91 protein-coding genes, 2 tRNA genes and 7 pseudogenes (1 of these 100 cut by a window edge) are annotated in these 104,304 nt (G+C 57.5%); 51 read left to right on the top strand and 49 right to left on the bottom strand.

Features of this window, described 5'->3' with window-relative positions; translation table 11 throughout:
- Nucleotides 1-169: 169 nt before the first annotated feature.
- Both ACW55A_RS23175 and ACW55A_RS23170 read left to right on the top strand, forming a co-directional pair.
- Nucleotides 170-334 (top strand): hypothetical protein, encoded by a 165-nt coding sequence (locus ACW55A_RS23175; RefSeq protein ID WP_498811239.1) that lies wholly within the window; start codon nt 170-172, stop codon nt 332-334.
- Nucleotides 331-975, top strand: coding sequence for a morphogenetic protein (locus ACW55A_RS23170; protein ID WP_498811238.1), 645 nt, complete (start codon nt 331-333; stop codon nt 973-975). The genes ACW55A_RS23175 and ACW55A_RS23170 overlap by 4 nt, the downstream gene beginning before the upstream one ends.
- A 2-nt stretch (nt 976-977) precedes the next feature.
- Here ACW55A_RS23170 and ACW55A_RS23165 read toward each other — a convergent pair whose 3' ends face one another.
- Nucleotides 978-1,190, bottom strand: a complete 213-nt coding sequence (locus tag ACW55A_RS23165; protein WP_498811237.1) for a hypothetical protein — start codon at nt 1,188-1,190, stop codon at nt 978-980.
- A gap of 38 nt (nt 1,191-1,228) precedes the next feature.
- Between ACW55A_RS23165 and ACW55A_RS23160 the strand changes: the two genes are divergently transcribed.
- Complete coding sequence (locus ACW55A_RS23160) at nt 1,229-1,546, top strand: DUF4224 domain-containing protein (RefSeq protein ID WP_498811236.1); 318 nt, start codon at nt 1,229-1,231, stop codon at nt 1,544-1,546.
- Nucleotides 1,547-1,631: 85 nt separating this feature from the next.
- Nucleotides 1,632-2,597: a phage integrase gene (locus ACW55A_RS23155; protein ID WP_498811235.1), complete on the top strand. Its 966-nt coding sequence runs from the start codon at nt 1,632-1,634 to the stop codon at nt 2,595-2,597.
- A gap of 99 nt (nt 2,598-2,696) precedes the next feature.
- Here the strand turns inward: ACW55A_RS23155 and ACW55A_RS23150 are convergent.
- From ACW55A_RS23150 to ACW55A_RS23130, 5 genes are all read right to left on the bottom strand, one after another.
- Nucleotides 2,697-2,770 (bottom strand) — tRNA-Cys (locus ACW55A_RS23150).
- A gap of 200 nt (nt 2,771-2,970) precedes the next feature.
- Nucleotides 2,971-4,710, bottom strand: a complete 1,740-nt coding sequence (locus tag ACW55A_RS23145) for a tannase/feruloyl esterase family alpha/beta hydrolase (RefSeq protein WP_498811234.1) — start codon at nt 4,708-4,710, stop codon at nt 2,971-2,973.
- 117 nt (nt 4,711-4,827) lie between these two features.
- Complete coding sequence (locus tag ACW55A_RS23140; protein ID WP_498811233.1) at nt 4,828-6,237, bottom strand: efflux transporter outer membrane subunit; 1,410 nt, start codon at nt 6,235-6,237, stop codon at nt 4,828-4,830.
- Nucleotides 6,234-9,380 carry an efflux RND transporter permease subunit gene (locus ACW55A_RS23135; RefSeq protein WP_497582333.1) on the bottom strand — a complete coding sequence of 1,049 codons (3,147 nt, stop codon included), beginning with the start codon at nt 9,378-9,380 and terminating at the stop codon, nt 6,234-6,236. Before ACW55A_RS23135 ends, ACW55A_RS23140 begins: the two co-directional genes overlap by 4 nt.
- 2 nt (nt 9,381-9,382) lie before the next feature.
- Complete coding sequence (locus ACW55A_RS23130) at nt 9,383-10,585, bottom strand: efflux RND transporter periplasmic adaptor subunit (protein ID WP_498811232.1); 1,203 nt, start codon at nt 10,583-10,585, stop codon at nt 9,383-9,385.
- A gap of 144 nt (nt 10,586-10,729) precedes the next feature.
- On the opposite strand from ACW55A_RS23130, the gene baeS reads away from it, so the two are divergent.
- Together baeS and ACW55A_RS23120 are read left to right on the top strand one after the other, a co-directional pair.
- Nucleotides 10,730-12,121, top strand: coding sequence for a sensor histidine kinase efflux regulator BaeS (gene baeS, locus ACW55A_RS23125; protein ID WP_060707871.1), 1,392 nt, complete (start codon nt 10,730-10,732; stop codon nt 12,119-12,121).
- Nucleotides 12,118-12,801: a response regulator gene (locus ACW55A_RS23120; protein WP_096107614.1), complete on the top strand. Its 684-nt coding sequence runs from the start codon at nt 12,118-12,120 to the stop codon at nt 12,799-12,801. The genes baeS and ACW55A_RS23120 overlap by 4 nt, the downstream gene beginning before the upstream one ends.
- Before the next feature lie 134 nt (nt 12,802-12,935).
- On the opposite strand, the gene ACW55A_RS23115 is transcribed toward ACW55A_RS23120, so the two are convergent.
- Genes ACW55A_RS23115 through ACW55A_RS23105 form a run of 3 tightly spaced genes read right to left on the bottom strand, consistent with a single transcriptional unit; the run spans nt 12,936 to nt 16,011 of the window.
- Complete coding sequence (locus tag ACW55A_RS23115; protein WP_455808829.1) at nt 12,936-14,336, bottom strand: LLM class flavin-dependent oxidoreductase; 1,401 nt, start codon at nt 14,334-14,336, stop codon at nt 12,936-12,938.
- A gap of 4 nt (nt 14,337-14,340) precedes the next feature.
- Nucleotides 14,341-14,781 (bottom strand): acyl-CoA dehydrogenase, encoded by a 441-nt coding sequence (locus ACW55A_RS23110; protein WP_044307989.1) that lies wholly within the window; start codon nt 14,779-14,781, stop codon nt 14,341-14,343.
- Nucleotides 14,782-14,796: 15 nt separating this feature from the next.
- Nucleotides 14,797-16,011, bottom strand: a complete 1,215-nt coding sequence (locus ACW55A_RS23105; RefSeq protein WP_455808830.1) for an SfnB family sulfur acquisition oxidoreductase — start codon at nt 16,009-16,011, stop codon at nt 14,797-14,799.
- A 425-nt stretch (nt 16,012-16,436) separates the two neighbouring features.
- Between ACW55A_RS23105 and ACW55A_RS23100 the strand changes: the two genes are divergently transcribed.
- Nucleotides 16,437-17,675 carry an acyl-CoA dehydrogenase family protein gene (locus tag ACW55A_RS23100; RefSeq protein WP_455808831.1) on the top strand — a complete coding sequence of 413 codons (1,239 nt, stop codon included), beginning with the start codon at nt 16,437-16,439 and terminating at the stop codon, nt 17,673-17,675.
- A gap of 7 nt (nt 17,676-17,682) precedes the next feature.
- Here the strand turns inward: ACW55A_RS23100 and ACW55A_RS23095 are convergent, their stop codons facing one another.
- The 6 genes from ACW55A_RS23095 to ACW55A_RS23070 form a co-directional block, all read right to left on the bottom strand.
- A complete protein-coding gene (locus tag ACW55A_RS23095) occupies nt 17,683-18,669 on the bottom strand; it encodes an ABC transporter permease (RefSeq protein ID WP_096120709.1) in 987 nt (328 codons plus the stop codon).
- Nucleotides 18,666-19,670 carry an ABC transporter permease gene (locus ACW55A_RS23090; RefSeq protein ID WP_455808832.1) on the bottom strand — a complete coding sequence of 335 codons (1,005 nt, stop codon included), beginning with the start codon at nt 19,668-19,670 and terminating at the stop codon, nt 18,666-18,668. The genes ACW55A_RS23095 and ACW55A_RS23090 overlap by 4 nt, the downstream gene beginning before the upstream one ends.
- Complete coding sequence (locus ACW55A_RS23085) at nt 19,657-21,228, bottom strand: sugar ABC transporter ATP-binding protein (RefSeq protein WP_455808833.1); 1,572 nt, start codon at nt 21,226-21,228, stop codon at nt 19,657-19,659. Before ACW55A_RS23085 ends, ACW55A_RS23090 begins: the two co-directional genes overlap by 14 nt.
- Nucleotides 21,229-21,243: 15 nt before the next feature.
- A complete protein-coding gene (locus ACW55A_RS23080) occupies nt 21,244-22,248 on the bottom strand; it encodes a sugar ABC transporter substrate-binding protein (RefSeq protein ID WP_455808834.1) in 1,005 nt (334 codons plus the stop codon).
- 243 nt (nt 22,249-22,491) lie between these two features.
- Nucleotides 22,492-23,910 (bottom strand): methyl-accepting chemotaxis protein, encoded by a 1,419-nt coding sequence (locus ACW55A_RS23075; RefSeq protein ID WP_498811231.1) that lies wholly within the window; start codon nt 23,908-23,910, stop codon nt 22,492-22,494.
- Nucleotides 23,894-24,166, bottom strand: coding sequence for a hypothetical protein (locus ACW55A_RS23070; RefSeq protein ID WP_498811230.1), 273 nt, complete (start codon nt 24,164-24,166; stop codon nt 23,894-23,896). Before ACW55A_RS23070 ends, ACW55A_RS23075 begins: the two co-directional genes overlap by 17 nt.
- Before the next feature lie 163 nt (nt 24,167-24,329).
- Here ACW55A_RS23070 and ACW55A_RS23065 point away from each other — a divergent pair, with 163 nt between their 5' ends.
- Entirely contained in the window at nt 24,330-24,758 is a 429-nt protein-coding gene (locus ACW55A_RS23065; RefSeq protein WP_003364296.1) for a VirK family protein, read from the top strand.
- A gap of 94 nt (nt 24,759-24,852) precedes the next feature.
- On the opposite strand, the gene ACW55A_RS23060 is transcribed toward ACW55A_RS23065, so the two are convergent.
- Both ACW55A_RS23060 and ACW55A_RS23055 read right to left on the bottom strand, forming a co-directional pair.
- Entirely contained in the window at nt 24,853-25,314 is a 462-nt protein-coding gene (locus tag ACW55A_RS23060) for a DUF3237 family protein (RefSeq protein ID WP_498811229.1), read from the bottom strand.
- A gap of 187 nt (nt 25,315-25,501) precedes the next feature.
- Complete coding sequence (locus ACW55A_RS23055) at nt 25,502-26,689, bottom strand: XylR family transcriptional regulator (protein WP_003364299.1); 1,188 nt, start codon at nt 26,687-26,689, stop codon at nt 25,502-25,504.
- Nucleotides 26,690-26,858: 169 nt separating this feature from the next.
- On the opposite strand from ACW55A_RS23055, the gene xylA reads away from it, so the two are divergent.
- The 4 genes from xylA to ACW55A_RS23035 all read left to right on the top strand — a co-directional run bounded on the left by xylA (nt 26,859) and on the right by ACW55A_RS23035 (nt 32,109).
- A complete protein-coding gene (gene xylA / locus ACW55A_RS23050; protein ID WP_455808835.1) occupies nt 26,859-28,175 on the top strand; it encodes a xylose isomerase in 1,317 nt (438 codons plus the stop codon).
- 133 nt (nt 28,176-28,308) lie between these two features.
- Nucleotides 28,309-29,313: a D-xylose ABC transporter substrate-binding protein gene (gene xylF, locus ACW55A_RS23045; RefSeq protein ID WP_003364306.1), complete on the top strand. Its 1,005-nt coding sequence runs from the start codon at nt 28,309-28,311 to the stop codon at nt 29,311-29,313.
- 102 nt (nt 29,314-29,415) lie between these two features.
- Nucleotides 29,416-30,972 carry a D-xylose ABC transporter ATP-binding protein gene (xylG, locus tag ACW55A_RS23040; RefSeq protein WP_455808836.1) on the top strand — a complete coding sequence of 519 codons (1,557 nt, stop codon included), beginning with the start codon at nt 29,416-29,418 and terminating at the stop codon, nt 30,970-30,972.
- Nucleotides 30,973-32,109 (top strand): sugar ABC transporter permease, encoded by a 1,137-nt coding sequence (locus ACW55A_RS23035; protein WP_046719331.1) that lies wholly within the window; start codon nt 30,973-30,975, stop codon nt 32,107-32,109.
- Nucleotides 32,110-32,197: 88 nt separating this feature from the next.
- On the opposite strand, the gene ACW55A_RS23030 is transcribed toward ACW55A_RS23035, so the two are convergent.
- The gene (locus ACW55A_RS23030; protein ID WP_003364314.1) at nt 32,198-32,446 is read right to left on the bottom strand and encodes a hypothetical protein; all 249 of its coding nucleotides are present in this window, start codon (nt 32,444-32,446) and stop codon (nt 32,198-32,200) included.
- Nucleotides 32,447-32,588: 142 nt separating this feature from the next.
- On the opposite strand from ACW55A_RS23030, the gene ACW55A_RS23025 reads away from it, so the two are divergent.
- Nucleotides 32,589-33,041: a thiol-disulfide oxidoreductase DCC family protein gene (locus tag ACW55A_RS23025; protein ID WP_455808837.1), complete on the top strand. Its 453-nt coding sequence runs from the start codon at nt 32,589-32,591 to the stop codon at nt 33,039-33,041.
- Nucleotides 33,042-33,139: 98 nt separating this feature from the next.
- Here the strand turns inward: ACW55A_RS23025 and ACW55A_RS23020 are convergent.
- From ACW55A_RS23020 to ACW55A_RS23000, 5 genes are all read right to left on the bottom strand, one after another.
- Nucleotides 33,140-33,215 (bottom strand) — tRNA-Gly (locus tag ACW55A_RS23020).
- A gap of 66 nt (nt 33,216-33,281) precedes the next feature.
- On the bottom strand, nt 33,282-33,842 hold the full coding sequence (gene pgsA, locus ACW55A_RS23015; RefSeq protein WP_003400851.1) for a CDP-diacylglycerol--glycerol-3-phosphate 3-phosphatidyltransferase: 561 nt from the start codon (nt 33,840-33,842) through the stop codon (nt 33,282-33,284).
- A 32-nt stretch (nt 33,843-33,874) separates the two neighbouring features.
- On the bottom strand, nt 33,875-35,698 hold the full coding sequence (uvrC, locus tag ACW55A_RS23010) for an excinuclease ABC subunit UvrC (RefSeq protein ID WP_003393963.1): 1,824 nt from the start codon (nt 35,696-35,698) through the stop codon (nt 33,875-33,877).
- A 2-nt stretch (nt 35,699-35,700) separates the two neighbouring features.
- Nucleotides 35,701-36,345 (bottom strand): response regulator transcription factor GacA, encoded by a 645-nt coding sequence (gacA, locus tag ACW55A_RS23005; protein WP_002553344.1) that lies wholly within the window; start codon nt 36,343-36,345, stop codon nt 35,701-35,703.
- 169 nt (nt 36,346-36,514) lie between these two features.
- Nucleotides 36,515-36,829: a helix-turn-helix domain-containing protein gene (locus ACW55A_RS23000; protein WP_003364326.1), complete on the bottom strand. Its 315-nt coding sequence runs from the start codon at nt 36,827-36,829 to the stop codon at nt 36,515-36,517.
- 129 nt (nt 36,830-36,958) lie between these two features.
- Here ACW55A_RS23000 and ACW55A_RS22995 point away from each other — a divergent pair, with 129 nt between their 5' ends.
- The 8 genes from ACW55A_RS22995 (at nt 36,959) to ACW55A_RS22960 (ending at nt 45,138) form a co-directional block, all read left to right on the top strand.
- Nucleotides 36,959-37,192, top strand: a complete 234-nt coding sequence (locus tag ACW55A_RS22995) for a DNA-binding protein (RefSeq protein ID WP_003435509.1) — start codon at nt 36,959-36,961, stop codon at nt 37,190-37,192.
- Complete coding sequence (locus ACW55A_RS22990; protein ID WP_129402407.1) at nt 37,170-37,367, top strand: hypothetical protein; 198 nt, start codon at nt 37,170-37,172, stop codon at nt 37,365-37,367. Before ACW55A_RS22995 ends, ACW55A_RS22990 begins: the two co-directional genes overlap by 23 nt.
- Before the next feature lie 574 nt (nt 37,368-37,941).
- Nucleotides 37,942-39,024, top strand: a complete 1,083-nt coding sequence (locus tag ACW55A_RS22985; RefSeq protein ID WP_003364331.1) for a 3-deoxy-7-phosphoheptulonate synthase — start codon at nt 37,942-37,944, stop codon at nt 39,022-39,024.
- Between the two features lie 81 nt (nt 39,025-39,105).
- Nucleotides 39,106-39,387, top strand: a complete 282-nt coding sequence (locus tag ACW55A_RS22980) for a peptidylprolyl isomerase (RefSeq protein ID WP_498811227.1) — start codon at nt 39,106-39,108, stop codon at nt 39,385-39,387.
- Nucleotides 39,388-39,603: 216 nt separating this feature from the next.
- A complete protein-coding gene (locus tag ACW55A_RS22975; RefSeq protein WP_122267289.1) occupies nt 39,604-41,472 on the top strand; it encodes an extracellular solute-binding protein in 1,869 nt (622 codons plus the stop codon).
- Nucleotides 41,473-42,537, top strand: coding sequence for a microcin C ABC transporter permease YejB (locus tag ACW55A_RS22970; RefSeq protein WP_455808839.1), 1,065 nt, complete (start codon nt 41,473-41,475; stop codon nt 42,535-42,537).
- Entirely contained in the window at nt 42,534-43,559 is a 1,026-nt protein-coding gene (locus ACW55A_RS22965; protein ID WP_499140649.1) for an ABC transporter permease, read from the top strand. Before ACW55A_RS22970 ends, ACW55A_RS22965 begins: the two co-directional genes overlap by 4 nt.
- The gene (locus ACW55A_RS22960; RefSeq protein WP_499140648.1) at nt 43,537-45,138 is read left to right on the top strand and encodes an ABC transporter ATP-binding protein; all 1,602 of its coding nucleotides are present in this window, start codon (nt 43,537-43,539) and stop codon (nt 45,136-45,138) included. The genes ACW55A_RS22965 and ACW55A_RS22960 overlap by 23 nt, the downstream gene beginning before the upstream one ends.
- Before the next feature lie 50 nt (nt 45,139-45,188).
- Here ACW55A_RS22960 and ACW55A_RS22955 read toward each other — a convergent pair whose 3' ends face one another.
- Nucleotides 45,189-46,358, bottom strand: a complete 1,170-nt coding sequence (locus ACW55A_RS22955; RefSeq protein WP_096128666.1) for a PilT/PilU family type 4a pilus ATPase — start codon at nt 46,356-46,358, stop codon at nt 45,189-45,191.
- A gap of 123 nt (nt 46,359-46,481) precedes the next feature.
- Here ACW55A_RS22955 and ACW55A_RS22950 point away from each other — a divergent pair, with 123 nt between their 5' ends.
- Entirely contained in the window at nt 46,482-46,757 is a 276-nt protein-coding gene (locus tag ACW55A_RS22950; RefSeq protein ID WP_002553334.1) for a peptidylprolyl isomerase, read from the top strand.
- Nucleotides 46,758-46,831: 74 nt separating this feature from the next.
- Here ACW55A_RS22950 and pgm read toward each other — a convergent pair whose 3' ends face one another.
- The 5 genes from pgm to ACW55A_RS22925 all read right to left on the bottom strand — a co-directional run bounded on the left by pgm (nt 46,832) and on the right by ACW55A_RS22925 (nt 55,687).
- Entirely contained in the window at nt 46,832-48,478 is a 1,647-nt protein-coding gene (gene pgm, locus ACW55A_RS22945) for a phosphoglucomutase (alpha-D-glucose-1,6-bisphosphate-dependent) (protein WP_498811226.1), read from the bottom strand.
- 163 nt (nt 48,479-48,641) lie between these two features.
- Nucleotides 48,642-50,969 (bottom strand): ATP-dependent DNA helicase, encoded by a 2,328-nt coding sequence (locus ACW55A_RS22940; protein WP_455808840.1) that lies wholly within the window; start codon nt 50,967-50,969, stop codon nt 48,642-48,644.
- Between the two features lie 105 nt (nt 50,970-51,074).
- A complete protein-coding gene (locus tag ACW55A_RS22935) occupies nt 51,075-52,481 on the bottom strand; it encodes an aminotransferase-like domain-containing protein (protein ID WP_455808841.1) in 1,407 nt (468 codons plus the stop codon).
- Between the two features lie 91 nt (nt 52,482-52,572).
- Nucleotides 52,573-54,075: a hypothetical protein gene (locus tag ACW55A_RS22930; protein ID WP_129485612.1), complete on the bottom strand. Its 1,503-nt coding sequence runs from the start codon at nt 54,073-54,075 to the stop codon at nt 52,573-52,575.
- 589 nt (nt 54,076-54,664) lie between these two features.
- Nucleotides 54,665-55,687, bottom strand: coding sequence for a zinc-dependent alcohol dehydrogenase family protein (locus ACW55A_RS22925; protein ID WP_003364361.1), 1,023 nt, complete (start codon nt 55,685-55,687; stop codon nt 54,665-54,667).
- A gap of 310 nt (nt 55,688-55,997) precedes the next feature.
- Between ACW55A_RS22925 and ACW55A_RS22920 the strand changes: the two genes are divergently transcribed.
- Nucleotides 55,998-56,912 carry a LysR family transcriptional regulator gene (locus ACW55A_RS22920; protein ID WP_003347707.1) on the top strand — a complete coding sequence of 305 codons (915 nt, stop codon included), beginning with the start codon at nt 55,998-56,000 and terminating at the stop codon, nt 56,910-56,912.
- Nucleotides 56,913-57,065: 153 nt separating this feature from the next.
- Complete coding sequence (locus ACW55A_RS22915; protein WP_410930010.1) at nt 57,066-58,334, top strand: tyrosine-type recombinase/integrase; 1,269 nt, start codon at nt 57,066-57,068, stop codon at nt 58,332-58,334.
- A 385-nt stretch (nt 58,335-58,719) separates the two neighbouring features.
- Here ACW55A_RS22915 and ACW55A_RS22910 read toward each other — a convergent pair whose 3' ends face one another.
- Nucleotides 58,720-59,913, bottom strand: coding sequence for an MFS transporter (locus ACW55A_RS22910; protein ID WP_498811225.1), 1,194 nt, complete (start codon nt 59,911-59,913; stop codon nt 58,720-58,722).
- Between the two features lie 205 nt (nt 59,914-60,118).
- Here ACW55A_RS22910 and ACW55A_RS22905 point away from each other — a divergent pair.
- Nucleotides 60,119-61,268 (top strand): annotated as a pseudogene (locus tag ACW55A_RS22905) (IS3 family transposase).
- A 123-nt stretch (nt 61,269-61,391) separates the two neighbouring features.
- On the opposite strand, the gene ACW55A_RS22900 reads toward ACW55A_RS22905, so the two are convergent.
- A complete protein-coding gene (locus ACW55A_RS22900) occupies nt 61,392-62,372 on the bottom strand; it encodes an IS5 family transposase (protein WP_498811224.1) in 981 nt (326 codons plus the stop codon).
- Between the two features lie 62 nt (nt 62,373-62,434).
- Nucleotides 62,435-62,788 (bottom strand): annotated as a pseudogene (locus ACW55A_RS22895) (transposase); the annotation flags it as partial.
- 111 nt (nt 62,789-62,899) lie between these two features.
- Here ACW55A_RS22895 and ACW55A_RS22890 point away from each other — a divergent pair.
- Together ACW55A_RS22890 and ACW55A_RS22885 are read left to right on the top strand one after the other, a co-directional pair.
- A pseudogene (locus ACW55A_RS22890) lies at nt 62,900-63,376 on the top strand (cation:dicarboxylate symporter family transporter); the annotation flags it as partial.
- 79 nt (nt 63,377-63,455) lie between these two features.
- Nucleotides 63,456-63,599 (top strand): annotated as a pseudogene (locus ACW55A_RS22885) (IS3 family transposase); the annotation flags it as partial.
- 878 nt (nt 63,600-64,477) lie between these two features.
- Here the strand turns inward: ACW55A_RS22885 and ACW55A_RS22880 are convergent.
- The 4 genes from ACW55A_RS22880 to ACW55A_RS22865 form a co-directional block, all read right to left on the bottom strand.
- Complete coding sequence (locus ACW55A_RS22880) at nt 64,478-65,143, bottom strand: polysaccharide deacetylase family protein (RefSeq protein WP_410930704.1); 666 nt, start codon at nt 65,141-65,143, stop codon at nt 64,478-64,480.
- A 72-nt stretch (nt 65,144-65,215) separates the two neighbouring features.
- On the bottom strand, nt 65,216-65,995 hold the full coding sequence (locus ACW55A_RS22875) for an SDR family oxidoreductase (RefSeq protein ID WP_410930703.1): 780 nt from the start codon (nt 65,993-65,995) through the stop codon (nt 65,216-65,218).
- A 36-nt stretch (nt 65,996-66,031) separates the two neighbouring features.
- Nucleotides 66,032-66,937 (bottom strand): fumarylacetoacetate hydrolase family protein, encoded by a 906-nt coding sequence (locus ACW55A_RS22870; RefSeq protein ID WP_498811223.1) that lies wholly within the window; start codon nt 66,935-66,937, stop codon nt 66,032-66,034.
- Between the two features lie 21 nt (nt 66,938-66,958).
- Nucleotides 66,959-67,516, bottom strand: a complete 558-nt coding sequence (locus ACW55A_RS22865; protein WP_410930701.1) for a VOC family protein — start codon at nt 67,514-67,516, stop codon at nt 66,959-66,961.
- A gap of 271 nt (nt 67,517-67,787) precedes the next feature.
- On the opposite strand from ACW55A_RS22865, the gene ACW55A_RS22860 reads away from it, so the two are divergent.
- Entirely contained in the window at nt 67,788-68,708 is a 921-nt protein-coding gene (locus ACW55A_RS22860) for a SphA family protein (protein WP_410930700.1), read from the top strand.
- A gap of 249 nt (nt 68,709-68,957) precedes the next feature.
- On the opposite strand, the gene lhgO is transcribed toward ACW55A_RS22860, so the two are convergent.
- Together lhgO and glaH are read right to left on the bottom strand one after the other, a co-directional pair.
- A complete protein-coding gene (gene lhgO, locus ACW55A_RS22855) occupies nt 68,958-70,229 on the bottom strand; it encodes an L-2-hydroxyglutarate oxidase (protein ID WP_499140647.1) in 1,272 nt (423 codons plus the stop codon).
- Between the two features lie 87 nt (nt 70,230-70,316).
- A complete protein-coding gene (gene glaH / locus ACW55A_RS22850) occupies nt 70,317-71,294 on the bottom strand; it encodes a glutarate dioxygenase GlaH (RefSeq protein WP_410930699.1) in 978 nt (325 codons plus the stop codon).
- A gap of 169 nt (nt 71,295-71,463) precedes the next feature.
- Between glaH and csiR the strand changes: the two genes are divergently transcribed.
- Nucleotides 71,464-72,171 carry a DNA-binding transcriptional regulator CsiR gene (csiR, locus tag ACW55A_RS22845; RefSeq protein ID WP_410930698.1) on the top strand — a complete coding sequence of 236 codons (708 nt, stop codon included), beginning with the start codon at nt 71,464-71,466 and terminating at the stop codon, nt 72,169-72,171.
- 115 nt (nt 72,172-72,286) lie between these two features.
- Here the strand turns inward: csiR and ACW55A_RS22840 are convergent, their stop codons facing one another.
- Nucleotides 72,287-72,976 (bottom strand): GntR family transcriptional regulator, encoded by a 690-nt coding sequence (locus ACW55A_RS22840; RefSeq protein ID WP_498811222.1) that lies wholly within the window; start codon nt 72,974-72,976, stop codon nt 72,287-72,289.
- A gap of 537 nt (nt 72,977-73,513) precedes the next feature.
- Here ACW55A_RS22840 and ACW55A_RS22835 point away from each other — a divergent pair.
- The 11 genes from ACW55A_RS22835 (at nt 73,514) to ACW55A_RS22785 (ending at nt 84,917) form a co-directional block, all read left to right on the top strand.
- Nucleotides 73,514-74,254 carry an alpha/beta fold hydrolase gene (locus ACW55A_RS22835; protein ID WP_410930696.1) on the top strand — a complete coding sequence of 247 codons (741 nt, stop codon included), beginning with the start codon at nt 73,514-73,516 and terminating at the stop codon, nt 74,252-74,254.
- 54 nt (nt 74,255-74,308) lie between these two features.
- Entirely contained in the window at nt 74,309-75,409 is a 1,101-nt protein-coding gene (locus ACW55A_RS22830) for an alcohol dehydrogenase catalytic domain-containing protein (protein WP_498811221.1), read from the top strand.
- Nucleotides 75,410-75,614: 205 nt separating this feature from the next.
- Complete coding sequence (locus ACW55A_RS22825; RefSeq protein WP_410930694.1) at nt 75,615-76,154, top strand: cupin domain-containing protein; 540 nt, start codon at nt 75,615-75,617, stop codon at nt 76,152-76,154.
- Between the two features lie 542 nt (nt 76,155-76,696).
- Nucleotides 76,697-77,575: a trans-sulfuration enzyme family protein gene (locus ACW55A_RS22820; protein ID WP_498811220.1), complete on the top strand. Its 879-nt coding sequence runs from the start codon at nt 76,697-76,699 to the stop codon at nt 77,573-77,575.
- The gene (locus ACW55A_RS22815; RefSeq protein ID WP_498811219.1) at nt 77,553-77,879 is read left to right on the top strand and encodes a PLP-dependent transferase; all 327 of its coding nucleotides are present in this window, start codon (nt 77,553-77,555) and stop codon (nt 77,877-77,879) included. Before ACW55A_RS22820 ends, ACW55A_RS22815 begins: the two co-directional genes overlap by 23 nt.
- A 54-nt stretch (nt 77,880-77,933) precedes the next feature.
- Nucleotides 77,934-79,430 carry a leucyl aminopeptidase gene (locus ACW55A_RS22810; protein WP_498811218.1) on the top strand — a complete coding sequence of 499 codons (1,497 nt, stop codon included), beginning with the start codon at nt 77,934-77,936 and terminating at the stop codon, nt 79,428-79,430.
- Nucleotides 79,427-80,044 carry a YitT family protein gene (locus ACW55A_RS22805; RefSeq protein WP_410930691.1) on the top strand — a complete coding sequence of 206 codons (618 nt, stop codon included), beginning with the start codon at nt 79,427-79,429 and terminating at the stop codon, nt 80,042-80,044. Before ACW55A_RS22810 ends, ACW55A_RS22805 begins: the two co-directional genes overlap by 4 nt.
- 295 nt (nt 80,045-80,339) lie before the next feature.
- A complete protein-coding gene (gene paoA, locus ACW55A_RS22800; protein WP_499140646.1) occupies nt 80,340-80,981 on the top strand; it encodes an aldehyde dehydrogenase iron-sulfur subunit PaoA in 642 nt (213 codons plus the stop codon).
- Nucleotides 80,978-81,934, top strand: a complete 957-nt coding sequence (locus tag ACW55A_RS22795; RefSeq protein WP_498811217.1) for an FAD binding domain-containing protein — start codon at nt 80,978-80,980, stop codon at nt 81,932-81,934. Before paoA ends, ACW55A_RS22795 begins: the two co-directional genes overlap by 4 nt.
- Nucleotides 81,931-84,132, top strand: coding sequence for an aldehyde oxidoreductase molybdenum-binding subunit PaoC (gene paoC / locus ACW55A_RS22790; protein ID WP_498811216.1), 2,202 nt, complete (start codon nt 81,931-81,933; stop codon nt 84,130-84,132). Before ACW55A_RS22795 ends, paoC begins: the two co-directional genes overlap by 4 nt.
- 8 nt (nt 84,133-84,140) lie before the next feature.
- Nucleotides 84,141-84,917, top strand: coding sequence for a carboxymuconolactone decarboxylase family protein (locus tag ACW55A_RS22785; protein WP_498811215.1), 777 nt, complete (start codon nt 84,141-84,143; stop codon nt 84,915-84,917).
- 15 nt (nt 84,918-84,932) lie between these two features.
- Here ACW55A_RS22785 and ACW55A_RS22780 read toward each other — a convergent pair whose 3' ends face one another.
- Together ACW55A_RS22780 and ACW55A_RS22775 are read right to left on the bottom strand one after the other, a co-directional pair.
- Nucleotides 84,933-86,336, bottom strand: coding sequence for an MFS transporter (locus tag ACW55A_RS22780; RefSeq protein WP_498811214.1), 1,404 nt, complete (start codon nt 86,334-86,336; stop codon nt 84,933-84,935).
- Complete coding sequence (locus ACW55A_RS22775; protein WP_499140645.1) at nt 86,333-86,740, bottom strand: (R)-mandelonitrile lyase; 408 nt, start codon at nt 86,738-86,740, stop codon at nt 86,333-86,335. The genes ACW55A_RS22780 and ACW55A_RS22775 overlap by 4 nt, the downstream gene beginning before the upstream one ends.
- A 172-nt stretch (nt 86,741-86,912) precedes the next feature.
- On the opposite strand from ACW55A_RS22775, the gene ACW55A_RS22770 reads away from it, so the two are divergent.
- From ACW55A_RS22770 to ACW55A_RS22755, 4 genes are all read left to right on the top strand, one after another.
- The gene (locus tag ACW55A_RS22770) at nt 86,913-87,812 is read left to right on the top strand and encodes a LysR family transcriptional regulator (RefSeq protein ID WP_410933618.1); all 900 of its coding nucleotides are present in this window, start codon (nt 86,913-86,915) and stop codon (nt 87,810-87,812) included.
- Nucleotides 87,813-87,910: 98 nt separating this feature from the next.
- Nucleotides 87,911-88,666, top strand: a complete 756-nt coding sequence (locus ACW55A_RS22765) for a YkgJ family cysteine cluster protein (RefSeq protein ID WP_498811212.1) — start codon at nt 87,911-87,913, stop codon at nt 88,664-88,666.
- Between the two features lie 36 nt (nt 88,667-88,702).
- Nucleotides 88,703-89,293 carry an alpha/beta hydrolase gene (locus ACW55A_RS22760; RefSeq protein WP_499140644.1) on the top strand — a complete coding sequence of 197 codons (591 nt, stop codon included), beginning with the start codon at nt 88,703-88,705 and terminating at the stop codon, nt 89,291-89,293.
- A gap of 328 nt (nt 89,294-89,621) precedes the next feature.
- On the top strand, nt 89,622-90,815 hold the full coding sequence (locus tag ACW55A_RS22755) for a hypothetical protein (RefSeq protein ID WP_369317886.1): 1,194 nt from the start codon (nt 89,622-89,624) through the stop codon (nt 90,813-90,815).
- Between the two features lie 858 nt (nt 90,816-91,673).
- On the opposite strand, the gene ACW55A_RS22750 is transcribed toward ACW55A_RS22755, so the two are convergent.
- Nucleotides 91,674-91,946 (bottom strand): helix-turn-helix domain-containing protein, encoded by a 273-nt coding sequence (locus tag ACW55A_RS22750; protein WP_024671615.1) that lies wholly within the window; start codon nt 91,944-91,946, stop codon nt 91,674-91,676.
- Between the two features lie 432 nt (nt 91,947-92,378).
- Between ACW55A_RS22750 and ACW55A_RS22745 the strand changes: the two genes are divergently transcribed.
- The gene (locus tag ACW55A_RS22745; protein ID WP_498811211.1) at nt 92,379-92,924 is read left to right on the top strand and encodes an ATP-dependent endonuclease; all 546 of its coding nucleotides are present in this window, start codon (nt 92,379-92,381) and stop codon (nt 92,922-92,924) included.
- Complete coding sequence (locus ACW55A_RS22740; RefSeq protein ID WP_498811210.1) at nt 92,917-94,074, top strand: UvrD-helicase domain-containing protein; 1,158 nt, start codon at nt 92,917-92,919, stop codon at nt 94,072-94,074. Before ACW55A_RS22745 ends, ACW55A_RS22740 begins: the two co-directional genes overlap by 8 nt.
- Before the next feature lie 330 nt (nt 94,075-94,404).
- Here ACW55A_RS22740 and ACW55A_RS22735 read toward each other — a convergent pair whose 3' ends face one another.
- From ACW55A_RS22735 to ACW55A_RS22725, 3 genes are all read right to left on the bottom strand, one after another.
- Complete coding sequence (locus tag ACW55A_RS22735) at nt 94,405-94,758, bottom strand: FAD binding domain-containing protein (protein ID WP_499140643.1); 354 nt, start codon at nt 94,756-94,758, stop codon at nt 94,405-94,407.
- Nucleotides 94,691-95,209 carry a 2Fe-2S iron-sulfur cluster-binding protein gene (locus ACW55A_RS22730; protein ID WP_499140642.1) on the bottom strand — a complete coding sequence of 173 codons (519 nt, stop codon included), beginning with the start codon at nt 95,207-95,209 and terminating at the stop codon, nt 94,691-94,693. The genes ACW55A_RS22735 and ACW55A_RS22730 overlap by 68 nt, the downstream gene beginning before the upstream one ends.
- Nucleotides 95,210-95,611: 402 nt before the next feature.
- On the bottom strand, nt 95,612-95,875 hold the full coding sequence (locus ACW55A_RS22725) for a PAS domain-containing protein (protein ID WP_410930684.1): 264 nt from the start codon (nt 95,873-95,875) through the stop codon (nt 95,612-95,614).
- Nucleotides 95,876-96,632: 757 nt separating this feature from the next.
- Between ACW55A_RS22725 and ACW55A_RS22720 the strand changes: the two genes are divergently transcribed.
- Complete coding sequence (locus tag ACW55A_RS22720) at nt 96,633-97,769, top strand: GGDEF domain-containing protein (protein ID WP_498811209.1); 1,137 nt, start codon at nt 96,633-96,635, stop codon at nt 97,767-97,769.
- 624 nt (nt 97,770-98,393) lie between these two features.
- On the opposite strand, the gene ACW55A_RS22715 is transcribed toward ACW55A_RS22720, so the two are convergent.
- The 3 genes from ACW55A_RS22715 to ACW55A_RS22705 all read right to left on the bottom strand — a co-directional run bounded on the left by ACW55A_RS22715 (nt 98,394) and on the right by ACW55A_RS22705 (nt 99,796).
- A complete protein-coding gene (locus ACW55A_RS22715; RefSeq protein WP_369317895.1) occupies nt 98,394-98,762 on the bottom strand; it encodes a hypothetical protein in 369 nt (122 codons plus the stop codon).
- 52 nt (nt 98,763-98,814) lie between these two features.
- Nucleotides 98,815-99,123, bottom strand: coding sequence for a putative quinol monooxygenase (locus ACW55A_RS22710; protein ID WP_498811208.1), 309 nt, complete (start codon nt 99,121-99,123; stop codon nt 98,815-98,817).
- A 271-nt stretch (nt 99,124-99,394) separates the two neighbouring features.
- The gene (locus ACW55A_RS22705; protein ID WP_410930323.1) at nt 99,395-99,796 is read right to left on the bottom strand and encodes a hypothetical protein; all 402 of its coding nucleotides are present in this window, start codon (nt 99,794-99,796) and stop codon (nt 99,395-99,397) included.
- 5 nt (nt 99,797-99,801) lie between these two features.
- Between ACW55A_RS22705 and ACW55A_RS22700 the strand changes: the two are divergent.
- The 3 genes and pseudogenes from ACW55A_RS22700 to ACW55A_RS22690 form a co-directional block, all read left to right on the top strand.
- Nucleotides 99,802-100,026 (top strand): annotated as a pseudogene (locus ACW55A_RS22700) (transposase); the annotation flags it as partial.
- 696 nt (nt 100,027-100,722) lie between these two features.
- Nucleotides 100,723-101,502 carry a hypothetical protein gene (locus tag ACW55A_RS22695; RefSeq protein WP_498811207.1) on the top strand — a complete coding sequence of 260 codons (780 nt, stop codon included), beginning with the start codon at nt 100,723-100,725 and terminating at the stop codon, nt 101,500-101,502.
- A gap of 289 nt (nt 101,503-101,791) precedes the next feature.
- Nucleotides 101,792-102,016: pseudogene (locus tag ACW55A_RS22690) on the top strand (transposase domain-containing protein); the annotation flags it as partial.
- Nucleotides 102,017-102,060: 44 nt separating this feature from the next.
- Here ACW55A_RS22690 and ACW55A_RS22685 read toward each other — a convergent pair.
- Nucleotides 102,061-102,931 (bottom strand): annotated as a pseudogene (locus ACW55A_RS22685) (IS30 family transposase); the annotation flags it as partial.
- 740 nt (nt 102,932-103,671) lie between these two features.
- Between ACW55A_RS22685 and ACW55A_RS22680 the strand changes: the two are divergent.
- Nucleotides 103,672-104,304, top strand: partial view of a sugar porter family MFS transporter gene (locus ACW55A_RS22680; protein WP_498811206.1) — the start only. The gene runs 789 nt beyond the window's last position; the window shows 633 of its 1,422 coding nt (coding positions 1-633); the start codon lies at nt 103,672-103,674; its stop codon lies off the right edge, out of view.

Genomic DNA, 104,304 nt, shown 5'->3' with positions numbered 1-104,304 from the left:
GTGCGGCAAGGACTAAGTCATGCCCGAAGAAAAGTTGATAGGCGCTGTCGAAGTCGTCCGTGACGAGGACGGCTACTAGTATCACCCAGGAATCCCGAATTTCGATGAAGACCATGCCGCCTACAAAGCGTGGCTTAATGGCCAGCAGCTGAAGGTGGTCGGCTGGCACATGGATGCCGAACTTGAATCGCACCCTTACTGGGAAGAAGGCGCAGCCAACTGCCTCGGCTGGGAGCCTGAAGCACCCGCTGAGCCCGGCTGGTTCCTTCTGGGCATCTTCGACACGGACGATGGCCCATACGTGCAGTGGGCTCGGCGGGTGGTGACTCCATGACCCAGGCCAAGGAAAGACCGATCCTGTTCAGCGCGCCGATGGTGCGCGCCATCCTGTCAGGCCAGAAGACGGTCACGCGGCGGGCGCTCAAGGTTCAACCGCACATTGATGCGAGCGGTAATTTCTGTGTAGATGGTGCCAACTACGGGCAAGACATTTACGGCAAACCGGTGACAAAACACTTTGTCAGCAGTAACTGCCCGCACGGAAGACCCGGTGACCGGCTATGGGTGCGGGAGGCTTGGCAGGCTGACGCGCAGGTGAATGCAATCGCGCCGCGAGAGCTGAGCCACGGCGAGCCGATACAGTACCCAGCAGATGGCGCCTTGAGGCAAACCGGATGCTCGATGATCACGCCAGGGAAAACTCGGCCATCCATTCACATGCCGCGTTGGGTCAGCCGCATCCTGCTGGAGATCACCGATGTTCGGGTTGAACGGCTGCAGGAAATCAGTCTTGCCCAGGTCCAGCGGGAAGGCTGCCAAGTTCGCCAGTTCTGGCTCTTTGGTGCAAATAAAGAGGAAGCTCAAAAGATAGGCGCCTCTGTTTTTGGCGAGCTCTGGTCATCTATCAACGGTGCTGAATCGTGGAACGCAAACCCGTGGGTCTGGGTAGTCGAGTTCAGGCGCGTGACGCTGTGAGCCTACCGCACCATGAATATCAGCTCTCCCCTGTCAGTCATCGCCATGCCGTACTTGAGCCGGCCCAGGTACTGCTCGTGCATTGAGTAGACCCGGTCACCGATGATTCTGAAAATCATCGTTGGGCCTGACCAGACATTGCCGTCCACCGCCCGCCTGCCGAGTCTGGCATTGCGCGGGCCGTAAACCTCATCCGCAGTCGTGGTGCATTCCATGACCTCTCCTTGGTGCCGTCCCAGCCCCTGCTGGCTGCATGGACCATAGCAGTGAACCGCAGAACCTGCCTGATCACCCATTCCGCCGCGCAGCGCGGCCTGGAGCCTTTACCGTGGAAGCAGAAATACTTACAGACCAAGAGTTGGCCGATCTGACTGGCTACAAGCACAGAGCACATCAGCGAAAATGGCTCAACGACCGCAACTGGATTTTCGTAGAAAGCCGGGGCGGGCGTCCTCTGGTAGGCCGGATGTTCGCACGCATGAAGCTCGGCATGACACCGGCGCCCGCCGGTGACCACAACCCTCCCCCGGCGCGCCCGTCTTGGACACCGGACTTTTCCAGAGTGAACTGAAATGCGCCCCCGGAATACTGAGAACAGGGATTTGCCGCCAGGGATGGTACGGCGCAAGCGCCCTCGCAAAAACGGAACTGTATGGGTGGGATATTACTACCGGGACGCGAACGGCAAAGAGCTGCCGCTGGGCGGCGACCTGGATAAGGCGAGACTGAAATGGGCTGAGCTGGAGGCAAAAACAAAGCCAGATGACTTGAAGATCATGAAGGGGATTTTTGACCGGTACGAGCGGGACATAATCCCGAAGAAAGCTGCGCGAACGCAGAAAGACAACAAGGCTGAATTGAAACACCTGCGTAAAGGGTTCGAGAGCGCTCCAATTGACGCAATCACCCCTTCAATGGTCGCCCAGTATCGAGACGCACGGACGGCAAAGACCAGAGCAAACCGAGAGATTGCGCTGCTATCGCATGTTTACAACATGGCACGTGAATGGGGATTCACAGATCGCGAGAACCCCTGCGCCGGGGTGCGCAAGAACAAGGAAAAGGTCCGCGACTATTACGCGAATGACATGGTCTGGGCTGCTGTGTACGGGCAAGCCCCGCAGGAGCTCAAGGATGCGATGGACCTGGCTTACCTAACCGGTCAGCGCCCAGCTGACGTTATCGCGATGAACCGAGGCGATATTGAGGGCGACTACCTCAATGTCCAGCAAGGAAAGACCGGAAAGCGCCTGCGCATTCAGATGCAGAACAGCGGCGTTCCAAACAGCTTGGGACTGCTGATAGGCGCAATAATGCTGAGAAATGCCAAGCACGCATCCCATCACTTCATTTTGAGCAGAACTGGCATGCGCGTTTCTCAGCAGATGCTGCGTAACCGATGGGACGAAGCCCGGGAAGCAGCACGCCTTTCTGCCATTGCCGATGGCAGGGCTGAAGACGCAGAGAAAATACGGCAATTCCAGTTCAAGGATATCAGGCCGAAAGCCGCGTCCGAGATCACCGATATCGCAGACGCCAGCCTGTTGCTGGGCCACTCCAAACAGGAGATAACGAAGCGCGTTTACCGCCGGATCGGCGCTGTCGCGCAGCCCTCAAAGTGAGAAAGTTTCGGAACTCCACCCCTTAAAGTTTCGGAACTCATCACTTTCCTGCGCCCAATAAAAAACCCCGCAGACGTTAATCTGCGGGGCTTTGAATAGTGGAGGCCGAGGTCGGAATCGAACCGGCGTAGGCGGATTTGCAATCCGCTGCATAACCATTTTGCTACTCGGCCTCAAACGAAAGATGCTTCACTTGAACATCAAACGTGTTTTGATTTCGCGGGAAACCTGTATTTCTTTGGCTTCCAACCCATTGAATCTAAAGGGTTTTTTTCAATTCCTCGCTCAGGAATGGACGCAATTCTGTACTGGTTCGCATGCCATGTCAAGAACGAGGAGAAAATAATTCGCCCACGCTGTACCAGTGCAAACTCTACTGCGCCTGGCTTTCCAGAGGCGTATACGGTTTGAAGAACCCGCTGCCCATCCATTGTGGTGTTTTTTCCGTGGTCAGCGGCTGGGCGCGCTGGTAGCTGTTTGCGTTTTTCGCGTAGCCCTTGTGGTCGTACTCGGCCATGAACGGGTACGGGAAGACCTTGCGGGTACGTCCGCGATTGCCCACGTTTTCCTTGACCATGGACGCCGGCAGCGACTGTGCCAGCGGTCTCTGCCTGTTGCCGGCCTTGTCGGGGCCTGCCTGTCGGACAACGATGGCGTCCGGGGCCCGGCTTTTTTCGACCCAGGCTATGATCGGCGTCAGCAGATCGACCAGGCTTGGCCCTTCCCCGCCGCCGCAGTGATAAACGCCGGGCAGCATGTACAGCCTCGAGAATGCCTCGGTGCGGCTCTTGCCCATCTGTGCTTCAAGCGCCTCGTGGTACGCCAGGGTGTTGAGCGGTGAGACGTTCGGGTCGGCCCAGCCGTGCCACAGGATCAGTTTGCCGCCGTGGCTGGCGAATGGCGAGAGATCGGGATTGGTGGCGTCGTACAGCGCATGCAACGGGCGCAGTTGATCAAAGGTTTTCTCGTCGAAGTTCAGCGCATTCAAATCGAAACTTGCCGGTGGGTTCTTCTCGAACACGACGTTGCGAATGGCCTCCAGCGCGGCCTTTTCACTGTATACCGTCTGATCGGCGCTAACCGGCACGAACACGCCGGCCCAAGCCAATTCCGAACCCGGCTGCGGGCCGCCCAGGGTCAGTCGCTCACCACTGGCAGCGTCCTTCGGGCCTTCGTAAAAGCGTCTGACCGTGGCCACCTCCTCTGCGCTCAGGCACGTGGCGGGGTCGGCCGACGCCTTGCATTGCAGCGCGGCGGGATCGAAGTGGCAGATACGCGGATCCGCTATCAGGCCGTCAATCTGTCCGTCCAGCACATCGCATTGGTCAAGTACGGCCTTGTGCAGCAACGGTAGTCGTGAGGCGAGCAGGATAGGCTTGCCGTCTGCCCCTCGGTTGGAGCGCGCCATCCAGCCGTGATACAGGGTTTTCTGCACTTGAAAGTTGAGCGCCGGGGCTCCGGCAATGATGCCGTCGAAATCGTCCGGGTAACGCTGTGCTTCGATCAACGCCTCGCGACCGCCGTCCGAGCAGCCACTGAAGTAGGCGTATTCTGCTTTGCGACCATAGAACGCGGCGATCAGTTTCTTCGAGGCCAGCGCAGTGAGGTGCACACCACGATGGGCAAAATCGGCGCGTTTTTGCGGATCATCGCCAAAATGCTCGTCTGCCGCCCGATGGCCCATGTCAGTGGAGGCCACCGCAAAGGCGCCGGTATTCAGGGATGTACAGCCATCAGCGGCACGCACGGTCGAGTTGACGTTGCCACACAATCCGCCGCAGCCGACTTGCAGGTAGCGCTGCTCCCAGGTCCCGGTTGGCAGCTCAAGCCTGAAATTGATCTCCGGCGCCAGTTGGCCTTCCACCGCACACACCGCAACACCGTCACGCGTCGATTCACTGGCCGCCAGCACACGACTGCCCTGCCCGCCGATGTCACTGAGTTCCACGCTGCTCAGTGCAGCACAACTGCTGATCGGTTTGACCACTGCAAGCCGGGCCACGTTGTCGGCGGTCGCCGAGGATGCCGTACGGGCCAGAGCCGGCGTCTGAATGCTGAGTGAAGTGACCAGCAGCAACAAGGCGTGGGCGTACTTCGGCTGGGAGGGTTTCATGAGAACTCCTGTTCATGAAGGATCAAAACCACAGTGCGAACCTGCAAATGGCCGCACTGTGGGCAAGGGTAAAACGTTCAAGCCTGGCGATTATTCAAAGGCTAGTGGAAAAAACCATCACCGATTCCATCCGCCGCCCATGACCTTGTAGAGCGTGACGCGGTTGCTCTGCTCTGTCAGACGCAGGAAAATCAGGTCCTGCTCGGCACTGTACAGCGAGCGTTGCGACTCGAGCGCCTCCAGATAACTCTGCGATCCGCCGCGGTATAGGGCGTCGGCCAGTTCGTAGCTTCTGCGGCTGGCATCGGTGTAGGCCTGCTGCGCGGCAAGCCGCTCATCCAGCGTGCTGCGCACCGCCAAGGCATCGGCCACTTCCTTGAATGCGGTCTGGATCGTCTGCTGATAGGTCTGAATCTGGATCTGGTTCTCGACCTTGGCCGAGTCAAGCGTGGCCCGATTGGCGCCGCCGTCGAAAATCGGCACGATGATACTTGGCGCAAAGCTCCACGCGCCGGTTCCGGACTTGAACAGACCTGACAGGCTGGTGCTGGAAGAGCCTGCACTGGCAGTCAGGGTGATACTGGGGAAGAACGCCGCACGCGCGGCACCGATATCAATGTTCGCGGCTTTGAGTGTGTGTTCGGCACTCAGCACGTCCGGGCGACGCTGCAGGAGGCTGGAAGGCAGGCCATCCGGCACCTGCACCAATTGCGCCACCGACTGCATGTCGGCATCGGGCAGCAGCTCCTCCGGCAGATCGCTGCCGACCAGCAGGCGCAAGGCGTTGCGGTCCTGAAGAATCTGGCTTTTATATTGCGCCACATCGCCCCTCGCCGATTCGACCGTTGTCTGCGCCTGGGCCACTTCCAGCCCCGAAGAACCGCCCAGCGCATGACTGCTTTTGGTCAGGTCGTAGCTTTTCTGCTGGCTGGCCAGCGTGTCTTCGGCAAGTTTCAGAAGCTGGTTGTCGGCGGCCAGGGTCAGCCAGCCGGTCGCCACTTCGGCGATCAGGCTGATTTGCGTGCTGCGCCGGGTTTCGGTCAAGGCCAGGTAATCCTCGAGCGCTTCGTCCTGAAGGTTCTGGATACGCCCGAACACATCCAGTTCATAGCTGCTCAAGCCCAGCTGCGCGCTGTACTCATGGCTGATCGACGACTTTCCGGTCATCGAGGTCGATGACGGCGTGCGTGTATGCGTGCCGCTGCCACTGGCATCAATGGTCGGCAGGCTCGCCGCCCGCTCGATGCGATATTGCGCCTGCGCTTTCTCGACATTGAGGCTGGCCAGGCGCAGGTCGCGGTTATTCACCAGCGCCAGGTTCTGCAGGCGCACCAGGCGGTTATCGATGAAAAAATTCTGCCATTCGATATCCGTGGGCACGCTGCCCGACGCAGCCGGTTGGGCAGCCGTCGCTGGCAGCCATTGGCTTGAAACCGGCGCTTCAGGCCGCTGGTAATCCGGGGCCAGGTTGACGCAGCCCGCAAGCAGCGCCGTGACAGCCAGCGAAGGCCAGAAAAGACGCATCATGCTTCACCTGTAGATGTGGGTTGAGCCGCAGGAGCATTGCCTGACGAACGACTGAAGCGGCGACGCACTTCCACGAAGAACAGCGGCACCAGAAAAATCCCCAGCACGGTGGCGCTGAACATGCCGCCCAGTACGCCCGTGCCGATCGCGTTACGCCCGGCCGAGCCTGCACCGCTGCTGAGGGCCAGCGGCAGCACACCGAACATGAACGCCAGCGAAGTCATCAGAATCGGACGCAGTCGTTGCCGGGCGGCAAGAAGGGTCGCTTCATGCAGGCTTTTGCCCTGTTCCTGAAGATGTTTGGCGAACTCGACGATCAGAATCGCGTTTTTCGCCGCCAGGCCCACGGTGGTCAGCAAGCCCACCTGAAAGTACACGTCATTGCTCAAGCCACTAATCCGCGTCGCCAGTACCGCGCCGACCACACCCAGCGGCACCACGAGCATGACCGAGAACGGCACCGACCAGCTCTCGTACAGGGCTGCCAGGCAGAGAAACACGAACAGCACTGAAATGGCATAGAGCATCGGCGCCTGGGAGCCGGACAGGCGCAGTTGATAGGACTGCCCGGTCCACTCGTACCCGATGCCTTCGGGCAGTTGCTTGATGATGGCCTCAACCGCATCCATCGCGGTACCCGAGCTGACACCTGGCGCAGGGTCGCCCACCACTTCAAGTGACGAGCTGCCGTTGTAACGCTCCAGCAACGGCGAACCATAGCTCCAGCTGCTGCTGGCGAACGACGAGAACGGGACCATTTCGTCATTGCTGTTGCGCACGAACCAATGGTCCAGATCGGCTGATTGCATACGCGAAGCAGCCTCGCCCTGCACGTAGACTTTCTTCACTCGCCCCTGATTGAGGAAGTCATTGATGTAGCTGCCGCCCAGCGCAGTGGACAGGGTCGAGTTGATGTCGCTGGTGGACAGGCTCAGCGCTCCGGCCTTGCGATCGTCGATGGTCACTTTCAGCTGCGGAGTGTCGTCCAGGCCGTTGCTGCGCACGCCCAGCATGCTCGAGTCCTTTCTCGCCAGCTCGATAAACTGCTCGCGTGCCGCCACCAGTGCCTCATGCCCCACTCCGCCGAGGTCCTTGAGTTGCACATCGAACCCCGAACTCTGCCCCAGGCCACGTACCGCAGGCGGCTGCATGACAAACACGCTGGCGTCACCGATGCTCGCCAGGGCCAGCGTCGCGCGCTGTGCCACCTGCGCCGCACCCTGCTCCTTGCCGGAACGCTCGCTCCAGTCCTTGAGCTTGATAAACGCCCTGGCGGTGTTCTGACTGTTACCGCCCATCCCCAGTCCGGAAATACTGATCAACGCCTCGACCTCCGGCTGTTTGAGCATGTAAGCCTCGAACTGCCGCATCACCGCCTGCGTACGGCTGTCGGTAGCGCCCACCGGCAGCTGGATCTGCGCCATCAGCGCGCCCTGGTCTTCATCCGGCAGGAACGAGGTGGGCAGACTGACGTAACCCACCGCCATGACCACCAGCACCAGCGCATACACCAGCAGGCCCCGTCCGCGATGTTCGATGACTCCGCCCACGCCTCGCTGATAGCGATCGGCGCTGCGGTCGAACGTGCGGTTGAACCAGCCGAAAAAGCCACCGCGCTGTGCGTGCAGTTGCGCATCCGAGGCTTTGAGCATCGTTGCGCACAACGCTGGCGTCAGGGTCATTGCAACCAGTACCGAGAGCAGCATGGCCGAAACGATGGTCACCGAAAACTGCCGGTAGATAATCCCGGTGGAACCGCTGAAAAAGGCCATCGGAATGAACACGGCGCTCAGCACCAGCGCAATACCGATCAGCGCGCTGGTAATTTCATCCATTGATTTGCGGGTCGCCTCCAGCGGGCTCAGGTGCTCTTCGCCCATCACCCGCTCGACGTTTTCCACCACCACAATGGCATCGTCGACCAGCAGGCCGATGGCCAGGACCATCGCGAACATGGTCAGCGTGTTGATCGAATAGCCGAACAGCGCCAGCACGCCGAACGTGCCCAGCAGCACCACCGGCACGGTAATCGCCGGAATCAGCGTGGCACGCAGGTTCTGCATGAACAGAAACATGATCAGCACCACCAGCGCGATCGCCTCACCCAGCGACTTCACCACCTCCTTGATCGACAGGCTCACGAATGGCGTGGTGTCATAGGCAATGACTGTTTTCAGTTGCATTTGCGCGGGGTAGAACGGTTCGAGCTCCTTGAGTTTGGCCTTGATCGCTTCACCAACGCTCAGCGCGTTTGCGCCTGACGCCAGCTGAATACCCATTGCCGCAGCAGGCCTGCCATTGAGCGCCGAGTTGATGTCATAGCTTTCGCTGCCCAGCTCCACCCGCGCCACATCGCGCAAGAGCACGACCGCGCCGTCACTGGAAGATTTGACGACCACGTTCTCGAACTGCTCGGGCGTCTGCAGCTTGCTGCGGGCACTGATGGTCGCATTCAGTTGCTGACCTTCCACCGCCGGCAAGGCCCCTAACTGGCCTGCCGAGACCTCGGTGTTCTGCGCCTCCAGGGCCGAGCTGATGTCGGAGGGCATCAGTGAGTACTTTTCCATCTTCGCCGGGTCCAGCCAGATCCGCATCGCGTACCCCGACCCCAGGGTCTGCACGTCGCCGACACCATCCACACGGCTCAGTTGATCGAGCAGCGTGCTGGAAATGTAATCACCGATCTGCGTGCCGGTGACGCTTTCGTTATCGGAGGCCAGGGCGACCAGCATCAGGAAGTCGGAACTGCCCTTGGTCACCGTCAAGCCTTCGCTCTGCACGCTTTGCGGCAGGCGCGACTCGGCCTGCTGCAGCTTGTTCTGCACCTGCATCTGCGCCACGTCAGGGTCGGTGCCTGCGGCGAAGGTCAGGCTGATGCTCGCACTGCCCGCGGAGCTGCTGGAGGCGGACATATAAGTCAGCCGGTCCAGCCCCTTCATCTGCTGCTCGATGACCTGTGTGACAGAGTCTTCGACGGTCTTGGCCGATGCACCAGTGTAAGTGGCGGAGATCTTTACCGTCGGCGGCGCGATATTGGGGTATTGCTCAAGTGGCAGCTGGCTGATGGACAGCCCACCGGCAAACATGATGCAGATGGCAATGACCCAGGCGAAGATGGGCCGATCGATGAAGAAACGAGCCATATTCAGCCCTCCTTCACGGCAGCGGCAGTGGCCGCAGTACCAGACGCTGGCGAATCGGCGTTGTCAGCGCTCTGCACGGTAACCTCGGTGCCTACCGGGGTTTTCTGTCCGCCTTCGACCACGACCTCATCATTGGCCTTGAGCCCGCTGCTCACCCACCACCGGTTGCCCACCGTGCGGTCGACGCTGATCACCCGCTGCTCGATCTTGCCGTCAACCACCAGCAACACCGTGGTCTGGCCACTGGCACTGCGGGTGACGGCCTTCTGCGGAATCAGGATCGCATTCTGATCCTGCGCCTGCTCCAGCACCGCCACCACGTACATGCCGGGCAGCAACAGCCGCTCCGGATTGGCAAAGCTGGCACGCAGCGTCACCGTGCCGGTACCCTCATTGACGCTGACGCCGCTGAATTGCAGGCGGCCTTCATGGTTGTAGGTGCTGCCGTCATCCAGCTTGAGGGTGATTCGGGCTTCCCCGTCGCTGTTGGTTTGCAGCTTGCCGCTGGCCAGGTCGCGCTTGAGACGCAGCAACTCGGTGGTGGACTGGGTGACGTCGACGTAAATCGGGTCCAGTTGCTGAACCGTGGTCAGCGCAGTGTCCTGCTGGGCCACCACCAATGCACCGGGGGTCACGGTCGAGGTCTCGATGCGGCCGCTGATAGGTGCGGTAATCCGTGTGTAGGCCAGATTGATGCGTGCGGTCTGCACATCGGCCTCCGCCACTTTCACCTCGGCGGGGGCAGTCAGCAGGCTGGCCTCGGCGTCTTCTTTATCCTGCTGGCTGATGGCATCGATCTTGGCCAGTTGCACATCGCGTTTGGCGGTGGCCTGTGCGGACTTGAGCGTGGCACGGGACTTGGCGAGCGTGGCCTGCGACTCTGCCAGAGCCGCCTGATAGGTCGCGCTGTCGAGTTGGTACAACGGCTGACCAGCCTTGATTTCGGCGCCTTCGACGAACAGTCGCTGCTGCACGATGCCACTGACCTGAGGCCGTATCTCGGCAACCATGTACGCTTTGGTGCGCCCCGCCAGCTCGGTGGTCAGCGATTGGCTGCGCGGTTTGACGGTGACCACCGACACGGTCGGTTTCTCCGCAGCAGGCGGCGAATTGCCGTCTGAACAACCGCTCAGAAGACCGATAAGAGCTGCGTAGATGACAAAGGTCAAAGTCATCAGGTATTTGGCGAAAATCTTGCTCGACATGATTGCCTCAGGACGTTGTGGCGAAAGCCTGACGTCAGAGTGCGAGGCAAATGTGCAGGAAAATTGAAGATTGCCGCGTTGACTTGAAACTTGCCGTCGCGAAGGCCTAAATGGACGCCGTCTTCAGGGAAACCCCGAGCCTTCATGAAATCGAGCATCTCCACCAAACTCTTTGTCGCGGTATTGGCCAGCGTGCTGTCAGTCATCCTGATCATGGGCCTGACCGCGAACTGGAGCTTTGCCCGCGGCTTTCTGGGTTACCTCAACGAACAGGCCATGCAGCGCATGTCGCCGGTCCTGCCACGGCTGGCCGCTGCCTATGCGCGCGAAGGCAGTTGGGAATTCATGCGTGACAACAAGGATCGCTGGTTCGAAGTGATGCGCCCGGAGCCGGCGCAGGATTTCGCCATCCCCGGGCTGGCGACGCCGCCTACCTCCGACCTGACCGGCGCGGTGTTCCGGATCGCGCTGCTGGATGCGCAAAAGAACCTGGTGATGGGCTTTCCAGGGGTCCATGACGATGAGTTCATGCGCCCGGTGGAAGTCGACGGCAAAGTCGTTGGCTGGATGGCGGTCACGCCCTTTCAAAGTGTCAGCGAAGCCGGCGGCGAGCGCTTTCAGCAGTACCAGTTGCGCGCCAGCCTGGCGATGGGCGTGCTGTCGCTGCTGCTGGCGGTGCTGATTGCCTGGTGGATCGCGCGCACCCTGCTCGATCCGGTCAAACGTGTGGCCGCGGCAACCCATCGCCTTGCCGCCGGTGAATACGCCAGCCGCGTGGCGGTTTCCTCGAACGACGAGGTCGGTCAACTGGCGCGCGACTTCAACCAGCTGGCGTACACCCTGGAGCGCAATGAGAAGATGCGCCGCGAATTCATGGCCGACGTGTCCCATGAGCTGCGCACCCCGCTGTCGGTCCTGCGTGGCGAACTGGAAGCCATCGAGGATGGCGTGCGCACACTGGATCAGGCGTCGATGAAGTCCCTGCAGGGCGAAGTCGGCATGCTCAGCAAGCTGGTGGATGATCTGTATGAGCTGTCCCTGGCGGATGTGGGCGCCCTGACCTACCGCAAGGTCGACTGTGATCTGGCGGAGCTGCTGACGAATATCACCGACATGTTCGAAGAGCGTTGCGCAGCCCGTCAGTTACATTTGCAGCTGGAGCTTGCTGGCGGGGCTCTACCGGTGCACGCAGACCCGGGACGCCTGCAGCAATTGATCAGCAACCTTCTGGAAAACTCGGTGCGCTACACCGATGCCGGTGGCACAGTGCACGTGCGTGCTGCCCTGCTGGGTGATGAGGTGCGCGTCGATGTGATGGATTCCGGCCCCGGCGTCGACCCGCAGCAACTGCCCAGACTGTTCGAACGTTTCTATCGCGGTGAAACTTCACGTAACCGCGCCAGCGGCGGTGCGGGTCTGGGGTTGGCGATCTGTCACAGCATCGCCCTCGCCCACGGCGGCAGCCTGAGCGCCGACCATTCGCCCACAGGCGGCCTCTGGCTGACCCTGTGCCTGCCCGGACACTTGCGCCCATGACCGCTACAAGCGTTGAAACACCGATTCTCATTGTCGAAGACGAGCCCAAGCTGGCGTCGCTGATGCGCGACTATCTGATCGCGGCCGGGTATTCGACCCACTGCCTGAGTAACGGGCTAGACGTTGTGCCCGCTGTCAGAGCGAACGCGCCACAACTGATCCTGCTCGACATCATGCTGCCTGGCCGCGATGGCATGGACATCTGCAAGGAACTGCGCAGCTTCAGCGACGTGCCCATTGTGATGATCACCGCACGCGTCGAGGAAATCGACCGATTGCTCGGCCTGGACCTCGGTGCCGACGACTACATCTGCAAACCGTTCAGCCCCCGTGAGATGGTCGCTCGCGTCAAAGCCATCCTGCGTCGGAGCGCTTCCAGCGAGCCGCACACGCCCAAGGGTTTGCAGGTGGACGAAGCGCATTACCAAGCCTCGTTCAACGGCGTCACCCTGGACCTGACCCCGGTGGAACTGCGTCTGCTGGCGACCTTCGCCCGCTCACCGGGCCGGGTCTTCTCCCGTGACCACTTGCTGGACAGGCTCTACTCGGATCACCGCGTAGTGACCGACCGCACCGTGGACAGCCACATCCGCAACCTGCGCCGCAAACTGGAGCAGGCCTGCCCGGGTCAGGACCCGATCCAGTCGCTGTACGGGGTGGGCTACAAGCTGGAGTTGTGACCGGTCCTGTGCGGAGCATGGGTACGATAGTTACAGGACGATCGTTCCTCACGCTCCAGCGTGGGAATGCCTGTCGTGACGCTCCGCGTCACAAATCTGAGCCACGCAGCCTGCGCAACGACAGTCATCACACCTCAGGCACTCTCCGTCTGCCGGTTGCTCTGCAGCGCAGCCAGGTCACGGAAGGCAGCGCCCGGATGACTTGCTTCCAGACGTGGCCCATCGCCAAACAGCTTTTCGCGCAACGTGCCCTTGGCGTATTCGGTCTTGTAGACGCCGCGCTTCTGAAGCTCAGGCACCAACAGCTCGACCGCATCGATGAAGGTTTCATGGGTCAGCGCGTACGCCAGGTTGAACCCGTCAACGTCGGTTTCTTCCACCCACTCCTGCAGCAGATCCGCCACCGTTTCCGGGCTGCCGACAAACAGCGGGCCGAAGCCACCGATTCCGACCCAATCGGCCAGTGCCTGCGGCGTCCATATCGTGTTCGGGTCTGCGCTGGAAAAGGTCTCGACCGCCGACTGAATGGCATTGGTGTGAACGTGACGAAGGGGTTCGTCGGGCTTGAACTGGCTGAAGTCGATACCGGTCCAGCCGGAAATCAAGGCCATCGCGCCCTCATAACTGACCCAGCTTTTGTATTCCTCGAATTTGGCCCTGGCCTTGGCATCCGTCTCGCCAAGGATCACCGTCTGTAAATTGAAAATCAGCACCTTGGACGGGTCGCGACCGGCCTCTGCGGTGCGCCGGCGGATATCGGCCACGGTCTTTTTCAGCAGGACTTTCGAGGGCGCTGCAACGAAAACGCATTCGGCGTGCTCGGCGGCGAACTGCTTGCCGCGGCTTGAAGCGCCGGCCTGATAGAGCACAGGCGTGCGTTGCGGCGACGGCTCGCACAAATGGATGCCAGGCACCTGGAAGTGTTTGCCGACATGGCGAATCTCGTGGATTTTGGTCGGATCACTGAATACGCGGCGCTCCCGGTCACGCAGAATCGCGCCGTCTTCCCAGCTGCCTTCCCAGAGTTTGTAACAAACCTCCAGATACTCCTCCGCGTAGTCGTAGCGCGCGTCATGTTCGGTCAGGGTTTTCTGGCCCAGGTTCTTCGCACCGCTTTCCAGATACGAGGTGACGATATTCCAGCCCGCACGCCCCTTGGTCAGGTGATCCAGCGTCGACAGGCGACGGGCAAACGGATAGGGATGTTCGAACGACAGCGACGCGGTCAGGCCGAAGCCCAAATGTTCGGTCACCAGCGCCATGGGCGGGATGAGCTGCAACGGGTCGTTGACCGGCACCTGAGTAGCCTGGCGAATTGCCGCCTCACCGTTGCCGCGATAGACGTCGTAAATGCCCAGCACATCGGCAATGAACAAACCATCGAACTTGCCGCGTTCGAGAGTTTTCGCCAGATCGGTCCAGTATTCGAGGTCCTTGTACTGCCAGGAACGGTCACGCGGATGTGCCCAGAGGCCCGGCGATTGATGGCCGACGCAGTTCATGTCAAACGCATTAAGGCGGATTTGGCGAGGCATGCACTTACTCCTGAAGCTGTGGCGGAACCACGCCGTTGAGGCGTTGATTGCCGATAACCTGATAGTGCCAGCGCAGCGGCTCGCGACCGGCCGGGGCTGGCAATAACGGGCGCTGCCCGGTCAATTCGTACTGAATATTGCCCACCGCCTGCAGAGCATCGGCGCTGGCAATGACCGCCTCGCTGCTGGCGATAAGGTGTTGCTCGGCCGAAGCGTCCAGACGCCCGGCGCGCTCCAGCAGCGCGGCGGCGACGTCCAGACGAATCTGCAGGTCCCCGACCTTGCTGATCACATAAGGGTCATCGACCACGCGCTGCAGACCACTGAGCGACCACGGCCGACCGTGCTCACGCAGGTAATCGAGGGTGTCTTGCAGGCCCTGGCGCGCCTGATCAAGGTCTTCGGCGGCGACCGCCAGTTGTGCGGTAATAGCGGGATGCGTCATGGGCATACTCCTTGATCAGTTCCAGGCGTGGCGTGGCGGTGCAATGCCGTTGAGCACCTGATTGCCGATCAGGTGATATTTCCAGCGCGCCGGGTCATGCAGCGTGTGGGTCCGCGCGTTGCGCCAGTAGCGGTCGAGATTGAGTTTGCCGAGCACCGAGCGGGTGCCGGCCAGTTCGAACAGCTGGCTGCCGGCGAGCAAGGCAATCTGCGCCGACAGCACCTTGGCCTGGGCGACAATCACCGAGGCCTGTGCAACGCTGGCTTCACTGGGTTCGGCCAGGGCGTGATCGATGGCGTGCCCGGCTTTAGCGAGGATCGCGTCGGTGCCGTGCAGGCGCCACTGCAAGTCGCCGATGGCGGCAATGCTGAACGGGTCCTGCCAGCCGAAATCCTGCTTGCTGTCGATCCATGGCCGCGCCAACCGGGCGTGCTTCAGGGTTTCCTCGAACGCGCCGTGAGCAATGCCGGTGTCCACCGCGGCCTGAATGATCTGCGAAATCGGCCCATTGGCCGTCGGTTCGTCGAAAGCGCGATACGCCGGGATCACCGCACTCGACGGTACGCGAACGGCTTTCAAAACAGCCCCGCCGCTGGCCGTGGTGCGCTGCCCGAAACCGTCCCAGTTATCGATGATGGTCAGGCCCGGATTGTCGCGTTCGACGAAGGCGATGAACGCCTGATTCTGCTCGTTGACGCCTGAAACCGGCACGAGGTGCGCGAACAGTGCGCCAGTGCAGTAGAACTTTTCGCCGTCCAGCACCGCGTGCTCGCCCTCAAAGCGAATCCGGGTCTGAAAGGCGCCGGCGTTCTTGCTTTTCGACTCGGAGAACGCATTGCCGAAGCGGTAGCCGGCCAGCGCCTTGCCGAAGTAGTGGCGTTTCTGCTCCTCGGTCCCGGTCTGCAGGAGGATATCGAGCACGCCCAGGTGGTTCTGCGGGATTTGCCCGAGTGAAGGGTCGGCGGCAGAAATAAGCTTGATCACTTCCGCGACGGTGACATAGGAAACGCCCGCACCGCCGTAGGCCTTGGGTACGGTAATGGCCCACAGTCCGCTGGCGGAAAACTCATCCAGCTCGGCGACTGGCAGACGCCGTTCGCGATCACGCACTGAAGCTTCCTCAGCGAAGCGACCGGCCAGAGCCCTGGCCACTTCGATGGCTTCGGCATCCGAACCAATGACGTGCGCGGCGGGAGGTGCGGCAGTTGGAAGAGAGGAAGGAAAACTCATGGACAGGCTCCTGCTCGTTGGCGACAGGTTGAAAACACTCAACACGCTTGACCCTGAACATTGCACAGCCCGTGCCGGAAAATAATTCATTTAAAATCAATAATTTGAACATATCAGCTCATGAATGACGGCACCCCGCAGAGCAAAATGTTCGATCGCTGTTGCTGGCCGAACAGCGGCGCACTCACAGCACATCCAGCGCAGACACAGGTATTCCAGGGCCGACGAGCTGCCGGCATGGCTGACAACGCTGTGCGATTGGCCAGCCAGCGGTCATGCCACTGTTGGCTGATCAACAAGAAAAACAGCGACTCATAAATAAATCATTAAAATCAGGCAGTTACATTCAGGCACAAAGCATGCAGAGAGCCTGGCGAACCTTCCACCGGCCCATGTGCCGATCTCTTCGTGCTCAGGAGTACTGCATGACTCAAACAACCGGCTCAAACCCGCTCTCGCTGGGGACCGATTACGAAACCCTGGCCAACCGATTTCGCCCGATCTTCCGTGAGATTGGCGCTGGCAGCGTCGAACGCGAAAAAGCTCGCGCCCTGCCCCATGAGCCGATTGCCTGGCTGCAGAAAGCCGGTTTCGGCGCTATGCGTGTGCCTATCGAATATGGCGGTGCGGGTGCATCGATCAGCCAGCTGTTTCAACTGCTGATCGAGCTGGCCGAAGCCGACTCGAACATTCCGCAAGCCCTGCGCGCGCACTTCGCTTTCGTCGAAGACCGCCTGAATGCACCACCCGGCGCGGACCGTGACCAGTGGTTTGCGCGCTTTGTGGCCGGGGATCTGGTGGGTAACGGCTGGACCGAAGTCGGTGCGGTGAAAATCGGCGACGTGATTACCAAAGTCAGCCCGCAAGGCGACGGTTTCGTGCTCAACGGCACCAAGTTTTACAGCACCGGCAGCATCTTTGCCGACTGGATAGACGTCTACGCCCAGCGCTCCGATACCGGCGCCGATGTGATCGCGGTCGTCGACGCCAGGCATGCCGGCGTGCGTCACAGTGACGACTGGGACGGGTTCGGCCAGCGCACCACCGGCAGCGGCACCTCGGTCTACGACAACGTACCGCTGCCGGCCACACATGTCATACCGTTCGAGCAACGCTTCAAATACCAGACGGCGTTTTATCAATTGGTGCTGCTGGCGGTGCTGGCCGGGATTGGTCGAGCTGTCGAACGCGACATCGCTCAGGAAGTGCGCGATCGCAAACGCGTCTTCAGCCATGGCAACGCCGGGAGCGTCAGCCAGGACTCACAAGTGCAGCAAGTGGTCGGTCAGATCGCCGCTCAGGTTTACGCCGCCGAGGCCGCAACGCTGCGCTCCGCCGAGCCGTTGCAGCGTGCGTACCTGGCACGCTTCGGAGATGACCCACAGCGGGAAAAAGACGCCAATATCGCCGCCGAAATCGAGACCGCCAAGGCACAGGTGATCGTTTCGGAACTGGTACTGCGCGCTGCCAGCGATCTGTTCAACGCACTGGGCGCTTCAGGTGTCAGCGTCAACAAGGCGCTGGATCGCCACTGGCGTAATGCGCGCACAGCGGCATCGCACAATCCGCTGATCTACAAGGCGCGCATTGTCGGTGACTGGCGCATCAACGACACCGAGCCGCCGTTTGTCTGGCAGATCGGCAGCGGTAAAGGTAACGCTTGAGGGGCACTTACGCCGCGTTACGCAGCAGGTGGCGACTGGTAAAACTGAACGCCAGCACCAGAAAGATCAGCGCCCCGGTCGCAACCTGCTGCCAATAGAAGTTCCAGCCGATCAGCAACAGGCCATTGGCAATCACGTTGATGAACAGCACGCCCAAAAGTGTGCCCGGAATATTCGGACGCCCTTGACGGCTGAGCGTCGTACCGATGAACACGGCGCCGATGGCATTGATCAGGTAAGCGTTGCCTGACATCGGCACGTAGGCGTTGACCGTAGAGCTGAGCAGGATACCCGCCACTGCGCAGGCCAGCGCGCTGGCTAAAAACACCTGCACGGCAATGCGTCGCGTGGGCAGGCCCGAGTAATACGCCAGTTGCGGCTGCGTGCCCAGCGCAAGGATTTCCCGCCCCAGACGCCCGCGCGCCAGGACCAGCCCGTAAAGCCCTGCCAGCAACCCGACCACCAGCAGCGGCAATGGCACGCCGAGGATCAGCACAGCGCTGATCCCCGGTAACACGCCCTGAGCGATATAGATCGGCTGGCCACCGTCGGATAACAACTGCTGCACGCTGGTGCCGATAAACAGCGTACCCAGCGTCGCCAGAAACGGCGAAATACGCAGCCCGGCGATCAGCATCGCGTTGAACGCCCCGGCCATGCCACCTGCCAGCATAGCGACCGCAATGGCCGCGCCCAGACCATGACCGCCATTCAGCGTGACCACAAAACCGAGGCTGGCAAAGTCCAGCGCCGTTCCCACCGACAGATCGATACCGCCAGCCGCAACCGCCCAGGTCATGCCGATTGCCACGATGGCCAGCAACACGAAGTTGTTCAGTACCAGACTCGACAGGTTGCCCCAACTCAGAAAGCCCGGCGCATTGATCGCGAAAAACAGCAGGATGATCAGCACCAACAGCGGCAGGACCGCTGGCAACAGGCGCGGCAGAACCTTGATCAGCGTCGAAGAGTTCGTCAGGGTCAGCGTATTCATTGTTCACCCTCCCGGCGGCCGAATGCTCCGGAAAATGCCACCACCAACAGAATCAACACGCCTTGCACGCCGTTGACCCAGAAGCTGGAAATGTTCAGCAATTGAAAGCCGTTGATCAAAAAGCCCAGCAGCAGCGTCGCCAACAGCGTGCCGGGAATGTTGGCGGTCAGACGCCGCGAGAACACCACGCCGAGAAAGGCAATGGCCACCACTGACAGCAACATGTCACCGGAACCGGTCGTGCTGCCACTGAAAAAAGCTGCGGAGCAGAATGCAGCCAGCGCGGCGCAGCCTCCGGCAATCAGGTAACTGGCAAACACATAGCGCCGCAGATTCAACCCGGCAGCCTCGGCTGCTTGCGGGTATTCACCGATGGCGTACAGACGCAAGCCGAACGCGCTGTGCTGAATCACCAGCCACAACACCGCCGCGACGCCCAGCAGCACCCAGGCCAGCGCTGGAACACCCAGCCAGACGCCGGACGCCAGGCTGTCCAGCAATGCCGAGTCGGTCGCGAGCACAGTGTTCTGGGTCAGCACCAGTTCCAGGCCGGCAATCAGGTTCATGCTCGCCAGCGTTGCCAGTAACGGCGGCAAGCGTAAAAACACCACCGCCAGACCGTTGAACGCGCCAACCAGCAGGCCGCAGCCGAGCGTCAGGCCAATCGCTTGCCAGGCATCGAGCCCGGCATTGTTCAGGCTGCTGTAGACGGCCGCACACAGACCGAGATTGGCCGCCAGCGACAGGTCCAGGCCGCCGCTGACCACATTGGAACCACCACCGATAACCACGCAGGTCAGGCCCAGCGCGAGTATGCCGAGCGTTGCTGACTGGGCGAACACGTTGCTGATGTTGCCGATGCTGAGGAAGTCAGGCGCACTGACGGCAAAGCCGAGCAGAATCGCCAGAAACACCAGCAACGACCCACGCTGCGCCAGTTGCACGAGCCAGCGTTGCGCTGGATCGCCAGCCTGTGCAATTGATAGATCAAGCGCGGACATAATGGGCCTCCGGAGGGCATGATTGGCTGTCATGGTCGCTTTCACTGGCGCCCGTGGCGCAGGCCAGCAACTGGTCGCTGTCGGTGCTCAATGAGTCGAATTCGCCTGCAATGCGTCCTCTGTGCAGGACTACAATGCGCTGAGTGATGCCAATCAGCTCCGGCAAGTCCGACGACAGTACCAGCACCGCTGCACCGCCCTCCGCAAGCCGGGCAATCAACCGGTAGATCTCCACCTTGGCGCCGATGTCGACACCCACGCTGGGCTCGTCCAGCAGGTATAACGTCGAATGGCGGCTCAGCCATTTGCCCAGCGCAACCTTTTGCTGGTTGCCACCGCTGAGCGCGTGCACCGGCGCATCATGGCCTGAGGTCTTGATTGCCAGTTCATCGATCAGGTGTTGGCTTTCCCCGGCTTGCGCCGCAGCGTCGAGCAATCCCCAGCGGCTGAAGCGCCCCAGGCTGGCCAGCGTGATGTTCTCCAGCACCGAAAGCGCCGGTGCCACGCCATGCGTGCGGCGCTCCTCGGGGACCAGCGCAATGCCATGGCGTACCGCGTCACGTGGTGATTTCAGCTGCAACGGCTGACCGTTCAACAACAGCTCGCCGCGATCCGGCTTGAGCAGCCCGAACAGGCTTTTGAGCAGCTCCTTGGCACCCGAGCCGACCAGCCCGGTCAGGCCCAGCACTTCGCCACGCCGCACGCTCAGGTCAACGCCGTCGTAGAAGCGCCCTGCCCCCAGCCCGCGCAGTTGAAGCACGGGCGTGCCGGGTAATGTCCGGGCACGAAAATATTGCTCGCCGACCTCCCGATTGACCATCAGCCGGGCGATCTGCGCGGTGCTGGTGAGTGCCGGATCGACCACCGCCACATCGCGTCCGTTACGCAGCACGGTGACCTGATCACACAGCGATTCGATCTCCTGCAAATAGTGGGAAATGTAGACAATGGTCAGCCCTTCATCGCGCAGGCGGCGGACAATGCCCAGCAAGCGGTCCACCTCCTGCTTCACCAGTGACACACTCGGCTCATCGAACACCAGCACCTTCGGACTGGCCAGCAACGCACGAGTGATCTGCAGTATCTGCCGCTGAGCGCTGTCCAGGTCACGTACCAAAGCCCCCTCAGGCAGGCGCATGGCAAAGTAATCGTCCAGAAGCCTTGCCGCTTCGCGCTCCTGGGCGCGGCGATCAACGAAGGGGCCACGCTTGATTTCCTGCCCGAAAAACAGTGCCTCGCCGACGCTGAAGCTGCCCGGCAGCAGTCGCTCCTGATGAATGAAATGCACGCCTGCGGCTTCGACCTGACGCGGCGTGAAACTGTCGAACGGCTGGCCGTGAATACTCAAACTGCCAGCATCGGCACGATGAATACCAGCGAGGACCTTGATCAGGGTCGACTTGCCCGCCCCGTTTTCTCCCACCAGCCCGTGAATCGTTCCGGCCTCGACCTTAAGGTTTACGCCGTCCAGCGCCTGGGTGGCGCCAAAGCACTTGCTGATACCCGCCAAGTGCAAGGCCGGTGGCGCCACTTCAACGTCTGCAATCGCTGATCCCATGATCGATCTCCCGCGTCAGTTATCGCCTCTGAGCTTTTGCACGTCAGGCAGGTTGGCGGCCGTCGTCAGCAGGGTTGGCACCTGGGTCTCCTTCGGCAGATCGTGCTGTCCGGCCAGGTAGCGGGCGACGTTCTGCACCGCAGTCTTGCCGATCAGTGCAGGCTGCTGGGCAACCACGGCGCCCACCGGCGAATCGTCGCGGCGCATCAGCTCGAGCACTTCCGGTGTACCGTCGACGCCGTAGGTCTTGATTTCGGTTCTGCCGGCATCGATCAGTGCCTTGCTGGCGCCCAGTTGCGGGATGTCCCAAGCGGCCCAGATCGCCGAAACAGTGCCTTTGGGGTACTTGTTGAGCAACGCCGAGACTTGCGAGTAGGCGTCCTGAACCGTGTTGGGAATGACATCGCGCAACTCGGGCTCGATGATTTTCAGCTGCGGATGATCCTTGAGTGCCAACTTGAGCTGGTCATAACGAATGGCGCAGACCGGCACGCCATAAAAGCCATTGAACACCAGCACATTACCCTGGCCACCTGCGTCCTTGATCAGTTGCCCGGCCAGTGCCTTGCCCGTGGCCACGTTGTCGGACGTGGTGTTGTTGAGGCTGTATTGCGATGGCGCATCAATGGTGAACAGCGGAATCCCCGCCTTGCTGATGCGCTTGAGCCAAGGGTCGATAACACTGAGGGTGCCGAGAGTCTGGATCACTGCATCCGGCTTTTGCGTGACCACGGTCTGCAATTGATTGACCAGGTTCTTGTCGTTGCGACCGGCATCGAGCGTGATGGGCGTGCCGCCCAGGCGCTTGACCTCATCCACCTGCGCCTGGAAGGTCTTGATATCGAAGTAGTGACTGGTGCCGGTCATGCTGATCGCAATGCGTTTGCCCGCCAGCGAAGGCACGTCGCTGTCCTCGGCATACGCAGTTGCGACGAGACTGGTGGCCAACAGGGTCATCAACAGTGTGCGCCCTATTGCATGCAGGCGGTTTGTCTTGAAGGTCGGGACGGCATCAGGCATTCGGGTGGCTCCGCTGGCTCAGGAAAACAATCCTGATCGGCAGTGCACAGGTCATGCCCAAAGCCGTGCGCTGCGACTGGCTATGGCGCGAGGCCCGGCGGCAGGCGCTTTCACGCCGTTGCGCTGGATGGTGTGGGTGCGCAGTAGCCGGTTTTACCGGCGCAAACGCCGAACACATTGTCGGTTCGCTGTTGCCCATACAACAGCGAATCGATGCGGGAGCGTGCCTGCTACAGGAGCGTGTTATCTGAGCTTGAACTGCCCCAGCGTGGTCGTCAGATCACTCGCCAGCTCGGCCAGCGACTGGCTGGCGCTGCCGGTCTGGCCGGTGCGCACCGCCGATTGTGCCGACAAGTCACGGATGCGCACCAGGTTGCGGTCCACTTCCCGCGCGACCAGCGCTTGTTCTTCAGAGGCGCTGGCGATTACCGTGTTGCGCTCATCGATGACCATGACCGAACTGGCGATGCTGGCCAGCACAGCATTGGCCGACTCGGCCTGTTGTTTGGTGCGCTGCGCCTGATCGGTACTGACTTCAAGCGCAACCAGAGTACTTTTGGTGCCCTGCTGGATGTGCCCGACCATGGTTTCGATCTCGCGAGTCGATTCGCTGGTGCGGTGTGCCAGAGCGCGTACCTCGTCGGCGACCACGGCAAAACCCCGTCCGGCATCACCCGCGCGTGCCGCTTCAATGGCAGCGTTAAGGGCCAACAGGTTGGTTTGCTCGGACACCGCGCGAATGACATCCAGCACCTTGGTGATATCCAGCGTGCGGGTTGCCAGCGCCTGCGCCTCGACCGACGCGGTGCCGACATTGCGGGTCAGCTCAAGGATCGACTGGACGGTTTGATTGAGCTCTTCCTGACCTTCGCGGGCCGACACCGAAGAGGCTTTGGATTCTTCCGAGGTGGCCACCGCATTACGCGCCACTTCATCGACCGCCTGGCTCATCTCGGTGACCGCGGTGGCCGCCATTTCGATTTCGCTATTCTGCACCACCAGGTCGGCGTTGCTGTTGACCATCAGGGCGCTCATTTCTTCCGTGGCCGACGCCAGCTGGTGAGCGGCATCGCCCACCTGAGTCAGGGTCTGGCTCAGATTGCCGCGCATGCGCTCCATCGATTGCAGCAACAGGGCCGCTTCATCAGTGCCCTCACGGTTGATTGCGCTGGGACGCAGGTCGCCCGCAGCAATGGTTTCCGAGCTGTGCAGCGCCTGACTGATCGGCACTGCCAGACTTTTGGTCAGGCGCCAGGCGAGCAATACGGTCAGCAACACCGTCAGAAACATAACCCCCTGAGTGACGATCAGGGCGTTTTCATACACCGACGTCGCTGCAGCGCTGGATTCGGCTTCGGAGTCATCATTGATCTTTTCCAGCTTGCCAAGGGCGGCTTCGATACTTTCCGCCATGGCCTTCATCTCGCCCCAGACGAGCGCCCTTCCGGCCTCTGCCTGATTCTCGTTGATCAGCGTATAGACCTTCTCGGCACGCTCGATGTAGCCCTGATAAGTGCTCTTCAGACCCTCGAAGAGCGCGCGCTCTTCATCATCGGTGATCAGCGGGTCGTAGGCCTCTACGGCCTTTTGGAAACCGGCCTTCCTTTCAAGGAACTCGTTGTGAGCCTGAGCCACCTGCGCAAGATCATGCGTGGCAAGCATTTTGGCCACGGTGGTGCGGGGTTTTCTCGACCGCCAGGGCAATATCGTCACCCAGCGCAATCCCTGGAAGCGCGTCGTTTTCGATTTCAAGCGATTGCTCACGAATACCGTGCAATTGCTGAATGCTGAAAATACCAAGCCCGAACACCAGCACCACCATCACAGCAAAGCAGGCGGAGGTCCGCGCGGCTATTTTCAGCTGTCTCAGCATCTTCAATCCCCTTCCCGTGACCGGTAAATAAATGAGTATCGTCATTCCTATCGGCAGAACAGGAAAAAGGATGAAGATGCTCCGAACAGAGAGGTGCCACTGTTATCAAGGCCCACCCGAATCGAAGCTTATGGTAGGTTTCGCGACGCTCGATAATCGCGAGATGGACGGGTCTTTTCACCCTTCAGACTGACTTCCTGGAGCTGCCATGAAACCTTGCTACGCCGCCGCACTGTTTGCTCTTTCACTGCCAGGCCTCGCTCACGCAGGCGATGCGCTACCCACCTACTCCGCCATCACCCAGGCGTTGAACACTGGAGAATCGGTCGCCGTGGTGATCGACCTGGGACAATGCAAATCCTCGATCGCAGGCGCCGAGCCGTCCAAAACCAAAGGCGGCAAACGCATCGATGCCTACCGCATCACACCCGACGGCACCCTGGCGTTTTCGGACACTCACTTCAGCCTCGATCGCGATAACAAGCCCATCGAGCAATTCATTCGCTATCAGATACGCTCGAACGGCACAGCCACATTCAGCATGACGACACTGAATGTTCCTGGTTATCAGCAGGTGGGCACTCCGGTGAGTTATGAGTGTGCGGTCGGCAAGGGACTAAGCTTTTTTGCCGGATGAGCTGGCTCAACGCATGACTGTATAAGAAGAGGTCGGCGTGAGGGAGAGACCAGCCCCACGCCGTCAGAATTAAAGCTCGCTGCGCGTCTTCACGTCAGCTGTTTTTTTCAATGTCTGCTTGCCGGTCGTTGACCTGAAAAATGCTGACACGCAGGCTGTCATCCCCCGGCTTGATGCTCACCCTGCCGACGTACAGATTCCGCTGCAAGTGATCATGCGCACCGGCAGGCACGCTGAACTGCTTGCTGCACGTAAAACGCGATTCGGTCAAAGGCGCCCGGTCCGTTTCATGCCCTGCCAGGAGCCCCTCGCCTACTACCTCTATATTCACTCCGTGATCAGTGAACAAGGTGTAGTACAGGCTGACACGCGCAAGGTCGTCGCCCTGGGGCACCAGATAAAGGCTGCCTCCAGGAAGTACCTGCCCCTGCAATCGCTCGCCACGAAACTCTCCACCCTGTATTTCACAGCTGCTGCGCTGCATCTTCGAAGGGTCGCAGAGCAATTGCGGCTTATCGATACGCAGGTGAATGGTCAATATTTCATGCAACTGCATCGTCTCTATCCCCTACGTCCCATCGTGCATGTGAAGACTGATGATTCGTTCATAACTGTACCAAGGTGTATGTTTTAGCCCGGACGCCTGGAAACTGTCAACTTAAGCGAACCGATTGGTATTGTTATGAGGGGTATAGGAAGGAATGCATTCAAAGCTTGTCGCTCACCGCCCAGGCCTCCAGCGTTCATGACGCCGCAGCACCTCCACCCTGCTGGTACTCTCGCGGCGTGCAGCCGAACTCGCGACGAAACACAGTGTGCAGGTATTGCGCAGACCGAAAACCGCAATCGCGGGCGATCTCGGCAATGGCCAGCCCGGTGTTTTCCAGTCCGTTTGCAGCGGCAGCCAGTTTGAAACGCAGAATCTCGTCATGCACGCTGCAGCCCCTTACCCGGCGAAAGTGTGACTCCAGTGACGAACGCGAAACGCCCACGTAGGCGGCTACCTGTGCAGTCTTGATGCCTTGGCACGCGTACTGCCGGATAAACAGCAGCGCTTGCATGACATAGGGGTCACCCAAAGGCTGATGCAGACTCGACGCCTGCACGTTGACAGTATCCGGCGGTATCAGAATGTGTGTGCCCGAGGACGGCATGCCGTGCAACATCTGGTGCAGCAGACGTGCAGCGGTGCGACCCATGGTGTCGGTGCCTTGAACGACCGAGCTCAGAGGCACGCGAGTGAGGGTTCTGGTCAAAGGATCATTGTCGATGCCGATCAGTGCCACCTGTTCGGGAACGGCGATTCCGGCGGTCAGGCAGGCCTGCAATAGCTGACGAGCGCGCGCATCGGTCACGGCGATGATGCCGATCGGCTTGGGCAGGCTTTGCAGCCAGGCGATCTGCTGTTCTACGGCGCTGTCCCAGAGCGGCGCGCTGGTGCCCAGACCACGATAGACCTCGGCGTGCAGGCCGTCGCGTTGCAGCAAGCGGCGAAAGGCCTGCTCGCGCTCCTGGGCCCAACGATTGGCTTGCGCTTCAGGCAGGCTGAAGCAGGCAAAGCGTGTCAGCCCGGCCTCGATCAGGTGCTCATAGGCCGCCTTGATCAAGGCGTGATTGTCAGTCGCCACATAAGGAATGCCCTTCGGGTAGGCGCGTTCGTCCTGATAGGACCCACCGACTGCCACCACCGGCAGTTTGATCCCGGCCAGTGCCTCGCCGATCAGCGGGTCATCAAAATCGGCAATGATCCCGTCGCCCTGCCAGCGCTCGATGCCTTTCAGGCGACAGAGGAAATCCTCCTCCAGAAACAGGTCCCAGGACACCCGGGTGCTGCTGAGGTAGTTGCCGATGCCGCTGATGATACCGCGGTCATAAATCTTGCTGCCGTTGAATAACAGCGCAATACGGTGAACGGGAGGTACGGTTTTCATTGTTTTTATGCCGATTCGATAAGCACGACGCCGTTGGCCACAGACTAGGCCGCTGACCGGCGAATCTCAACACTCAAAATCGCACTGTGCGTTGGCGATTTTCATAATCAGCGCACGCTGGGCCGTTGCTAGTATCCAGACACCGCCAAGAACAATAAGGAAAACGCTCATGCCGTACTTCCCCGACGTCGACAGGGTTCGCTATGAAGGCCGTGACAGCGACTCGCCCCTCGCCTTTCGCCACTATGACGCCGACAGGCTGGTCCTCGGCAAACCCATGCGCGAGCATTTGCGCATGGCGGCCTGTTATTGGCACACCTTCGTATGGCCGGGTGCCGACATGTTCGGTGTCGGCACCTTCAAGCGCCCATGGCAAGGTTCCGGTGACCCGATGGAACTGGCCATCGGCAAGGCCGAAGCGGCGTTCGAGTTTTTCTCCAAGCTCGGCATCGATTACTACAGCTTCCACGACACCGATGTGGCACCGGAAGGCGCCTCACTGAAGGAATATCGCCACAACTTCGCGCACATGGTCGATCACCTGGAGCGCCATCAGGAACAGAACGGCATAAAACTGCTGTGGGGCACGGCCAACTGCTTCAGCAACCCGCGTTTCGCCGCAGGCGCTGCCAGCAACCCGGACCCTGAAGTGTTTGCCTACGCCGCGACCCAGGTGTTCAGCGCGATGAATGCCACCCAGCGCCTCAAAGGGTCCAACTACGTGTTGTGGGGAGGTCGTGAAGGCTACGAAACCCTGCTCAATACCGACCTCAAGCGTGAACGCGAACAACTCGGTCGTTTCATGCGCATGGTCGTTGAACACAAGCACAAGATCGGTTTCAAGGGTGACTTGCTGATCGAGCCCAAGCCACAGGAGCCGACCAAGCATCAGTACGATTACGACAGCGCCACGGTGTTCGGCTTTCTACAGCAGTACGGCCTGGAAAACGAGATCAAGGTCAATATCGAGGCCAACCACGCCACGCTGGCCGGGCACAGCTTCCACCACGAAATCGCCACGGCGATCTCGCTGGGGATCTTCGGCAGCATCGACGCCAACCGTGGCGACCCACAGAACGGGTGGGACACGGACCAGTTCCCCAACAGCGTCGAAGAGATGACCCTCGCCACCTACGAGATCCTCAAGGCTGGCGGCTTCACCAATGGCGGTTTCAATTTCGACTCCAAGGTGCGTCGCCAGAGCCTCGACGATATCGATCTGTTCCACGGCCACGTCGCCGCGATGGATGTCCTTGCCCTGGCGCTGGAGCGCGCCGCCGCCATGGTGCAGAACGATAAACTCCAGCACTTCAAGGATCAGCGCTACGCCGGCTGGCAGCAGCCTTTCGGACAATCGGTACTGGCGGGCGAGTTCAGCCTTGCATCGCTCGCCGAACACGCCTTCGCCAACGAGTTGAACCCGCAGGCCGTCAGTGGCCGCCAGGAACTGCTCGAAGGTGTGGTCAATCGCTTTATCTACACCTGACCGGCGTAGCTGGACGTCGCCGTGACATTCAGGCGACAAATCTTCATACGCGACGTCCGGCAACGCTCTACAGTTCTATCGGTATCACCCTCAGTCAAGAAGTGTCTCAAACAACAATAAAAGGACGCACCCTATGAACACCCTCAAACGTACGCTGCTCGCCAGCGCGCTGGCCTTGCTGTCCCTGCCGGTCATGGCCGACTCTGCGCACCCGAAAATAGGTTTTTCCATTGATGACCTGCGCCTGGAGCGCTGGTCACGCGACCGTGATTACTTCGTTGCTGCGGCGGAAAAGCTGGACGCCAAGGTCTTCGTGCAATCGGCGGATGCCAATGAACAGAAACAGATCTCGCAGATAGAAAACCTCATCTCTCGCGGCGTCGATGTGATCGTCATCGTGCCGTTCAACGCCACCGTGCTCACCAACGCCGTTGCCGAAGCCAAAAAGGCCGGGATCAAGGTGGTGTCGTATGACCGGCTGATCCTCAATGCCGATATCGATGCGTACATCTCATTCGATAACGAAAAGGTCGGCGAGATGCAGGCCAACGGCGTGCTGAAAGCAGCGCCCAAGGGCAATTACTTCCTGCTCGGCGGCGCGCCCACCGACAACAACGCCAAGATCCTGCGTGAAGGCCAGATGAAAGCGCTGCAACCGGCTATCGACAGAGGTGACATCAAGATCGTCGGCCAGCAGTGGGTAAAGGAGTGGAACCCGACCGAAGCCCTGAGCATTGTTGAAAATGCCCTGACCCGCAATAACAACAAGATTGACGGCATCGTCGCCTCCAACGACGCCACTGCCGGCGGCGCGATTCAGGCCCTCGCCGCACAGAAACTGGCCGGCAAAGTCCCTATCTCGGGCCAGGATGCGGACCTCGCGGCGGTCAAACGGGTCATCGATGGCACGCAGACCATGACCGTCTACAAACCGCTGAAACTGATTGCCACGGAAGCCGCCAAGCTCTCCGTGCAACTGGTGCGCAACGATGAGAAACCGAAGTTTGACTCGCAGTCGGACAATGGCATGAAGAAAGTCGACACCATGCTGCTGACCCCGACCTTGCTGACCAAGGACAACATCGACCTGCTGGAGAAAGACGGGTTCTACACCAAGGCGCAGATTGACGGGCAATGAGCCTCGATCGTTGATACGTCGCTGAAAGCCAGAGCACGACCCTGCAGTTAGGCAGGGTCGCCGCTCAGGCCAAGCCATCACACCTTCGTAGAGCCCTGCGCCATGTCTGACTACCTGTTGCAAATGAACGGCATCGTCAAATCCTTCGGCGGTGTAAAAGCGCTCAACGGCATTGATATAACAGTGAAGCCCGGCGAATGCGTCGGCCTGTGCGGCGAGAACGGCGCGGGCAAGTCGACATTGATGAAAGTCCTGTCGGCGGTCTATCCCTACGGCACCTGGGAGGGCGAGATCCTGTGGGACGGCCAACCGCTCAAGGCACAATCGATCAGCGAAACGGAAGCGGCCGGGATCGTCATCATCCATCAGGAGCTGACGCTGATCCCGGACCTGTCGGTGGCCGAAAACATCTTCATGGGTCACGAGCTGACGCTTCCCGGCGGGCGCATGAATTATCCGGCCATGATCCACCGCGCCGAGTCGCTGATGCGTGAGCTCAAAGTGCCTGACATGAACGTGGCGCTGCCAGTTTCCCAGTATGGCGGCGGCTACCAGCAACTGGTGGAAATCGCCAAGGCGCTGAACAAGAAGGCGCGCCTGCTGATTCTCGACGAGCCTTCCTCGGCCCTGACCCGTTCCGAAATCGAGGTTCTGCTGGACATCATTCGTGACCTGAAGGCCAAGGGGGTCGCGTGCGTGTACATCTCGCACAAACTCGATGAAGTGGCCGCCGTATGCGACACCATTTCAGTCATCCGCGACGGCAAACATATCGCAACCACCGCAATGGCGGACATGGACATTCCGAAGATCATCACCCAGATGGTCGGACGCGAAATGAGCAACCTCTATCCCACCGAGCCGCATGATGTCGGCGAGGTGATTTTCGAAGCGCGGCATATCACCTGCCATGACGTCGATAACCCCAGGCGCAAGCGGGTTGACGACGTGTCGTTTAGCCTCAGGCGCGGGGAGATCCTCGGCATCGCCGGGCTGGTGGGCGCGGGCCGCACCGAACTGGTATCCGCCCTGTTTGGCGCCTATCCGGGTCGATACAGCGGTGAAGTGTGGCTCGATGGCCAGATGATCGACACGCGCACGCCGCTCAAATCGATCCGCGCCGGCCTGTGCATGGTCCCCGAAGACCGCAAGCGCCAGGGCATCATTCCGGACCTGGGTGTCGGTCAGAACATCACCCTCGCGGTCCTCGACAGCTACTCGAACATGACCCGCATCGACGCTGAAGCCGAGCTGGGCAGTATCGACCGGGAAATCTCGCGCATGCACCTCAAGACGGCCAGCCCGTTTTTGCCGATCACCAGCCTGTCAGGCGGCAATCAGCAGAAAGCCGTGCTGGCGAAGATGCTGCTGACCCGCCCGCGCGTTCTGATTCTCGACGAGCCCACCCGCGGCGTCGATGTCGGTGCCAAGTACGAGATTTACAAGCTGATGGGTGCGCTGGCAGCCGAGGGTGTATCGATCATCATGGTGTCTTCGGAACTGGCCGAAGTTCTGGGCGTGTCCGACCGTGTACTGGTGATTGGCGAAGGCCAGTTACGCGGCGACTTCATCAACCATGAACTGACTCAGGAGCAGGTGCTCGCCGCTGCAATCAGCCACTCCGATGCCCCTCACAATAATGCCCGGAAGACTGCGTAGATGAACCAGGTCAAACAGTTCTTTACACGCTACAAAATGCTCGCGCTGGTGATTGCCATTGCCGTTATCTGGCTGTTCTTCAGTTGGCAGACCGAGGGCGGCTTCCTCACCCCGCGCAACTTGTCCAACCTGCTGCGACAGATGTCCATTACCGGGATTCTGGCCTGCGGCATGGTGCTGGTGATCATCAGCGGTGAGATTGACCTGTCGGTGGGCTCATTGCTTGGCCTGCTCGGTGGCCTGGCGGCGATTCTGGATGTGGTTTACCACGTTCCGCTGCTGGCGAACCTGAGTGTGGTGGCCTTGTGCGGCCTGATGATCGGCCTCGCCAATGGCTACATGACTGCCTACCTGCGGATCCCCTCGTTCATTGTCGGGCTGGGTGGCATGCTGGCGTTTCGTGGCGTCCTGCTGGGGATCACCGGCGGCACGACCATCGCCCCGGTGTCGCCGTCGCTGGTTTATATCGGCCAGGGCTATCTGCCGCATGCGGTAGGCACCGGGCTCGGCATTCTGTTGCTCGCATTGACGCTGTTCCTGACCTGGAAACAGCGGCGCAACAGAGCGCTGCACGGGCTGGCGGCACATTCGCTGATTCGTGATGTGTTGCGTGTGTTGCTGATCGGCGCCGTGCTGGGCGGCTTTGTCTATGTGCTCAACAGCTACGACGGAATCCCCGTTCCTGTGTTGCTGTTGCTGGTCCTGCTCGGCGTGTTCAGCTACGTCACCAGCCAGACGGTATTCGGACGCCGGGTCTACGCCGTCGGCAGCAACATGGAAGCCACGCGCCTGTCCGGCATCAACGTACAGGCCGTGAAGCTGTGGATCTTCGGCATCATGGGCGTGATGTGCGCGTTCGCCGGGCTGGTCAACACCGCACGCTTGGCCGCCGGCTCACCCTCGGCCGGCAACATGGGCGAACTCGACGCCATCGCCGCATGCTTCATCGGCGGCACGTCCATGCGTGGCGGTTCAGGCACTGTTTACGGTGCGCTGCTCGGCGCATTGGTGATCACCAGTCTCGACAACGGCATGTCGATGCTCGACGTCGACAGTTACTGGCAGATGATCGTCAAGGGCGGCATTCTGGTGCTGGCGGTGTGGGTAGACGTGAGTACCCGCGCCGGGCGGCGCTGATGGGAAGCCCGGCTGTGAGGCCGGGCTGCCTGAGAAGTATCATTAGCCTTGGCTTCACTGCTGTTGAATCTCTTTGAAGCACTCCTCTTCAATCCCGCCCCAGCCACAGCGTGGCGTCCTTCCACGCGCCTACCGTCACCAGTTCCTCCAGAGTCTCCAACAGGATTTTCTCCCAACTCAACGCCAGGCGGCTGCTTCTACGATCCTTGAGCGTGGTCAACGAAACCGTGGAGCGAATGCCCGGTCGTTCGATGGCATGGCCAATGGCCCTCGCAAAGGTGTACGAGGTCCCTTGGCCATCTGGCTGCACCGGCCCGAGCTGGCCGAGTGTGCCCAAGCGCTGGGCCGCTACTGCCGCTATGACAGGTGTCTGGATCCGCGACTGTCGGAGCCTTGGAGACCAGGACGACAGTCACCGCCCATTGTCAGCACGGCCTTTTGAGCATAAGGTGTAAAAAACCTATACAAGACTACTAGCGATGTACAAGAAAGTTGACTGGCCGCTGACGCTTTACTTTGATGGTGACTGCCCGCTCTGTGCCCGAGAAGTCAGAACATTGCGCGCCCATGCAAAGCCTGAGCGGCTCTTGTTCGTGGATATCCGTGATGACGCTTTTGACGCCACTTCACTGGGATTCACACTTGAGGACATGGAGTCGTTACTGCACGCCAGATTCAGCGATGGCACGTGGGTCAAGGGTCTGGACGCGACACTCTGGAGTTGGCGAGCGGCCGGCCTGGGTGCGTGGGTCGCGCCGCTGTCATGGCGATTCATGAGGCCGCTGTTCAACTTGGGCTATCGGCTTTTCTGCCGCTCGCGCCCTTACCTTGCCTGGCTGCCCCACCCTGACGGCAGCCGCCGTTGCAGTAGCAACAGCTGTGCGATCCCGGACGCAAAACCTGCTTCGGACAAGCGGACTTCCAGTACGTAAAGGTAAACAAGGACTGCCTACCGCAAAAACGAAAAAAGACGCCTAAGCGTCTTTTTTTGCTGACTCAGTGAACCTCGAGGATTCAGTGAATCAATATTTGGAGCGGGAAACGAGACTCGAACTCGCGACCCCGACCTTGGCAAGGTCGTGCTCTACCAACTGAGCTATTCCCGCATTGTCTTGATGACGGGCGCTATTCTAGCGATTCAGATAGCGGCGTCAAGCCTTTGATTCAAAAACTTATTTTTTTTCTGCAGTCGTCCTGAGGTGCGGCCACGCGGCTCTCAGGTATTGCACCATGGACCAGAGTGTCAGCCCCGCAGCAATGAGCAGCAGCGCATAGCCGAGAATCACCCACAGGGTGATGGCCGGCGGGTTGCCGAGCAGAATGACCAGCGCGAGCATCTGCGCCGCTGTCTTCCACTTGCCCATGTTGGAAACGGCAACCTGCGCACGGGCGCCGATTTCCGCCATCCATTCGCGGAGCGCAGAGATTACGATTTCACGGCCGATGATCACCGCTGCGGGCAGCGTCAGCCACAGATTGGCATGCGCCTGAACCAGCAGCACCAATGCCACGGCCACCATCAGTTTGTCTGCTACTGGATCGAGAAAGGCGCCAAAGGGCGTGCTCTGTTCAAGACGGCGGGCCAGATACCCGTCGAGCCAGTCGGTCGCCGCAGCGAACGCAAAGACTGCACTGGCCGCCATGTAGCTCCAGTGGTAAGGCATGTAGAACAACAAAATGAAGATCGGAATCAGTAAAACGCGTAGTACGGTGATCAGATTAGGGATATTCATCGGCACAACTGGCTACGAGGTGAACGAGCATTCTACTCGCTGTGCAGGTTTGCATAAATCGACTCTGCCAGCTTTTTGCTGATTCCGGGTGCTTTTGCTATTTCATCGATGCTGGCACGGGACAATTCCTGCAATCCACCGAAATGTTTGAGCAGATCACGACGCCGGGTCGGCCCGACACCCGCGACGCCCTCGAGGGTCGATGTACGCCGGGTCTTGCCCCGGCGCGCACGGTGGCCGGTGATCGCGAAACGGTGCGCCTCGTCGCGAATCTGCTGAATAAGGTGCAGGGCCGGAGAGTCGCCGGGCAATGTGAATTCATGCGCTGAGTCGTTCAGGTACAGCGTCTCGAAACCTGCCTTGCGCGTGGTGCCCTTGGCCACACCGAGCAGGATGAGGTCAGGAACCTGTAATTCATTGAGCACGTCACGCGCCATGGACATCTGACCCTTGCCGCCGTCCACCAGCAGCACGTCCGGCAACTTGCCCTCCCCGGCCTTGATGCGGCTGTAACGTCGGGTCAACGCCTGGTGCATGGCAGCATAGTCGTCGCCTGCCGTCACGCCTTCGATATTGAAACGCCGGTAATCGGACTTGATCGGGCCTTCGGGGCCAAACACCACGCAGGATGCTACGGTCGCCTCACCACTGGAGTGGCTGATGTCGTAGCATTCCAGACGCATTGGTGGGTCTTCGAGACCCAGCACCTTGGCCAGCGCTTCGAACCGCGACGCAACATGCTGACGGTTGGCCAGCCGCGCGGTCAGTGCCTGCTCGGCATTGGTGACCGCCATTTGCTGCCAGCGCGCCCGGGTGCCGCGCACGCGATGACTGATAACCATCTCGACGCCGCGCAGTTCTTCGACGGCGTCGACGAACGCAGGGAAATCGTCGTTGATGACATTGACGATGACTTCGCCGGGCAGTTCACGGTCGATGCCGCCGAGGAAATACTGAGCCAGGAATGCCGACATCACTTCGCCGACCTCCTCTTCTATGCCGACCTGCGGGAAGAAGTTCTTGCTGCCCAGCACCCGCCCGCCCCGCACGCTGATCAGGTGCACGCAGGCGCCGCCAGGGTTGACGAACGCGGCGACCACATCGACATCGCCGGTACCGCCGTCCATGCTTTGCTGATCCTGGACGCGGCGCAGCAAGGCGACCTGATCGCGCAACTCGGCTGCGCGTTCGAAATCGAGCGCCATCGCGGCTTTTTCCATGGAGGCGTTCAGTTCATCACTCAGGGCATTGCTGCGCCCTTCGAGAAACATCACCGAGTGACGTACGTCCTCGGCATACACCTCAGGCTCGACCAGCCCGACACACGGCCCTTTGCAACGTTTGATCTGATATTGCAGGCAAGGACGCGTGCGGTTCTTGAAGTAGCTGTCCTCGCACTGCCGCACCTGAAAGGTCTTCTGCAGCAGGCTGAGGCTCTCACGAATCGCGCCGGCACTCGGGTAAGGCCCGAAATAACGGCCCTTGGCTTTCTTGGTACCACGATGAATGCTCAGTCGCGGAAAGGCATTATCGGATAGAAACACATAGGGATAGGACTTATCGTCACGCAAGAGAATGTTGTACGGGGGCCGCCACTCCTTGATGAGGGTCTGCTCCAGCAACAGCGCTTCAGTTTCGTTGCCCGTGATGGTGGTCTCGATCTGGGCGATGCGCGACACCAGCGCTCCGGTCTTGGGCGCGTGTCCGGTCTTGCGAAAATAGCTGGCAAGACGCTTCTTGAGGTTCTTGGCCTTGCCGACGTAAAGCAGTGTGGCTTCGGCGTCGAACATACGGTAGACGCCGGGACGACCGCTACAGGTCGCGAGAAATGCACTTGGATCGAAAGTCTGGGTCATGTTCAGGCGCTGGCATCAACCATGCCGTGACGTACAGCGAGCAAAGCCAGTTCAACATCACTGCTGATCGAGAGCTTTTCAAAGATACGGTATCGGTAGGTATTAACGGTTTTCGGTGAAAGGCACAGCTTGTCCGAGATGGTCTGGACTTTCTGGCAGCCGACGATCATCAGGGCAATCTGGATCTCGCGCTCGGACAGCAGATCGAACGGCGAATTGTTGACCTGCGGTTGAAACGACTTCAATGCCAGTTGCTGGGCAATCTGCGGGCTGATGTAACGCTGACCGGCAAACACCAGGCGAATGGCCTGGACCATTTCGGCAAGCCCGGCGCCCTTGGTCATGTAACCGGCAGCGCCAGCCTGCAGCAAACGGGTCGGGAAAGGATCTTCTTCACAGACGGTAACAGCGACGACCTTGATATCAGGGTGGCTGCGCAGCATCTTGCGCGTCGCTTCCAGCCCACCGATGCCCGGCATCTTGACATCCATCAATACGACGTCAGGCTTGAGCTCGCGCGCTTTCTTCAGGGATTCCTCGCCGGAATCGGCCTGCCCGACAACTTGCAGACCATCAATGTCGGCGAGCATGCGTGTGATGCCTGTCCGGACAAGATCATGGTCATCGACAACTAGCACCTTAATCAAGCAGACACCTCGCGCAACGGTCATAACGAATGCCAATCACCATAACAAAAACAACGAGTCAGACCTAGCACTGCGAACACCGTCTCACATCAATATGATGGCAAGCACCTCAGGCAGTGCTGCAAAAATCTCGATACGACAGCAGAGCGGCGCCCGCCCCGGGCTTTTATCACTTGACCGACGGAAGCTTCGCAGCCCCCGATAATGGCCCCGAGAGCTCGGCGATAGTGGTTGTCAGGCGCCGTATAGCATCCTGATCTTCCTTGCCCAGCACTCGGTAATTGCCCAGGATTTTTTCCTCGATAAGGCTGAGATTGTCGATCGGCACCGGCGTTCGCGTCCCCGTCAACACGTAAAGCACGTCAACACCTTTGGCTGCAACCGCCGCCAGGTAATCGGCCTTCGGTGCACGATCACCATTTTCATACTTTCCCTGGGCATTAGCCTCGACGCCTCCTATTTCACCGAAGGTACGCTGAGACATGCTCAGGCGTTCTCTTTCCTTTCTCAGTCGGTAACCGATTCCACTCATTTGAACCTATTATCCTGTTGAAGCCATCCGAACGAGTGTTAGAATCTCGCGGAATTGAATAGATTTGAACGGTTTTGAACTATGCCCGGAATTCGCACCGCCGCACAAGCCAAGGCCTGGCTGGATCAACAGGGCAAATCTGTTCAGGAGTTCGCTCGTGAAAACAGCATTGATCCGGCGACCACTTACCAGGTACTGGCAGGACGCAAGAAAGGAAGGCGCGGTGAAGCGCATAAGGTAGCTGTACTGCTGGGCATGAAGATCGGGACGATCCCGAACACGGAAGCCCGGCATGAAGAAGCACGTGAAGAATAGCCGTTATTGGCTGGTGACAACGCATCCCGGACAAAACGCCAAAGCCGTCGCCTGCATTCAGGTATACAGGGTTGCGGGCAAAATAGCCCGCGCCGAATACGGCATGCCATCAACCGTTGAGCGGTTCGCTGTCGCTACCGGGGTTCCACCTGCCTGCATTCGCGAAAAACGATAATCCCGTTGATTGAATTTTCCAATTGAAGGCGCCTGGTTTCCTGAAGTAAGCTTGCGCTCAATTAACGGAGACCCACCATGCTGCAATCCACTTCACCGCTGCTCGACGCTGTTACCGGCATTACTTGCCGTGCACGCGCTGTGGCTGTGCAGACTGCCTCGGTGAGCGCATCCGTTGACTCTTATTATGGGTATTGGTTTAGCCACTGGCGCGCCTGATACCCATCCGGCGCCCACGTTAAGGGGACGCCAACCAGAGAATTCTCTAACCCCCCGGTCGGCTTCCCGACCGGGGGTTTTGTTTTTTCAGGGCCACGTATTTCAACGGTCTGTTCAAGAACAGCCGTAAACCATCAATCTGCATTGCATCGAGGATCACGACATGAACTACGCCACTTATTACCGCAACGACATCGATTTTGCCTGGCGATTTAGCCACCTCCGTTCGGGACAGCCTGCCGCCTCCGTTCGGTCTCTGCCAGGTGGCAATCACATACCCCCGGTTCTAGAAGCCCTTTGTCGAACACCCCAGTAGGTCTGAGCGGGAGCGTCCCGCCAGCCCAGGAAGCCAGAACATGAATTCGTCCGTTGCCGTCACCCCGTCCGACCTGTCCAGCCACGCCGTCAAGCTGGCAGACAACAGCCCCGCCTCGAAACGCCTGCCAGGGACCCTGGAATTGAAGATGCGCCTGCCCCTCGACGCAGCGCTCACCGAACAGGTTGCAGCCCACCGCCGCGCCGTACGCGCCATCCTTGAAGGTCAAGACTCGCGACTGCTGGTCATCGTCGGCCCCTGCTCGATCCACGACCCTCGATCCGCCCTTGAATACGCTGAGCGACTGGCCGACCTTGCCGCACAAGTGAGTGACCAGATGCTGCTGGTAATGCGCGCCTACGTCGAAAAACCGCGCACGACGGTGGGCTGGAAAGGCCTGGCTTACGATCCGCACCTCGATGGCAGTGACGACATGGCCGAGGGCCTGACGCTGTCGCGGCATTTGATGCGGGATATGCTGGGCCTGGGCCTGCCGATCGCCACCGAGATACTGCAGCCCATGGCGGCAGGCTACTTCGACGATCTGCTCAGTTGGGTCGCGATTGGCGCTCGCACCACCGAATCGCAGATCCATCGCGAAATGGCCAGCGGCCTGCCCATGGCGGTCGGTTTCAAGAACGGTACTGACGGCGGCGTAACGGTGGCCAGCGACGCGATGCGTTCGGCGGCGCATCCGCATCGTCACTTTGGCATGGACCGTCATGGCCACCCGGCCATTATCGAGACGCAAGGCAATCCGGACACGCACATCGTGCTGCGCGGCGGTCACGGCGGCCCCAATTACGATCGCCAGAGTGTGGCCAAGGTGCAGGCGAGCCTGAGCAGGAATAATGTCGCGTCGCGGATCATGGTCGATTGCAGCCATGCCAACAGTGGCAAGGACCCGCTGCGTCAGCCAGCCGTATTCGAAGACGTGCTTGAACAGCGCTTGTCGGGCAATACCTCGCTGATCGGCATGATGATCGAGAGCCACCTGTTCGACGGCTGCCAGGCATTGGGCGGGACGCTGCAGTACGGCGTTTCGGTCACCGATGGCTGCCTTGGCTGGGAAGGCACCGAACAGCTGTTGCGTCGCGCGGTTGACCGTCTGCGTTACAGATAAACAGAGCGAAGGAACTTTGTCGGGAAATACCGCACTGAATCCGGTAGGCTGTTTCTTTTTTTTCACAGGAGATTATTCCCCATGGCTAAAGCCACTGCCCGCCACATCCTTGTTTCGAGCGAAGAAAAATGCAACGAACTCAAGGCTCAGATCGAAGGCGGCGCTGATTTCGCTGAAATCGCCAAGACCAACTCCAGCTGCCCATCGAGCCGCCAGGGCGGTGACCTGGGTTCGTTCGGTCCAGGCCAGATGGTCAAGGAATTCGACACTGTCGTATTCAGTGCTCCGGTGAACACCGTTCAGGGTCCGGTAAAGACTCAGTTCGGCTACCACCTGCTGGAAGTGACCAGCCGTCAGGACTGATCCTGTCGCGCCGCATGCCAGACGGCTCATCTTCGGATGGGCCGTTTTTGTATGTGGTCGTTTTCAGCAGCGCAGTGGCTTGGCGAAGCGGCCATTTGTCTGTAGAAGATAGCGCGATGCAGGGCCATGAGCTCTGTCATGATTGTTGTCACCGCTGTACAGCCAGTCGCCTTTAACCCTGACATTCGCTTGCGAACGTCAGTCAGGATTCGAGTCATGCGTTTTGTTTTTTCATCGTTGCTCGCCTTGACGCTGACCTTCGTTGGCGCAACCCAATCGCTGTCCGCAGCCCCGCAACACGCCCTGACCGTTTACGGCGAAGCGCCACGCTATCCAGCCGACTTCAAGCACTTCGATTACGTGAACCCGGACGCGCCCAAAGGCGGCAGCATGCGACGCTCGGCCATCGAAATCGGCCAGTTCGACCACCTGATGCCCTTCACCGACAAGGGGATGGGCGTTTCGCAGATCAATGGCATGCTTTACTCCCCACTGGCTACGCGCTCGATGGACGAGCCCTACACCGTTTACGGGCTTGTCGCCGAGAAAATGGAGCGTGGCGCGGATGGCCTCTCCCTGCGCTTTTACCTGAACCCGAAGGCACGTTTCGCGGACGGCACGCCGATTACCGCCAGTGACGTGAAGTACACCTACGAGTTGCTGATGACGCAGGGTAACCTGCAATACCGGACCCAGTTTGAAGCGGTCCAGGGACTGGAGGTCGAATCGCCTTCGCAAATCCGCTTCGACTTCAAGAACAGCGATAACCGCACCCTGCCCCTTGATCTGGCTTCGCTGCCGGTATTCCCCGAGCACTGGTGGAAATCCCGTGACTTCGCCAGCGGTGCCGGCTTTGAAATCCCGCCTGGCAGCGGGCCCTATCGGATCAGCCATGTGGACCCGGGCCGCACTGTTACCTTCGAGCGCGATCCGGACTGGTGGGGCAAGGACCTGCCGGTCAGCAAAGGCCTGTATAACTTCGACAGGTTCAGCATCGAGTACTTCGGCGACATCGATGTCGCACGTACGGTACTCAAAGGCGGCGCCTATGATTACAACCGCGAGTTTTCGGCGACCGGCTATTCAATTCGCTATGACGGCCCCGCCCTCAGCGACGGGCGCCTGCAGAAAGCCCAACTGGCCAGGGGCGCGGTGCAAAGCTCGCAGGGTTTCGTCTTCAACCTGAGCCGCCCCATGTTCCAGGACCGTCGCGTGCGCCAGGCGCTGTCGCTGCTCTGGGACTTCGAATGGACCAACCGGCAGATGATGCGCAACATGTACATTCGCCAGAACAGCTTCTTCTCCAACTCGGAGTTGGCCGCCAGCGAACTGCCCACGCCTTCCGAACTGAAAATCCTCGAGCCACTGCGCGGCGAAGTCCCCGAGCAGGTGTTCGACAGCGTGTTCGAGACGCCCAAAACCGATGGCACAGGCTTCATTCGCGACAAGCAACTGCAAGCGCTGGCCCTCATGAAAGAAGCTGGCTGGACGCCCAAGGGCGATGAGCTGGTGAATGCCCGGGGCGAACCGTTCAGCTTTACCTTTCTCAATGCACAAACAGGTTTCGAGCGAATGCTGCTGCCCTACAAACGCACCCTGGCGCAGATCGGTATCCACTTCGACATTCGCCGCATCGATGCCGCGCAATACCTCAACCGCGTCATGGCCCGCGATTACGACATGATTGTCACCGGCTACCCGGTCTCGACATCGCCCGGTGCCGAGCTGTACAGCAGTTTTGGCTCCAAGGTGGCGATGGACCCGGGTTCGAGCAATTACATGGTGCTGCAAGACCCTGCTGTCGACACGCTGATTGCCGGCCTGCTCAAGGCCGACAACAAGCAGACCATGACCGACTACGCCCATTGCCTGGACCGCGTACTGCAGTGGAACTACTACTGGATTCCCAACTACTATCCGCCCGGCTCTTCAACCGTCTGGTGGAACCGTTTCGGCATCCCCAAAATTCAGGCCAGCAACAATGAGGCCATCGAAACATGGTGGGAAATCAGCCCGACACCGCTGACCAATGAGCAATTCGCTGAAAAACGCGGCGCCTCGGCCATCGTTTCGGAGATGCAGTGAATGCTCGGTTATATCCTGCGGCGCCTGCTGCTGATCATCCCTACCCTGCTGTGCATTCTGCTGGTCAACTTTTTCATCGTGCAGGCCGCACCGGGCGGGCCTGTGGAGCAAGCCATTGCTCGCCTGCAAGGGATCGGCGGTGCAACCGTGGGCGCGGGTGCCAGCGAGTCTGCCGGGGCGGGTCATTCCAAAGCGTCCCGCGGGCTGGACCCGGCGCTGATCAAGCAGATCGAACGTCAATACGGTTTCGACAAACCGCTGCACGAACGTCTCTGGCTGATGCTGAAGAACTATGCACGACTGGATTTCGGCAGCAGCTTCTTTCGCGGCGCAACGGTGACCGACCTCATTCTGCATAAAATGCCGGTGTCGATATCACTGGGGCTCTGGGCGACATTGTTGACGTACCTGGTATCAATCCCGCTGGGGATTCGCAAAGCGGTGAAACACGGCAGCCAGTTCGATATCTGGAGCAGCACCGCCATCATCATCGGTTACGCCATGCCAGCCTTCCTGTTCGCCATGCTGCTGGTGGTGGTGTTCTGTGGCGGCACGTCGCTGAACTGGTTTCCGGTGCGCGGACTGGTTTCGGACAACTTTGAGCAACTGACCACGATCGGCAAGATCGCTGACTATTTCTGGCACTTGGCGCTGCCGGTCTCGGCGCTGGTCATTGGCGGCTTTGCCACGCTGACCCTGCTGACCAAACATTCCTTTCTCAACGAAATCACCCGTCAGTACGTGACCACGGCCCGCGCCAAGGGCATGAGCGAGCGACGGGTGTTGTATGGTCATGTGTTTCGCAATGCCATGTTGCTGGTGGTGTCGGGCATTCCGCAGGCGTTCATCAGCGTGTTCTTTGCCGGTTCGCTGCTGATCGAGGTGATCTTCTCGCTGGATGGCCTGGGCCGCATGAGCTATGAAGCCGCTGTGTCGCGGGACTACCCGGTGGTGTTCGGTTCGCTGTTCATCTTCACCGTGTTCGGCCTGCTGATAAAGCTGATCGGCGATATCTGCTACACGCTGGTCGACCCCAGAATCGACTTCAGCGCGAGGAATGCATGATGCGCAGCCTTTCGCCGCTGGCCCGTCGTCGCCTGGAACGTTTTCGCAGCAATCGCCGCGGCTGGTGGTCGCTGTGGCTGTTCTGCGGGCTGTTTGCCCTGACACTGGGTGGCGAACTGATCGCCAATGACAAGCCGCTGCTGGTCAGCTATCAGCACTCGCTCTATTTCCCGGTGTTCAAGCGTTATACCGAGCAGCAATTCGGCGGCGAGCTGCCCTTCCAGCCCGATTACCGCAGCGACTACGTACGCACACTGATCAGCAAAGGGGACGGCTGGATGCTGTTCCCGCCCATCCCGTTCAGTGACGACACGCCCAACTATGACCTGAAAACCCCGGCACCCAGCCCGCCTTCTGCAGAAAACTGGCTCGGCACCGATGACCAGGCGCGCGACGTCATGGCGCGGGTGATTTTCGGCGCCCGGGTGTCGATCCTGTTTGCGCTAGTGCTGACCTTCATCAGCGCGCTGATCGGGATCAGCGCCGGGGCGTTGCAGGGCTACTACGGCGGCTGGGTCGACTTGTTCGGCCAGCGTCTGCTGGAGGTCTGGTCAGGCCTGCCGGTGCTGTACCTGCTGATCATCCTGTCAGGTTTCGTCGAGCCCGATTTCTGGTGGCTGCTGGGCATCATGGCGCTGTTTTCCTGGCTGACCCTGGTCGATGTGGTGCGCGCCGAGTTTCTGCGCGGGCGCAACCTCGAGTACGTCAAGGCCGCTCGGGCGCTCGGTCTGGGGGATCGAAAAGTGATCATGCGCCACATCCTGCCCAACGCGATGAATGCGACGTTGAGCTACCTGCCGTTCATTCTTACCGGTGCCATCTCGACCCTCACTGCGCTGGATTTTCTGGGCTTCGGCATGCCTGCCGGCAGCGCGTCGCTGGGTGAACTGATCGCCCAGGGCAAGCAGAACCTGCAAGCGCCCTGGCTGGGGCTGACAGCGTTCTTCTCCCTCGCGTTGATCCTGACGCTGCTGGTATTCATAGGCGAGGCGCTGCGTGATGCCTTCGACCCGAGGTCCTGACATGTCGGAAAACCTGATCGAAATCCGCGACCTGAGCGTCGCCTTCAACGGGCAGAAAGTGGTCAGTAACCTGAGCCTGGATGTGCGCCGCGGCGAGTGTCTGGCACTGGTGGGAGAGTCCGGCTCCGGCAAGTCCGTCACCGCTCACTCGATCCTGCAATTACTGCCCCGCAGCGGCACCCTGACCACGGGCAGCATCACCTACCGAGGTCAACAGCTGGTGGGTGCCGACGACCGCACTCTGCGCGAGCTGCGCGGCAACCGGATTGCGATGATTTTCCAGGAACCGATGACCTCGCTGAATCCGCTGCACAGCGTGGCCCGACAGATCGGCGAAACGTTACTGCTGCATCGCGGCATCAGCGGTCGTGAAGCGCAGAAACGCATTGTCGAGCTGCTGGAGCTGGTAGGCATTCAACAGCCGGAAAAACGCCTGAAAGCCTACCCGCACGAACTCTCCGGAGGCCAGCGCCAGCGGGTGATGATAGCCATGGCGCTGGCCTGCGAGCCGGAGTTGCTGATTGCCGACGAACCGACCACTGCGCTGGACGTCACGGTGCAACGCAAGATCCTCGTGCTGCTCAAGGAGCTGCAACAGCGCCTGAACATGTCGCTGTTGTTGATCAGCCATGACTTGAATCTGGTGCACAGCGTCGCGCAACGCGTCTGCGTGATGCGCGCCGGTGAAATCGTCGAGCAGTCCGATTGCAAGTCGCTGTTCAAATCACCTCAGCACCCTTACAGCCGCCTGCTGCTGGACGCCGAACCTGCCGGCGAGCCGCTGCGACGCGACACCCGGGAAACGGTGCTGCAAGTCGACAACCTGAAGGGCTGGTTTTCCCTGACCGGCGGCATCCTGCGGCGGCACAAGGAATACCTCAAGGCGGTGGATGACATCAGCCTGAGTATTGAGCGCGGCAAAACCCTCGGTATCGTTGGTGAGTCAGGCTCTGGCAAGTCGACTCTTGGTCAGGCGATCCTGCGTCTGCTGGAGTCACGCGGCAGTATCCGCTTTCGCGGGCAGGCGCTGGACGGCCTGAGTCAGAAACAGATGCGACCGTGGCGTAAAGAGATGCAAGTGGTCTTTCAGGACCCTTACGGCAGCCTAAGCCCACGCATGTCAGTGGCGCAGATCATCAGTGAAGGACTGGAGGTACACAGCCAGTACGACCCGGCGAAATGCGATGCAGAGGTCATTCGAGCACTGGAAGAAGTCGGCATCGACCCGCAGAGCCGGCATCGCTACCCCCATGAGTTTTCCGGTGGCCAGCGTCAGCGTATCGCCATTGCCCGGGCGCTGGTGCTGAAACCCGCATTGATTCTGCTCGATGAGCCGACCTCGGCGCTGGACCGGACCGTGCAGAAACAGGTCGTTGCGCTGTTGCGCGAACTTCAGGAAAAGCACGGCCTGACGTACCTGTTCATCAGCCATGACCTGGCGGTAGTCAAAGCCCTTGCCCACGACGTGATCGTGGTCAAGGATGGCAAAGTCGTCGAGCGCGGTGCCAGCCATGACGTTTTCGATGCGCCGCAGCACCCATACACACAGGAATTGCTGGCGGCCGCGCATCCTGAATGATCTGACCCACAACGAAGCTTCTGCCCGGAAGGTTTAGGAGCGTCTCCGATTTACGCTTGCGGACCCGGCTCGTCATCATCGACCAACCCCCACTCGGCGGTGCTTGCCGTGCTGCTGCCGGTCGGAGCCGGCGGCGGTGTGGTCAGTGTTCCGACGCCGCCTTCACTGTGCAGCTTGAGGCGCAGGCGCACGTTGTTTTGTGAGTCGGCGTTCTTGAGGGCCTCTTCTTCACTGATCGCACCTTCGACGGCCAGATTGAATAGCGCCGAGTCGAACGTCTGCATACCGAGGCTGCCGGACTTCTCCATGATGCCCTTGAGCTCGGTCAGTTCATTGCGCTGGATCAGGTCGCGAATGGTCGGCGTGCCCATCATCACTTCCACCGCCGCACGACGCTTGCCATCCGGGGTTCTGACCAGTCGCTGCGAGACGAACGCCTTGAGGTTGTTGCCCAGGTCATGCAGCAACTGCGCGCGACGCTCTTCCGGGAAGAAATTGATGATCCGGTCCAGCGCCTGATTGGCGTTGTTGGCGTGCAGTGTCGAGATCGCCAGGTGGCCGGTGTCGGCAAACGCCAGCGCGTGCTCCATGGTCTCGCGATCGCGAATCTCGCCGATCAGAATCACATCCGGCGCCTGGCGCAGGGTGTTCTTCAGTGCCGCATGGAAGCTGCGGGTATCGACCCCGACTTCGCGCTGGTTGACGATCGACTTCTTGTGGCGATGGATAAACTCGACCGGGTCTTCGATGGTGATGATATGGCCGCTGGCGTTACGGTTGCGGTAGTCGATCAGCGCCGCCAACGAGGTCGACTTGCCCGAACCGGTGGCCCCGACAAACAGCACCAGACCGCGCTTTTCCATGATCACGTCAAGCAGTACGGGCGGCAGGAACAGGTCTTCGAAACGCGGGATGTCCAGCTTGATATTCCGCGCGACGATGGACACCTCGTTACGCTGCATGAAGATATTGATCCGGAACCGGCCGATGCCGGCCATCGAAACGGCGAGGTTCATCTCCAGTTCGCGCTGAAACTCGAGCTTCTGTTCCTCGTCCATCAGCCCCTGGGCAATCACCGCCACCTCGCCCGGCTTGAAGGTTTCGCTGCCCAGTGGCTTGAGCACACCGTTGAACTTGGCGCACGGTGGCGCTCCGGTGGAAAGGTAAAGGTCCGATCCGTCCTGACTGGCCAGAATCTTCAACAGCGCCGGGAAATCCATAATCAATACCGTACAAAATGAAGTAAAAAGACCACGGCCGTCAGGACGGCACGCGTGACGCGCGGGCGTCGCTCAGCAAGAGCAGGCATAATGGCAGCCTTTTGCAGCAGGTGATATTGCGACATGAAAGCCCAAGCCCGCCATATTCTGGTGAAGACCGCCGAAGAGGCCGAACAGCTCAAGCTGCGCATTGCCAAGGGTGAGGCGTTTGACGTGCTGGCTAAAAAGCATTCTAGCTGCCCGTCCGGCAAACGTGGCGGCGATCTGGGTGAAGTCAGGCCTGGGCAAATGGTCGGTGCGATCGATCAGGTGATCTTCAAAAAGCCGCTACGCGTCGTGCATGGGCCGATCAAGAGCAAATTCGGCTATCACCTGGTGCAGGTGTTCTATCGCGACTGAAGCACACGCCAAAAGCTGAAAAACCCCGAACCGAGTGAGGTTCGAGGTTTTTCAGGCATTGACCAGTGTGGCAATCAGTTCGGCGAAATGGCGCCATCTACCAGCACTTGAGCTTCTGCCACCAGACGCTTGAGGTGATCTTCGCTGACAAAACTCTCGGCATAGATCTTGTAGATGTCCTCAGTCCCTGAAGGGCGCGCGGCAAACCAGCCATTTTCGGTCATGACCTTCACACCACCGAACGCCTGATCGTTGCCCGGCGCGTTGCTGAGCACCTGCTGAATAGGCTCGCCCGCCAGTTCAGTGGAAGTCACTTGCTCCGGCGACAGTTTGCTCAGCAGTGCCTTCTGTTGCGGGTTGGCCTTGGCATCGACGCGGGTCGAAAACGGCTCGCCCAGCTCTTCGGTCATGGTCTTGTAGATCTGGCTTGGATCGCGACCAGTACGCGCGGTCATTTCCGCAGCCAGCAAGGCCGGAATCAGACCGTCCTTGTCGGTGGTCCAGACCGTACCGTCGCGGCGCAGGAACGAGGCACCAGCGCTTTCTTCGCCGCCAAAGCCTAACGAGCCTTCAAACAGGCCTTGTGCGAAATACTTGAAGCCGACCGGCACTTCATACAGGCGACGGCCCAGGCGTTTGGCCACACGATCGATCATGCCGCTGCTGACCACGGTCTTGCCGACCGCTGCATCGGCACGCCACTCAGGACGGTTCTGAAACAGGTAGTCGATGGACACGGCGAGGTAACTGTTGGGCGTCATCAGTCCGCCAGACGGGGTCACGATGCCATGACGGTCGTGATCCGGATCGCAGGCAAATGCAACCTGATAGCGGTCCTTGAGACCGATCAGGCTTTGCATGGCGTGGCTGGAGGACGGGTCCATGCGAATCTGGCCATCCCAGTCGACGGTCATGAAGCGGAACGTAGGGTCGACAAATTTATTGACCACATCCAGATTCAGGCCGTAATGCTCGCCAATCGCCGACCAGTAGCTCACCCCGGCCCCGCCCAGCGGGTCGACACCAAGACGCAGACCCGAATTGCGGATGGCGTCCATATCGATCACGTTCTTAAGGTCGGCCACGTAGGTGTTGACGTAATCATGGCGGTGCGTGGTATCGGCACGCAGCGCTTTTTCATGGCTGATGCGTGAAACGCCAGTGACTTTCTCGGCCAGCAGTTCGTTGGCCTTGTTCTCGATCCACTTGGTGACATCACTGTCGGCCGGGCCGCCATTGGGCGGGTTGTACTTGAAGCCACCGCTTTGCGGCGGGTTGTGCGAAGGCGTAATGACAATGCCGTCCGCCAGCCCTGAAGTACGGCCGCGGTTGTAGCAGATGATCGCGTGGGACACCGCAGGCGTCGGGGTGTATTCGTCACCTTGCGAAATCATCACCTGCACGCCATTGGCGGCCAGCACTTCAAGCGCGGTGGCCGCGGCCGGGGTCGACAGCGCGTGGGTATCGGCACCTAGAAACAACGGGCCGTCGATGCCGTTGGCCTTGCGGTACAGACAGATCGCCTGACTGATAGCCAGCACGTGCCATTCGTTGAAACCCAGGTCAAACGATGTGCCACGGTGCCCGGAAGTGCCGAACGCAACACGTTGAGTGGGCACCGATGCATCGGGCTGGCCGGTGTAGTAAGCCGTGACCAGTCTCGGAATATCGACCAGTAACTGCGCAGGTGCCAGCTTGTCGGCGAAAGGACTGAGACTCATACAACCTCCACGAAGAAATGAAATACGGAGAAAAAATAAAGACTTGCTGCGGCTGCCAAGGTGATCAATGCCGCAGTTTACTGGCAGTTCGACAGCGCTGCTTGAGTATCGATCCCCGGTATCTGCTTCTGTTTCAGCTCAATCGCCAAAACGGCAACCGACCTCAGGCCATTGACGTTTCGGGCCGCCACCACGCTGGAAACAACTGCTTCACCTTGTGCTCGGCAAAACGGTCATCGATGAGCATGACCACACCGCTGTCACTCTGGCTGCGGATAACTCGCCCCGCAGCCTGCACCACCTTCTGCACGCCGGGATAAAGGTAGGTGTAGTCATAACCGGCGCCGAACAGCGCCGCCATGCGCTGCTTGAACTGTTCGTTGACCGGATTGAGCTGAGGCAGGCCCAGGGTGGCGATGAACGCGCCGATCAGGCGTGCGCCCGGCAAGTCGATGCCTTCACCGAACGCGCCGCCCAGCACGGCAAAACCGATGCCCTGACTGCTCAGGGTGAACCGGTCGAGAAATGCGTGGCGCTCACTCTCGCCCATCCCCCGTGCCTGCTGCCAAAGGCTGATGTGCGGGTGAGTGCGCGCCATCAGCTCGGCGACCTGTTGCAGATAATCGAAACTGCTGAAGAACGCCAGGTAATTGCCCGGCCGCGCATCGAACTGCTCGGCCATCAGTTCGACAATCGGCGCCAGCGAAGCCTGACGATGGGTGAAACGGGTGGAAATGCGACTGACGATGCGCACGTCGAGCTGATCGTGATGAAACGGCGACTCCACGTCGATCCATGCCGTGTTGCCCGGTAAACCCAGCAGATCCGCGTAATAGTGGCGCGGGTTGAGCGTTGCGGAAAACAGTACGGTGCTGCGCGCAGCGGTCAGGCGCGGGCGGATGAAACGCGCGGGGACGACGTTGCGCAGGCTGAGGCGCGACAGAATGCGCTTGCCGCCCGCCTCGCGCCGGGTGATGTCGAAAATGAAATGCTCATCGAACAGCTCGGCGATGCGCGCAAAGCCGATGGCTTCCAGGTAGAACCCCTGCAACGTGCCATCCACTGCCTGCGGGTGCTCGTTGAAATGATCACCGATGGTCGAGATGCACTGGTTCAGGCTGCCGATGAATTTTTCCGGTGCTGCCGAATAAGCCTGATAGGCGCCGGGCTGTGCCTTGTGCAGCGCATTCCATTGTCGATCCAGACGCTGCAAGGCTTTTTTCACCGGTTCCGGCGCTGTCTGAATCAAGGCTTTCAGCTGGCTCTGGTCAAGACTGGCGCTGTACATCTGGCGTGCCCGTTCGACCATGTTGTGGGCCTCATCGACCAGCACCGCAACGCGCCACTGATTGAGCTGACCGAGGCCGAACAGCAGTGCGCTCAGGTCAAAGTAATAGTTGTAGTCTGCGATGACCACGTCAGCCCAACGCGCCAGTTCCTGGCTCAGATAATACGGGCAGACCTGATGCTGCAAGGCGACATCGCGTACGCCCGCCTGATTCAACCACGGCGAGGTCAGCGCCGCCGAGCGAGCGGCTGGCAGACGATCATAAAAGCCGCTGGCCAGCGGACAGGAATCACCGTTGCAGGCTTTGTCCGGATGCTCACAGGCCTTGTCGCGCGCCACCAGCTCAAGGACCCGCAGCTTCAGCTCCGGCGCGCTGTGATTAATGACTTCCAGCGCATCCAGCGCCAGTCGACGCCCTGGCGTCTTGGCGGTGAGAAAGAAAATCTTGTCGAGCTTCTGGCCGGGCACGGCCTTAAGCAACGGGAACAGCGTGCCCACCGTCTTGCCAATACCGGTCGGCGCCTGAGCCATCAGGCAACAGCCAGTACTGACGGCCTTGTACACCGACTCGGCCAGCACCCGCTGCCCGGTGCGGAAAGACGCGTGGGGGAATTTCAGGCTGCCCAGTGTCGTGTGCAGCGCCTGCGTATGCGCCAGCTCCTGCTGCGCCCAGCCGAGGAAAATCGAGCACTGTCGTTCGAAAAACACTTGCAGCGTAGCCGCGCTGAACGGCTCGCGAATCAGGGTTTCCTGCTCGCTGACAATGTTGAAATACACCAGGGCCAGCGTCACGTTTTCAAGCTGCAGGCGCTGGCAAAGCAGCCAGCCGTAGACCTTCACCTGCGCCCAGTGCAACTGACGGTGGTTGGCCGGCATCGCGTCGAGTTCACCGCGATAGGTCTTCACTTCTTCCAGCTGATTGCGACTGGCGTCATAGCCGTCCGCCCTGCCCCTTACCGTCAGCTCGCGATAATCGCCACTCAACGACAACTCGGCCTGGTAATCGGCGCCGCGCCGCGTGGCGACCGTGCGATGCCCGGCAATGCCTTCCTGCGCCGTGGGTGACGGCGTGAAGCGCAGGTCGAGGTCGCCCACCTTGGCGGTGAACTCACACAACGCGCGCACGGCCACGACATAACGCGCAGGCAGCTCGCTGGCGAGAACAGGCTCGGGATCAGGGTTTACGGGGGCGTTCGGGGTCACTGCGCTGGGGAGCCGTTGGTTGTGAATACTGGACAGGCGTCCAGTTAACAACCTTGAACCACGTCTGGCAAACACAAATGGATCGACGGCCTGCCATGTCGAGGTCTATGGCAGACGAGCGTGAGTCAATGCCTCTGCCAATGCGCCCAGCAGCTTGGCAGGTTCACGAGTCCAGTCAGTGGCATAACTGATCCACAGATGTTGCGAGTAGCGGTTCTGCAAAGTGAACAGTTCACCGGGGCTGACGACAATCGACCGGGCCAGCAGCGCAACGAAGACCTGGCGCAGGTCCACGGGGTATGCACTCTCGGCCCATATGCCGCAGCCGCCCTCGGGCAACTGATAACGCAGCATCCCGCCAGTCCGTTCATCCAGTTGCTGGGTCATCGATTGCATGCGTCCGGCCAGCGTCTCGCGCAACGCCATCAGTTGCCTGTCCAGACGTCCCCTGCTGCATAACCTGGCGATGGCCCTTTGCCGAAGCGGCGGCAGCTCGAATGCTCGCAGGCAGAAATACTGCTGCCAGCGCGCATCCAGGCTCTTGCACAGCAAGTAAGCATAGGGCGCCTCAGGCCCGAGACTCTTCTCGAATCCGCCCATGACCACCAACCGCTGAGGGTCGATCCAGTGCCGCAGCGGAGACTGCCCGGCGGCAAATTGCAACCCGGCGTGACTGTCGTTTTCCAGCACCCAGACTTGATGACGGTTGAGCACTTCGGCGACAGTCTGGCTGTTGTTCTGCGCACGCATGCTGCCTCGCACCGGGTTCAGCAACGAGGGCAACACGGCAAGCCCGATGTCATGGCCGCGCAACAGGCCGTCGAGCCGGGCAGCATCAAGGCAGCCGGTCTCGTCCAGCGGTAGTTCGATTACCCGGATGTCGAAGGATTGCAGCAAGCGCAACAACGCCCAGGCACAGGGCGATTCCACCAGTACCGTGCCGCCGCACAGGCCCAGCGTGCCGAGCACCGCCTTGAATGCGCCATGAAAGTCAGCAGCGATATAGACATTCTCAGCGTGCCAGCAATGCACTGCATCGTAGGTATAACGGGCGGCAATTGCCGTGCGAAGTTCTGGCTCACCGAATGGCTGAAAAACCGGGTCCCGCTGACGCGGGTAATGCCTGCCCAGCTCGCGCTCCATTGCCGGCAGCGGATTGTCCTGAGCGTGCAAAAGCGCTGGTTCATCGCAGCCCAGCAACGCCATGCCGGGGCGACGGGCGTTATCGTACAGGGCCTGCAAAAGATCGCCGTTTGCGTCCGGTATCACCAGGCCCTGCGCACTCAAGCTGCGCGGTACCGAGTAATAGCCTGATTTTGGCAGCGAATAAACGCGCCCTTCCTTTTCCAGCAGCGAGTAGGCGCTTTGCACCGTCGATATTGATACGTTCAGTCGCTGGGCCAGCTGTCGCAATGACGGCATTTTCAGTGCCAGCTCGCCCTGCTGCTGGTCAACCAGACGCACCAGGTAGCGGTAGACCGCCTGATAGGCGAAATCCGTGTTGTTTTTCATGCAGGTATCCACCGTTCAACCAGAACAGGCTTCAGAACATTGCTATGTGACCGCCGCCGTTTGCCGGTAGCAGCCATGCCTGGCAACCGGATCAGCGTCCCGAGAGCATCTCGGCCACTGCCTGCCCCGTCGCCGGGTCGACGGTCATGATCCGGCGCTTGTCAGGATCGGCTGCACGGATTCTGGCGATGATTGACTGCGGGTCGTCGAAGTTCACCCGCTGCTTGCCGTAAAGGTTGTGCAATGACTTGAGGCTCAAACCGCTGATATCCACCAGCCACTGCATGACCTGATCCGGCGCCGTCGAACCCGACAGCGCCTTGTGCAGATCCGGCAGCGCTACCAGCATCCCTGGGTGGCAACTGCGCAGAAAGGACTCCAGGCCATGGCCATGATCGACGAACGGCGAAAACAGCATGCACACCAGTTGAGTCTCGTTCAGGCCGAAGCCCTCCTGAGCGAAGCCCGATGCCAGCTCACGGCGCGCCTCGATGCGCGCCCGACCGGCATAAGCGCTGAGCGTCTGGTCGATCAATCGTGGCGGCATCTGCTTTCTGCGCATCAGTGACGTCGCCAGTTCAAGGTATTCGGCGATCCCGTCGGCATAAGTACGCGCTTGCAGGTATTGCGCGGTCAGGCCACGCATGTGGGCCATCAACAAGGGGTTGGCGCAATCGGACTCACTGAAGCTGAACGACAGATCATCGAAGCGGAAATCGAGAAACTCGGTCAGCAGGTTCCAGTGTTCGTCCGCCTTGCAACTGACCAGATCGGCAATGGTAATGAACGCCGGCGAGCTGCTTTTTTCAGGCAGCGTCATGGCTCGACTTGCCGGCGGGCTGTCATCGCCCTCCCCGTACAGCTCGTGATAGTAAGCCTCGCCAATCGTATCGATGACCTTGAGCACGCTGGCCAGCGTCTGCTTGCCCCAACTGCCCGAATACTGCCCGGTACGCTGGGCCAGTCGCATGATCCAGGTCGCATACTGACGCTGCTCTCTGCGCGAGTCGCCGCTGACGACCGCATCGACGCCATTGCCCCAGCTCAGGGCGCGTCCTAGAAACTCCGCAAGCCCAAGGTAACAGGTATTGCAAAACGTGGTGCGGGCGTCGCCAGCGGACAGGTGCCCACCCAGCAGCATGTCCAGACGATTCTGCTCACGCCCCGCGCTGGAAAAAGGCAGATTCGGCTCGAAGGCCTGTGTGTACTGACTGTCGATCATCAGCATCTCGACACGCGGGTCGTCGTACAGAAACAACGCTGAATAGGTGCGGTTGATGTTATCCATCACCGCAGGGGTCATGCCCGCGTGACGCCGATTGGCAACCCGCAGGTTGAATGTGCCGGGCGAACGGCAGGCAATACTCAACTGCGCAGCGCGCAGAAAGGCCAGCGTGTAGGCACTGTCCTTGCCACCACCGAAAGCCACCAGCACCTTGAAGCCGGCAATCTGCTCGATGCCGCCAGCCGCAACAATCAGGCGCTGGATCAACAGCTGCAGCGCGGTGCGCTCTGCGCGCGAGAAGTACCCCAACAAGCGTTGCAGCACTTGCTGGTAGACATAATTCATTGCCTGTTCGTGAATAGAACTCATCGTGCGCCACCTGTCTGTCGCTCAAGGCATGACACGGTGCAGACAGAACATTGAACATCAAGCTGACAACTCAATTTATAGTCGAGCATGACTCATTCCCTGAGTGGTAATTACCAACGCATTATCAGTATCTTTAAAACAATTACAATAGACAGTTTGCTTTAAAAAACAGTGCAGTCAGCAGAGCACCCTCAACAACTTAAACAAATCGTTTAATTGTGCTATCGAACTCATGAGACACGCGAAACGCTTGAAAGCCATAGCCTGCAAGCCCTTCAGGCAGGCTATTCAGGCTTTACCGATGCCCTTGGGGCATCGATCCAGTTACTGTTTCATTCTAGCCCGTGGGAAAGGACATTTATAAGTCGCCGTGACTGTCAGCGCCAACACACTTAAATAAACAGTCGAAACGGCCCTGCCGCTGCGATGCTCTTTTTAATATTCATTCACGGCTACCCCACTTCCAGAAAAACTGACAGGGGCATTATTCAGAAGTGTTTAATTCGTGGTGTTCTTCTTCAATGTGGAATGCAAAAAGCCTTCCGTTCGGAAGGCTTTTCAATAACGAGCGCTGACAGAAGGTGATGAATCAGACCGCCTCGACTTCAAGCACCGCACGCCCGCCAATCGGGCAGACATCCATGTAACGGTGCGCCTGCACTACCTGCTCGAACGGAAAGCTGCGCGTCTGCAACGGCGCCAATACCTTGTCGGCGGTCATCTGATTGATCTGCTGCAAGGCGCGTTGCAGTGCTGCCTCATCCTGGGTAATGCCCAGCTCGGGCTTGCCGGTGAAATTGCCCAGGCAATGCACGTAGAACTGGATGTTCTTCTGGAAAGCGGCACAGGCCGGAAACGGCGTCTGATTACCGCCTTGCAGGCCATACAGCACCAGACTGCCACGCGGCGCAAGCACATCGCCCATGATCGACATCTGCGGACCGCCAAGGCCATCGAAGACGGCATCGACACCACGGTTGTCGGTGTACTTGTTGATCGCCATCAACAAGTCCTGTTCTTCGGTGACCACCACTTTTTCAGCGCCCAGTGACAGCAGGTACTCACGAGCATCCTCGGTCTTGGTCGCGGCGATAACCCGAGCCCCCAGTGCCTTGCCCAACTGCACGAATGCAGGGCCGGAGCAGTGGCTGGCGTCGGTGACCAGTACGGTTTGACCGGACTTGATACGCGCCAGATCAACGTATGCAAAGTACGCCACCAGATACGGCGTGTAATGCACGCTGGCCTGGACCGGCGTCAACGCATCCGGGTAGCGGGTCAATGCACGGCGCGGCATGACGATGGATTCGCCGTAGACCGGGTGCTGGTTGGCATCGGCCGCAGGAAAACTGGCGACCTTGTCGCCTACTTGCAGATCATCCACACCGTCGCCCAGCGCGGTAACCACGCCAGCCATCTCATAACCCAGACCGGCAGGCAGCCGGGCATGGGTAGACGCGAGATTTTGCCGCCAAAGAACGTCGTACCAGCTGACACCGATGGCCTGAACACGCACCTGTACCTCGCCGGTGACAGGCGACGCGACAGGATGCTCTTCGACTTTGAGCACCTCGGCCGGGCCAAACTGGTGAAAACGGATCGTGCGGGACATTTAGAACCTCGCCTGGTGAACCTTGATGCCACAAACTTTATCCGGGCATTGCCGGCAACACCATCGGTGGCTATTAATAGTCGACATGCCTGTCATCGATTGTGTCCTGTGCGCTGCACGGCGCAGCCAGACAGCGTCTGGGCGTCGATGCGCGTAATGGCCGCCATTGTTCGCATGTCGACGAAACATTGCAAGCCGTGTGGACATTCAGTAACCCTCACAGTAATTTTCGCTGCGCCCGACCCGCATTTGCTCGTACTATCGCACCCTGCTCACGTCCTCAACCGACAAATGGCCCGAGATATTCCGCATGAATCGCAACGACCTGCGTCGCGTCGACCTCAACTTGCTCATCGTTTTCGAGACCCTGATGCATGAGCGCAGCGTCACGCGTGCGGCGGAAAAGCTGTTTCTCGGCCAGCCGGCAATCAGCGCTGCGCTGTCGCGGCTACGCGGCCTGTTCGATGATCCACTGTTCGTGCGCACCGGGCGCAGCATGGAGCCCACCGCCCGAGCGACGGAAATCTTCGCCCTGCTCTCCCCGGCACTCGACTCCATCTCGACAGCGGTCAGCCGTGCCTCAGAGTTCGACCCGGCGACCAGCACCTCGGTGTTCCGCATCGGCCTGTCCGATGACGTCGAGTTCGCACTGTTGCCCACCCTACTCAAGCGCTTGCGCTCCGAAGCGCCGGGCATTGTGCTGGTGGTCAGACGAGTCAATTACATCCTCATGCCGCCCCTGCTCGCCTCCGGGGAGATTTCCGTCGGCGTCAGCTACACCCAGGACCTGCCCGCCAACGCCAAGCGCAAGGTCTTGCGCAGGAGCAAGCCGCAACTGCTGCGCGCCGACTCGATACCCGGCCCGTTGAGCCTCGACGACTTCTGCGCCCGCCCCCACGCACTGGTCTCCTTCGCCGGCGACCTGAGCGGCTTCATCGACGAACACCTGGAAAAACTCGACCGCAAACGCCACGTCGTCCTCGCCGTGCCCCAGTTCAACGGCCTGGCGACACTGCTGACCGGCACCGACATCATCGCCACCGTGCCCGACTATGCGGCGCAAGTGCTGACCGCCGCAGGAGGCGTGCGCTCTGAAGACCTGCCGATTGAAACCCGAACGTTCGAACTGCACATGGCCTGGCGCGGCGCGCAGGATAATGATCCGGGGGAGCGTTGGTTGAGGTCGCGGATTCAGATGTTTTTTGGGGACCCCGATAGCCTGTAATGGAATTCCACTAGATTCCATAAAACCGTTTTATAACAACAAGTTATTGGTCGTTTAAGTCCATAGCCGTCTGTCTAAATCCAATGGATTCCACGACTCGCGGGGGCATAATTGGGGGCAAATTTCGGTTCCTTGAAGAGGATGCTCCCACCGATGCCCCCAGATAATGCGGTTGTTTTCAGACGAAAACTCAGCGATGCCTTCATCCGCTCGCTGACCGAACCCGGCAAACACGCTGACGGCGAAGTTCCTGGTCTCTACTTGGAGGTGAGGGCGTCTAGCAAGGTCGGCAAATCCCCTTCCAAGTTCTGGCGCTTGAAGTATCGGCTGCATGGCAAGGAAAACCGCTTCTCCATCGGCGCTTACCCTGACATTGGTCTCAAGGAGGCACGCGACATTGCCCGCAGCGCACGCCGCGACGTGGCAAACCACACCGCGCCGCTCAAGGCCAAGACCGCCAAGATCGAGGCGCAGCTCCTCAACGAGGAGCGCACATTTGAGTACGTAGCCAAACAATGGTTGGCCTTCAAGTCAGCCGAACTGGTGACCAAATCCATCTCGGGGTTTAGCGGAGCGCTGAACAACCACATCTTTCCCGCGATTGGTAAAAAACCGGTCAGCGAGATCAAGCTGGAGCACATCACCACGATTATTACGGCGTTGCGCCGTCAGCGCACCATGGCCATGGCCCGGCGCGTGCGTACTATCATCCGTGCCGTCCTGGGCTTTGCCGAGGGGCGCGGATGGGTGGAACGTAATGTGGCGCTTAGCAACATTGAGGAGTTGAAGATCCGCCATGTCGTGACCAGCAACCCGGCAATCGAAAGGCCAGCCGACCTGGGCAGGTTTCTTCTGCGCTTGGATGACTGCAACGACGGCAGCGTTGCCACTGCAATGCGTCTGCTGGTCATGTTGCCAGTCCGCCCTGGCGAACTCGTGCAGATGCGCTGGGAAGACGTCGACTTGGTCGACGCCGATTGGCGTTACGTAGTGAGCAAGACCAAGCATCTGGACAAGAGCAAGCACATCGTACCGTTGCCCGAGCAAGCCTTGGTCTTGTTACGCGCGCTAAGTAAAACCCGTGTTGTGGATGAAGAAGGCAAAGGATGGGTGTTCGTCTCGCCGGTCTATCCAGGCCGCCCCATTAATCCGACCTCCATGCTCAAGTCCTTTCAGCGTATCTGGCCGGAGTACGACATCACTGCCCACGGCTTTCGCGCCACCTACCGCACCATTGCCCATGAGCACTTAGGTATCGATCCAATCGTGCTAGAACTGTCGTTATCTCACCGAATGCCAGGTGCATTGGGGGCTGTGTATGCGCGTGCACAACTGCTAACACAACGCCGAGAGGCGGCTCAACAATGGGCAAACTACCTAGACCATTTGCGGCAAAACGCGGCTCGATTGACGACAGATTGACGATGCAACGAAATTCCAGAATATTGTCACAGTGGAACCTCAAAACGAAAAAGCCCACTCAATAAGTAGGCTCTTTATGATGACTTGGCTTTCAGCATCCAGGTTACTGAATATGGCGCGGCGGACGGGATCATGACTCATCCTCTAACGGTTTGAAAAGTTGGCAGTTTAAAAAATTAATCTACCGCAGATGGACTGAATTGTGTACTCATCACTCTGTGCTGTGAATGACGTCGTCTGAACACATTTCGAACATCTCCTTCTAGCCGGCTTTGATGCATGTGAAGGAGCACAGATCTCAAGGGAGCAAGAACCGGAATGCCATGAACAGCCCCGCGGCACTGGGAGAGCCTTGAACCGTTCTCCCTGCGCCGTCCGGATTGGTTTATTCAATAAATCGGTTACGGCCGGCCAATACCGCAAAGACAATCTGCAGGCACGCCGCAGATAACAGCAACCACAGTGATACCTGCCAGGTGCCGAAAACACCATGTAGCCAACCGGCCAGGAACGGCCCCACCGATCCTAAGCCATAGCCTACACATTGGGCCATGGCCGACAACGAGCTCGCCTGGTGGTGATCACGAACCCGCAGACCGAATAATGTCAGGCACGTGACCATCGACATCCCTGCCCCGACCCCGGCGAACAATAACCAGATCAAAGACAAGGCAGGTGCCCAGACCAGACCCGCCATGCCAACGGTGATCGCCAGCGAGCATACGAACCCCAGCAGACGCTGATCTTTCAGGCGCTTGATGGCAATGGAAGTAGACAGGTTGGCGACGACAGCAATGGCTTGATAGGCAAAGAGATGAGCACCCGATTCCGAGGCACCAATCCCGACCGAACTCGCCATGGCGGGATACCAGTCAATCAAGGTGTAGAACGTAACCGTCTGCAGTGCCATGAACATCGACACCTGCCAGGCGATGGCGCTTCCCCACACTGATTTACTTGCAGCAGGTGGTGCAGCAGGAGCCCGGCCACAAGCGCTCTTCAAGTGTGGCAACCAACATGCGATGGCTACAAGGGCAAGGACAAACCAAACCCCAAGGGAAGTCTTCCATGTATAGCCGGTAAGCACCGACAACGGAGCTGAAAGGCCGCTGGCCAGTGCAGCCATCAGGGCCATGGTTGCGGCATATAACCCAACGCACAGAGCTGCGTGACTTGGGAAGTCTCTCTTGACCAATGGAACAACCAACACATTTGCGGTGGCAATGCCTCCACCAATGAGCAACGTTCCTAACCATAGGCCAGTGTAAGTACCACTGGAACGGATGATGCAGCCGATTGCGATAAGGCACAGCGCACCAAATAACGCCTGCTCCAATCCAAAACGTCGCGTCAGCCAAGGAGCCAGCGGCGAGGCAGAAGCGAACATCAGCAAAGGCAAAGCGTTCAGAAGACCGGCAGCAGCGCCACTCAAGGAAAAATACTGCTGCACTTGGTCAAGAACTGGCCCCAGCGAGGTAATCGGTGCCCGCAAATTCGCGGCGATTAGCAAAATGCCAATTAGAAGGGATGAGGCGAATAGAGAGTTTCCGGCACGAACGGCCGAAGATGAACTTGTCATGAGTACCACGCACAACTGGGGACGAGTTAATCCCGTGTGTGCGTTGGTTGACGTTAACGCTTACGCAGAGCGCCAAAGCGCAATGTCTGCTGGTAGGGTAACAAACCGTGAGCAACATTTCAACCTATGGCTTCCCATGCATCTGAATCGCCCCGGGTTTCGTAGACACCTCCATGCCTTAAACTGAGGCCAATCAGGAGGTGCCATGAGCGACCCACGTTATCCCGAAGAATTCAAAATCCAAGCGGTCAATCAAGTGATCGAAAAGAAGCTGCCTGTCGCGGATGTGGCGGCGCGTCTGGGCGTGTCGAGGCATAGCCTCTATGCCTGGATAAAGCGCTACAGCAAACCTCAGGCAGAACGGCAGCAAGACGATGATCAGCACGCTGAACTGCGTCGTCTGCGAGCGGAACTCAAGCGGGTCACTGAAGAGCGAGACATCTTAAAAAAGGCCGCCGCGTACTTTGCCAAGGAGTGCGGCTGAAGTACGCCTTTATCAAGCAGCGCGCGGGCGACTATTCCATTCGACGGCTTTGCCTGGCGCTGAAAGTCCATCCCAGTGGTTATTACGCTTGGTTGTCTGATCCGCAATCTGCACGCGCTAAAGACGACCAGCGATTGCTGGGTTTGATCAAGCACTCGTGGCTGGAGAGCGGCGGAGTTTAGGGCTATCGCAAAATCCATGACGACCTGCGCGAGGTCGGGGAAGATTGTGGTCGGCATCGTGTGGCGAGGTTGATGCGTCTTGAAGGTCTGCGCTCTCAGACTGGGTATCGACGTCGCCGTGGAAAGTACGGCGGTAAGCCAGCGGTCGCCTCACCCAATTTGCTGAAGCGCCAGTTCGATGTCGTGGAACCCAACAAGGTTTGGGTCACCGACATCACCTACATTCGTACGTATGAAGGCTGGCTGTATTTGGCGGTGGTGCTGGATCTGTTTTCTCGTCAGGTCGTTGGCTGGTCAATGAAGTCGCAGATGACCAGTGATTTGGCCATTGATGCGTTATTGATGGCGGTTTGGAGGCGAAAGCGAAACAAGAGGTGATGGTTCACTCCGACCAGGGCAGCCAGTACAGCAGCTCTGATTGGCGCAGTTTTTTGAAGGCAAACAATTTGGTTGCCAGCATGAGCCGCCGAGGCAATTGTCATGACAACGCCGTGGCCGAGAGCTTTTTCCAGCTTCTGAAACGGGAACGGATCAAGCGGAAAATCTACACCTCGCGACAAGATGCTCGCAGTGATGTGTTTGATTACATCGAAATGTTCTACAACGCAAAACGCCGCCATGGTTTCAACAATCAGCTGTCACCGGTAGAGTTTGAAAAACGTTACGCAATGAGCTTGCAAGGTGTCTAGGGATGCTCCGATCAACTTGCCGCGCAGCGATGGCAGGTCATAATTCACCATGCACGCAGCGCTATTCCCTAAAAACGGTCTAACGCAGTGTGCGGCAGAGCGTTTTCCGCTCGGTTTTCCGTGTTAAGCGCGCAACTCACCCAAACCCATCAGTCGTTTTCGAGCCATCCACAGGTTCGACAGGGCGAACAGCGTGGTCAGTTGGGCCGTGTTTTTCATCAGCCCACGAAAGCGTACTTTCACGTAACCAAACTGGCGCTTGATGACCCGAAACGGATGCTCGACCTTGGCGCGTGTCTGCGCTTTGCAGTACTCGATCTTGCGCTTGGCTTTGTACAACAGGCTGCGTTTGTTCAGCTTGGAATACGTGCTGCGCCGAGCCACAATTTGCCACATCACGTCACGATTTTCGTGCTCTTCACGCTTCTCGACACCGGTGTAACCTGCGTCCGCATAGACCGCGTTTTCGTCCCCGTGGAGCAGTTCAGCGACTTGGGTGACATCGGCCACATTGGCAGCGGTGCCATGGACGTGATGAACCAGTCCAGACTCAACGTCAGCGCCGATGTGGGCCTTCATACCGAAGAAATACTGGTTACCCTTCTTGGTCTGATGCATCTCCGGATCACGCTCGCCGTCTTTGTTCTTGGTCGAGCTTGGGGCATGAATAATGGTCGCGTCGACGATGGTGCCCTGGCGCAGTGACAGGCCTTTTTCCTGCAAATAACCGTTGATGACCGCGAGGATGGCAGGCGCCAATTGATGCTTCTCCAGCAAGTGCCGGAAGTTCATGATCGTGGTGTCTTCAGGGATCGGCGCGCTCAGTGTCAGATGCGCGAACTGACGCATGGGCGTGATTTCGAAGAGCGCTTCTTCCATGGCCGGATCGCTGAGGGAGAACCAGTTCTGCAGCAGGTGAATGCGCAGCATGGTTTCCAGGGGGTAAGGTTTTCGACCGCCACCGGCCTTGGGGTAGAACGGCTCGATCAGGCCGAGCAGACCTGTCCAGGGCACAACCTGATCCATCTCGGCAAGGAAGCGTTCGCGGCGGGTTTGCTTGGGCTTGCCGGCGTACTCGAAGTCGGAAAAGCTCATCTGGCTCATGGGAGGCTCGGATTAGGTGGTCAGGCGATTTTCGCATACCTGGGACTTGTTCGGAGATTCCTTAGCTGATGGACTTCCAGCAAGCGGCGAAAACGCAGCAAGGTGGTGGCATCCGGTGCAGACTCGCGACCCAGGTCGATACCCATAAAATCGCGGATGGCCTGGCTGTCGTAGACGGCATCTTCGCAACCTTCATCGGAGAAACCGTAACACTGCTGCACGACGTACATGCGCAACATGCGCGACACCCCTATCGCAGGGCGTCCGCGCTTGCCTGCGGTGTTGCTATAAAACGGCGCCACTTGCGCCTCCAGTTGGGCCTAGGGCACCAACTGTTCAAGGTCAGCCAGGAAGCGATCTCGGCGAGTCTGCTTTTTCTTGCCGGTATATTCGAGTTCGGAGAAAGTCTTCTGCACGCGCGTAACGCTCACGGAGAGGGAGGCTGGTTGAAGGAACTTAGTGTGCCAAAGGTGGGAACAGTTGGCTATTTTTGCAGCGCCTCCTTAAGTCTCTTTAGGTATTAACTCATGATAACCATCAAGCAAATCGAGGCTCTTTATTGGGTTGCTCGGCTCGGAAGCTTCGACGAAGCTGCCGACCATATCAGCACAACCCAGTCGGCTATATCCAAGCGCATCCAAGAGCCTGAGCAGCGTCACGGGCCGCCAACCGAGAGAACAACGTACGAGCCGGCTTCTGCCGATTGGTTACTCATTCGCCTTGACGGCGCTTCTCTCTTCCTTGGCATCGGTACCTTGTTCGTAGCTCAGCTTTACGGCATCGACTTGAGTTTGTCGGCACAAGCATTACTCGTGGTGACCATGGTACTCACCTCAAAAGGCGCGGCTGGTGTCCCGGAGTTCATGTTTGTGATCCTATCCGCGACCCTGGCGAGTGCCGGCTTGCCACTGGAAGGGATAGCCTTTATTGCGGGCGTTTACCGCTTGATGGATATGCCAACCACAGCGTTGAATGTCTTGGGCAATGTATTAGCGCCATTGGTTATTGCAAAGTGGGAAGCGCGGCGCAGTGAACCTAAGCCGAACCCTGGCCTTCCCGCAAAGCGTTCAGCTGGACATCGAAAGGCTGCTGCGCACCCACCCCGACCTGATCATTGCCCGCCTGAGCGCTCGAAGCGCTGCGGGCAGCAGGAGCTTCATGCTGATGATGAAAGAGGACGGGATGCAGATCGGGCGATTCAAGGTACGCAAGTCGATGCGCCAGTTGAGCCACTACAATTTTGACGCCCGGTGACCCAGGCCAGCGCTAAGATAGAAGCGGCACGTAGTACCATTCAAAAGCGCCGCTGCATCTCGTCCTGGCGATAGAAATTGACGATTTGCGGATGAGTATCCGGGCGCACGCACATGATGACGTGATGCAGGACTTCACCGCTTGCAGAGTAAGAGCTGCGATTGAGCAACAGGGCAGGTTGACCAGGCAGCAACTCAAGCTTGGCTGCCGCATCGAAATCGCAGAAGTGACCTGTCTGGCCCGCACAGCACGCGCACCTGCGAACTCTTCGGCCGATCCGCGAGCAAGGTTACTAAGGTGAATATTCGATCCTCACCGGCTTCCAGCTGACGTTGAAAACCTGGGAAGGTGGTATCGGGCTTGCTTGGGCCTTCATGAATGCTTCAGATTGTAAGAAGGTAAGAGGTTCGAATGACGACGCTATTGAAAACTAATGGGCGACTCTATTGAAAACTAATGGGCGACTCTGGATTTTCAAGATGCAAAATGTTATTAATCTCGCAAAGCACCTCAACCGGCTTTGGAAGTAATCGTATGCGCTAAGGGGCATGAGATTATCTCTCAGGACAAATAGGCGAGAGCAGCTTGGAGCCCTTACTTATGAAAGCCGAACGGCTGTTGCGTGGACAGGACGTCTGACAATCAACTCCAAATAAGGACTCCAAGCTAATCTCGAAGGCGACATGCCATCGGTCAACGAGAATTTTTTTGCAAATAGCGACGTCGCACTTGACCAAACTCTGCGATTCCGTCAGGAGACTTGGATACAGGTATCCGGTTTTTTAGAGTAGGTACGACCACGGGCATCACGTCGAACTGACGGTCAATCGGCCGATCGAAAAAGCGGAAATTCAATTCGAAATATGCGTGAGAGGCGTCATGATTTTGCCATTACAAATTGGTATGCAGGAAGGCGGAAAAGCCTGAACGATTTCGATTTTGTTGTCGCTTGCCCAACGTAAAAGACTTGGTAGAAAGTCCATAGGTTGGGGACCTTCATGACCACTGGGACGATCATGGAGGACCATAAGTGTCCAGTCATTTTCGAGTATATCGTTCTTTGCCTGACTCAACCACGCATCAGCGGTATCTACATCTACCTTTCTATCCAGCGGGACACTTGTCCAAAGAACCACAGTAGCGCAAGAGTCGACAATGTAGTCGATTGCCTCTTTATTTAATAGATGAGTTCCTAGCTTCCCACGGCCATTCGGCCTGAAAAACCGCTTTTCATGCAAAAGGCCATCCAGCAGATCATCCATATCCTCTATTTCTTTCCTCGCACGCCCCTGCTCAGTCTGAAGACCAAGTGGGGTACCGTGGGATAAAGTATGGTTCCCAATCCAATGCCCTTCCGCTTTGGCCCTCGAAGCTAGCTCTAGGCCGCCGGGAGACAGCAGGCTCTTGCCAACCAGGAAAAAAGTTGCCTTGACCTGGAATTCATGCAATACGTCAAGAACATGCTGAGTGATCCCCGGCGTCGGCCCATTATCAAACGTAAGAGTTAACCTCGGCATGGCATGCCTCCGCTCATTTATAGTTGACCACTTTTCACTCGCTCCGAGAAAAAGTGGTCGCGATTCTGTCATTTAAATCAACGCTGGATAAGAGCCACCGTCAAGATGTATATTCTGCCCAGAGACATATCCTGCCAAGTTACTGCACAGGAAGGCACACATCGCACCAAACTCCCTTGGCTCGCCTAGCCGGCGGGCGGATATACTTTCAACCTGACGACGTCGCGCCTCGTCATAATCAATATTATCGCGAGACATTGCGACACGGGCCATCTGCTCTTGTCTAGCGGTATCGAACCGCTCGGGAAGCATATTATTGATCGTGACATTGTAGCGCGCCAGTTCAATTGACAAGCCTTTCATGGCGGCAGTGAGGCCTGCACGAGCGCCAGCAGACAACGTCATATGCGGCCTGGGGGTGGTAACCATCGCCGACGTGATGTTTATGATCCTGCCAAACTTACGTTGCTGCATCGAGGGAATAACAGCCCTGGAGAGTTGTAGCGGCGCAACCATATTGGCCTCTAATACCGCCATCCAACGCTCTTCATCGAAGTCAAGAAATGCTCCAGGAGCCGGACCCGCGTTATTATTGACTAGGATATCCGGATGCGGGCAACTATCTAGGAGAACGCGCCTGCCCTCCGTTGTTGTCACGTCGGCAGCAATACCGCTAACCTTTCCACCTGTGCTGGCGCGCAGTCTTTCTACCGCCGCCTGCAGCCTTTGCAGATCACGCCCATTAATGAAAACCTCGACGCCCTCTAGAGACAACGCCTCAGCACAAGCATACCCCAGCCCTTGTGTCGATGCACAAACCAATGCCACTTTATTACGAATTCCGAGCTCCATGGCAAACACCTTGTTTTTAATGCATTAATCAGAAAATCAGACTGAGCGGATTTGATCTTTAGTCACCAAGGCTCCGTCAATGACTTCATCAACGGACTCACGCAAAACAGTGTTGGACAACAGCCCAACACCCTTGATGTCAACGACAATGTCGTCACCTGCTTTCATCCACAACTGGGGCTGCCGAGCCATTCCCACGCCGCCGGGAGTACCCGTTACAATAACATCGCCTGCACGCAACTCCGTAAATGTGGAGCAATAAGCAACCAACTGCGGCAATGTGTAGATTAGGTTTCCCAACGTACCGGACTGCACAAGCTGTCCGTTCAGTCGTGTTTCAATAGTCAACTGCTCAACATCCGGAATTTCATCTTTAGTAACAAGCCACGGCCCGAAGGCGCCAGTAGACGGAAAGTTTTTACCGGGATGAAACTGCGAAGTGTGCTTCTGAAAATCGCGGATACTAGCATCATTATAACATGCGTAGCCGGCAATGACTGAAAATGCATCTTCCTCCGGAACTCGCCTGCATGTTTTTCCAATTACAATGGCGAGCTCACCTTCATAGTCCAACATCGTAGATTCGGGCGGAAGCAAAATAGGCGCTCCATGACCTACTTGACTAGCTGCATAGCGTGCAAACACAGTTGGATAACCTTGTTTTTCCCGACGCGTCTCCAGTCGATGTTCTTCATAGTTCAAACCGATGCAAAGAATTTGTCGAGCATTCGGAATGACTGGATCGAATGCAACATCAGAGATCGAGTAGTGAGGCGCAGGGTCACCCTCGATTAGCTTATTGATCGCTTCAAACGCCTGCCATTCGATGGCGTCTCGCAGCGTATCATACTCGGGCATGTGCGACTTCAGATCATAAATGCCGCCCGATACTAGAGCGCCCCAACTGGATTCCCCAGCCACACTATAACTAGCCAATCGCATTACGACCTCCTTTTAATATTTTTATTCGCGGTGCCTAAGGGTATTGTTTGGGGTTACGTCACCAGCTATCCATCTATCCAAGTCTGAACTCGCATGGGCTCGCTGAAACCCCAGGATCTGGTCGAGATCTTCTGGATCGACAGCAAACTCCAATTCCAGCCCATCCGCTGTATTTATGTAGAGAGATCTACAGTAGCCGTGATCAATTTCGCGAAATGGGATGCTCGCTGCTGTAAGATTTTGCTTTATTACATCTTGTTTGGCAGTGCTGACCTTTAGCGCCAGGTGCTCAAACCTGCTCACGATTGGCGGAATTGGCGCCTGGCATTTCTCAAACATGGTTGGATCAGCAAACTGAAAAAATGCAAGTGCGCTGCCGTCGCCTAGCGCGTAGAAGGTGTGGCAAAATACGTGCTCTTCATCCAACTCTCTTAAGCGTGATTTCTCAATCCACGTCGCGACAAGTGGAAAACCTAGAACCTCCTCCATTAAATAACGTGTTTTCGCCTGGTCGCGTACGACGCAGCCAAAGTGATGCAACCTCGTCAAATTCTCGTCCTTATGCGTCAGATTGGTCATAACCACCTCGCAATTCTCGTGTTGTTTTACGGACTTTTCGCAAAGCTCTGCGCGACATACCCACTGTACTGACCCGCCAACGACGTGGTGTCACAGCGGCACCGGTTTTACGCCCACGAGAATTATTATGCACAAAAATTTTTTTTATGCAATCATCATCCTCGCCCTGGGCTTTCACCCAACGGCAGCCTCTCTACAGCGCGAGCAGACGCTCTGCAGCCCACGAGTGCGGCGACCCTTACAAAAATAAAAACCAACGGGAAAGACATTGATGCAAAAAAAAATCACCAAGGCACGCACGTGCCTCCTCCTCGTGGCGATGATCTGCTCGGCAGAGGGAAAGGGCTCAGAAAGCGGACAGGTACACTACCCGGTGGGTGTTGGCACCATTATGAATGGCGCCATGCCCCCTCCTGGGGAGACCAGCCACTATCACTATGTACAATACTATGAGAGTAATCGTTTCAATGATGGGAAGGGGCGGTCGGCCATTCCAGATTTCAAGGCCGAGGTCTATGCATGGGCCCCGCGCATCGTGCACACATGGAGTGAGGGAATAGGCCCCTTTCATGTATCCTCAGGCATCATAGCCCCTATAACCAAGGTCAGTCTTCGAGCGTTTGGACGACAGGAAACGAGTACCGGATTTGGTGATCCGGTGATTGCTCCCGCTCATCTATATTACGTCAGTCCCACTGGAGATTTTTTTGCATTTGGAGGGGTAGATATCTACGTTCCAATAGGAAAATATAACAAAAAGGACTTGGCAAACAACGGCTTAAATTATTGGACGTTTGCGCCAAGCTTTAACTTTACCTGGCTTCCTACACCGCGCTCAGAGCTTTCCATGACATTCTTCACCGAGTTCAATACGGAAAATCGCGCTACACACTACAAGTCAGGAAACAATGCGACAATAGATGCTGCAATCGCGTATAAACCGTTTGAAAAACATCCAAAAGTCAAAGTTGCACTCCAAGGCTTTGCAACAAGGCAATTTACGGACGATACCGCAAGGGACACACTGATAGTAGATGGAAACCGCGGACAGGCATTCGGGATTGGTCCGCAGATATCCTATGATCTTGCGGGCGGCTATGGCGGCGTGCTTGTTAAATATCAAAAGGAATTTGGCGTAGAGAACCGGTCTCAGGGGAACCGTTTCTGGTTTGAATTTACCCTACCCTTCTAGGTCATCTTCCTCGGCAACCGAGATAAAGCTGGCCATTGCGAGTAGGCAATGCCAGCTTGGCGGTGGTGGCTATAGGGCCTAGATGGTGTACTCACACGCGCCATTTGCGCATTTTCACAAGGCCGGCCGTGCACGTAGTCGACCGCCTCGGGTTCTCGCAGCATTAATTTCTGCATAGATCACGCTGTTGCCTTATCCGCGCTGCTGTTGAAGCAGCCGCGGATAGTTGGCTTGATCCAGTTTCTATCGTTACTCGTGAGTCGTGTAGACATCGGTATTGGCCAAGCGGTGTATAAGCGGCTTTCCGAAGCTGGCGCCGGATGTCGCGAGCTGCTCCCGCACCTGATTGACAATATATGCACCTATCGGGATAGCCGAGGTAGCTGCTGGCGAGGGCGCATTACAGACGTTGAAGCTGCGGGTAGTTTTAACGAACAAGAAATCGTCGATCAGCCTCCCATCCGGTGATACCGCCTGTGCGCGAACGCCGGCCGGGTAGGCTGTCAGGTCGTCCTTGACGATACTAGGACAATACTTTTGGACCTGCTGAAGGTAGCCACCCTTGAACAACGAGTTTTTCAGCTCTATAAGGCCGGGCCGCATATTGCTTTTTAACACCTTGAGGATGCCTGGGCTGGCCAGCATGTCAAACATGTCGGTCAGCGAAAAATCTATCTTGCGATAGCCTTCGCGCTTCATCGCCAGGACCGCGTTGGGGCCGACGGTGACCGTACCATCAATCATTCGGGTCAAGTGCACGCCGAGGAACGGCATCGCCGGGTCCGGGATCGGGTAGATCAGGTGATTAACAATCTGGTTGTGCTGCTTTGGTAGCAGATAATACTCGCCACGGAATGGGCATATGTCAAATTTAGGCTTGATCCCAAGCATGCGCACCACGCGGTCGGCCATTAGGCCCGAGCAGGTGATGAGGAAGCGGGCATGAAGTTCTTGATCCCCGGCACGTAGCACCACTTCATCTGAATGCTCATCGATCGCGAGCACTTCGCTCTTGTAGCGGATCTCACCACCGGCGGTTTCGAATTCCCGACCCATGGCCGCGGTCACCAGCGCATAATCCACGATGCCGCTGGAAGGCACGAAGATACCGCCTAGGCCGACGATGTTCCGCTCGCGCTCGCGCAGTTCCGTGCCCGTCAGCCACTCGCGCTTGATGCCGTTTGCGGCGGTGCGCTCCCATAACGCGCGCATGCGCTCCATTTCAAGTGCATTAGTGGCCACCAACAATTTGCCGCATTCGTCATAAGGGATGCCGTGCTTGTCGCAGAAAGCCTTGGTGGCTTTATTGCCTTCAAGGCAGAAACGCGCCTTCAGGCTGCCCGGTGTGTAGTAGACGCCGGCGTGGATAACGCCGCTGTTATGGCCGGTCTGGTGCATGGCCAGGCCGGCCTCTTTCTCCAGAAGGAGAATTTTTGCATCCGGGTAATCTTGAATTAGTTGCATGGCGGTGGACATGCCCACAATGCCGCCACCGATGATGATGAAGTCGTACACAGCCATTAGATTGCACCTACCTGGATCAGGTTTTGTGTAAAAACGAGCAGGACCATGGGTAGTGGCCTTGCTCTCTTCAGCGCTATGCAAGTCTTACTGACCACCCTGGTACAGGTTTTTTTGATAGCTGAGGTAGCCGCGCTGACGCATCAGCTCGCGGCGCAAGCCTTTATGAGCGGTGAAGCGATCACGGCCATGCAGCCAGAACATGTTGTTGATCAACAGGAAGCTGCCGATCGGCACTGGTACCGATAACTTCTGAGGGCTGTTTTCCAGGGACTCGCTCAGGGCGTTGAGCCAGATACCCTCCTCAAAATCCTTGGGCTGCACGAATTGGTCGATGTAGCGCATGGTTGGACGGCCTTCGGCGTCACTGTCAAACACCGCATGGAAAACGTCTTCACGCACGTTCTTGCTCGGCGGTGCGGTGAAGCGCATTTCACGGCGGGCCAATGGATGGCCGTAGAAATGCTGCAGATCTTCCCAGTCGTCCAGGTGCAGCAACAGAGAGTTACCACCGTCCATATTCTGCTCGTCGATCTTCATCATCATCACGTAATCGGTACGCTCGCGCATGAAGGTGCCGTCATTGTGCAGCTCCATCACCCGATGTGGCTGGCGGAGGTAGCTGTCAGAGTTGTCCGTGTTGACTACTACGAAGCGCGCATAGAACTGGCCGCTCATAGCATCGAAGTTGGAGCGGCCGACTAGGTGCGCGACGGCAGAGGAAAACTTGACCATGTCATCGGCCTGCGTCACGTCGCTCAACCCTACAGGGGTTATTAGCATCCCGCCCGTGGTGCGATCAAGGATGGTGCCAATGAGAAACGGGCGCAATGTACCTCCGCATAGCTCGTCGAGCAGCTGACCAACTCGAAAGCGCAGAAACGATTTGTACTCAAGAGCCTGTACTGGCCATTGCGCCACCGCCTCCAAGAACGCATCGACGGTTTCCTGGGTAAATTTTATCTCTAATAGGCGCTGCGACTGGCAGGAGGAGGAAACGGTGAATCCCTTGGTTTCTGACGGTGGTGACATCACAGGGTCATGGCATTGGGTAAAGGTGTTCATGGCGACTCCTGGGCAGAAAGATAGTGAACTGGAACGCGCCTGAAGGTATCGTCAATACACAGGAATGTCTACATTTTACGTAACTGTAGACATGTTTTTTCCGGCGCAGGTTTTTACCTCAATGGAGGATTCGGTATGATGGGGTTTTAGCGAGTTCAGGAGCGGCATTTTGGAAAGCCCAATCCCCAGGCTTGACTCTGCATTCAGCGGGTATGAGCGGCTGAAGCTGGATATCATTCGCGGGGTGTTCAAGCCAGGCGAAAAACTGCTCATGGGTGGGCTCAAGGAACGCTATCAGCTGGGGGTCGGCCCGCTCCGCGAAGCACTTTCGCAATTGGTTGCCGAACACCTCGTTGTGGTCATTAGCCAGAAGGGTTATCGAGTCGCGTCCATCTCGCTGCAGGAAATGCAGGACATCTATGATGCCCGTGCCAACCTCGAAGCGATGATTGTTGGCCTGGCCATCGAAAGGGGAGATGACACCTGGGAAGCCCAGGTGTTGGCCCATTCCCATACCTTGTCAAAAGTCGGGGACGTCACAAGTCGGGATAAAGCACTCGAGATTTGGGATGAGCGGCATAAAGCGTTCCACAGTGCCATTGCAGCGGGCTGCGGTTCCAGGCACCTACTACAGGCGCGCAAGTACCTATTCGATCAAGCGGAGCGATATCGGCACCTGTGGCTGACGCAAACGATGTTCTCTGCGGAAGCCCTGGAGCTTAAGCGCAAGGAGCATGCCGCGCTGGTTGAGGGCATCCTGGCGCGCGACTCCGTTCGGGTGGCAGCTTTGATGCGCGATCACTTAATGTCGCCCGTGCCAATCATCATAGAGATTATGCACCGCGGTGCGAATGAAACGTCACGGAAGACAGCTTAGCTGGCTTCATGCCCAACTGAGTGTAACGTGGGAGCAAGCAACGCTGCGGGAAAGGAGGCCCTGCTAAATGGAAATCTGCCCCGAGAGGATGCAACGAACGTGGCATACCGAAGGGTTACGGATTAAGCATGCCCTCACAACAAAATCTTTCAGTACTACGGATATGAGAAGTCAGGAGCTGAGCGGCTTCATTAAAGTCTCGACTCAATACGGCTTTATATAAATTCTCATGCTCGGAATTTTTTGCGCGGTTAGTCTTGCGATTCCTTGCGGAGAAAATTCGAAAGCGCTCAGCCTGATCGAAAAGGTCTTCAACCATTTCCAATAGTAGCGGAGAGGTGCATGCAGAGTAAGTGCACAGGTGAAACCCACGATGCCTGCTGACCCAGGCGTTATCAACCAGACCAGGCTCTGGTCCCATCCGCTGCTCAACTATTGACAAACTATGAAACGCGGCAACTAGATTGGACTCCCAATCATCACCGCCGTAAGCGATCGAGTCACGCAATGCCTCCATTTCAATTAAGAGCCTGACCCTCGTCAAATCTCTGACTGCTTCAACGGTGATTGGCGCGACGCGAAACCCTCTATTTTCGACCATCGTAATCAATCCCCCCCGCACGAGTCGATTCATCGCCTCTCGTAGGGGGCTACTACTGAAGCCAAATCTACGCTGCAGCACTTCAACCCGGAGGCGATCGCCGGGTTCGAATTCACAGTTGATAAGCGCACTGCGTAGTGCATTACACGCTTGATCGACCAGAGGGAGTGCTTGCGCTGAGTCAACGGATGATTTTGTGTTCATTTTTTACTGACAACGAAAGTTTGTCGGTAGGATAGCACTTATTATGCACAAAGAAAAATATTTGCACATTAGCCTTAATCGCTTCCGAACATCATGCTGCAACCCCGCAAAGTCAGATGTCCGCCGCCATTGAGCTTCAGTGCCGCAGTCGCCTTGTCGTTCGTTCGCCACAGACGAAAAGCGTTTCAGGAATCCAGCGTAAGCCGCCTGTGATGTGGCTGGTGCGGTAGCAAGCATGACTATCCTCGCGGCCTTGCAGTACATCGGATCGCGGCTGACTGACCCGTTTCGTGACCTTTGCTGGAGCGCCCAGGAATGCGCGCCACTTCTCGCCCGATCGGCACACATCTTCTAGAGGCAACCCGATCAGCGATAAGCGCCACTTGGGAATTACGATGGACTATGACCTATAGCTTGCGTAAAGTTTAGTTTTGTGCATAACTATCCAGGCAAAGCGTATCCCCAACCGCGGAACGTCGATCCTCATCAAAAAGACGATGCCCGCGTGATAAAAAACAAAAAAGATAGAGGGCTGCTATGGCTCAAGCATGTTTCGTCCTGGTACATGGTGCGTTTCACGGAGGCTGGTGCTGGCGTGGGGTGGCAGATGGTCTTCGTCGTCTGGGTCATGAGGTCTATACTCCAACGCAAACCGGGTTGGGCGACCGCAGTCATCTGATGAGCGCCGATATCACCATGGCCACGTTTGTCCGTGACATTCAATCGACCATTGAAATGGAAGAATTGAATGAGGTCATTTTGGTGGGCCATAGCTTTGGCGCGCGGTCTATATGCGGCGTATCGGATATCATCCCTGAGCGAATAAAACATCTGGTGTTTATCGATGGAGGCCTACCCTTTGATGGTCGGAGCCGACTCGAAGGGATGACAGCTGAGGACCGAGAAAGACGTTTAGCCAGAGCTGAAGCCAATGGTGGAACCAGTGTCCCCCCCCCTGACCCATCTGCATTTGGGGTGAGCGACCCAGTTATAGCCCGATGGCTACGCAAACATCTGACACCACAGCCATTAGGCGTCGACACGTCCGCATTGAAGTTAAAAAACCCTCTCGCTAATGGTATCCCGGCGACCTACCTTAGATGCACGTTGCCCGCATTCCCTGGTGTGGAGGAAAGTGCTGCTTTTGCTCGCAGCCAACCGGGATGGCACTACATCGAAATCGACGCTCCCCACAACGTCATTGTTACGCACCCCGAGCTGACAATCGAGTTTTTGGACACTATTGCTAAGCCTGCCAATATAAAAAGTATGCTGTGAGAAATCAAACACAACAATATTTGTAACCACACGATAATAAGAAGGGAGAAGTATATGCGCGCCGCTCGATTACATAAAGTAGCTACCCCGTTTCAAGTTGACGAAATTGACATTCCTGAGCCCACAGGATCTGATGTCCTAGTTCGGGTACGAGCATGCGGCGTGGTTCCAAACCTCCGCAATGTTGTTTATCATTACCCTGAATGGTTTCCTGACCTGCCGCTCCCCGCTTTACCCGCTATCTATGGCTTGGACCCTGTGGGTGAGGTCGCAGCTGTCGGGCCCAACGCAAGCGGTTTGCAAACTGGACAGCGTGTGTATGTAAACCCTCTACGGTACTGCGGAACCTGTGACCATTGCCTCAGTGGCACAGGACTGCTCTGCGCCAATCAAACGATGGCCGGCTACTTCGGGATGGGCCCAAAATCTCATGACATTTATGCGCGCTATCCTTGGGGTGGATTTGCGGAATACATGATCGCACCTGCGGATTCCATGGTCGTACTTTCAGACAAGGTTTCCTTCGAAGCCGGAGCGCGTTTCGGTTACTTAGGGACGTCATACTCAGCGCTGTGCAATGCAAAAGCCGGTGTACGCACGACCGTTCTCGTGAATGGGGGAACGGGAACGCTAGGGGTCGGGACGGTCATGTTGGCGCTGGCTATGGGCGTTCCGAAGATCATCGCGGTGGCACGCAACAGTGAGCTCCTCGAGCGAGTTAGGGCCCTCGCCCCTGGCCGTATAGAGATTATGAACGCGAGAGAAGGGAATCTTCCTGAGCGAGTGCGTGCTGCTACTGATGGTCAAGGCGTAGACATTGTCGTCGATTGCCTATCCGCTCATTCGGGCTCTGATCCAACCATGGATGGATTGATGTCGTTGCGCCGTGGTGGTCGACTGGTTTTCATCGGAGGTATGGACCACGTTTTGCCAATGACTCCAATCTATTTGATGGTACAGCAGATCTCATTTATTGGATCCTGCTGGTTTACTACCTCACAGGCGCAGGATATGGCTAGCATGGTGGATTCCGGAGTACTTGATTTGTCAGCACTCGAGCATAAGATTTACGAGTTAGAGCAACTCAATGAGGCGCTGGTTGCAGCCGAGAACCGGACGCATGGCGGGTTCGAGAATATTGTAGTCAGGCCTTAGATTAGCGTCGGATGCCGAGCCGCCGAAATACCGACTGATGAAGTTGGCTAGTATCGAAAGCTCGCAATTGACACGCGCCTGTCTAGTATCAAATGCCCGATGAAACATTAGTTTTTCATAGCAAATGATCTGCAGGCGCGCGGTAATTTTTTAGCTAACAAGTCAGCTTACCTAGCCCGAGTTTTATGAGCGTATTGGAGGTCAAATGAAAGTTCGCCGTATCATTGTAGGAACCGGTAAGAACGGTAACGGGGAGATTGTTTCCGACATTGCTTCGGTTCAAGGCACTACGCTCGACGCGCTACCGGGCTTCGAATCTGCCCTGTTCTGGTCAACGAGCGCACAGGCCATCGTCGCCACCGGGGAACCACAAAGGAGCGAGATGACCGTCGGAAGTATTCCATCGGTTGGAGAAACCCGTTTAAATATTGTGTCGATCCCCCCTGAGTCCACGATGGCGAACGCTGCATTTGACGGTGCTGCCTTTGGGGAAGAACTATTGAAAAAAATGCCTGAGTTTGCATCCACTTTTGAAGTGAATGAGCCCGGCATGCACAGAACCGAGAGCATCGACTATGCTATTATTCTGGAAGGTGAATTGGTTCTTGAACTTGGAAACGGCCAAAAGATCCAACTTCATGAACATGATGTGGTTGTACAACATGGAAATAAGCATGCTTGGCGCAACATGAGTAATAATACAGCGCAGATTTTATTTGTATTGATCGGTGCTCGTCGATGCTAACAGCATAATCGCTTATGACTAACAGCTTCCCGCATCACAATCGACCCCTGTACCTATAAGCGTCGCAATAGCTAATAAACAGGTTCATCCTACACGACGCCGTGGGCTGCACGTGCCGCGCGCCCAGAGGGTTCGGGTAGCCGTAAGCCCAGCCTCATCAGCAGCGGATTTGCGCAGGTATTTGCGACATTTGGTTGGGTTTTCCGGCCCCCGTGGCGCGCACGCTAAAATCACCGAAACCAGTACGGGTCAATAGTGCGGCTTTAGATAACGCTAACAACTGGTCGCTCGAGCAGCCCATGGGCAAGCCAACCTACCCCGGACTGGAGAGCGCATTGCTCTGATTTATTCCTAGTTGGTGCCCGCTCACCCTCCTGCGCGAGTAGTTGGACTAGGCAGCCGCCAGAAAAAAAATTCCAACCAGCGAAGGCAAATCGAACGAATTTTTCTCAGAGCGAACCTTTCCGATCACCATAGTGAAATTCTTTCCCCGGGCCGATCGATAAAATTTGCAGCCTATCTTGCTCTTAGGTATGACTGCGATGTACGACGCCGCTACCCGATTCATCCACGCCGGTAGAACCCCCGATGCGTTCGGTGGGTTGGTCAATACCCCAGTATTCAGGGGTTCGACCATACTTGCGAAAAGCTTTGATAGCTGGGAAGCGAGCAAGGTCAATGGCAACCCTTATTCCAACTACGGCCGGTTTGGTACCCCTACCACCCGCTCGTTCGAGGATGCTATTGCCGAACTCGAAGGCGGCCACGGCTCCTGCGTGTTCCCTTCGGGCCTATCTGCCTGCGTGCATTCCCTGCTCGCATTCGTCAGCACCGGTGACCACGTATTGATGACGGACAACATTTATGGCCCTACCCGATCCTTCACTACCAATGTGCTGAGCCGTATGGGCGTAGAGGTGGAGTTCTTCGAACCGGCAATCGGCGGTAAAATTGCAGGACTGCTGCGACCAAACACTCGGGTGGTGTTCACCGAGTCACCCGGCTCGCTGACTTTTGAGGTAGCAGACCTGCCAGCCATCTGCGATGCCGCTCATGAAGTGGGTGCGTTCGTCCTGCTGGATAACACCTGGGCGTCGCCTCTGTACTTCAAGCCTTTCGAACACGGCGTCGACGTCTCGATCCAGGCAGCGACCAAATACATCGTCGGACACTCGGATGCCCTGCTTGGTACCGCTACAGCAAACAAGCGCGCCTGGGCCCAGCTAAAGGCCGGCGCTCATGACTTCGGTCAGATCGCCAGCCCCGACGACCTGTTTTTGGCCTTACGCGGCCTGCGGACCATGCCTGTTCGGCTGCAACAGCACTGGAGCAATGGTATCGCCCTGGCGAACAGTCTTGCCCAGCATTGCGCGGTGGCCGATGTGATGCACCCCTGCCTTGCCCAACACGCCGGGGCATGACCTGTGGAAGCGCGACTTCCTCGGCGCGAGCGGTTTGTTTGGTATCCGTTTGAAAAGTTGTGATACCGACGTGCTACGACGCCTGTTCGATCACCTCAAGCTGTTTGGCATTGGTTTATCCTGGGGCGGATTCGAAAGCCTGGTCGTCCCGGTAGGCACCCCGCTTCGTTCGTGCGAGCAAAGCGCAGGCCAGGGCTATGTGGTTCGTGTGCATGCACGCCTGGAGCATGTCGACGACCTCATCGAGGACTTCACGCGCGCACTTGATATCGCGACTCGCTCTCCACGGGTTGCAGTCGCCTGAACGCGGGCCTCCCGGTCCGCGCTATCCATTGAATACTTTCGCTTAAGAGAACCTATGAAAACGTCGTTGCTTGGCACTATTACCGAAGAGTATCTGCGCACCACTGCATTCGATTGCATCGTGGTAGGCGTACATGCGGCTGCCCTCAAGGGCGCTGCACACTGGATCAACAGTCTGTGTTCGGGGTTGATCGAGGACGCCCTGGAAAGCAAGGACCTGGGCGAGAATCCCGGCGATACCCTGCTGCTGCGTACCGGCAGAGCCCTGGCCAGCCGGCAAGTCCTGCTGGTGCAGTTGGGCGGTTCCGTCGAGATGGACGCAGCCCGTCAACGCAAGGTGATCGCCGGCGCAGCGAAAGCGCTGACGACCACGCGCAGTGCCCGCCTGCTGTGGTGTCTGACACAGTCGTTCGAGCAGGAAACCGCCGTAGGCCAGTCCATCCAGGCCTTGGCAGAAGCGGCTTACCGCTTCGACGCCTTCAAGAGCGAGCCGGATCCTAGGGCAATCGCCCTGGAAGAAGTGGTGCTGGTCGTGGCTGATGTACAGGTCGCCTCGGAGGATCAAATCCTGCGCCGCGCCGATGGGATTAGCCAAGGCGTCAGCCTGTGCCGCGACTTGGGCAACCTGCCACCTAATCAGTGCACACCCACCCATCTGGCCAAGGTGGCGGAAGGTTTGGCACAACCGCAAAGTGCCAGAACCACGGTTCAGGTATTGGAACGCGAAGACATCCAGGCGCTGGGCATGAATAGCTTTCTGTCCGTCGCCCGGGGTTCAGTGCAACCGCCCAAGCTGATCGTGATGGAACGCAAGGCCGGACCAGAGGGACAGGCGCCGCTGGTGTTGGTCGGTAAGGGCATCACCTTCGACTCCGGCGGCATTTCAATCAAGCCTGGGCAGGCAATGGATGAAATGAAGTACGACATGTGCGGTGCGGCGGCCGTCTTGGGTACCTTCAAGGCGATCATCGAGATGGATCTGCCGCTCAATGTCGTCGGTATCATTCCAACCTGTGAAAACATGCCATCAGGCGAAGCGTTAAAGCCGGGCGACATCATTACCAGCATGGCGGGCAAGTCGATCGAGGTGCTGAACACCGACGCCGAAGGGCGCTTGATTCTGTGCGACGCACTGACCTATGCCGAGCGCTTCGAACCTGCGGCGGTGATTGATATAGCCACCTTGACCGGTGCCTGCGTAGTGGCGCTGGGTAACGTACACAGTGGTCTGTTTGCCCGTGAAGATGCACTGGCTGAAGAGCTGATCGCCGCTTCCCAAGCCTCCGGCGACACCGTATGGCGGATGCCGCTGGACGGCGCTTACAACGATTCGCTGAAATCCAACTTTGCAGACCTGGCGAATATCGGCGGCCGTGAGGGCGGCGCGATCACAGCCGCGTGCTTCCTGGAAAACTTCACTCGCAAGTATTCTTGGGCACATTTGGACATCGCCGGGACGGCATGGAAAAGCGGCGCGCAGAAAGGAGCTACAGGCCGCCCCGTCAAATTGCTGACCGAATATTTGGTTGCTCGGGCTACTGCGGCGTCATGACGGACCAAGCCCTCCCCCGTCAGCGCCACAGTTTGCTTGAAGATATACAGTCCATCTTAGTAGGAACGCTGCTGATTGCCTTCGGCATGAGCCTGTATGCCGACGCACATTTGGTAACCGGTGGGGGTGCTGGCCTCGGCTTGCTGGGGCACTACCTCACGGGCTGGTCGGTCGGCACATGCTTCTTCCTGGTCAACCTGCCGTTTTATTACTTGGGCTACAAGCGTCTGGGCGTGGCCTTTATTCTGCGCACCTGCGCGGCAGTGTGTTCGTTGGCGGCACTGAGCATCGCTCTGCCCGGGATGATCAGCTACGACGCCCTCAATCCGCTGTTCGCTGCGTTGGTCGGGGGTGCCTTGATCGGGGTCGGGCTTGTCTTGATCTGTCGCCACGGGGCAAGCTTGGGCGGGGTGATCATTGTGTCGCTGTATTTGCAGGAGAAGTACGAGATCAGTGCCGGAAAAGTGCAGCTGGTCATCGATTGCCTGATTCTCTTAGCCGCCCTGGTGACGGTTTCATGGGGAGACTTGTTGCGCTCGATTGCGGGCGCTGCCGTGATCAACCTGATCATGATCTTCAACTTCAAGAAATACCGTTACAACGGATTCAGTTGATCCTTTAAATCGTGGTCAATGCACGCGGAAGTGTGCATTGACCCGTTGACTGTTTCGAAATGTATCGCTTGCAACGACAGTATTCTCCATGGCCCCCGCGAAACCAGTAGCGGCGTCCATTCATGAATCTCGCTCATGTGGCTATACGCCCATTCGGCATAGTCGCCAGTCAGCCACGGCGTTAGGGTCTTCAATTACCCGCACCTATGAACGCCCGCTTCGACATAAGCGAGAGTCGTTCAAGAGCGCTTCGGACGGTGCACAGATCGCACAGCCTTCCCGAGGAAATGTAACCGTGGATACGAACGACATGACGCCGTTAACCAGGCGCAACTTTCTTATCATTGGGGTGGTGTCATCTGCGGCAATCGCCCTACCTCCTTTCCTCAGCGCCAAAGCCAGCGCTGCCAACGCGGCACGGCCAAATGCTGCGAAAGTAGCCCTGACCATCAACCAAACGTCACACACCCTGGAACTGGACACCCGCACTACCTTGCTGGACGCCTTGCGCGACCATCTGCACCTCACCGGTACGAAAAAGGGCTGCGACCATGGTCAATGCGGCGCATGTACGGTCATTGCCAACGGTTCGAGGATCAACGCCTGTCTGACCCTCGCCGTCATGCATCAAGGTTCGAACATCACCACTATCGAAGGCTTAGGCAGCGCGCAAAACCTGCATCCCATGCAGGCCGCGTTCATCAAGCATGACGGTTATCAATGCGGCTACTGCACACCCGGACAGATTTGCTCGGCAGTGGCCGTGCTTGATGAAATCCGCGCAGGCGTTCCCAGCCACGTCAGTGACAACCTCACGCAGGCTCCGCGACTGGAGGCGCGGGAAATCCAGGAGCGCATGAGCGGCAATATCTGCCGTTGTGGTGCGTATTCCAACATTATCGAGGCGATCAGCGAAGTCGCGCAGGAGACCGTATGAGACCGTTCAATTACCTGCGCGCCACTTCCCCCGCAGACGCCGCGGCACAGGCCGCACAACTGGAAGGCGCTCGATTCATTGCCGGCGGCACCAATCTGCTTGATCTCATGAAGCTGCAGATCGAGACGCCGGTACATCTGATCGATGTCAACGGGCTGGGCCTGGACACCATTGCACCCACGTCCGAAGGTGGTCTGAGGATCGGCGCACTGGTGCGCAACACCGACCTGGCCGCCGACCCGCGGGTCCGCACAGACTATGCTGTGCTGGCCAGGGCTTTGCTGGCAGGCGCGTCGGGGCAACTGCGCAACGTGGCAACGACTGCCGGCAACCTGCTGCAGCGCACCCGTTGCCCGTACTTCTACGACACCAACATGGCCTGCAATAAACGGAGCCCGGGTGCCGGCTGTGCGGCCATTGGCGGTTTCAGTAGGCAACTGGCGATCATCGGCACCAGCGAGAGTTGCATCGCGACTCACCCCAGCGACATGGCGGTGGCGATGAGGCTGTTGGATGCTACCGTCGAGACGGTGCGGGCCAACGGGCACGTGCGCTCCATTCCCATCGCCGATTTCCATCGGCTGCCGGCCAATACGCCCAACATCGAGACGGCTCTCTATTCCGATGAGCTGGTGACCGCCGTGACACTGCCCAGGCCGCTCGGAGGCGTGCATCAGTATCATAAGGTGCGAGACCGGGCCTCCTATGCCTTCGCCCTGATCTCGGTGGCGACAATCCTGCAACCCGACGGAACGGGGCGCGTTGCGCTTGGCGGCGTCGCCCACAAGCCATGGCGCGTCGATGCTGCCGATGCCTTGATGCCCGAGGGCGCCAAGGCGGTGACTGGCAGCCTTTTGCGTGGCGCAACCCCGTCACATGACAACGCCTTCAAGCTCACTCTGGTGGAGCGAACAGTGGCATCGGCAATGTTGCAAGCGAGGGCGCAGTCATGAAATTCGACCTGCCCACGGGCGACAATCCGATAGACCAGTTGAAAGTCGTCGGTCAACCTCTGAATCGTATTGAGGGGCCGCTGAAGGTGACCGGGGCCGCCCACTATGCCTACGAGAACCACGAACAGGTTCCAGACGCGGTGTACGGTTACATTTTGGGTGCCGCTATCGGCAAAGGTCGCATCGCGCAGATGCGCACAGATGCCGCACAGGACGCCCCCGGCGTGTTAACCGTGATCACCGCAGCCAATGCAGGCACGCTGGGCAAAAGCGAGTTCAATGCCGCCCGCGCACTGGGCGGGCCCGACATTGATCACTACCACCAGGCCATCGCGATCGTCGTCGCCGAGACCTTCGAACAGGCGCGTGCTGCGGCTCAGCTCATCGAAGTCGACTATGTGAAAGGTCAGGGCCGTTTCGACCTGGCGGCCGAACGCCCGAATGCGCAGATCCCCAAGACTGGGCCCGATACCGACGTCGGCCAGTTCGACGACGCTTTTAATCAGGCTGCCGTTCAGATTGATGTGACCTACGCCACGCCCGACCAGGCCCACGCGATGATGGAGCCGCATGCCTCAACAGCGCGGTGGCAAGGCGACCAACTGACGCTGTGGTGTTCGATCCAGTTGTTGTCGTGGAGCAAGCGCGACTTGTCGATTATCCTGGGTGTGCCGCCCGAGAAGATTCGCCTGACATCACCGTACATCGGCGGAGGCTTCGGCGGCAAAGCGTCGGTACTCGCCGACGCGGTCCTGGCGTCGGTTGCCGCGCGCCAACTGGGCAGACCGGTGAAGGTAGCGCTCAGCCGGCCGCTGATGTTCAACAACACTACCCATCGGCCTGCCACGATTCAGCGCGTGCGGCTGGGCGCCGATCGCTCGGGCCGGATCCTCGCCATCGGCCATGAAACCCTGTCCGGCAACCTGCCAGGCGGGCCGTTCGAAAAAGCTGTGACCCAGACTCAGGTCCTGTACGCAGGGGCCAACCGCATGAGCCGTGCTCGCCTCGCCGTACTCGATCTGCCGGAAGGTAACGCAATGCGTGCGCCGGGCGAAGCCTCCGGGATGATGGCCTTGGAAGGCGCCATGGACGAGTTGGCCGTAGCCCTGAACATGTGCCCCGTGAAGCTGCGCATCGCCAACGACACCCAGGTGGTGCCCGGCGAACCATCTAGGCAATTCACCACACGTGCGCTGATCGAATGCCTGGAGACCGGATCGAAGCACTTCGGTTGGGATCAGCGCCCTGCCGTTCCAGCCAGCCGCCGCGAAGGTCGGTGGTTGATCGGGATGGGCATGGCGTCGGCCATTCGCGGCAATCCGATCCGCGACTCCGCTGCGCGGGTGCACCTGGACTCTAATGGGATCATCACCGTCGAAACCGACATGACCGATATCGGCACCGGCAGCTACACCATCCTCGGCCAGACCGCGGCCGAAACCCTGGGCGTAAGCCTGGACAAGGTGGTGGTTCGCCTGGGCGACTCTACCTTCCCTACCTCGGCAGGTTCAGCTGGCCAGCGCGGTGCCAACTCATCCACCTCCGGTGTGTATGCCGCGAGCATGAAGCTGCGGACACTCATCGCCGAAAAAATGGGTCTCGACCCCGCGACGGCCCAGTTCACCGATGGCCAGGTACGCGGCAGCGGCAAAACCATGTCCCTGGCGCAAGTCGCGCAAAACGGTACGTTAACGGGCGAAGACATTCTGGAATTCGGCAAGGCACGTGAGGAACGAGAACACCAGACTTTCGGTGCGCACTTCGTGCAGGTCCGAGTCGATGCCGCCACCGGCGAGGTGCGCATCGACCGCATGCTTGCCGTTTGCGCCGCCGGCCGCATCATCAACCCCAAGACGGCCCGCAGCCAGGTTATCGGAGCAATGACCATGGGCGTGGGCGGCGCGTTGATGGAAGAACTGGTGGTCGACAAACGCCATGGTTTTTTCGTCAATCACGACCTTGCAGGGTACGAAGTGCCGGTGCATGCCGACATCCCGCATCAAGAAGTGATTTTCATCGATGAAGTCGATGCCTACTCATCGCCAATGAAGGCCAAGGGCGTTGGCGAGCTGGGCATTTCGGGGGTCGCCGCCGCCATCGCCAACGCCGTCTACAACGCCACCGGGGTGCGCGTACGCGAGTACCCGATCACCCTCGACAAATTTCTGGATCACTTGCCAGCGATAGCCACTAGCTGAGACTTGCCATGAGACTTTTTGCACCCACGTTCGCCACGCTGTGCTTCGCCGCCATGACCGAAGCCGGCGCCACAACTGCCAAACCCGATCCCAGACCTGCGCCCCACGTTCAGGAAGTCACGCCCCAGCTTTACGACTACACCACCCAACTGCTATTCGGCGAAGTCTGGAAGCGCCCGCAACTGAAGCGCCGTGACCGGAGCCTGATCACCCTGTCCGCACTCATCGCCAATGGCCAGAGCGCCCAGCTGACCGGGCACCTGAATCTAGCACTGGATAATGGGCTCAAGCCCAGTGAGATCAGCGCGCTGATTACCCATCTGGCTTTCTACGCTGGCTGGCCGAACGCAATGTCGGCAACCGGCGTGGCGCACAAGGTGTTCACCGATCGCAAGATCGCTCAAGACGCCATTGTGCTACCAGCCGCTGAGCCACTGGAATTCGATGCCGCCAGCGAAACCAAGCGACGCGCCGCGGTGCAGTCGGCTACCGAAGCCGTAGCGCCGAAGCTGGGTGATTACACCAATGACGTGCTGTTCGCCGACCTTTGGCGCGATCCTGGCCTCACGGCTCGGGACCGCAGCCTGGTCACCGTCGCCTCGCTTATCGCGCAGGGTCAGGCGCCACAGTTGCCGTTCCATCTCAATCGCGCGATGGACAACGGCCTGACCCGAACTGAAGCCTCGGAGGTGGTCACCCACCTCGCGTTCTATGTTGGTTGGCCGAAGGCGATGTCTGCAGTTGGAGTTTTCAAAGAGGTCTTCGATTCTCGACCCAAAGACTGATCGGCTGAACGCGGGTTACCCCTGACGCTGCGCAAGGGCAGCGTTTTGCGGGGCGCCTCGTACGATCAGAGCAAGCACGACCACCAGCGCTAACGCCAGCATGACCGCGCTCCAGATGAATGCCATGGAAATACCCGCCGAGACTGCCTGGACCGACTCCGAAGAACCGGCGCCATAGCTGTACGCGACGGTCAGCACGCTAAGGCCCAAGGTCCCCCCGAGCTGGTGGCTGACATTCACCAGCCCAGACGCCGCGCCGGCATCTGCAGGCTGCACGTCAGTCATCGCCGCGGCGGTCAGCGGGCTGAGACAGGCGCCCTGGCTCAAGCCGATCAACAGCAGCGGCAGGATCACGGCCTGATATCCAGTGTCCGGGCCAAGGCCCGATAGCCAAATCATACCTATACACCCTACAGCCACCGCAGCGGCCAGCAGCGCTCCGTTGCCAAACAACCGGGTAAGCCGGGGGATGGCCATTGCGGCAGCGAAGTTCGCCAGGGTGGTCGGCAAAAACGCCAATCCCGCCTCACTCGCGCTGAACCCAAGCACTTCCTGTAGGTACTGAGTAGTAAAGAAATAGAAGCTCATCATCGCACCCAGAAAAAGCAGCCGAGCGCCGTACGCGCCCGCCCTTACCTGGTGCTGGACCAAGCGAAGCGGCAGGATCGGGTCCGAAGTCCGCGCCTCGTGAAAAGCAAACATCGTAAGTAGAAGCGCCCCTGCGACGAGCCCGCAAATCGTGCTTGTATCGCCCCATCCGGTATTGGCTGCGCTGACGATGCCGTAAACCAGACAGGTCATCCCGACTGTTGATAGCAGCGCTCCAGCCAGGTCGAATGTGCTTGGCCTTACGGGGGTTTCGCGCACCACGCGCAACGTGGTGATAATCAGAGCCAAGCCAATCGGCAGGTTGATCAGGAAGCCCACGCGCCAGGATGCCCATTGAGTGAGTACGCCCCCGATCAGCAGGCCAAGACTGGAGCCCACACCGGCGGTGGCGCCATACCAGGCGATAGCGCGCGTACGCTGCTGCCCTTCAAAATTGACCAGCAGCAACGCCAGGGACGAAGGCGCAAGGATCGCTGCACCCACACCCTGCAGGCCGCGGGCGGCGATGAGCACTCCAGTGCTCTGCGCCACCGCAACCAGCAACGAGGCGAACATGAATACACCCAAGCCGATCACGAACATGCGTCGGCGCCCCAGAATGTCGCCGCCACGCGCACCCAGCAGCAACAGCCCGCCGAAAGCCAGGGTATAGGCGTTTTGCACCCAGGAAAGCCCGGTAGTGGTCATGGCGAACGTCTGGCGGATCTGGGGCAAGGCGGTGATGACCACCGAGGTATCCAGCACGATCATGAGATAACTGCATAAGATAACCAGCAGGACGCCCCACTGGTTGCGTGACAAAGGGTTCATCGTGCCTGGCCGTAGTCTTCGTCGCTCACCTGCTCCAGCCACTCGACAGTCTTGCCGTCCAGAGCCTCGGCGATCGCAATGTGGCTCATGCCAGTGTCCGCCGCAGCACCGTGCCAGTGCTTGACGTGGGGCGGGATCCAGACTGTGTCGCCAGGGCGAATCGCCTGCCGCGCCTGCCCTTCTTGTTGCACGTAACCGGACCCTGCGGTGACGATCAGTGTCTGGCCAAGTGGATGGGTATGCCAGGCTGTACGTGCCCCTGGCTCGAAAGTCACCGTCGCGCCGCCGATGCGGGCTCCGTCGGTGCCTTTAAACGGCGCATCGACACGTACTTTGCCGGTGAAATACTCGGCGGGGCCAACAGTCGATGGCTGGGAACCTACAGGGGTGACGACAACGCTCATGGGCTGTGCTCCTTCGGTTTCAGCGCTGAGCAAGGCCATTGAGAGAGCAACTGCTGTAAGTGACTTCATTCAGGAGTCTCCGGTGGCTTCAGTAAAGTTTTGTAATCTATCAGTTACATTTCAATCCGATTAGTCACTAGAATCCAAATAAATCAATGAGCAGGATTCATCAATGCTTCGGGAAAACGCCAACGACCTGATTGCCTTTCTGGCGGTTGCAAAGGAGCGCAGCTTCACTAAAGCGGCGGGCAAGCTAGGGGTCTCGCAATCGGCGCTCAGCCACACCGTGCGAGGCCTGGAGGCACGATTGGGTCTCAGGCTACTGACGCGTACTACCCGCAGCGTGTCTCCCACAGAAGCGGGCGAGCGACTGATCGGGACGGTCGGCCCGATGTTCGAGGAGATCGAGTTCGCCTTGGCGGATCTCAGCGATCTGCGCGACAGGCCCGCAGGCAACATCCGCATCAGTGCCATGGATCACGCGTTAGAATTGGTACTGCGCCCTGCCCTCAAGCAGTTCCTCCCTCAGTACCCCGACATCTCGGTGGAGGTGTGCTGCGACTATAGCTTCGTGGATATCGCAGCCCAGGGCTTCGATGCTGGAGTGAGGCTCGGCGAAGCCGTGGCCGATGGCATGATCGCAACCCGCATCGGCCCGGACATGCGCATGCTGGTGGTAGGCACGCCCGATTACTTCGCCCAACGCGACGTACCTGTCACCCCGCGCTGCCTGCCGAAGCACCTGTGCAACAACCTCCGTCTGCCGACCAATGGCGGCGTCTATGCGTGGGAATTTGCCAAGGACCACGAGACTCTCAACGTGCGCGTCGCGGGTCAGATCACCTACAACGGTGTTTACCAATTACTCGATGCCGCACTGGACGGCTTCGGGCTCAGTTACATTCCCGAAGACATCGCGGCCCCCTACATTGCCAGTGGGCAGTTGCAGGTCGTGCTCGAAGACTGGAGTCCGTGGTATTCGGGGTTTCACCTGTATTACCCCAGTCGCCGCCAGGCATCGCCGGCCTTCGCGCTGCTGGTCGAGGCGCTGCGCTACCGTCCTCAAGGTTGATTAATGATCGGGCCTCATGACTCTTAGTGCTGCCCATCGACTAATCAAACTACGCCCCTGACATTAATATGCCTTGGCGTCCTTTGTGTGGAGTCGATATGCAGCATGAGCCAACCCGCTTCAACTGCGTCGGATGCGGCGCCTGCTGCAAAGGACGCTTCATCCCGCTTACGCTGCTGGAGGCGCGGCAATGGCTGGAACGCGGCCATGACGTGGCGATCCTTTTGGAGGCGTTCAAACAGCTCCATTGGCCAGCGTCAGAGCAGGAGTATCAGCACAGCCTGTTGCGTTCGGCCCAAGTCTCATGCGGCAATACCCACGTACAGGTGACGGCTATTTTCGCCGCCAACGCGCTCGCCCAGTGCCCAAACCTGCAAGCCGATGACCTCTGCAGTATCTACGTCGAACGCCCGCTCGTGTGCCGTATCTATCCAATGGAAATCAATCCTTTCATCGAGCTGAAGCCGCAAGACAAGGACTGCCCACGCGAGGCGTGGGAACACGGTGAAATCATCGCCAGTGACACGGGATCCGACTCGTCACTGCATTCGCTTATCCAGGTCTCTCGCCTCGCCGACAGGGCCGATGCGCGAGCCAAGATCGCAATCTGCAACCGACTGGGCATCAACGTGGCGGCATGGAAAGCCGAAGCTTTGGTCATCCAATTCCCGGCACGGGAGCTACTCCTAGAGGCAATAAACGCCGAAGAGCCGATCCCTGAATCAGGCACCCAAGCGTTGGGCAGGTGGAAACTTCGGGTCGCGCAGTCGTCACTTGGTGAAGCATTGGCCCGTGGAGAGCTCGCCCTTGATGATGCCGAGAGCGTCGATTACGTCTTCCACGCCTTGAGATAAATCCAAACCGGAACACTGGAAAAGGTGACTGTAACGATGAGCAAACTTATACGACATACCGCCCTGGCCGCGCTGCTCGGTGCTTCAGGTGCAGAGCTGATGGCGGCTGACTACAAGAAGAACCCTTACACGCTGGCCTACGAAGGTGCCATTACCAAAAACGAGCCGGGAAAGGTCAACATTCACCCGGTCACCTATAAGCTCAACGGCTTGGATATTTCAGCGAACGTCTACACACCGGCCAATTTTGACCCCAAAGCCAAGCATCCTGCGGTTGTTGTGGCCCATCCCAATGGGGGCGTGAAAGAACAGGTCGCCGGCTTGTACGCGCAGCGTCTGGCCGAACTGGGTTACGTCACTATTACCGCCGATGCCGCCTATCAGGGTGCCAGTGGCGGGCAACCCCGCAGCGTAGATAAACCTGCCAACCGTATAGAAGACATTCACGGCATGGCGGACTTCATAAGCCAGTACAGCGGAGCCGACAGCACACGTCTGGGCCTGCTAGGCATCTGCGGCGGTGGCGGATACTCATTGGCTGCTGCCGAGACTGACAAGCGCTTCAAATCGGTAGCCACTGTGAGCATGTTCAACTCAGGCCGGGTACGCCGCAATTGTGACTGTTAGCCATTAATGCTAACCCTGAACGTCAAAAAAAATACTTGCTATTCAATCGCTAACCGGCAATTTATGAGTGTTCTCCAACACAGGCGCCCGTCAATTCCGCGAAACCTTATCAATACGTGGATAATCTCAGGGTATTCATAGATGCAAGGAGTAGAATGCCTAATGTCTGAAAGCGCCCTAATTTCAACACTTTAGAATGTTAGGTTCAATGTCATATAGGCTAATTCCGTCTGCAGCTAGTATCCATAAATGTTAGATCGAATGCGTCACCGGAGCTGGCATATCGGCCTTCATGAGCTATGGTCAGATATTTCATCCGAGAATCGTTATGACTGAACCTCGTCCCATGTTCTCTGATCAGGACGCCACAGCGCTTTTGTCGGACGTATATTTCACATTGCACCCTGAACTTGCCGATTACCTCGCGAGCTTCAGCGTTGAATTAGATCCCGTATTAATATTCGACTCGGCGAAAGATTTCCTCCAGGGCTATGTTAACTACGATCAAGCGGCAGACGTTAGTACCACTTTTTATTATTATCGGGGCGTTACTGAGCGATTATTGCTGTGGGCGTGGATCATCAATAAAACCCCCGTTTCTAAAGTTGGAATAGATGACTTTAAAAAATTCCTAAGATTCTGTGCTTCCCCACCAGAAAACTGGGTTGGTCGCAGCGCAATGCGCCGATTCAAAAGAAACAGTGAAGGCTACTACATCATCAATCGTAGGTGGCGCCCTTTTTCAAATGCTGTCGATAACCCAGTGGCAAAAGCCAAGGCGCTCAGGGGTATTCGATCAGTATGTACGCAATTTTTTCACTATTTGGAAAAGCGTCAACTCGCAATTATGAATCCTGCTAGGCATATCGAAGAATCTTTTATTGATAGTCTTACTGAACGAAGTGTTTCGCTTATTGGACGACTGGAGCGAATCCATTTGGATTGTTTATTAAAGGCGGCGGAGAAAATGTGTGAGCACGACGGCGCTCATGAACGGTCACTTTTTATTTTAGCTATGATTATATTCATGCTTGTTCCAGTGAGACTTATCTCAGGCAGCAAATCCTGGCGTCCAACATTAGGTGACTTTCAGGAGAACACCGTAGTAATCTACTCTGTCGTTGACGCAGGACGCGTTTTTCGTTTGCAAGCACCGGACGTTTTCTCACGCTATTTTGAGCGGTATTTAAGAACGAGAGCTATCGCGATTTCCGATCGAGCTTCACCAGACTTGGCTGTTTTCACTACTTTAGGAGGTCGCCCCGGCATAACGTCGAGACAGGTACGTAACGTGATTAAAGACATTAGTCAAGTAGCTGTAAGCATGATGACCCAGGATGGCTTTACGGAACAGGACATCGCGTTAGTCGCTGCTGCGAGGCTCGATACTATCCGCGCAGCAGCCATTATAGTTTCGCTTCAGGATTTTGGACTCGACAATACACGTAGTCGGCTTGGCTACGAGTCTTTAAATGCGCTCCAGAAGCGCTGCGCGTCGGCATCACAAAATCCGTTTAGGTAAATGAGCTAACAATTTTAGATTTATAGGCGTGCGGGCTAATTATGAAAGATCGAAATGCTGGATGTATAACATATGCTATGCCACGTTTGCTGAAGTGCACCCTCCTCCCTGATTGTCCTCGCTTGGCGTGATTTCTGCCTTTAAGGATTGGCGGAAATTCGAGAGCTTGCGCGCGCTCCCTTCGGCTGGAAGACTTGGGTCGCGAAGCGTCTTAGATATAGGTGATCTAAGCACCTTGAGCCCAAGTGCATCAGCACAGTCCGATCCTTGCATTCGAACTTTTTCACCGACGAAATCAGTATGTGCTGTGGCCTGGAACTCGCCACATAGGCGAGCTGCACAGCTTCTGACCCGCGATTTTGCAACCTGTCTTGCCGATGAAGACCGTTGAGGCGCGGGCTGTTGGAGCGAAACCACCACCGTGATTTTGCGAGCCATCAGGTTCACACTTCGCAGGGCGTCCAGCTCCTCACGTAGTTTTACAGGTACGAAGGGCTGATCGGGGAGCCGCCGGACGGGCAGCTTCGCACCGCGCACGCCGGCCAACCAAGTCTGATCGGGGTTGCCAGCACCATTGGCGACTATGAGCTCCGGCTCTCATGGATGAATAACCGTCCGGCAGCCGTGTACTCCATCAGAATGGGGCAATACGGGGCAGCCCTGATGACCTCCTGCTCACGCTCGTTGGCTAGCCACTTTGCCAACGTCCACTGAGTACCCTTGAAGTCTTTAAGATTGTCCGTGCTGGCGCTGATGCATGCGACTTCCAGCAGCTCGATGCCTTGGGCTGCTATGTGGCTCCAATCCTCTGCCTCCCCTCTGTCATGACCCCACCGTGCCGCAACTCACTTAGAAGCCTCACGCCTTCATTTCTTCCTGCACCTGTCGGATCAGGGAGGCTAGATCAACGGTTGGGTCGAGGATCAGGAAAGTCTCGATCATCAGAGTGAGAGGATGAACGCCAGTGCGCTCGGCCAATGCTGCTGCTTTGTCAATGGTGACGTTTTTCAGCCCGCGCTCTAGCGTGCTGATATAGGTCCTACTGCTGATGTCGTGGAAATCCTCCTGCGTTAAGCCCCGACGAACCCGGGCATTTCGGAGCGCAATCCCGAACGCCTGCTTCACTTCCATGACCGTTCCTCGCAAAAGGAACGATAAAGCCTTTTTGCTCACTATAGGGCTACAATCTATAGTGTTCATTTCGGTAGAATTGCGGTGAGTCGACGCCAACCTGCAAGGGACATTCCTTGAAGCTGCCGCGGGCTTTTTTTCTATCCATCGCTAGCAGTGCAATTTCCAAAACCGAAGCCTTCTACCAGTCAGGGTGCCCTAATTGATTTTTGTTTATGACCCCGCTCAGCGTGAGGTACGGAATTGGACTCACGGCGAAATGGAAGGACTCTGCTTTGTTGCCACTATCATCTCCCTGCACACGGGGCAAACCAATCGTGCAGCCATACTCAACTGTGCTTACGAATTACAGTACTACCTAAGGATGTCGTCAAGACGCTCAAACGCCTCCCCGGCTATGATACCTTACGCGTAGCCCTCTCCAAGAAGGTAGTGCTGGTTGAGGGGCCATCTGATGAACTGGTACTCAAACGTATATATAAAGACAAAAACCATGATCGGCTCCCTGAGCAGGATGGCATCGACATCATCGTAGTGCGCGGCGTGGGCTTCAAAACGTTCATCGAAATCGGAAAGGAAATTGGTACAAGGGTCAATGTTCTGCGTGACAACGATGGTGACTATGAGAAGAACGTCGTCACGGCGCGTAAGGACTATGAAAAATATCCTAACATCCAGCTGATCTCATCCAAAGTAGATGAGGAGTTCTCGTTGGAGCCTGCCATGATTTCGATCAATTCCACGTCAGAAAAGGAATTGCTGGCATTTGCAAAAATCGTACTTTCTCCCCAGACGTTTAACCTACTGAAAGCCGAGCCTACGTTTGCCGCCAAGTTGGAATTTATCATTAAGTGGTTCAAAAGCGCAGACGGCGATGGCAAGGGGAAAAAGAAGGTGGACTCCGCAATAAGACTGTTCGAAACAACAGAGGCGTTCAAATACCCCACCTTCCTGGATGAGGTGCTTCACTTTGTCTAACATACTGTGCATGGCGGGTGCTGGGTCGGGTAAAACCCATAAAATCATCACCGAAGCAATCGCCGAGATCAGACGCGGTGGGAAGGTGCTAGTGGTGACCTACACGACCAGCAATCAGCAAGAGCTGCGGCGTCGGTTTCTGGCTGAATTTGGCCAACACAGCAGTGGATTCGTGGTGAAGGGACTGTTCACCTTCTACCTCGAAGACATGATAAGGCCCTATCAGCAGGCCTATTTTCAAAAACGGATCGAGGCATTCTTTTTCAATGCCAGCAATCCTCATCTAAAGCCGAAGACGAAGTTCACCTTGCCTGGCAGGAAAGAGCAGCTGGATGACAAGAGCTTCAATCCAAACCACTTCCTAACGCAGTGCCACACCAAGGCGCACACAGGGTTTCTCGCGAAATTATCCGCTAGGTTGATGAAAACTACTAAGCATGCTGCCGCAATTCGTCTCGGGGAAATCTACAGCCAGGTCTACTTCGACGAGGTTCAGGATTTGGTTGGATGGGATTACGACGTGTTGAAGGGCCTCGACAAGGCCATGAAGTCTCCAATCACCTGCGTCGGAGATTTTCGTCAGACAGTCTACGAGACCACGTTCGGTCACAAGGCACCTCAGACATCAGACGAAAAAATCGCTGCATTCAAAGCCATGGGCTTTACCGAGGAAGCCCTTGTCCTAAACTGGCGAAGCCTGCAATCCATCTGCGATATCGCTGATGAAGTGCACAAGGGAGCCTACAAGGCAACCAAGTCGGCTGTTGTTGATGTCCCGCCAGCGTTCATACACCACCTGGGAGCCTTCATCGTCAAGCAATCGGACGTCACCGATTACGTTACAAGGTACGACCCTATGGTGCTGAGATGGAGCGTGACGTCGGGAAGAAGCTTCATTCCTTCTTATGCCCGGTGCTATAACTTCGGCGCCAGCAAGGGCTTAGGTTTTGATCGTACACTGATCCTTCCCACGGAAAGTCAAATCGACTTCGTATTGAGCGGAGCGAAGCCCTTCCCCAAGAAGGCGGAGACGGCCCAGAATAAGCTTTACGTGGCCATCACGCGTGCAAGGTACAGCCTTGGCTTTATCGTGCCAGACAATCAAGCGGATGGGCTACGCTTTCCCCTCTGGACGGAGGCCATGGCTTGACTGGGGACATCTGTTCTTGACCGCTGACTTGGCAGATGGACGTTGACCCGAAGCAAAACGATAGGCTGGTATATGTCGTTGAGCTTCAGGTCAGCGCGCACCCTGCCGAACTCGTCATCTGACACTGTTGCTTCATAAGATCGCTATTTCTGGCGTCAGCCCGCCACAGATCCTGAAACCCCAAGTACCGCTGAGATCGGGTGCCCTGACAGTCAACAGCGGTTGGCATCGGCAATCAGCTTGGCGAACTGCAATAGATACGTAATCCGCCCGCCTCCCTTCCGATCAAGGTGACGCCCCATGATGCTCACTGCTCGTGGGCCAGCACGATCACATCGAATCGAGTCGCCGATCATATGCACTGACCCCTCCAATGGCTGCGCAGCCGGTGCCGGGCTTGCGTTTGTTGCACGCCATGTTGGTATCGTAGAAATAGGGGCAGCGTGTGCGTTGCAGTAAATTGCCTGCCGTCGTCGCGACGTTGCGAAGTTGTCCCGAGGCACCTGCTAGCAGGGCTCTAGAGAGCACCGCGTAATCTTTTCTTACGCGAGCGTCGGCAGCCAGATCGGTGTTGCGTACCAAGGCCCCAATACGCAGCCCGCCTTCGGACGTGGGCTCAATGGTGTCCATCCCCAGTCCGTTCACGTCGATCAAATATGTGGGGGCTTCGATCTCGAGCTTCATCAAATCCAGCAGATTGGTAACCGCATTGATAGCCATCATGCTTGATGAAAGCTGCCTGCATGGGGTGTAGTTTTTCGGTACTGCCCAAGCCCTCAATGGTGGTAATCCTGGAATTTTGATGCATAACAGCCAGCGTCAGGCATGAATTGATCCTGGTGCCGTTGGCAATGACGGTGCAAGCGCCGCATTGGCCGTGGTCGCATCCTTTTTTGGTACCGGTCAGGTGTAGATGATCACGCAATGCATCCAGCAACGTTGTCCGGGTATCCATTAAAACCGTCTGTGTGGTGCCATTAATATTGATATCGAACTGCGCTTTGTTCGTTGGCGCTGCATTGGCGGCACTGGCCTTCGATGTGATAAACGGAGGCAGAGCAATGGCTGCGGAGGTGACGACCCCTACGATAATGAATTCACGCCGGGGCAAAAGCATCATGTTGGTCGTATCCAAGATCGGTGTTCCTCAGGAAAGCTGAATGGCCTGTTCACGAACAGAGGAGCACGCGTAAAACCGCTCGCCATTGCATCGGTTTCATAGGTGCATGTATCTACCGATACTTAGCGTCTTGTGTAGCTAGCGACTATGCCGTAACCACGTATAGCCCCATGAGAACAATTCATGAGTGGGTAAAGACGCAGATTAGGCACAAGGTGATGGGGCAAAGTGTCGGGTGCGGTGGAGTGATGCAGCAGAACTTAATTCTTGTTCACTATTGACTTGATCAGTTACAGCAGTTGCAAATTTTACCACCTTGCTTAGTTTGCCATGCACGTCAAAAACGGGATTGTAGGTCGCTTCAAGCCATACTTCGTGACCTCGAGAATCGATTCTCTTGAAGCGGTCGGCAATGAATCAACCTGCTTCCAGTGTATTCCAGAACTCTTTATACGCAGGAGAAGCCACATAGCCTGGATCGCAAAACATACTATGATGCTTGCCAACTACCTGCTGGAGCGAGTAATCAACTGCATCTAAAAAATGTTGATTCGCAGTTATGCTCTTACCGTCCAGATCAAATTCAATAACTGCCGTTGATCGGAATAACGCCTGCACCAGCGCAGAATTTTTCTCGGCGTAGTTTGTAACTTCGGTCGCTTCTAAACCACAACAAGTCATATGTGTGACCAGAGCGCTATGGTCTTTAACTGGTATCCAAGTCCCCCTTAACCAGACGAGGGCTTGATCAGTCCGGAGCAACCTATAATCGTCATTAACACTAGAGCCATTCTACATCGCGATCATGAATCTCTTGTAACAGGGCAGCTCGCTAACATATTCAGGCGTGAAATCCCCTAGCGGACGCCCGGTGACATTGCCCTCCTTTACATTTAGAAACTTCAGGAAGTTGGCGTTGCTATGGGTAACGCATAATTTTCGATCTAGTGTGACTGAAATCATCGCATCGTTGATTTCAGCTTTGAAGCTCCGTAACGCGTCTAACTCTGTCTGCTGCTCCAAAATTTTTTTCTTTAGCCGACTATAGAACATAGGAATACCTTGAGGCGTGAGATTTATAGATGCTTATCGACTGTTTTAGGAAAAAATTTAGGCCATGGAAATCTTTGCAGCGGGGGAATGGGCTCAGACATGGGCACTGCGGTGTCGTCAGTAAAACCATTGCTCTTGCTCAAGCTCCGCATTTTTCGGAGGTGTTCACTTTTGTGGGCTATCTTTGCCGCTTGTCGGAATTCCGCCAAAATCAAGCTTAGCTAAAAGCATATGACTTGAATTTTATCCCTTCCTGATGGCGGTCGGAACTCCTAATCAACCTGTAACAGGCATTGAGACCGAATCTTTACAGTATGTCGGATTGATGATGATAGCGTCTGACAAGATGTTAAAATGCCATCATCCTTTTCCGGAAGATTTCCTAATGGCTGTCAGCGAACGATATTTCTTCCCCCGTACAACCTTCATTGCTTGGTTCGTCCGCGGAAATGACCAATTGGATGCTGCTACGCGTTTGAAATTGCTGGCCGGGCCCTTTTCATCCGGCATGACATTGATCGCAGCCGGTTTCAGCACATTACTAATCTGCAGTGTAGCGCTCTACCGTCATCCAATTAAGATTTTTATGATATGGCTGTGTGTCGATACCATTATATGGAATGTACGCTTGTTGCTCTTTCGTCGCTGCAATGCTCCAACCAAGCCTCCGCTTAAATACGCCACAGATCTATCGCTACTGCTTGGCCTGGTCTGGGCCGCTGAGATAGGTGCGGGCACGGCTGCGTGCATCATCAGCGGCGACCCTGTACTGCAGGTGTTATCGAGCACCTTGGCCGTTAGCCTGAATGGTGCGATTGCTATGAGAAATCAGGGCATACCTCATTATGCGTTCGCCCAGATCCTCTTGACCGATATTCCTTTGAAGTTTTCGACCTTGTTCCAATCAGAACCTATGCTGATGATTTTAATACTTCAAGCTCCGATGTACTTAGGAGGACTGTGGATATTACTCAAGCACCTCAACAGTAATCTTGCCAAAGCCTATCATGCTGAAGCGCACAGCTCATATCTAGCCAATCATGATTCTCTCACCGGCCTTCTCAATCGCGCCGGAATTTTTTCGATGCTCAGAGGCCTGTTGAAACCCTCTTCCCAAAATCCTGAGCATCTCGCCCTCCTATATTTTGACTTGGATGGATTCAAAAGCATTAACGACAGCTATGGTCACGCTGCAGGTGACAAAGCATTAACCATGTTTTCAACCTTGTTAAACAGCAATATAAGAACAAACGATTTCGCTGCTCGCTTAGGCGGCGATGAATTCATTGTAGTGCTACGAACAGACTTAGAAGAGCATGCTACATTGATCACTGAACGCATCATTAAATCCATTGGGGAGTATCGCCGAACCTACGACGCATTTCATGGGCTGGGTGTCAGCGTAGGCATATCTCTGAGTGATTCAGCCGGCACGGACACACCTGAGACTTTACTTCATCGCGCCGACATTGCCTTGTACCAGGCGAAATTGGCGGGTAAGGGATGTTATCGGTATGCGTAGTGATGACTATTTAACCTTGTTGCCATCATGCAGCGCCTGATACATAGATTACCCCTTTTGATGCGCATCACCTATCACTGCACGGGTAATATGATGAGCTGATACAGCCAGTCCCTACGTTGTCTTGATAACAGCATGCAGTGTTTCATGGGGCTGGTTCAATCACGGTCAGCAAAACAAAACGTTTCTTTGAGCTAGGTTTTGTAAGATAAATCAGTGCCGCTAAAATTGCTGCCATGATTAGCTGAAAGCCAGCATGGCAGAGTGTTACGAACTCTCCGACGCATCGCTTTAATTTATCAGGGCTCTGGTTTCCCAGAACAGAAAATGGGTCGCCTTACGCAATCATGATCGTCTGGTGTTCCAAGGAATCTTCTGGATCCTGTGCTCGGGCGCAGCCTGGAGTGGCCGGAAGGCTTAGCGCCCTGGTCAACCGTGTGTCAGCGTTTTCCGCTGTCCGTAGAGCTAGTGGAGGACGGATTGGCCTGTCGCGCTGGGAGGCAGCAGCCAGCAAGCCCTCAGGCGCGATAGCCGCTTTTCCTGCTCGATCAGGGTACGATCACGGTATTCCTCTACGGCCACAGCCCCAACTCGTGACGAGAATTGGGCGTTGCTCAATTTTTCTTACCTACACAGCTGCATCGCAATGGCATCGAACTCACGGTCAAAGCTAGCTTTCTCTGCCGCGCTCAAGAAACCCTGCTGCTCGACGAACCGATTAGTTTCATTCCGGACGTTCTCTACACGTTTCACCATGCGCTGTGCTTCAACCTCGGTAATACGACGGCCTTTTCTTGAGGTACTGATATCGGCATTTAGAACATTCGCTCTTACTGAGATATGTGCTTGTCCTGGATCGCTGATCTGCCCGCCGGTCTCGCCGGCTATTTCTTGTTGGTTTTGGATGTCGCAGCTTGGAAGATTGAGGCTTTGCTGTGCAGCTGTAGCGGTCAGGCTAAAAGCAAACAACGAAGTGAAGAAAATATGTTTCATGACTCAGTCCCTTTGATCGGATGTCAATCCCGCGTACATGGCATACCACGGCCTAGACGGTGCTGCCCGGCAATTGATTAAGGCGAATCTGCTGCATGGGCTCGGCGAGGATATTTTCCAGAACCGGCATAGCGTTTGTCAGGGTCGGGGCCTTCATGTGCGCTTGCAGTGCCGCTTCATCGTCCCAGCTTTCGTAGGAAACAAAGCGGGTGGGGTCTTCGAGATCCGTCAACAGCGCATAGGCCTGGCACCCAGGCTCGTGCTGGAATTGCGGCAGGGAGGATTGCAGCAGGTTTTTCAATTGCGCTTCCTTGCCTGGCTTGGCTTTCATGATCGCGACGACGTTAAGAGGTGAAGTCATGTGGGGAGTCCTGGCAATGCCGGCGCCGGAATGGAGCCGTCAGCGCATGAGACATGCCACGTAAGCTATTCATTCAGACAAAACAGGGAGGCTACAGTTACTGCACCGCAACCCTTTTTCTCAGCATTCCTGCATTATCAGAAATCACACTGTAATGCCCTAATGGGATATCCATCGTGAGCGACCCGCCACACTGTGGGCATACTGGATTCGCCAGGATTGTCACGTCTGGTGGGACGTCATCCGACCACCAGACCTTTCGACAACTCCCTTAGCATGCGTGGCTAGCCGTTCCCCGGTTACCGCTGTAGATTAGGTGCCCTTTGGTTTTCACGATCTGCATTCGATACTCCCTGTCCCATCTTAGGAAGCGAAAGCTCCCTCTGCTACGGCCTCGGCCCAGCACATGGCTGGGCGTTGCCGTTTTCCCTTTACTGGCCGGGTCACTCATGTTGCACTCAGTGACGTGATAGATTTGTTCCCCGGTCGGCTGAGCCTGGTCATCGAGGACTTCCGCAATCCGCCATTCACGGCAGTCAGGATCACCGCATTCGTACATGCAGTCGTCCGGTTCCGCGCCGTCCTCTGCTGGGATCAGCTTCACCAAATACGGGGTTTCCCCGTCATCGTCCTGCACCTGGACAAAAGCACTAAACGCTCTGCGTTTGCTCATGCTCGATTCCGCTGCGCAAGATGCATCGCAAGCCTCGACCCGGCCTGCCTCGACTGTTTGACAGGCCTCAGTACAAAAAACGCAACGTTATTGAGCGGGTGTTCAGCTGGCTTAAGGAAAAACGTCGGATCTGTACGCGTTACGACAAACTGGCCAGCAGCTTTAAAGCCATGGTCACACTGGCCTGCATCGAAAGATGCTTGCGGGCTGACTTTTCGGACAAACCCTAGAGCGCTCAGGGCATCACCGTGAAGAATCCAAGATGCCGCTGTTCGCGCCGCTTCGGGGTCGGACTACGCTCACAAGCGCATTTATACCGGCGTAGCGGCCTATGCTAAGCAGGCAGGCAGGCACCGAGGTCGCTGGATTGGGGGGCGCATGGGCTTTGGTGCAGCTATATGTGGCACGACATGACTCAGCAGGAATTAAAACTCTGCTGAAACGGCCCTTTGATCTGCGCGAGTGGAAGACAGCGGATATTCACGGTAAAAATACACAGATAAAGCGCCAAACCAGAGTGCTAAGCGCCCAGACGGGCGCCTCGATCGTTGGTCTTGCCGACGGCAGTTATAGTTTGTGATCGGCCTGCGATGGTTGGCATCATAAGATGCCCACAACTAATTCAATAGCTCAGTCTCGCGCTAAGCTTTCGAGACCGCCCTTACGTTAAGTCATTGACGATGGCTGAAATTCGACTGGAAAGCTGGTCAAGGCCCAATTTCAAAGCTGGTACGGGTTCCCGAATAGGGCTCGTAATGCAGCCTCTCGCCTCTTACAATATGGAGATGGCAATTTGCCCCAAAAAAGCTTGCCATGTTGCTACAAGGCTGCCAAGCTGTTAGGTGAGAACGGGAATTAAAGTAAATTCTCAGGGCATCTAAATCCGAAATATGTTTCTTAGCTACCCTAAAAACGGAGAAGTCGACATGAACCAAGAGGTTTTGACTAATGATTTTGTAAGATGGAACTGGGAAAGCTCTAACTTTATAACCTCCCAGATTATTCCAGGGTTGAATGACTTCGACAAGTCGACTGGCAATTTCTTTCACCCGCTTATAGATAGCTTTTCCAGTCTGTTCTCTACTATAAACGTACAACAATCCAATTTGGTAGCATTTGCTTCAGATTCGGTCGACGTCATCAACCACACGAAATCCATCGTGGACGCGCTCAGCGATGGCGTCGTCGACACGGATGAAAATACGCTTATCATTCAGTCTCTGGACAGCCTAGGTAAGACATCTGATCACATGAACGGGCTGGTGGCCAGTAGTGCCATTGCTTCCGTAAACTACATTGATGGAACGCTAATTCCCGTACTAGACCATTTGGCAGTTGTGTCTGCGCTGATTGGGGACGAAGTGGGTCTGGGAATAAACGCGTTCATCAAATCATCCGCCACCTACGTATCAAGTGTGACGAAAAACGCTATAGAATCTACTCAAGACATTACGAATCTCAGCGCCGTAGTCAAAGAGCTTGGCTCCAGTTATGATGAGCAGACTGGAACCCTTGATATTCTTAGGCTAACCGAGAACATTACAAAGCTGAGCGATACCGTAAATACCTCTATCGATCATTTTGGTAAATTATTTACGGCTACCCATGCAGTGAGTGGCGATTATACAATAGACCAAGCTGCATCGGCACACGATTTAACCCCTATAGCTGTGGTAGGTATTTCGGATCACACTGACATGTTCTGACATGTTTCCTCACGCGCATGTTTCATAGCACATCTAGGGAAGGTCTGAAGTAGGCGTCTATTCCTGACGTCCTCTTGGCTTGAGGCTCAAAAAACGTTCGCGCAGTCAGAAAACCAGACCTTTTCCGCTGTTAACTCATCGCTTTATCTTCAATTGTGTCCTTCTCAAGGCGGTCTACCGCATTACAGGGGCACTTCTCCCATCGTCAGCAACCGCTTTCGAGCTATCCAGAGGTTCGACAGGGCAAAAAGTGTGTAAGCGCTCCATGAATCTCATATTCCAAGCGCTTATCCGCCCCTTTGTGATCGGGAGAAAGAACTGGATGTTTAGCGACACGCCCAAGGGCGCAACGGCCAGTGCTCAACTTTATAGCTTGGTCGAGACTGCCAAAGCCAACGGCCAAGAGCCCTATGCGTGGCTGCGCCACGCACTCGAACGCCTGCCAAAGGCGACTTCGGTTGAGGATTACGAAGCCTTGCTGCCGTGGAACTGCTCACCCGCAACGCCTAGCTGAGCGCTCTACCAATTTTGATTTCGGTGGGGTTTATGGAGCGCTTACGTACCTTTGGGCAGGTACTGGCGAATCAAACCGTTGACGTTCTCGTTACTGCCGCGCTGCCACGGGCTATGTGGATCGCAAAAATAAATCGCCACCCCCGTTTTCTGGGTCAGTTCAGCATGTTTGGCCATTTCACGGCCTTGGTCATAGGTCATAGGTCATGCTTTTACGGACTTCCAGCGGCATGCTGTTCAACGCCGCGCTGAACCCCTCCACCGCCGAGGTTGCGGTAGCATCGCGCGTTTTGACCAGGATCAAATAACCACTGGAGCGCTCAACAAGCGTGCCCACCGCCGAGGCATTGTCCTTGCCCTTGATCAGATCGCCCTCCCAGTGGCCGGGCATTTGCCGGTCTTCGATCTCGGGCGGACGCACGTGAATGCTCTCCATGTCCGGAATCTGGCCGCGCCGGTCAACGCCGCCACTGCGCGGTCTGCGGGTGCTTTTTCCTTGGCGCAGACACAGGATCAGCTCCTTGCGCAACTCGCCCATAGGCAGTGCGTAAATGGCATTGTAGATGGTTTCAGGGCAGACGTAAGCTTCTTCAAAATTGATTTTCATGCGACGCAGCTTGCCCGCGATTTGCTCGGGAGAAAAGCCTTCTCGAAGCAAGCAGACAATCAGCTCGAATCGCTCATTGCCGGGCACCAGCTGTCTGGCGGGACAGCAGACTTTTCGACGTTCACGAGTAAAAGCCTGGGCTTGGCAGGCCGCATAGCTCGCGTTGATAACCTTATTTCTTCTCATCTCGCGGCTGATGGTGGACGGACTGCGCCCCAACTGACGGGCGATTTCGCGCTGGCTGATGCTCCGATATTGCCCGATTTGAATGAATACGCGTTCCTCAATACTGAGTTCGGTATAAGACATCGCCGCACTTTACCTGAGGTCGAGGTGTTGCACTCAGTTTTTGCAGCCGTCGTTCTTCATGTTGGAAACTACCCATTCAAAATATTCACTGGGGCGGTACCACCTGTTCCCTGCGCCTCTTTAGTACGTTTCCCATTCGGGTTATTTTTCACACGAGGATTTCCATGTAAGAAGCGAGCGAGCAGCGGTGATGCTTTTTTAATAACGAGGAAATGGATTTTCTGGATCTTGGAAATTCTAGAAGCTCTTGATGGCACTCAATGAGCGAATAATTTTCCTGTCATGATGCATTGTAGGCAGTAGAGCCTCTGAATCCCCCCCGAGATGGGTATCGTTCGCGTCAAGGCAGGGCCAATTTCGGCTTTTCTCCACTTTCTGCTATCCATCGTGAGGGTGAAGGACCTACTTACATCTAACATGCGCCGTGCTTTTTATCGAACGTCTAGTGAGCCCGTCGACTCGACACCGACGATTTGGCTCAAGTCTATTCGAAACTTCTGGCGCTTTTCGCTGAAGTGGGCCTGTCGAGTATCCAAGGGAGATAATGCACTGGGAAAGCCGCTGCTTATTGTTTACAATGGCCGATTGATGCGCAGTGCTACTGAGCATCATGCCTTCGTTCTCAGCTCAAATCCCTGACCCTTCCATGAGCTGACTTCCTTTAGTGCTGCCGCACCCTTATTGCGCTCGATCTGGTGCACTTATTCCAGTGGCGCAAGGGTCTTGACAGAGGAGCATCTGTGTCTACTCCACCGCAATCCCTTTCCGGACAACAGCCCCAACCTCAGGGCAATCTTTCCCCCTCCAATTACATGATCCTCGTTGCCTTCGTGGCTGCCATCGCCGGCGGGCTCTACGGCTACGACACCGGCATTATTTCAGGGGCCCTGCTGCAGATCAGCCGTGACTTCGGCCTCGATCACCAGGCTCAGGAACTGGTTACCGCGTCCATCCTCGCCGGCGCCGTGCTGGGCGCCGTGGGCAGCACTCGCCTGTCTACGCGCCTAGGCAGACGCCGCACCATCATGCTGGTTGCGTTGCTATACATCGTCGGAGTGCTGGCCTGCGCCTTTGCGCCCACCGCTTTTTGGCTAGGGGCCTTTCGCTTCATGCTGGGGCTGGCGGTGGGCGCCTCGACGCAGATCGTGCCCATGTACATCGCCGAACTGGCACCGCCGGACAAGCGCGGACGGCTAGTGGCCTATTTCAACGTGTCTATCGGCATCGGCATCCTCCTGGCGGCCGTGGTCGGTTACGTGCTGCAGGAATCCTGGACCTGGCGCTGGATGATCGGTGCGGCCGCCGTGCCGGCGTTGATACTGCTCCTGGGCATGCTCTGGCTGCCTGACAGCCCGCGCTGGCTGGTGGAGACC

It is taken from the genome of Plantibacter cousiniae (nom. nud.) (assembly GCF_977070315.1).
The sequence above is the reverse complement of the archived record's forward strand: the minus strand, read 5'-3'. Positions and strand labels throughout refer to the sequence as shown.

Coding starts and splice junctions, on each gene's coding strand:
- ACW55A_RS23175 (WP_498811239.1), top strand. CDS start 170: ATGGATGCCGAACTTGAATCGCACCCTTACTGGGAAGAAGGCGCAGCC.
- ACW55A_RS23170 (WP_498811238.1), top strand. CDS start 331: ATGACCCAGGCCAAGGAAAGACCGATCCTGTTCAGCGCGCCGATGGTG.
- ACW55A_RS23165 (WP_498811237.1), bottom strand. CDS start 1,190: ATGGAATGCACCACGACTGCGGATGAGGTTTACGGCCCGCGCAATGCC.
- ACW55A_RS23160 (WP_498811236.1), top strand. CDS start 1,229: ATGGACCATAGCAGTGAACCGCAGAACCTGCCTGATCACCCATTCCGC.
- ACW55A_RS23145 (WP_498811234.1), bottom strand. CDS start 4,710: ATGAAACCCTCCCAGCCGAAGTACGCCCACGCCTTGTTGCTGCTGGTC.
- ACW55A_RS23140 (WP_498811233.1), bottom strand. CDS start 6,237: ATGATGCGTCTTTTCTGGCCTTCGCTGGCTGTCACGGCGCTGCTTGCG.
- ACW55A_RS23135 (WP_497582333.1), bottom strand. CDS start 9,380: ATGGCTCGTTTCTTCATCGATCGGCCCATCTTCGCCTGGGTCATTGCC.
- ACW55A_RS23130 (WP_498811232.1), bottom strand. CDS start 10,585: ATGTCGAGCAAGATTTTCGCCAAATACCTGATGACTTTGACCTTTGTC.
- baeS (WP_060707871.1), top strand. CDS start 10,730: ATGAAATCGAGCATCTCCACCAAACTCTTTGTCGCGGTATTGGCCAGC.
- ACW55A_RS23120 (WP_096107614.1), top strand. CDS start 12,118: ATGACCGCTACAAGCGTTGAAACACCGATTCTCATTGTCGAAGACGAG.
- ACW55A_RS23115 (WP_455808829.1), bottom strand. CDS start 14,336: ATGCCTCGCCAAATCCGCCTTAATGCGTTTGACATGAACTGCGTCGGC.
- ACW55A_RS23110 (WP_044307989.1), bottom strand. CDS start 14,781: ATGACGCATCCCGCTATTACCGCACAACTGGCGGTCGCCGCCGAAGAC.
- ACW55A_RS23105 (WP_455808830.1), bottom strand. CDS start 16,011: ATGAGTTTTCCTTCCTCTCTTCCAACTGCCGCACCTCCCGCCGCGCAC.
- ACW55A_RS23100 (WP_455808831.1), top strand. CDS start 16,437: ATGACTCAAACAACCGGCTCAAACCCGCTCTCGCTGGGGACCGATTAC.
- ACW55A_RS23095 (WP_096120709.1), bottom strand. CDS start 18,669: ATGAATACGCTGACCCTGACGAACTCTTCGACGCTGATCAAGGTTCTG.
- ACW55A_RS23090 (WP_455808832.1), bottom strand. CDS start 19,670: ATGTCCGCGCTTGATCTATCAATTGCACAGGCTGGCGATCCAGCGCAA.
- ACW55A_RS23085 (WP_455808833.1), bottom strand. CDS start 21,228: ATGGGATCAGCGATTGCAGACGTTGAAGTGGCGCCACCGGCCTTGCAC.
- ACW55A_RS23080 (WP_455808834.1), bottom strand. CDS start 22,248: ATGCCTGATGCCGTCCCGACCTTCAAGACAAACCGCCTGCATGCAATA.
- ACW55A_RS23075 (WP_498811231.1), bottom strand. CDS start 23,910: ATGCTTGCCACGCATGATCTTGCGCAGGTGGCTCAGGCTCACAACGAG.
- ACW55A_RS23070 (WP_498811230.1), bottom strand. CDS start 24,166: ATGACGATACTCATTTATTTACCGGTCACGGGAAGGGGATTGAAGATG.
- ACW55A_RS23065 (WP_003364296.1), top strand. CDS start 24,330: ATGAAACCTTGCTACGCCGCCGCACTGTTTGCTCTTTCACTGCCAGGC.
- ACW55A_RS23060 (WP_498811229.1), bottom strand. CDS start 25,314: ATGCAGTTGCATGAAATATTGACCATTCACCTGCGTATCGATAAGCCG.
- ACW55A_RS23055 (WP_003364299.1), bottom strand. CDS start 26,689: ATGAAAACCGTACCTCCCGTTCACCGTATTGCGCTGTTATTCAACGGC.
- xylA (WP_455808835.1), top strand. CDS start 26,859: ATGCCGTACTTCCCCGACGTCGACAGGGTTCGCTATGAAGGCCGTGAC.
- xylF (WP_003364306.1), top strand. CDS start 28,309: ATGAACACCCTCAAACGTACGCTGCTCGCCAGCGCGCTGGCCTTGCTG.
- xylG (WP_455808836.1), top strand. CDS start 29,416: ATGTCTGACTACCTGTTGCAAATGAACGGCATCGTCAAATCCTTCGGC.
- ACW55A_RS23035 (WP_046719331.1), top strand. CDS start 30,973: ATGAACCAGGTCAAACAGTTCTTTACACGCTACAAAATGCTCGCGCTG.
- ACW55A_RS23025 (WP_455808837.1), top strand. CDS start 32,589: ATGTACAAGAAAGTTGACTGGCCGCTGACGCTTTACTTTGATGGTGAC.
- pgsA (WP_003400851.1), bottom strand. CDS start 33,842: ATGAATATCCCTAATCTGATCACCGTACTACGCGTTTTACTGATTCCG.
- uvrC (WP_003393963.1), bottom strand. CDS start 35,698: ATGACCCAGACTTTCGATCCAAGTGCATTTCTCGCGACCTGTAGCGGT.
- ACW55A_RS23000 (WP_003364326.1), bottom strand. CDS start 36,829: ATGTCTCAGCGTACCTTCGGTGAAATAGGAGGCGTCGAGGCTAATGCC.
- ACW55A_RS22995 (WP_003435509.1), top strand. CDS start 36,959: ATGCCCGGAATTCGCACCGCCGCACAAGCCAAGGCCTGGCTGGATCAA.
- ACW55A_RS22990 (WP_129402407.1), top strand. CDS start 37,170: ATGAAGAAGCACGTGAAGAATAGCCGTTATTGGCTGGTGACAACGCAT.
- ACW55A_RS22985 (WP_003364331.1), top strand. CDS start 37,942: ATGAATTCGTCCGTTGCCGTCACCCCGTCCGACCTGTCCAGCCACGCC.
- ACW55A_RS22980 (WP_498811227.1), top strand. CDS start 39,106: ATGGCTAAAGCCACTGCCCGCCACATCCTTGTTTCGAGCGAAGAAAAA.
- ACW55A_RS22975 (WP_122267289.1), top strand. CDS start 39,604: ATGCGTTTTGTTTTTTCATCGTTGCTCGCCTTGACGCTGACCTTCGTT.
- ACW55A_RS22970 (WP_455808839.1), top strand. CDS start 41,473: ATGCTCGGTTATATCCTGCGGCGCCTGCTGCTGATCATCCCTACCCTG.
- ACW55A_RS22965 (WP_499140649.1), top strand. CDS start 42,534: ATGATGCGCAGCCTTTCGCCGCTGGCCCGTCGTCGCCTGGAACGTTTT.
- ACW55A_RS22960 (WP_499140648.1), top strand. CDS start 43,537: ATGCCTTCGACCCGAGGTCCTGACATGTCGGAAAACCTGATCGAAATC.
- ACW55A_RS22955 (WP_096128666.1), bottom strand. CDS start 46,358: ATGGATTTCCCGGCGCTGTTGAAGATTCTGGCCAGTCAGGACGGATCG.
- ACW55A_RS22950 (WP_002553334.1), top strand. CDS start 46,482: ATGAAAGCCCAAGCCCGCCATATTCTGGTGAAGACCGCCGAAGAGGCC.
- pgm (WP_498811226.1), bottom strand. CDS start 48,478: ATGAGTCTCAGTCCTTTCGCCGACAAGCTGGCACCTGCGCAGTTACTG.
- ACW55A_RS22935 (WP_455808841.1), bottom strand. CDS start 52,481: ATGAAAAACAACACGGATTTCGCCTATCAGGCGGTCTACCGCTACCTG.
- ACW55A_RS22930 (WP_129485612.1), bottom strand. CDS start 54,075: ATGAGTTCTATTCACGAACAGGCAATGAATTATGTCTACCAGCAAGTG.
- ACW55A_RS22925 (WP_003364361.1), bottom strand. CDS start 55,687: ATGTCCCGCACGATCCGTTTTCACCAGTTTGGCCCGGCCGAGGTGCTC.
- ACW55A_RS22920 (WP_003347707.1), top strand. CDS start 55,998: ATGAATCGCAACGACCTGCGTCGCGTCGACCTCAACTTGCTCATCGTT.
- ACW55A_RS22915 (WP_410930010.1), top strand. CDS start 57,066: ATGCCCCCAGATAATGCGGTTGTTTTCAGACGAAAACTCAGCGATGCC.
- ACW55A_RS22910 (WP_498811225.1), bottom strand. CDS start 59,913: ATGACAAGTTCATCTTCGGCCGTTCGTGCCGGAAACTCTCTATTCGCC.
- ACW55A_RS22900 (WP_498811224.1), bottom strand. CDS start 62,372: ATGAGCCAGATGAGCTTTTCCGACTTCGAGTACGCCGGCAAGCCCAAG.
- ACW55A_RS22880 (WP_410930704.1), bottom strand. CDS start 65,143: ATGCCGAGGTTAACTCTTACGTTTGATAATGGGCCGACGCCGGGGATC.
- ACW55A_RS22875 (WP_410930703.1), bottom strand. CDS start 65,995: ATGGAGCTCGGAATTCGTAATAAAGTGGCATTGGTTTGTGCATCGACA.
- ACW55A_RS22870 (WP_498811223.1), bottom strand. CDS start 66,937: ATGCGATTGGCTAGTTATAGTGTGGCTGGGGAATCCAGTTGGGGCGCT.
- ACW55A_RS22865 (WP_410930701.1), bottom strand. CDS start 67,516: ATGACCAATCTGACGCATAAGGACGAGAATTTGACGAGGTTGCATCAC.
- ACW55A_RS22860 (WP_410930700.1), top strand. CDS start 67,788: ATGCAAAAAAAAATCACCAAGGCACGCACGTGCCTCCTCCTCGTGGCG.
- lhgO (WP_499140647.1), bottom strand. CDS start 70,229: ATGGCTGTGTACGACTTCATCATCATCGGTGGCGGCATTGTGGGCATG.
- glaH (WP_410930699.1), bottom strand. CDS start 71,294: ATGAACACCTTTACCCAATGCCATGACCCTGTGATGTCACCACCGTCA.
- ACW55A_RS22840 (WP_498811222.1), bottom strand. CDS start 72,976: ATGAACACAAAATCATCCGTTGACTCAGCGCAAGCACTCCCTCTGGTC.
- ACW55A_RS22835 (WP_410930696.1), top strand. CDS start 73,514: ATGGCTCAAGCATGTTTCGTCCTGGTACATGGTGCGTTTCACGGAGGC.
- ACW55A_RS22830 (WP_498811221.1), top strand. CDS start 74,309: ATGCGCGCCGCTCGATTACATAAAGTAGCTACCCCGTTTCAAGTTGAC.
- ACW55A_RS22825 (WP_410930694.1), top strand. CDS start 75,615: ATGAAAGTTCGCCGTATCATTGTAGGAACCGGTAAGAACGGTAACGGG.
- ACW55A_RS22820 (WP_498811220.1), top strand. CDS start 76,697: ATGTACGACGCCGCTACCCGATTCATCCACGCCGGTAGAACCCCCGAT.
- ACW55A_RS22810 (WP_498811218.1), top strand. CDS start 77,934: ATGAAAACGTCGTTGCTTGGCACTATTACCGAAGAGTATCTGCGCACC.
- ACW55A_RS22805 (WP_410930691.1), top strand. CDS start 79,427: ATGACGGACCAAGCCCTCCCCCGTCAGCGCCACAGTTTGCTTGAAGAT.
- ACW55A_RS22795 (WP_498811217.1), top strand. CDS start 80,978: ATGAGACCGTTCAATTACCTGCGCGCCACTTCCCCCGCAGACGCCGCG.
- paoC (WP_498811216.1), top strand. CDS start 81,931: ATGAAATTCGACCTGCCCACGGGCGACAATCCGATAGACCAGTTGAAA.
- ACW55A_RS22785 (WP_498811215.1), top strand. CDS start 84,141: ATGAGACTTTTTGCACCCACGTTCGCCACGCTGTGCTTCGCCGCCATG.
- ACW55A_RS22780 (WP_498811214.1), bottom strand. CDS start 86,336: ATGAACCCTTTGTCACGCAACCAGTGGGGCGTCCTGCTGGTTATCTTA.
- ACW55A_RS22775 (WP_499140645.1), bottom strand. CDS start 86,740: ATGAGCGTTGTCGTCACCCCTGTAGGTTCCCAGCCATCGACTGTTGGC.
- ACW55A_RS22770 (WP_410933618.1), top strand. CDS start 86,913: ATGCTTCGGGAAAACGCCAACGACCTGATTGCCTTTCTGGCGGTTGCA.
- ACW55A_RS22765 (WP_498811212.1), top strand. CDS start 87,911: ATGCAGCATGAGCCAACCCGCTTCAACTGCGTCGGATGCGGCGCCTGC.
- ACW55A_RS22760 (WP_499140644.1), top strand. CDS start 88,703: ATGAGCAAACTTATACGACATACCGCCCTGGCCGCGCTGCTCGGTGCT.
- ACW55A_RS22755 (WP_369317886.1), top strand. CDS start 89,622: ATGACTGAACCTCGTCCCATGTTCTCTGATCAGGACGCCACAGCGCTT.
- ACW55A_RS22750 (WP_024671615.1), bottom strand. CDS start 91,946: ATGGAAGTGAAGCAGGCGTTCGGGATTGCGCTCCGAAATGCCCGGGTT.
- ACW55A_RS22735 (WP_499140643.1), bottom strand. CDS start 94,758: ATGAAGCTCGAGATCGAAGCCCCCACATATTTGATCGACGTGAACGGA.
- ACW55A_RS22725 (WP_410930684.1), bottom strand. CDS start 95,875: ATGACTTGTTGTGGTTTAGAAGCGACCGAAGTTACAAACTACGCCGAG.
- ACW55A_RS22720 (WP_498811209.1), top strand. CDS start 96,633: ATGGCTGTCAGCGAACGATATTTCTTCCCCCGTACAACCTTCATTGCT.
- ACW55A_RS22715 (WP_369317895.1), bottom strand. CDS start 98,762: ATGAAACATATTTTCTTCACTTCGTTGTTTGCTTTTAGCCTGACCGCT.
- ACW55A_RS22710 (WP_498811208.1), bottom strand. CDS start 99,123: ATGACTTCACCTCTTAACGTCGTCGCGATCATGAAAGCCAAGCCAGGC.
- ACW55A_RS22705 (WP_410930323.1), bottom strand. CDS start 99,796: ATGAGCAAACGCAGAGCGTTTAGTGCTTTTGTCCAGGTGCAGGACGAT.
- ACW55A_RS22695 (WP_498811207.1), top strand. CDS start 100,723: ATGAACCAAGAGGTTTTGACTAATGATTTTGTAAGATGGAACTGGGAA.